The sequence below is a fragment of the Noviherbaspirillum autotrophicum genome (assembly GCF_000818395.1).
Taxonomy (GTDB): Bacteria; Pseudomonadota; Gammaproteobacteria; order Burkholderiales; family Burkholderiaceae_D; genus Noviherbaspirillum; species Noviherbaspirillum autotrophicum.
On the sequence record NZ_JWJG01000028.1, the window covers coordinates 956397 to 1071739 of the forward strand.

At 60.2% G+C, this 115343-nt stretch carries 99 protein-coding genes and 2 pseudogenes (1 of these 101 only partly in view); 48 read left to right on the forward strand and 53 right to left on the reverse strand.

Annotated elements, in window-relative coordinates; all coding sequences use genetic code 11:
* The 3 genes in view from lnt to TSA66_RS05725 are tightly spaced (at most 19 nt apart) and all read right to left on the reverse strand, a layout consistent with a single transcriptional unit that may run on beyond the window.
* Window positions 1-2426, reverse strand: partial view of an apolipoprotein N-acyltransferase gene (gene lnt, locus TSA66_RS05715; RefSeq protein WP_040039339.1) — the 5' portion only. It extends 40 nt beyond the left edge of the window; only the first 2426 of its 2466 coding nucleotides appear in the window; it begins with the start codon at window positions 2424-2426; its stop codon lies off the left edge, out of view.
* 16 nt (window positions 2427-2442) lie between these two features.
* Window positions 2443-3126 (reverse strand): hypothetical protein, encoded by a 684-nt coding sequence (locus TSA66_RS05720; RefSeq protein ID WP_040039340.1) that lies wholly within the window; start codon window positions 3124-3126, stop codon window positions 2443-2445.
* A gap of 19 nt (window positions 3127-3145) precedes the next feature.
* Window positions 3146-4234, reverse strand: coding sequence for a hypothetical protein (locus TSA66_RS05725; protein ID WP_040039341.1), 1089 nt, complete (start codon window positions 4232-4234; stop codon window positions 3146-3148).
* A 732-nt stretch (window positions 4235-4966) separates the two neighbouring features.
* On the opposite strand from TSA66_RS05725, the gene TSA66_RS05735 reads away from it, so the two are divergent.
* Together TSA66_RS05735 and TSA66_RS27605 are read left to right on the forward strand one after the other, a co-directional pair.
* A complete protein-coding gene (locus TSA66_RS05735; protein WP_052452128.1) occupies window positions 4967-6598 on the forward strand; it encodes a GMC family oxidoreductase in 1632 nt (543 codons plus the stop codon).
* Window positions 6599-6680: 82 nt separating this feature from the next.
* A pseudogene (locus tag TSA66_RS27605) lies at window positions 6681-6826 on the forward strand (IS5/IS1182 family transposase); the annotation flags it as partial.
* Window positions 6827-6842: 16 nt separating this feature from the next.
* On the opposite strand, the gene TSA66_RS05740 reads toward TSA66_RS27605, so the two are convergent.
* Entirely contained in the window at window positions 6843-7061 is a 219-nt protein-coding gene (locus TSA66_RS05740; protein WP_157691615.1) for a hypothetical protein, read from the reverse strand.
* A 521-nt stretch (window positions 7062-7582) separates the two neighbouring features.
* Between TSA66_RS05740 and TSA66_RS05745 the strand changes: the two genes are divergently transcribed.
* From TSA66_RS05745 to TSA66_RS05790, 10 genes are all read left to right on the forward strand, one after another.
* Window positions 7583-8728, forward strand: coding sequence for an MraY family glycosyltransferase (locus tag TSA66_RS05745; protein WP_157691616.1), 1146 nt, complete (start codon window positions 7583-7585; stop codon window positions 8726-8728).
* Between the two features lie 131 nt (window positions 8729-8859).
* The gene (locus TSA66_RS05750) at window positions 8860-11121 is read left to right on the forward strand and encodes a GNVR domain-containing protein (protein WP_052452130.1); all 2262 of its coding nucleotides are present in this window, start codon (window positions 8860-8862) and stop codon (window positions 11119-11121) included.
* 153 nt (window positions 11122-11274) lie between these two features.
* Window positions 11275-12642 (forward strand): glycosyltransferase, encoded by a 1368-nt coding sequence (locus TSA66_RS05755; RefSeq protein ID WP_052452131.1) that lies wholly within the window; start codon window positions 11275-11277, stop codon window positions 12640-12642.
* A gap of 54 nt (window positions 12643-12696) precedes the next feature.
* Window positions 12697-14052, forward strand: coding sequence for a lipopolysaccharide biosynthesis protein (locus TSA66_RS05760; RefSeq protein ID WP_040039344.1), 1356 nt, complete (start codon window positions 12697-12699; stop codon window positions 14050-14052).
* A 75-nt stretch (window positions 14053-14127) separates the two neighbouring features.
* On the forward strand, window positions 14128-15366 hold the full coding sequence (locus tag TSA66_RS05765) for a hypothetical protein (protein ID WP_157691617.1): 1239 nt from the start codon (window positions 14128-14130) through the stop codon (window positions 15364-15366).
* A 2-nt stretch (window positions 15367-15368) separates the two neighbouring features.
* On the forward strand, window positions 15369-16205 hold the full coding sequence (locus TSA66_RS05770; protein ID WP_052452132.1) for a glycosyltransferase: 837 nt from the start codon (window positions 15369-15371) through the stop codon (window positions 16203-16205).
* A gap of 45 nt (window positions 16206-16250) precedes the next feature.
* Window positions 16251-18323 carry an asparagine synthase (glutamine-hydrolyzing) gene (gene asnB, locus TSA66_RS05775; RefSeq protein WP_084199332.1) on the forward strand — a complete coding sequence of 691 codons (2073 nt, stop codon included), beginning with the start codon at window positions 16251-16253 and terminating at the stop codon, window positions 18321-18323.
* 122 nt (window positions 18324-18445) lie between these two features.
* Window positions 18446-19300 (forward strand): heparin lyase I family protein, encoded by an 855-nt coding sequence (locus TSA66_RS05780; protein WP_157691618.1) that lies wholly within the window; start codon window positions 18446-18448, stop codon window positions 19298-19300.
* Between the two features lie 56 nt (window positions 19301-19356).
* Window positions 19357-20235 (forward strand): glycosyltransferase family 2 protein, encoded by an 879-nt coding sequence (locus tag TSA66_RS05785; protein WP_040039347.1) that lies wholly within the window; start codon window positions 19357-19359, stop codon window positions 20233-20235.
* Window positions 20236-20256: 21 nt separating this feature from the next.
* On the forward strand, window positions 20257-21060 hold the full coding sequence (locus TSA66_RS05790; RefSeq protein ID WP_040039348.1) for an O-fucosyltransferase family protein: 804 nt from the start codon (window positions 20257-20259) through the stop codon (window positions 21058-21060).
* 105 nt (window positions 21061-21165) lie between these two features.
* Here the strand turns inward: TSA66_RS05790 and TSA66_RS05795 are convergent, their stop codons facing one another.
* Window positions 21166-21963: a heparin lyase I family protein gene (locus tag TSA66_RS05795; protein ID WP_040039349.1), complete on the reverse strand. Its 798-nt coding sequence runs from the start codon at window positions 21961-21963 to the stop codon at window positions 21166-21168.
* On the opposite strand from TSA66_RS05795, the gene TSA66_RS26530 reads away from it, so the two are divergent.
* The 12 genes from TSA66_RS26530 (at window position 21962) to tnpC (ending at window position 33597) form a co-directional block, all read left to right on the forward strand.
* The gene (locus TSA66_RS26530) at window positions 21962-22222 is read left to right on the forward strand and encodes a hypothetical protein (protein ID WP_040039350.1); all 261 of its coding nucleotides are present in this window, start codon (window positions 21962-21964) and stop codon (window positions 22220-22222) included. The two genes, TSA66_RS05795 and TSA66_RS26530, sit on opposite strands and share 2 nt — an antisense overlap.
* Before the next feature lie 425 nt (window positions 22223-22647).
* Entirely contained in the window at window positions 22648-23280 is a 633-nt protein-coding gene (locus TSA66_RS05805) for a PIG-L deacetylase family protein (protein ID WP_040039351.1), read from the forward strand.
* The gene (locus tag TSA66_RS05810; RefSeq protein ID WP_052452133.1) at window positions 23268-23972 is read left to right on the forward strand and encodes a WbqC family protein; all 705 of its coding nucleotides are present in this window, start codon (window positions 23268-23270) and stop codon (window positions 23970-23972) included. The genes TSA66_RS05805 and TSA66_RS05810 overlap by 13 nt, the downstream gene beginning before the upstream one ends.
* A gap of 327 nt (window positions 23973-24299) precedes the next feature.
* Window positions 24300-25688, forward strand: coding sequence for a nucleotide sugar dehydrogenase (locus TSA66_RS05815; RefSeq protein WP_332309933.1), 1389 nt, complete (start codon window positions 24300-24302; stop codon window positions 25686-25688).
* A 21-nt stretch (window positions 25689-25709) separates the two neighbouring features.
* The gene (locus TSA66_RS05820) at window positions 25710-26780 is read left to right on the forward strand and encodes a Gfo/Idh/MocA family protein (RefSeq protein WP_040042242.1); all 1071 of its coding nucleotides are present in this window, start codon (window positions 25710-25712) and stop codon (window positions 26778-26780) included.
* Between the two features lie 7 nt (window positions 26781-26787).
* Window positions 26788-27372, forward strand: a complete 585-nt coding sequence (locus tag TSA66_RS05825) for an acyltransferase (RefSeq protein ID WP_040042243.1) — start codon at window positions 26788-26790, stop codon at window positions 27370-27372.
* 16 nt (window positions 27373-27388) lie between these two features.
* Window positions 27389-28480, forward strand: coding sequence for a DegT/DnrJ/EryC1/StrS family aminotransferase (locus tag TSA66_RS05830; protein WP_040039353.1), 1092 nt, complete (start codon window positions 27389-27391; stop codon window positions 28478-28480).
* Window positions 28481-28539: 59 nt separating this feature from the next.
* A protein-coding gene (locus TSA66_RS05840; protein ID WP_408639473.1) for an IS5 family transposase occupies window positions 28540-29335 on the forward strand; the annotation gives its coding sequence in 2 pieces (ribosomal slippage) (window positions 28540-28817 and window positions 28816-29335; 798 coding nt in all).
* Between the two features lie 494 nt (window positions 29336-29829).
* Window positions 29830-31158, forward strand: a complete 1329-nt coding sequence (locus TSA66_RS05845; RefSeq protein ID WP_040038690.1) for a putative O-glycosylation ligase, exosortase A system-associated — start codon at window positions 29830-29832, stop codon at window positions 31156-31158.
* 84 nt (window positions 31159-31242) lie between these two features.
* Complete coding sequence (gene tnpA, locus TSA66_RS05850) at window positions 31243-31668, forward strand: IS66-like element accessory protein TnpA (protein ID WP_040038455.1); 426 nt, start codon at window positions 31243-31245, stop codon at window positions 31666-31668.
* Complete coding sequence (gene tnpB, locus TSA66_RS05855; protein ID WP_040038456.1) at window positions 31644-31994, forward strand: IS66 family insertion sequence element accessory protein TnpB; 351 nt, start codon at window positions 31644-31646, stop codon at window positions 31992-31994. The genes tnpA and tnpB overlap by 25 nt, the downstream gene beginning before the upstream one ends.
* 31 nt (window positions 31995-32025) lie before the next feature.
* Window positions 32026-33597, forward strand: coding sequence for an IS66 family transposase (gene tnpC, locus TSA66_RS05860; protein WP_040039297.1), 1572 nt, complete (start codon window positions 32026-32028; stop codon window positions 33595-33597).
* Here tnpC and TSA66_RS28190 read toward each other — a convergent pair.
* From TSA66_RS28190 to TSA66_RS05875, 4 genes and pseudogenes are all read right to left on the reverse strand, one after another.
* Window positions 33533-34063 carry an AAA family ATPase gene (locus tag TSA66_RS28190; protein ID WP_084199336.1) on the reverse strand — a complete coding sequence of 177 codons (531 nt, stop codon included), beginning with the start codon at window positions 34061-34063 and terminating at the stop codon, window positions 33533-33535. The two genes, tnpC and TSA66_RS28190, sit on opposite strands and share 65 nt — an antisense overlap.
* Before the next feature lie 536 nt (window positions 34064-34599).
* Window positions 34600-34875 (reverse strand): annotated as a pseudogene (locus TSA66_RS05865) (helix-turn-helix domain-containing protein); the annotation flags it as partial.
* Entirely contained in the window at window positions 34869-35414 is a 546-nt protein-coding gene (locus TSA66_RS28105) for a restriction endonuclease (protein WP_408639474.1), read from the reverse strand. The pseudogene TSA66_RS05865 and the gene TSA66_RS28105, both read right to left, overlap by 7 nt.
* Window positions 35415-35774: 360 nt before the next feature.
* Window positions 35775-37703 (reverse strand): cytochrome c/FTR1 family iron permease, encoded by a 1929-nt coding sequence (locus TSA66_RS05875; protein ID WP_040039357.1) that lies wholly within the window; start codon window positions 37701-37703, stop codon window positions 35775-35777.
* Between the two features lie 754 nt (window positions 37704-38457).
* Here TSA66_RS05875 and TSA66_RS05880 point away from each other — a divergent pair.
* Both TSA66_RS05880 and TSA66_RS05885 read left to right on the forward strand, forming a co-directional pair.
* Complete coding sequence (locus TSA66_RS05880) at window positions 38458-38724, forward strand: hypothetical protein (RefSeq protein WP_198358722.1); 267 nt, start codon at window positions 38458-38460, stop codon at window positions 38722-38724.
* Window positions 38725-38888: 164 nt separating this feature from the next.
* The gene (locus tag TSA66_RS05885) at window positions 38889-39740 is read left to right on the forward strand and encodes a fumarylacetoacetate hydrolase family protein (protein WP_040039358.1); all 852 of its coding nucleotides are present in this window, start codon (window positions 38889-38891) and stop codon (window positions 39738-39740) included.
* 39 nt (window positions 39741-39779) lie between these two features.
* On the opposite strand, the gene maiA is transcribed toward TSA66_RS05885, so the two are convergent.
* A complete protein-coding gene (gene maiA, locus TSA66_RS05890; protein ID WP_040039359.1) occupies window positions 39780-40436 on the reverse strand; it encodes a maleylacetoacetate isomerase in 657 nt (218 codons plus the stop codon).
* Window positions 40437-40458: 22 nt separating this feature from the next.
* Window positions 40459-41151, reverse strand: a complete 693-nt coding sequence (locus TSA66_RS05895; RefSeq protein ID WP_040039360.1) for a fumarylacetoacetate hydrolase family protein — start codon at window positions 41149-41151, stop codon at window positions 40459-40461.
* A gap of 149 nt (window positions 41152-41300) precedes the next feature.
* Here TSA66_RS05895 and TSA66_RS05900 point away from each other — a divergent pair, with 149 nt between their 5' ends.
* Window positions 41301-41612 (forward strand): YkvA family protein, encoded by a 312-nt coding sequence (locus TSA66_RS05900; protein ID WP_040039361.1) that lies wholly within the window; start codon window positions 41301-41303, stop codon window positions 41610-41612.
* A 70-nt stretch (window positions 41613-41682) separates the two neighbouring features.
* On the opposite strand, the gene TSA66_RS05905 is transcribed toward TSA66_RS05900, so the two are convergent.
* From TSA66_RS05905 to TSA66_RS05930, 6 genes are all read right to left on the reverse strand, one after another.
* Window positions 41683-42408, reverse strand: coding sequence for an ABC transporter ATP-binding protein (locus TSA66_RS05905; protein ID WP_040039362.1), 726 nt, complete (start codon window positions 42406-42408; stop codon window positions 41683-41685).
* Window positions 42408-43178, reverse strand: a complete 771-nt coding sequence (locus TSA66_RS05910; protein ID WP_040039363.1) for an ABC transporter ATP-binding protein — start codon at window positions 43176-43178, stop codon at window positions 42408-42410. The genes TSA66_RS05905 and TSA66_RS05910 overlap by 1 nt, the downstream gene beginning before the upstream one ends.
* Window positions 43179-43187: 9 nt before the next feature.
* The gene (locus TSA66_RS05915; RefSeq protein WP_040039364.1) at window positions 43188-44408 is read right to left on the reverse strand and encodes an ABC transporter permease subunit; all 1221 of its coding nucleotides are present in this window, start codon (window positions 44406-44408) and stop codon (window positions 43188-43190) included.
* A gap of 23 nt (window positions 44409-44431) precedes the next feature.
* Entirely contained in the window at window positions 44432-45361 is a 930-nt protein-coding gene (locus TSA66_RS05920; RefSeq protein ID WP_040039365.1) for a branched-chain amino acid ABC transporter permease, read from the reverse strand.
* Between the two features lie 671 nt (window positions 45362-46032).
* The gene (ispH, locus tag TSA66_RS05925; protein WP_040039366.1) at window positions 46033-46974 is read right to left on the reverse strand and encodes a 4-hydroxy-3-methylbut-2-enyl diphosphate reductase; all 942 of its coding nucleotides are present in this window, start codon (window positions 46972-46974) and stop codon (window positions 46033-46035) included.
* 42 nt (window positions 46975-47016) lie between these two features.
* Window positions 47017-47472, reverse strand: coding sequence for an FKBP-type peptidyl-prolyl cis-trans isomerase (locus TSA66_RS05930; protein ID WP_040039367.1), 456 nt, complete (start codon window positions 47470-47472; stop codon window positions 47017-47019).
* A 192-nt stretch (window positions 47473-47664) separates the two neighbouring features.
* On the opposite strand from TSA66_RS05930, the gene radC reads away from it, so the two are divergent.
* From radC to rpmG, 3 genes are all read left to right on the forward strand, one after another.
* Window positions 47665-48339, forward strand: coding sequence for a RadC family protein (radC, locus tag TSA66_RS05935; protein WP_040039368.1), 675 nt, complete (start codon window positions 47665-47667; stop codon window positions 48337-48339).
* A 136-nt stretch (window positions 48340-48475) separates the two neighbouring features.
* Window positions 48476-48712: a 50S ribosomal protein L28 gene (gene rpmB, locus TSA66_RS05940; protein ID WP_026075705.1), complete on the forward strand. Its 237-nt coding sequence runs from the start codon at window positions 48476-48478 to the stop codon at window positions 48710-48712.
* A 23-nt stretch (window positions 48713-48735) separates the two neighbouring features.
* Window positions 48736-48903: a 50S ribosomal protein L33 gene (gene rpmG / locus TSA66_RS05945; protein ID WP_040039369.1), complete on the forward strand. Its 168-nt coding sequence runs from the start codon at window positions 48736-48738 to the stop codon at window positions 48901-48903.
* A 166-nt stretch (window positions 48904-49069) separates the two neighbouring features.
* Here the strand turns inward: rpmG and TSA66_RS05950 are convergent, their stop codons facing one another.
* The 7 genes from TSA66_RS05950 to TSA66_RS05980 all read right to left on the reverse strand — a co-directional run bounded on the left by TSA66_RS05950 (window position 49070) and on the right by TSA66_RS05980 (window position 55041).
* Window positions 49070-50263 carry a DesA family fatty acid desaturase gene (locus TSA66_RS05950; RefSeq protein ID WP_408639501.1) on the reverse strand — a complete coding sequence of 398 codons (1194 nt, stop codon included), beginning with the start codon at window positions 50261-50263 and terminating at the stop codon, window positions 49070-49072.
* A 92-nt stretch (window positions 50264-50355) separates the two neighbouring features.
* Window positions 50356-51690, reverse strand: coding sequence for a mechanosensitive ion channel family protein (locus TSA66_RS05955; protein WP_040039371.1), 1335 nt, complete (start codon window positions 51688-51690; stop codon window positions 50356-50358).
* Entirely contained in the window at window positions 51687-52241 is a 555-nt protein-coding gene (locus TSA66_RS05960; RefSeq protein ID WP_040039372.1) for a phospholipase D family nuclease, read from the reverse strand. The genes TSA66_RS05955 and TSA66_RS05960 overlap by 4 nt, the downstream gene beginning before the upstream one ends.
* Entirely contained in the window at window positions 52238-53494 is a 1257-nt protein-coding gene (locus TSA66_RS05965; protein ID WP_040039373.1) for an RsmB/NOP family class I SAM-dependent RNA methyltransferase, read from the reverse strand. The genes TSA66_RS05960 and TSA66_RS05965 overlap by 4 nt, the downstream gene beginning before the upstream one ends.
* Before the next feature lie 12 nt (window positions 53495-53506).
* A complete protein-coding gene (gene purN / locus TSA66_RS05970) occupies window positions 53507-54121 on the reverse strand; it encodes a phosphoribosylglycinamide formyltransferase (RefSeq protein ID WP_040042246.1) in 615 nt (204 codons plus the stop codon).
* A 77-nt stretch (window positions 54122-54198) separates the two neighbouring features.
* Window positions 54199-54597 carry a barstar family protein gene (locus tag TSA66_RS05975; RefSeq protein ID WP_040039374.1) on the reverse strand — a complete coding sequence of 133 codons (399 nt, stop codon included), beginning with the start codon at window positions 54595-54597 and terminating at the stop codon, window positions 54199-54201.
* A gap of 66 nt (window positions 54598-54663) precedes the next feature.
* Window positions 54664-55041 carry a ribonuclease gene (locus TSA66_RS05980; RefSeq protein ID WP_040039375.1) on the reverse strand — a complete coding sequence of 126 codons (378 nt, stop codon included), beginning with the start codon at window positions 55039-55041 and terminating at the stop codon, window positions 54664-54666.
* 346 nt (window positions 55042-55387) lie between these two features.
* Between TSA66_RS05980 and TSA66_RS05985 the strand changes: the two genes are divergently transcribed.
* Window positions 55388-55687, forward strand: a complete 300-nt coding sequence (locus TSA66_RS05985) for a hypothetical protein (RefSeq protein WP_040039376.1) — start codon at window positions 55388-55390, stop codon at window positions 55685-55687.
* Window positions 55688-55771: 84 nt separating this feature from the next.
* On the opposite strand, the gene TSA66_RS05990 is transcribed toward TSA66_RS05985, so the two are convergent.
* The 8 genes from TSA66_RS05990 to lpxK all read right to left on the reverse strand — a co-directional run bounded on the left by TSA66_RS05990 (window position 55772) and on the right by lpxK (window position 65063).
* On the reverse strand, window positions 55772-56986 hold the full coding sequence (locus tag TSA66_RS05990; protein ID WP_052452135.1) for a patatin-like phospholipase family protein: 1215 nt from the start codon (window positions 56984-56986) through the stop codon (window positions 55772-55774).
* 92 nt (window positions 56987-57078) lie between these two features.
* Complete coding sequence (gene ggt, locus TSA66_RS05995) at window positions 57079-58902, reverse strand: gamma-glutamyltransferase (protein WP_040039377.1); 1824 nt, start codon at window positions 58900-58902, stop codon at window positions 57079-57081.
* 153 nt (window positions 58903-59055) lie between these two features.
* The gene (locus TSA66_RS06000) at window positions 59056-59814 is read right to left on the reverse strand and encodes a 3-hydroxyacyl-CoA dehydrogenase (RefSeq protein ID WP_040039378.1); all 759 of its coding nucleotides are present in this window, start codon (window positions 59812-59814) and stop codon (window positions 59056-59058) included.
* 142 nt (window positions 59815-59956) lie between these two features.
* Window positions 59957-62098 carry a sodium-translocating pyrophosphatase gene (locus TSA66_RS06005; protein WP_040039379.1) on the reverse strand — a complete coding sequence of 714 codons (2142 nt, stop codon included), beginning with the start codon at window positions 62096-62098 and terminating at the stop codon, window positions 59957-59959.
* Window positions 62099-62330: 232 nt separating this feature from the next.
* A complete protein-coding gene (adk, locus tag TSA66_RS06010) occupies window positions 62331-62987 on the reverse strand; it encodes an adenylate kinase (RefSeq protein WP_040039380.1) in 657 nt (218 codons plus the stop codon).
* A gap of 138 nt (window positions 62988-63125) precedes the next feature.
* Window positions 63126-63884: a 3-deoxy-manno-octulosonate cytidylyltransferase gene (gene kdsB, locus TSA66_RS06015; protein WP_040039381.1), complete on the reverse strand. Its 759-nt coding sequence runs from the start codon at window positions 63882-63884 to the stop codon at window positions 63126-63128.
* Window positions 63885-63916: 32 nt separating this feature from the next.
* The gene (locus TSA66_RS06020) at window positions 63917-64111 is read right to left on the reverse strand and encodes a Trm112 family protein (protein ID WP_040039382.1); all 195 of its coding nucleotides are present in this window, start codon (window positions 64109-64111) and stop codon (window positions 63917-63919) included.
* Complete coding sequence (lpxK, locus tag TSA66_RS06025) at window positions 64092-65063, reverse strand: tetraacyldisaccharide 4'-kinase (RefSeq protein ID WP_232429553.1); 972 nt, start codon at window positions 65061-65063, stop codon at window positions 64092-64094. The genes TSA66_RS06020 and lpxK overlap by 20 nt, the downstream gene beginning before the upstream one ends.
* Between lpxK and TSA66_RS27615 the strand changes: the two genes are divergently transcribed.
* The gene (locus tag TSA66_RS27615; protein ID WP_232429601.1) at window positions 64945-65214 is read left to right on the forward strand and encodes a hypothetical protein; all 270 of its coding nucleotides are present in this window, start codon (window positions 64945-64947) and stop codon (window positions 65212-65214) included. The two genes, lpxK and TSA66_RS27615, sit on opposite strands and share 119 nt — an antisense overlap.
* Before the next feature lie 37 nt (window positions 65215-65251).
* Here TSA66_RS27615 and TSA66_RS06030 read toward each other — a convergent pair whose 3' ends face one another.
* Together TSA66_RS06030 and TSA66_RS06035 are read right to left on the reverse strand one after the other, a co-directional pair.
* The gene (locus tag TSA66_RS06030) at window positions 65252-65686 is read right to left on the reverse strand and encodes an ExbD/TolR family protein (protein ID WP_040039383.1); all 435 of its coding nucleotides are present in this window, start codon (window positions 65684-65686) and stop codon (window positions 65252-65254) included.
* A 9-nt stretch (window positions 65687-65695) separates the two neighbouring features.
* Window positions 65696-66301, reverse strand: coding sequence for a MotA/TolQ/ExbB proton channel family protein (locus TSA66_RS06035; RefSeq protein WP_040039384.1), 606 nt, complete (start codon window positions 66299-66301; stop codon window positions 65696-65698).
* Window positions 66302-66616: 315 nt separating this feature from the next.
* On the opposite strand from TSA66_RS06035, the gene xseA reads away from it, so the two are divergent.
* A complete protein-coding gene (xseA, locus tag TSA66_RS06040; protein WP_040042249.1) occupies window positions 66617-67978 on the forward strand; it encodes an exodeoxyribonuclease VII large subunit in 1362 nt (453 codons plus the stop codon).
* Window positions 67979-68124: 146 nt separating this feature from the next.
* Window positions 68125-68703: a superoxide dismutase [Fe] gene (gene sodB, locus TSA66_RS06045; RefSeq protein ID WP_040039385.1), complete on the forward strand. Its 579-nt coding sequence runs from the start codon at window positions 68125-68127 to the stop codon at window positions 68701-68703.
* Window positions 68704-68851: 148 nt separating this feature from the next.
* Here sodB and pqqD read toward each other — a convergent pair whose 3' ends face one another.
* From pqqD to pqqB, 4 genes are all read right to left on the reverse strand, one after another.
* Entirely contained in the window at window positions 68852-69142 is a 291-nt protein-coding gene (pqqD, locus tag TSA66_RS06050) for a pyrroloquinoline quinone biosynthesis peptide chaperone PqqD (RefSeq protein WP_040042250.1), read from the reverse strand.
* Between the two features lie 65 nt (window positions 69143-69207).
* Window positions 69208-69315 carry a pyrroloquinoline quinone precursor peptide PqqA gene (gene pqqA, locus TSA66_RS26045; RefSeq protein WP_084199342.1) on the reverse strand — a complete coding sequence of 36 codons (108 nt, stop codon included), beginning with the start codon at window positions 69313-69315 and terminating at the stop codon, window positions 69208-69210.
* 75 nt (window positions 69316-69390) lie between these two features.
* Window positions 69391-70143: a pyrroloquinoline-quinone synthase PqqC gene (gene pqqC / locus TSA66_RS06060; RefSeq protein ID WP_408639502.1), complete on the reverse strand. Its 753-nt coding sequence runs from the start codon at window positions 70141-70143 to the stop codon at window positions 69391-69393.
* A gap of 2 nt (window positions 70144-70145) precedes the next feature.
* The gene (gene pqqB, locus TSA66_RS06065) at window positions 70146-71072 is read right to left on the reverse strand and encodes a pyrroloquinoline quinone biosynthesis protein PqqB (RefSeq protein ID WP_040042252.1); all 927 of its coding nucleotides are present in this window, start codon (window positions 71070-71072) and stop codon (window positions 70146-70148) included.
* On the opposite strand from pqqB, the gene TSA66_RS06070 reads away from it, so the two are divergent.
* Genes TSA66_RS06070 through pip form a run of 3 tightly spaced genes read left to right on the forward strand, consistent with a single transcriptional unit; the run spans window position 71071 to window position 74313 of the window.
* The gene (locus TSA66_RS06070; protein WP_084199344.1) at window positions 71071-72705 is read left to right on the forward strand and encodes an ATP-binding protein; all 1635 of its coding nucleotides are present in this window, start codon (window positions 71071-71073) and stop codon (window positions 72703-72705) included. The two genes, pqqB and TSA66_RS06070, sit on opposite strands and share 2 nt — an antisense overlap.
* A 2-nt stretch (window positions 72706-72707) precedes the next feature.
* A complete protein-coding gene (locus tag TSA66_RS06075) occupies window positions 72708-73355 on the forward strand; it encodes a response regulator (protein ID WP_040039388.1) in 648 nt (215 codons plus the stop codon).
* Between the two features lie 7 nt (window positions 73356-73362).
* Window positions 73363-74313, forward strand: coding sequence for a prolyl aminopeptidase (gene pip, locus TSA66_RS06080; RefSeq protein ID WP_052452138.1), 951 nt, complete (start codon window positions 73363-73365; stop codon window positions 74311-74313).
* A 52-nt stretch (window positions 74314-74365) separates the two neighbouring features.
* Here pip and TSA66_RS06085 read toward each other — a convergent pair whose 3' ends face one another.
* Window positions 74366-76918: a sensor domain-containing protein gene (locus TSA66_RS06085; RefSeq protein ID WP_052452139.1), complete on the reverse strand. Its 2553-nt coding sequence runs from the start codon at window positions 76916-76918 to the stop codon at window positions 74366-74368.
* A 217-nt stretch (window positions 76919-77135) separates the two neighbouring features.
* Here TSA66_RS06085 and TSA66_RS06090 point away from each other — a divergent pair, with 217 nt between their 5' ends.
* From TSA66_RS06090 to TSA66_RS06110, 5 genes are all read left to right on the forward strand, one after another.
* Window positions 77136-77378, forward strand: coding sequence for a hypothetical protein (locus tag TSA66_RS06090; RefSeq protein ID WP_040039389.1), 243 nt, complete (start codon window positions 77136-77138; stop codon window positions 77376-77378).
* Window positions 77379-77616: 238 nt separating this feature from the next.
* Entirely contained in the window at window positions 77617-78762 is a 1146-nt protein-coding gene (pqqE, locus tag TSA66_RS06095) for a pyrroloquinoline quinone biosynthesis protein PqqE (protein ID WP_040039390.1), read from the forward strand.
* Window positions 78763-78863: 101 nt separating this feature from the next.
* Entirely contained in the window at window positions 78864-79370 is a 507-nt protein-coding gene (locus tag TSA66_RS06100; protein ID WP_040039391.1) for a urate hydroxylase PuuD, read from the forward strand.
* A 4-nt stretch (window positions 79371-79374) separates the two neighbouring features.
* Complete coding sequence (gene serC / locus TSA66_RS06105) at window positions 79375-80493, forward strand: 3-phosphoserine/phosphohydroxythreonine transaminase (protein ID WP_040042255.1); 1119 nt, start codon at window positions 79375-79377, stop codon at window positions 80491-80493.
* A complete protein-coding gene (locus tag TSA66_RS06110; protein ID WP_040039392.1) occupies window positions 80490-81227 on the forward strand; it encodes a nitronate monooxygenase in 738 nt (245 codons plus the stop codon). Before serC ends, TSA66_RS06110 begins: the two co-directional genes overlap by 4 nt.
* 27 nt (window positions 81228-81254) lie before the next feature.
* Here the strand turns inward: TSA66_RS06110 and TSA66_RS06115 are convergent, their stop codons facing one another.
* The 4 genes from TSA66_RS06115 to TSA66_RS06130 form a co-directional block, all read right to left on the reverse strand.
* Window positions 81255-81941: a lipid-binding SYLF domain-containing protein gene (locus TSA66_RS06115; RefSeq protein ID WP_157691621.1), complete on the reverse strand. Its 687-nt coding sequence runs from the start codon at window positions 81939-81941 to the stop codon at window positions 81255-81257.
* A 220-nt stretch (window positions 81942-82161) separates the two neighbouring features.
* Complete coding sequence (locus tag TSA66_RS06120; RefSeq protein ID WP_040042256.1) at window positions 82162-83532, reverse strand: N,N-dimethylformamidase beta subunit family domain-containing protein; 1371 nt, start codon at window positions 83530-83532, stop codon at window positions 82162-82164.
* Window positions 83533-83597: 65 nt separating this feature from the next.
* Window positions 83598-85289, reverse strand: a complete 1692-nt coding sequence (locus TSA66_RS06125) for a carbamoyltransferase family protein (protein ID WP_040039394.1) — start codon at window positions 85287-85289, stop codon at window positions 83598-83600.
* Window positions 85290-85431: 142 nt separating this feature from the next.
* On the reverse strand, window positions 85432-87369 hold the full coding sequence (locus TSA66_RS06130) for a glycosyltransferase (RefSeq protein WP_084199939.1): 1938 nt from the start codon (window positions 87367-87369) through the stop codon (window positions 85432-85434).
* 169 nt (window positions 87370-87538) lie between these two features.
* On the opposite strand from TSA66_RS06130, the gene TSA66_RS06135 reads away from it, so the two are divergent.
* Window positions 87539-87796 (forward strand): hypothetical protein, encoded by a 258-nt coding sequence (locus tag TSA66_RS06135; RefSeq protein WP_040039395.1) that lies wholly within the window; start codon window positions 87539-87541, stop codon window positions 87794-87796.
* A 166-nt stretch (window positions 87797-87962) separates the two neighbouring features.
* Complete coding sequence (locus TSA66_RS25400) at window positions 87963-89798, forward strand: ATP-binding response regulator (RefSeq protein ID WP_052452140.1); 1836 nt, start codon at window positions 87963-87965, stop codon at window positions 89796-89798.
* 39 nt (window positions 89799-89837) lie between these two features.
* Here the strand turns inward: TSA66_RS25400 and TSA66_RS06145 are convergent, their stop codons facing one another.
* On the reverse strand, window positions 89838-90482 hold the full coding sequence (locus TSA66_RS06145; protein ID WP_040039396.1) for a response regulator: 645 nt from the start codon (window positions 90480-90482) through the stop codon (window positions 89838-89840).
* A 456-nt stretch (window positions 90483-90938) separates the two neighbouring features.
* On the opposite strand from TSA66_RS06145, the gene TSA66_RS25405 reads away from it, so the two are divergent.
* Window positions 90939-93713 (forward strand): serine/threonine-protein kinase, encoded by a 2775-nt coding sequence (locus TSA66_RS25405; protein WP_052452141.1) that lies wholly within the window; start codon window positions 90939-90941, stop codon window positions 93711-93713.
* Window positions 93714-93774: 61 nt separating this feature from the next.
* On the opposite strand, the gene TSA66_RS06155 is transcribed toward TSA66_RS25405, so the two are convergent.
* From TSA66_RS06155 to TSA66_RS06170, 4 genes are all read right to left on the reverse strand, one after another.
* Window positions 93775-94548, reverse strand: a complete 774-nt coding sequence (locus TSA66_RS06155; RefSeq protein WP_040039397.1) for a PP2C family protein-serine/threonine phosphatase — start codon at window positions 94546-94548, stop codon at window positions 93775-93777.
* A 49-nt stretch (window positions 94549-94597) separates the two neighbouring features.
* Entirely contained in the window at window positions 94598-96067 is a 1470-nt protein-coding gene (tagH, locus tag TSA66_RS06160; protein WP_040039398.1) for a type VI secretion system-associated FHA domain protein TagH, read from the reverse strand.
* 384 nt (window positions 96068-96451) lie between these two features.
* Window positions 96452-97969 (reverse strand): SEL1-like repeat protein, encoded by a 1518-nt coding sequence (locus TSA66_RS06165; RefSeq protein ID WP_084199352.1) that lies wholly within the window; start codon window positions 97967-97969, stop codon window positions 96452-96454.
* A gap of 243 nt (window positions 97970-98212) precedes the next feature.
* Window positions 98213-99367, reverse strand: coding sequence for a GNAT family N-acetyltransferase (locus tag TSA66_RS06170; protein ID WP_040039399.1), 1155 nt, complete (start codon window positions 99365-99367; stop codon window positions 98213-98215).
* Between the two features lie 237 nt (window positions 99368-99604).
* Here TSA66_RS06170 and TSA66_RS06175 point away from each other — a divergent pair, with 237 nt between their 5' ends.
* Together TSA66_RS06175 and TSA66_RS06180 are read left to right on the forward strand one after the other, a co-directional pair.
* Window positions 99605-101299, forward strand: a complete 1695-nt coding sequence (locus TSA66_RS06175) for a GMC family oxidoreductase (protein ID WP_084199356.1) — start codon at window positions 99605-99607, stop codon at window positions 101297-101299.
* A gap of 157 nt (window positions 101300-101456) precedes the next feature.
* The gene (locus TSA66_RS06180) at window positions 101457-104201 is read left to right on the forward strand and encodes a LuxR C-terminal-related transcriptional regulator (RefSeq protein ID WP_040039400.1); all 2745 of its coding nucleotides are present in this window, start codon (window positions 101457-101459) and stop codon (window positions 104199-104201) included.
* 39 nt (window positions 104202-104240) lie between these two features.
* Here TSA66_RS06180 and TSA66_RS06185 read toward each other — a convergent pair whose 3' ends face one another.
* The 4 genes from TSA66_RS06185 to TSA66_RS06200 all read right to left on the reverse strand — a co-directional run bounded on the left by TSA66_RS06185 (window position 104241) and on the right by TSA66_RS06200 (window position 110134).
* Window positions 104241-106640: a tetratricopeptide repeat protein gene (locus tag TSA66_RS06185; RefSeq protein WP_052452144.1), complete on the reverse strand. Its 2400-nt coding sequence runs from the start codon at window positions 106638-106640 to the stop codon at window positions 104241-104243.
* Between the two features lie 58 nt (window positions 106641-106698).
* The gene (locus TSA66_RS06190; protein WP_052452145.1) at window positions 106699-108237 is read right to left on the reverse strand and encodes a fatty acyl-CoA reductase; all 1539 of its coding nucleotides are present in this window, start codon (window positions 108235-108237) and stop codon (window positions 106699-106701) included.
* A gap of 67 nt (window positions 108238-108304) precedes the next feature.
* Entirely contained in the window at window positions 108305-109324 is a 1020-nt protein-coding gene (locus TSA66_RS06195) for a DUF2156 domain-containing protein (protein ID WP_084199358.1), read from the reverse strand.
* A gap of 162 nt (window positions 109325-109486) precedes the next feature.
* The gene (locus TSA66_RS06200; RefSeq protein ID WP_040039401.1) at window positions 109487-110134 is read right to left on the reverse strand and encodes a class I SAM-dependent methyltransferase; all 648 of its coding nucleotides are present in this window, start codon (window positions 110132-110134) and stop codon (window positions 109487-109489) included.
* A gap of 740 nt (window positions 110135-110874) precedes the next feature.
* On the opposite strand from TSA66_RS06200, the gene TSA66_RS06205 reads away from it, so the two are divergent.
* Window positions 110875-112335, forward strand: a complete 1461-nt coding sequence (locus TSA66_RS06205) for a wax ester/triacylglycerol synthase family O-acyltransferase (RefSeq protein ID WP_232429413.1) — start codon at window positions 110875-110877, stop codon at window positions 112333-112335.
* 358 nt (window positions 112336-112693) lie between these two features.
* Here the strand turns inward: TSA66_RS06205 and TSA66_RS06210 are convergent, their stop codons facing one another.
* Window positions 112694-115339, reverse strand: coding sequence for a zinc-dependent metalloprotease (locus tag TSA66_RS06210; RefSeq protein ID WP_040039402.1), 2646 nt, complete (start codon window positions 115337-115339; stop codon window positions 112694-112696).
* Window positions 115340-115343 lie beyond the last annotated feature (4 nt).

Genomic DNA, 115343 nt, shown 5'->3' on the forward strand with positions numbered 1-115343 from the left:
CCGAGGTACAGCGCCGCAAGCCCGAAGCGTTCAAGCCAGCGCCGCACTTCGGTCGCCTGTCCCGGGCGCAGGGCCACCGCCAGCAGCGTGCCGGCTTCAATCGCTGCACGCAGCGCGGCGGCGATCAGCACGACCGCAATCGCCCAGGAGGCCCACCAGAGCGAGAAGGCAGTGAGATAAGCTTTCAGGCCGAACATGGTGTACTCGCCGAGACCGCTGCCAAAGGCAATGTGCTGGTGCAGGTGGAACGCAGGGATGGCGAGCGTGATGGGGAACAGAACGAACTTCGCAAACGGATGATCGAGGCGCCCGCGCCGGATCGCCAAGCGGGCTTTTGCATATGTCGTCGCACGAGACGACGCGCGCACCCTTACCGAAGCGCTGCCCACAGAAGCCAGCGCCCGAGCCAGGGCGGCCGTGTCGGCGAGCGCAATCCCATAGCTCCAGCGCTTGCCCGACGCGAGCCGCAGCGATGCGCCCGGTCCGGGGAGTGGTACGCGCCACGGTTCGATCGCGACGATGTCCCGTACGGCGAGCTCCATCCGCCGCGCGCCGCGTGCCAGCACGAGTGTGCCATTTTCAATCGAGGCCCGCGCCGCAAAAGCATAGAGCACACACCACGAAGCGACCTCGGGGAAAATGAAGAGGCCGGCGAAAGTGCGAATCTGGGCCAGCGTGTGCCCGCGCAAGGCATCGCTGAGCAGCATCGCCGCGCACATCCAGAGCAAACTGCCGCGCGCGAAGGCGCGCAACAGGCCCGCGGCGAGACGGGCAGCCGGAGGCAGCACGGCAACATTGACCGGGAATGTCATTGCAACCGCCGGTTCCGGCGCTTCTTGCGCCTGGCGCGTGCGCAGTCGGGCAAATGCAGCCGCCGCCAGCAGCACGAGTAAGATGACACCCGCAAGCCCAACCCAGTTACCCAAAGTCACCATGAGCGTACGCGGCGGCGCTCCTACGGGCACGCTGCCTACCACCAGCATGCGTTCATCCTTGCGAGCGCCGGCGAGTACGGTGCCGGTCGCGTCGATCACGGCGCTGTAGCCGTTCTGGGTGACGCGGAACTGCGGCAGGCGAGTTTCGATGCTGCGAAATGCGGCTGCGGCATGAAGCAATTCCTTGCCCGGGCCGTCGGCAAACCAGGAGTCGTTCGACATCGTCAGGATGGCCTGCGCGCCGAGCCGGGCACCATCGATGGCAAGGCCGGTATCCATGCTGTCGAGGCAGATCATCGGCTGCACCGGAATCTCGCGCCCGTCGGATAGACGCAGCGGGAACACGCGCGCGCCGGTGCCGGGCTGCCAGGTGCCGGCCCACGGCAGCCAGCGCCGCAGCGCAGCTCCATCAAGCCAGGCAGGCACATACTCGGTGAGCGGGAACAGGCGCGTCTTGCGGTAGTAGCCCAGGATGCCGGCGCCGGGCTCCACGAACGCGGCGGCATTGTATTCGCCGTCCGCGTCGCGGTCATAGGTTCCGAACACGAATGGCACGCCGGCGGAATTGACGATGTCGATGATCTCGCGGTCGAATTCGGCGCCTGCCGCGCTTTTGGGGTGGCCAAAGGTAGTGGGGAACACGGTCTCCGACCATAGCACCGCGTCCGCGTGCTGCCGTGCGACGGCGTCGTAGGTCATCGCGAAGTGCGTGTCGAGCACCTCGCGAACGACAGCGTGAGCGCCTTTTTCCTGACGCTGGCGTTCATAGTCAACGATGTTGGACTGAACCATGCCTATGCGCAGCGGCTTGCCTGCACTGGTCGGCAGAGCCGAGAGGATGATCAAGCCGTAGCCAGCCAGCAGCAGCGGCACCAGCGCGGCAAGCGCCAGCAGCTTGGTCATCGCGCGAACGCCGTCAGTCCGGCGCGCGAGGGCTGCCGCGACGCCTTCGTTTGCCAGCAGCAGCATGACAGTGAGACCCGCAGTGCCGCCAACATCGGCCGCCTGGCGCAGGAGTCGAGACGGATAGAGCCCGTAGCCGAGGGTGTAGCCGAGCGCGTTGCCGAGGAGTTGGAACGTGAGCCATTCCATCGCCACCCAGGCCGCTGCGCCTGCGAACGCGCCGACAACGGGCCCGTAGCGCCGGCCGGCCACAAGACGCACCAGCGCAAACGCAAGGAATTGCGGCTGGAACAGCGGTGCGGCGAAAAGCAGCAAGGATAGGCCAGCGGCTGCTCCTATCTGTGTATAGGTGCCGATCGCGGCCCCGAACCAGGCACCGGCCGCCGCGGTGAACGCAACCGACATCGCCCAGCCGGAGAGCAGCGCACCTGCGCGCGTGCGGATCGCGTCGAGCGTGCGCAACCACGGCACGAGGAACACGAAGCCAAGCAGCCAGCCCGCGCCGCCGCGGGCATACAGGCCGGACATGACTGCGCTGGCGAGGATGGCGGCCAGAATGCGCATACTGGAATGTGTAAACAGTGCCATGGCGTTCAGAGTTCGCTCACTGCGAATCCATTGGTGCGGGGATCACGATGCGCCGGATCGGTAATCCGGGCGGAGCGTGTTCCGGCGGCACTACGCGATCCTTCGGAATCGCGATCGGCCGGTTGGCGGCGTCGACAAACTGGTAGTCGGGCGCGTACATCAGGATCGCTTCGATGGGTTGGCCATCGTCGGTCGCCTGGTGGTGGCGGACGTAGCCTGGCGGAAGCTCAAAATCTTCGGGCACCGCGAGCCCGACCAGGGGCGGGCGGGTGCCGGGCGGCGAGAATGCGCCGAGGCCGGTGTGGATGCCGGCCTGGTGCAGGCGCTCGATGACTTCTGCCATCGTCGGCTTCTCGCCGCGGGCAAGGTAAAACGACAGGTCGCGGGTCGGATCGGCATCCCTCTCCGCATTGGCCTCCGCGTTTGCTTCCGCGATGGGCGGCGATTCGTTTTGCGCCGGAATCGACGAGGGCAGCGCAGGCGGCGTCCAGGTGACGAACTTGTCGCGCGATGAGGGTTGCGCTGCCTTGGCTGTCGCCGCGTTGCCGGCCTCGTCGGACGACATCAGCAGATAGAGACCGACTGCGGTCAGCCCGAGCGCAATGGCGAAGTAGCCCATGGAGGGACGCCAGCCGCGCCGGCCCCGGTGATCATTATCCGGATCGGTTGGTGTCTGGCGGGAGCGGCGTGGCGTTTTCATGGGTTACTGCTCCTTGGTCTTAGGGGGCAGACGGGTTGAAGACTGACAGCCCCCAGCCAATGCGCTCATGACCGTACTGGTTCCAGATCGGGCTCTTGCCGTCGGTGAACGAAGTGTAGCGGGGAGCACCTGTGCCGCTGCTGCCGCCAAACGCACCAGCAGTGATGGTGCCGCCAGTGTAGGTTGGATGGGTATCGTCCGACTGGATGTAGTCGTAGCTGCTGCTCGCGGACACAAAGTGCGTGTTGGAGTCGCGGATCGTGGAGCGCAGCGTCGTGGTGATGCGGGTCACGTAGTCTGCCTCGCTTTCGCCCGCAATGTAGCGCAACGCGTCCGAGTCCACCTTGCCGTCGCCGTTGCTGTCGTAGTCGGCGCCCATGTACTGCGCGAACGCATCGACGCATGCGAAGCCCTTTTGCCGGGCATACTCACACATCGCCCAGTTCATCTTGGCGAGATAAGGAAGGAATGTATTTTGCAGATTCACTGTGGTGCCGGTCGAGGCGCTCTTGCAGGAACTTTGCACGTTGTCGGCGGCATAGCCCGGGTAGTGCAGGTTCGAGATGACCTTGAGCTTGACCCCGGCATACGCATTGGCATTGATGTAGTCCATCGCCTTCGCCACATAAGTCTTGCAGTTGTTCAATGCCGTATCCATCCCGCTGGTATCACAGGTACCGGTCTGGTTCTTGAAAGCCGTGCGTGCTTGCAGGCCGTCGTTGCCGCACATCTCGAAAGCGACGACGCGGGTGGCGCTGTTTTGCATATAAGACCGCTCGGCCACGATCTTGTTATTGTAGACGTCCGAGGCCACGGCGCCAGACTTGGTGCGGCGCACATGCTCCATGTCGGCATTCCACACTGCTGAAAGATACTCCGAGTGCACCACGGGGCCGGCGTACTTCGCCGCGTTGGAAATGCTGCCGTTGTAGCCGGCGAAAATCGAGTCGCCGTAGGCCACTGCTCGGTACTTGGTCGTGGTGCCGGCCCGATCGATGGTCCATGACGCGTTCTGGTTCAGGGTATTGGCGGTCGCCTCTGATCCAAGGGCTAGTAGGGCAAGAGCGGGCATCAGCCCGCGCATTTTGGTACGAAATCGCGTGATCATCTGTGTCTCCTATTAGTGAATTTTTTCGCTGCCTAACAGTTGGACCTCACCACGATTCACCGCGGTCGATGAGCTGAACGGACAAGTGATTTGGATAAGCTCCACGACCAATATAATTGGGCGTTTTATATTCCCCAATAGGGCTCCCTATGTCGTGGATCGCTCGGTGATAATCATCAATTGACCTTGCGAGCCACTGGCGCTCCAATGTCATAAAGTTCGAATTGGTGGAGCTGGAATTGATGATATGTGCGCTGTCCTGCGCCGAATTCGAATTTATCCGCGTCCCATATCATTGGTACTTACAAGGCTGATGCAGCAGGTGGGGCGGCTTGAAATTAGTTTGCTGCGGTTGGCGACATCTTGCGGCCGCATAGCCACCCAGCCCATCTGCCGGCATCCGTTATGAGCAGCACAAGGCCGCCCGGGTGCTTCAGCGCGTCGTCCGGTCGCGCTCCGGCAAATTCAAATTCATAGTGCGATACGACTTCGGCGACCTGCCCATGACGCAGGTAACCGAGTGCCATCAATGAACGAAGCTTTACGGAATCATTCTTCGATGCGACCGGCTTTCCATTGACGGTTCCTCTTCGGGGATGGCGCGACTTGTTAAGTTAAATAGTTTTTTGTGTCAAGAAATGCCCGTGGAATTTCGTTAAAGTGAATTCCACATGACGCAAGGCCTTCGATAGGCTGCACGTCGGCGGATTAAAACCCGATTGGAGGCGATTGATGCAGGAAGCGGATTTTGTGGTCGTGGGCGGAGGTACCGCCGGTTGCGTGCTCGCGGGGCGGCTGACGGAAGACCCCGGTGTCAGCGTATGCCTGCTCGAAGCGGGCAAGCCCGACAATGACTGGCGCATCCAGGTTCCGCTCGGCTTTACCTTTACGGTGCCGACCAGGAACTTCAACTGGGCCTTTGAAACGGTGCCGCAGCCCGGGCTCAACGGCCGCAGAGGCTATCAGCCGCGCGGAAAGACACTCGGCGGCAGCTCGTCGATCAATGCGATGATGTATGTGCGCGGCCATCGCTGGGACTACGATCACTGGGCGTCGCTCGGCAATGCCGGCTGGTCGTATGACGAGGTGCTCCCGTACTTCCGCCGGTCCGAAAACAACGCGGATCTCTGCAATGAATATCACGGCAACGACGGTCCGCTGCATGTGTCTTACCTGCGCTCGCCGGCACCCTTTTTCCAGCTCTGCATCGACGCCGCCGTACAGTCCGGACTCAACCGCACCGACGATTTCAACGGCGCGCAGCAGGAAGGCATCGGCTACACCCAGGTGATGCAAAAGCATGGCGAGCGCTGCAGCGCGGCCAAGGCATTCATCACGCCGAACCTGTCGCGCAGCAATCTGCGGGTGGAGACGAACTCCTGCACCACGCGCATCCTGTTCGATGGCAAGCGCGCCATCGGCGTGGAATACCGGCAGGGCGGGAAAACTCTGGCGATCCGCGCGCGCAGGGAAGTGATCGTGTCGGCGGGCGCATTCCAGTCGCCGCAGCTGCTGATGCTGTCCGGCATAGGTGACGGCGAGGAACTGCGCAAACACGGCATCCCCGTGCTACATCACCTGCCAGGCGTGGGGCGCAACCTGCAGGACCACCTCGACATCAATCTCAATTATCGCTGCAGCCACCCCGACTTGATTAGCATGGGGCCGGCAACCGGCGCGGCGCTCCTGAAAGGCATCGCTCCCTACCGCACGGAGCGGCGCGGCATCTGGACCAGCAATTTCGCCGAGGTGAACTGCTTCCTGAAAAGCGCGCCGGACCAGCCGGTTCCGGATCTGCAGATCGAGATCTCCAGAGGGATTACCAACGACCACGGGCGAAAGAAAGTGATGGTGCGCGGCTTTTGCGTAATCGTGACGGTGCTGCGGCCCAGGAGTATCGGCAGGGTCACTCTGACCAGTGCGAATCCCGTTGATGCGCCGCTGATCGATCCGAATTTCCTTGGGCATCCCGACGACTTGGAGTTGTTCGTCAAGGGCATCAGGATTGCCCGCCGCCTCATTGCCTCGCCCCTGCTGGACCGCTATCGTGGCGCGGAACGCTATACCGGGCACGCCATGACGGATGACGGGCTACGGAAAATCGTGCGCGAGCGCGCCGACACCAATTATCACCCGGTTGGCACCTGCAAGATGGGCATCGATGCGATGGCCGTGGTGGACGCCCAGTTGCGCGTGCACGGCATGACCGGTCTGCGCGTGGTCGATGCTTCCATCATGCCCACGCTCATCGGCGGCAACACTTGCGCGCCCAGCGTCATGATTGGCGAGAAGGGCGCGCAGATGATCAAGGAGCAGTATCAGGAATCGGCAGTGCCGGGCCGGATGACAGTCTTTTCCAGTTGATTTCTAACAACTGAATATCGGAATTGCCCGATTCATTGACGGCGCCAACCGCATGACGCGAAGCGGCAAGGGTAACACTTGACGCTGGGAAGTGGCGCGGACGTACAGCTGCTGAATCGGTTTCGTGCCTTGCTGATCCGCTGGGCCAAGAAAGCGAAGAACTATTTCGCGTTCCTCCATCTCGCCTGCGGCATTCTCACTTGGTCGATCCTACGACTGCTGAGATAGGCACTAAGTCATTGGCCTATTTCTTTTCCCACCATTCGCCAATCAGAACTGCAAGGTATGTCAGGCAGCCGGCGGCAATGATAAAAGCTCCCACAGTTGATTTGTCCTTTGCTAGAGAGGTAATGCCACCGCAAGCGACCAGAAGCACGCCAATAGTCTTGAGAATCGCGCCGGCATTCATGGCTGGGAGGGAGGTGTGGTTTTCGTGCAAGAGGTTGGTTGCCTTGTCAGCCATACGCGCCTTTTGTCTGTCAGCCTCCATGCGTGGCTGAGAAAAGATGGTTTCATTTTGCCACCTTATAAAGAGGATGAATGTAAGAGCTGCTTTTCCAGCAAGCGCGGATAACGATGCTCCATGTTACGAATATCGCAACCTCGTCAGCAGTCAACAAGTTGTCCGTCGACGCGGCGACCCCTTTGTGCGGCCTGCGGAAACGGTATTGAACAAATTTTTCTATGCGACAGAAGCGAAATGGCATTAATCAAAAAATAAAATTGCTTCGCCATTTTCAAGGCCGTATGCATCGAAAAACGGTACTTAATTTTCCACCCCTGCTTCACTAAACTCCATTGTAATGCGTGCCCGCTTTCCGAGCGAATATGTTTGTGCGGCGGAACAGAAAGAGGACGCGTGGAGGCGTTGCATTCATGGCAGCTGCCTCCACAGCGCGCTTCCTCGTTTGATGGTAACGACCGCTCTACCTCTTTGTGCTCGCCAAGGCCGGGGCGTGGGGCTTCATGCAAAGGAAATGCTGGATGACGACCAACTCTACTCTTCTCACCGCTCTATTAGTCGCGAGCAGCACGAGCTTCTTTTCGAGCATGATGATCGTAGGCACAGAACGTTGGCATGGCTCTCATTCCTTGGACCATGACATGAGTGCGGCCCAGAAATTCCACACGCGGCCAGTACCAAGAGTAGGGGGGATTTCCTTTTTCATTGGCATGCTGGCAGCCAGTGCATATTTTTTTCTGAGTGAAGAGACCGACACGACCCTTGTCCATGTCAAGCTCTTGTTTGCGGCGCTGCCTGCCTTCCTGGTCGGATTTGTTGAGGACCTGACGAAAAAGGTGTCTGTCACCACTCGACTGCTGGCCACTTTCGCCAGTCCGTTGATCGCCAGTTGGCTCCTCGGTGCCATTCTCCCGCGCATGGATGTCTGGGTCATCGACGTGCTGCTGAAGGTGACGCCTATCGCGTTGGTGGTAACGGCGTTTGCCGGCGCAGGCATCGCCAATTCAATCAATATCATCGACGGCTTCAATGGCCTTGCCGCGCTCACCGCCATCATGATTCTCGGCTGTATGGGCGTGCTGGCATGGCAGGCTAATGATGTGTTCATCCTGCAGCTTGCAATGACGGGCGCTGGCGTAGCGTTGGGATTTTTGGTTTTTAACTTCCCCACGGGGCGCATTTTCATGGGGGACAGCGGCGCATACTTCCTGGGTTTCTGGATTGCCGAGGTCGCGGTGTTGCTTGTCGTTCGTCATCCATCGTTGACCGCGTGGCAGTTGCTCGCCATTTGCGCCTATCCGGTCATCGAAGTCATCTACAGCATCTACCGGAAGAAATTTATCAGAAAGATGAGCCCCGGCCTGCCCGACCGGCTGCATTTCCACATGCTGGTCTATCGACGGCTCGTCTCGCGCATCATTCCCTCCAGCGAGATGCGGCCCTGGCTTCGCAACGCCATGACAACGGCAACGCTGATGACAATTAATGCGCCGTTTGCCTTTCTCGCGGCGTATTACGGGGACACCAAGCGTGCCGCGATTGCCTGCATTGTCGCGCAAGTGTTTCTGTACATGGCGATTTATGCACGGCTGGTACGCGGACATTGGTGCCTCAATCCAATCGTCGGGCTTGGTCTTCTCCCTGAACACAAAACCAAGTCGATATAAGCGTCCATGTACGGGCTGCCCACGTCTTGTTTAGCCGCACGGCTGCAACGCATGCAGAATATAGGGAATACGCAATGGTCAATGACGACGTAACACAAGTTCCTATTCCTCAGCATTACACTCGCGCAGGCATGCGCGATGAAACACGGACCCAAGCAACGCTATCCTCTTCCAGAACGGACCCGAACCTCTATATCGATCTGATCCTCGCAAACAGTTGGCTTGTTGCCGGGATAGCGGCCATCGTGATCGCTGCCGGCCTGGCATACGCTTTCCTATCTATACCGATATACAAGGCAACAGTTCTTTTTCAGGTCGAGGATATCGGTGCGCTGCCGAGAGCAGTTTCCCCTACCGATTCCCTGAAATCCTTCGATATCAAGACGGCCGGCGCTCCGGAGCTGGAGGTATTGAAGTCCAGGATGGTGCTTTCCGCCGCAGTGGACAAGGCGCATTTGTACATCGACGTGAAGCCCCACTATTTCCCTGTACTGGGCAGTCTGGCGGCGCGACATAACCTGGGAAACATCCTGCCGCCATGGCTGCTGACTTCGGGTCATGTGTGGAGCAACGCAAGAGTCGATGTGACCCGCTTCGACGTGCCAGCGGCATATGAACGCGCGGGATTTTTGCTGACCATCCTGCCAGGACAACGGTTTTCCGTCACGCTTGAAGATGCAGGCGTGGCCTTTACCGGATATGCAGGGCAGCCGCTGCGCGCGAATACGCCGATGGGCCCGCTCGACATCCAGGTTGATCGCATGGCCGGCCGGCCCGGCGAGCAGTTCACGCTCATCCGAAACCCTAGACTCGCAGCCATCGAAAAGCTTCAGCGCGATATCGAAGTTAGCGAAAAAGGGCGGCAGTCCGGCGTGATTGCGGTCGCACTGGAAGACGACGATGCAAGGCGGGCTGCGCTGGTCTTGAACGAAGTTGCGCACCAATATCTGATGCAGAACGAGCATCGCATCTCGGAAGGCGCGGAAAAGCAGCTCGCGTTTTTGGAGAGGCAGCTGCCCGAGCTGAAAAAGACCCTGGAAGAATCCGAGTTCAAATATAACGAAGCGCGAAACCGATGGGGGCTGGTCGATCTGGGCGAAGAGGCCAAGGGCCTGCTGCAGGTGTCGGTGCTCGGCCAGACCAAGCTGCTTGAACTCAATCAGAAAAAGGCGGAACTGATGGCGCGCTTCGAAGCGGGTCATCCCGCGGTGCAGGCCATCACTAACCAGATCGCGGCGCTCAATCGCGAAGCAGACCATGTGAATGGAAAGATCAAGCGACTGCCGCAAATCGAACAGGAAATCCTGCAGTTGCGCCGCGATGTGAGCGTCAACACGGATGTCTACACCAATGTCATGAATGCGGCCCAGCAATTGCGGCTGGCTTCCGCCAGCAAGGTTGGCAATGTACGCCTGCTGGATTTGCCGGAGACACCAGTTACGCCGGTCAAGCCCAAGCGTGCGCTGGCGGTCTTGTCCTCAGCCGTGCTGGGCTTGCTTCTGGGGTTGCTGGCAGTGCTGGCCAAAAAGATGCTGGGCGGGCGCGTCTACAACCCGATGGAAATCGAGCGGAGCCTGCAGGTGCCGGTCGCCGGTATTGTCTTGCATAGCAACAGCCCCAGGAACAGTGCCAAGGACAAACGCAAGCCATGGCTCTCATGGATGCAAAAGGGCGATTCGGCCGCCGTTCTTCCCCGCGAGATGCCGGAAGATGCCGCTGTCGAAGGGTTGCGCCGCCTGCAATGCTTGTTGCATGAATCGCGTGGGCGAGACGGACAAAGAATGATGCGTCTGACCTACGCTCCTGGCGCAGGCAAGCGCCATGGAAGCACCCGTGTCGTCGTCATCGTTGGTCCCACTCCTGGTGTAGGCAAGTCCTTCATCTCCAGCAATTTTGCGGCGGTGCTCGCTTCCTCTCGGCGGCGCGTGTTGCTCATCGACGCTGACTTGCGCACCGGTGCGCTGCATCGTCGCTTCGGGCTGGAGCGGGGAGTTGGTTTGTGCGAAGCCGTCGGCAACCAGGTGAAGCTGGAGCAGGCAGTACACCGGGAGGTCATGCCTTTCCTCGATTTTCTTTCCACAGGCGGTCTGCCCAGGAGGCCCGTCGATGTGCTGTCCGATTCACAGTTTGGCGACATGCTGCAGCATGCCGCTGGCACATATGACGTCGTCGTCATCGACACGGCTCCCTTGCTCACAGTCGCCGACACGCTGATGATCGTGCCGCATGCCGATCTTATCCTCAACATAGTGCGAGCGGGTAAAACGAGTCTCGGCGAAATCGAAGAAGTGGAAAAGCAGCTTGAGCGCATGGGGGCCGGGCGCAGTGAAGTGGTCTACAACGACATGCGATCGCGCCAGACGCGCTATGGCTATAGCGCGGCCTATGTTTGACGGCTCATGGAAGTCGTCCGCGTGCCTGTGCCACGTTAGCCCATGTCCGGTATTCGCCGCCACATCGGGCGGGCAGCGAGGATAGCGGGCAGGGGAGCTTGCACGCGCTGCAAATACCAGTATTGGTCGAAAAATCACTTTTACAGCCACTCCATGTTCACTGTCGCCATTCTGACGCAATCTTATCCCTACCCGTCGGGAGAGCAGTTCCTCGAGGAAGAAATCCGGCATTGGGCATGCGCGCCTGGCGTAGAGGTGACCCTGTTGCCGCTGGCCTGCAAAGGCGAGCCTCGCGTTCTTCCAGCGAATATTCGTGTCGACACCTCGCTTGCCGATACCGCGACAAGATTATCGCGCGCCGCGAGCCTGATGACTGCGGTCATGTCGCCCGTATTCTGGAAAGAGGTCGGACGCCTCCGGATGACCAGCAAGCTCACCTGGTATAGCGCAGTCAAGGCGCTGTATACCGTGATGTGGGTGTTGACGATTCGCCGCGGCCTGAAGCAGTGCCTGCGCCGCACCGGCAGCTTCGATCTGATGTATTGCTATTGGAATGACACGCAGGCTTTTGCGGCTGCGTTGCTCAAACGTGAAGGCCTGGTTCCACGCCTGATATCGCGGCTGCATGGCTTCGATCTGTATGTCGAACAGCGGCCGCGCGGCTACATGCCGTTGAAGTGGCAATTCCTCGCCGAATTTGACCGGCTTTACCCTATATCCAGCCAGGGCCGTCGTTACTTGCGCCAAACATATCGCGCACCGTTGTCGACGATACATGTGGCGCGTCTCGGCGTGGCATTGCCGACCACCTGCGCGACGCAGACGGGCAGCGGATGCTTGCATGTCGTGTCCGTTGCCTTCTGCCTGCCGTACAAGCGCATCGATCGCATTATTGACGCGCTAAGTCTTGTCTCGCAAAAGCGGCCGGAACTACGCATTTCGTGGACGCATATCGGCGACGGGCCGCTGTTCGAAGAGCTGCAGGCGCATGCCAGATCGCGCCTGAATGACGGCAAGCTGGAATGGCAATTCCTTGGGCAGCTCTCCAACGAAGCGGTACGCAACTTCTTCGCCGCGCATGCCGTTGATCTGTTCATCAACTCCAGCGAAGTGGAGGGCGTGCCGGTTTCGATCATGGAAGCGATGAGTTTCGGTGTGCCGGTGGTTGCGCCGGATATCGGTGCGGTCCGCGAAATCGTATCGGACGAATGCGGCGCGCTCCTGACTAACAATCCAGGGCCAGCCGATATTGCCGATGCCATTCTGTCTTTATATCCGAAGTTGAAGCATGCCGGGTTCAGGAGTGCCGCGCGCTGCACTATCGAACAGCATTACGATGCGCGGCGAAACTATGGAGGATTCATTGAAAGTTTGGTGCGTGACAGCGGCAATGTCGCAGCGGTCACGCAGCCCATCTCTGGCGGCGATGTGCGCCAGAGCGAACGGGGTAGCAGCCACGTCGCTGCCTATGCCGGGCAGCCGGCCGGGTCCCGCGCGGAAAACAGCGTGGACGCCGCGTGATGCCAAACCATTGCTTTCGTCCGCCGTCATCTTGTTCTTGCGAGCTTCCCATCCATGCATCCCATTACAGCATTTCGTCTTGATCTGCGCCTGCTGTTCCAGAACTTTGCGCGCATGCTTGGCGTGCAACTTCTGACCGCTGCGATCCAGCTGGCGATCGTCGCGCTCATCGCCAAGGGATATGGCCCGCGCGGGAGCGGGGTATATGTGGTGTCGCTGCTGTTGCCAATGCTGCTGGTGACTTTCTTCAACCTGGGCGCCAATTCTTCCAATGTTTATTATCTCGGGGGCGGGCGGTTCCCGGTTCATACGGTCTGGAAAACCAGTTTGACACTGATTCTGGTGCTGGGCGTGGCCGGTTTGCTTCTTGGGGCAGGAGTGATCCTGTTCAAGTCCGGAGATTATTTCCCCGGAATCGATCGGCCGGTACTGTGGGTCGCGTTGCTTGCATTTCCATTCAGCCTGGCGCAAGGCTTCCTTAACAGTCTGTTCCAGGGGCTGCAGGATTTCCGGCGGCTCAACCTGTGCATGCTGGCCCAGCCGGCATTGACGCTGAGCGGCATTGCGGCATTGCTCGCGGCTGGCCGCAGCGAGATACTGGCTCCCGTATGTGCGAATCTCGCCGGGGCTGCCGGTGGCGCGGTGTTTTCCTGGCTGCTGTTGCGAAGGCACCTGAGATCAAGGGCGCAGGCTTCGTCGGGTGGCTACATGGACAAGGCGCTGCGCTACGGATTCAAGGCTTACCTGAGCAATCTGCTCACCTTCCTGCAAAGCCGTGCCGACACCTTCCTGATCAACATGCTGATCAATCCCGCCGCGGCTGGGATTTATTCCATTGCCTTTCAAATCGGCGAGAAGTTATGGATGTTGTCCCAGGCCGTGAGCATGGTGCTTTTGCCCAAGCTCTCTGCGATGACGAAGGAGGAAGAGCGGCGGGTTCAGATCACGACAGCAATTTCGCGCATGGTGTTTGCCGTCTCGGCAGTTGGCGCTGTCTTGCTTGGCGTGCTTGCCTATCCGCTCATTCCGATGTTCTTCGGGGTGATGTATCGCCCCAGCTACGTCCCTTTCCTTCTTCTCTTGCCGGGAATGGTTGCACTGGCCCCGGCGCGCGTCATCGCCAATGATATCGCCGCGCGCGGCCGGCCGGAACTGAATCTGTACATGGCGATGGCCGGCGTCGTGCTGACCGTGGCAGGCAATCTCATCGCCCTGCCGCATCTTGGCATTCATGGCGCCGCCATCGTCACTTCAGCGGCCTACATCGTCGATCTCATGATGAAGATTCTTACCTATCGGGCCATTACGAAGGCGCCTTTCTTCAGTCTGTTGCTGATGCGACGGAATGACGTGCGCGATGTTGTTGGCGCATTCAAGCCGCCTTATGGAAGCCGGGCAGCTTCGCCTTGACGGTAAGTGGGAATAAGAACGGATTTATCGACAGCAGCATTCGCACAAACGGGTTTCCTTGGAGCGGTGATGGACTTGGAAAAGTGGGAGCATCGATCACATGGCAGCAGCGCTCATTACTGCGCGGCACTTGCCATCGCATTCCTGCTGCATTATCTGCTCACGCCTGCCGAAGTCGCCCATGGACAAGGCTCGATGCCGGCAGATCAGATACGCGCCGTGGCAGGAGGTCTGTGCGCATTCGTTGCAGGCCTGGGCGCGGCACGCGAGACCGGCTTCTACCGCCTGGTGCCGCCGTTGATGCTCCTGAGCGCATGGATTTTGCTGACCAATTGGCCGCCGGTGTCATGGTATGTCCTGGCTTCCCTGGCCTTCATCTGGTTCGGCGCCGTGATCGCGGCTGGATTGGTCCATGGCAGTCTGCGGCCGCTCTTGCTGCGGTCGCTCGACTTCCTGCTTGCGGCCTGGCTAATTTCATTTGCCGTGCAGTTCGCTCTCTATATCGGCTGGGGCGCCGTCATCGATGTCCATCAGATATTCCATCCGTACAGCGAGGCCCGCATCTCCTCCGGTTGGGACGACGGCCTGTTGCGGATGACAGGCGTGCATATCGAGCCCGGAACCTATTCGAACTGGATGTATGGCCTCGTATTCTTGCGTGGTTTGGCGAGGAGGCGGTTTTTCGATTTCTTCAGCGTGGTGGCGATCGCCAGCACGCTGCTGACATTTTCCTTCTGGGGAATTCTGTCTGCGTCGATTTACCTGTTCGCGGCCTGCATGTCCTCGCTATCGGTCATGCGCTCGGGAACGTTGGTCAAGCTGCTCGGCATCGCCGTTGTCCTTGCAGGCACGTATGCCTTCGTGGCAGACCTTGGGATGGACGAGGTCGCGGAATATCTCTATCAGCGGTCGACCATGGGAGACAGCTCCGGCGACTCGAAGCTTCGCGCCTACGACGGCTTCCTGCGCGAATTCGACGAAGTCCTCGTGTTCGGCAAGCCGCTCGACCATGATTTTTGCGAAGGCTGCGAATCGCCCCAGGATGCCGGCGTGCTGCTCAACGCCATCATCCTGCTGGGCCTGCCTGTCAGTCTTGCCGTCTTCGGAAGCGCAGGCTACGCCGCGTATGCGATAGGGCGGCTGCCCGGCCTGCTGGCTTATCTCCCTCTGCTCTTTGGGAAATTCTATGTCTATGAGCCGATCCTCTGGCTCATCTTCTGCACATGCATTCTGACCGTCTGCGTGCTTAGGGAAAGTTCGCGCAGGCTGCCAAAACACCTACCTTCATTTTCCTCCATTCTTCCGGGAAGATAAAAATGCCTATCTCGTCGCCTTCGCACCAGATTCGTGAATTTTCTGTCCTGTTGCCCGTGTATGCGGGGGAAACCTCCGAGAACCTTGAGAAATGCATGGACAGCATCGCAGCATCGACATGCCTGCCCCAACAAGTGGTCGTGGTGGAAGATGGACCTCTTCCTGCCGAACTGCACAGGGCAATCGATGCCTATCATGGCATTCTGCCGCTCGACAATGTCCGCCTGCGCCAGAATGTCGGCCTGGCCGATGCGCTGAATGCGGGCTTGCAGGAGTGCGAATGCGATACCGTGGCCCGCTGCGATGCCGACGACATCAATCGGGCTGATCGCTTCCAGCGGCAAATCGACGTGCTGAACAGTCATGCGGAAATCGGGATCGTCGGCAGTGATACCACCGAGTTCGATGCGGAAGGCGGTACCTGGCGCGCGGGAAGGCGTCTGCCCGTGTCTCCTGACGCCTTGGCGAAGTTTGCCCGCATGCGCAATCCACTCAACCATCCCACCATCATGTACCGGCGCAGCGTGATTCTATCCGTAGGCGGTTATCCGAATTTCCATGGCCTTGAGGATTACGCATTGTGGGTCAGGTGCCTGCTGCGTGGAGTCAAGATCATGAATATCCCTGAGCCGCTGGTGCACATGCGCACCGGTTCGTCCCAGTTCAGTCGCCGGCGCGGCCTTCGTTACGCGAGGGCGGAACTGGCGCTGGCCAGATCGTTTTATGAAAGCGGCTTTCTTGACCTGAGCGGGTACCTGTTCTTCCTGGCTTCCAGGATTCCTATACGCATGCTCCCGGCACCGCTTGTGGCCCTGGTGTATCGCAGCGCGCTGCGCTAGTCCGTCGTCCACGCCATTGGCACCTGCAACCGGAAAGGAATTGATATGTGCGGCATCGTAGGATTTGTGTCGGAAAGGCCTGTTGCGGCCGGCCCGATTGTGCAGATGAATCGCCTGCTTCGCCATCGCGGACCGGATGACGAAGGTTACTTGCTGTGCATTGCCGCCGGCGGCAGAATGCTGGCGTGCCGTGGCGCTGACACGCCACAGGGAGAAACAGGTTTTGCATTCAGTCCCGACAGCGATATCGCTGCACACGGCAATGTGGCGGTCCGCCTGGCGCTTGGTCATCGGCGCTTGGCCATCGTCGATTTGACCGAGGCTGGGCATCAGCCGATGTGCACGCCGGACCGGCGCTTGTGGATTGTCTACAACGGCGAGATCTACAACCATGTGGAGCTTCGGCAGCGTCTCACAGCGAGCGGCTATCGCTTCCTTACCGAATGCGATACCGAAGTGATCCTCGCCGCCTATGACCAGTGGGGCAGCGACTGTCTGCACCAGCTGAAGGGCATGTTTTCCTTCGCGATCTACGATGCGCATGCCGATACGCTGTTTCTCGCACGCGACCGCTTTGGCATCAAGCCGCTCTATTACTGGGCCGCACCGAACGGTTCCCTTTGTTTTGCATCCGAAATCAAGGCCTTCACTGCCTTTCCCGGCTGGCATGCCTGCCTCAACGCGCAGCGTGCGTATGACTTCCTAGTCTGGAGCGTTAGCGATCATACGGATGAAACCCTGTTTGCCGGCGTTTATCAGGTGCGCCCGGGTCACTGCGCGATGGTGCCCGGCAAGGGCGTGCGACCGGATGAAAATGGAAGAATAAAAACGCGGCAATGGTATGACTTGCAGCCGCGGCAATTTTCCGGCGGCTTCGCCGATGCTGCGGCCCAGTTCCGGGAGCGCTTCTGCGATGCAGTAGGACAGCACCTGCGTGCCGACGTGAGTGTCGGCTCCTGCCTCTCCGGCGGGCTCGATTCCTCTTCCATTGTTTGCGCTGCTCATCGCTTGCTGGCAAAGCAGGGAAGCCGTCACTTGCAGGTCAGCTATTCTGCATGCGCCCGCGACGAAACCATCGACGAACGCAAATGGGTCGAGCAGGTGGTCGCGTCCACCGGTATTGACGCGCACTACGTCTATCCGGACGTCTCCCAGTTGCTGGAAGAGCTGGAGCGCATTACCTGGCACCAGGACGAACCGTTCGGTTCGACCAGCATCTTTGCCCAATGGTGCGTGTTCCAGCAGGCGTCCCGCGACGGCGTCAAGGTCATGCTCGACGGCCAGGGTGCCGACGAGCTGCTGGCCGGATATCACGCATTTTTCGGCCCGCGGCTGGCCGGCATGTTCCGCGACGGCAGCTGGGGGGCGCTGTTGCAGGAGATGCGCGGCATGCGCCGCATGCATGGCTATTCGTCGCTTCAACTGCTGATGCGCGCGGCAGACGCGATGCTGCCCGAACGTCTGCGGCAGCCATTGCGCGCATATGTCGGAAAATCCTTTGCCACTCCTTCCTGGCTCGACGTGGACACGCTCGGCGCCCGGCAAGAAGACCCGTTTGCCCAGCGCCGTTCGATGCATCGGCCAGGCGTGATGGCGACCTCGCTGATGCAGCTGACGTCGTCCAATCTGCAAATGCTGCTGCATTTTGAGGACCGCGATTCGATGGCCCATTCCATCGAATCGCGCGTGCCCTTTCTCGACCATGAGCTGGTCGAGTTTTCGCTGGGGCTGCCTGACGAGTACAAACTGTGCAGGGGCGTCACGAAGCGCGTGCAACGTGCTGCCATGGATGGCATTCTTCCCGACCCCATTCGAGACCGCGTCGACAAGATTGCCTTCCAGATGCCGGAAGAAACCTGGATGCGGCATCATGGCGTCCAGGCGTTCCGGGATAAGCTGGCGCAGGCGGTGGAGGCCAGCCATGGAATCCTCACCGATCATTCACTGGCGACGTTCCAGGAAATGGCGCTTGGACGGACTAGATACAGCTCCATGATTTGGCGCATGGTGAGTTTCGGGGAATGGCTCAGGACGTTCTCGGTCGACGTCCAGCCCATACGGGAAAGTGCGGCTACGTGTGCCGGTTCTGAGCGCCTGCCTGCCGCACGTGCCGCATGAGCTGCCATCAGCCGGTCATGCGCCCGGCGCATTCTGCGCATCGCATGCAGCGCCGTGCAGCGCGAACCTGGGTAGCGTTGCTGTCAAATACGGTAATCGCCGCGCCATGCTTGGCGCATCCCGTGCATGCTGCCGTTCCCTCGCCGGGATGCCCTTGCTCGCCGGTGACGTACCAGCGGCAGATGCAGGGGGAGGTGCGCACCTATGCCTTCGACGGTTCGCGTCCCTTCATCAATCCCGGCACCGGCAAACCCGATGCGGCGTACCTGGACTTCGACGGCAGGGGCTTGAGCGACGGCCAGATTACCAACGCCGGTTCGAACACGCCGCACATCGGCAAGGTATTCGACCCCGGCATCGGTCAATCTGTCACACGCGTCCAGGTCTTTCCGGGGGATCGCCAGCGCTATGGCTACCGCACCCAGCTCAATGCCTATGCCATCGGGCCTTACCGGCATTACGTCTATGAACTGGAATTCAAACTCGATCCGCAATGGGATTTCGAGATGCCGGAAGGAGCCGGGGTGCTATGGCAGGTCAAGGGCCATGCCAAACCTTATCAGACCGGCCATGCGGTCATGTCGCTCGGTGTGGTTGGCCATCAATTGCGCTTTACGGTCCTGTATCCCGCCACGGCGGCACGGGCGCGCCGTTGGCCATCGCCGGTTGCCTGGGGCAGAGACGACTATGCAAGGGTGGCGTTCCCCGTGCGTTCCATTGACGCCGGGCGTTATCACCGTGTACGTATCGCGTTCTATCCCGATGAGCGGCCGGTGCGCTTTGGCGGGAAGGGCTATGCCCGGTTGTGGCTGGATGGCCAGCCATGGATCCGGTACACGGGGCCGACCTTGCATCCGGACCAGCTGGCGCCGCACCGCATCGACTTCGGGTGGTATCAGTGGGAGGGCAGGCCGCAGTCCGTGCGCACGGTCTACTTCCGTACTGCACACCTCTATGAGCAGCGCCCCTGTCCATGAATGCGATCCACGCGACATCAAGAGGACCCTACATCTGAACAAAAAGGAGTTGTGCAATGGAAGACATGCTCGTCTCGGTGCTGATGGCAGTCAAGAACGAAGCGGACTACATCAGGGAGGCAATAGAAAGCGTACAGCAGCAAAGTCACTCTTCTCTGGAAATCATCGTTGTCGATGACCATTCGGATGACGCCACCTGCGCCATCGTGGAGGAAATGGCCGCTTCCGACAGCCGCATTGTCTTGGGGCGCTCGCGCGGGCACGGCAAGGTCAGCGCATTCAACCTGGCATGGGAAATGTCGCACGGGGATGTCGTCGTGCTGTTTGCCGGAGATGACGTGATGCCGCAAGACTCGATTGCGAATCGCGTGCACCTGCTGCAGGAACGCAAATTGCCGGTATCGACCGGCAAGGTCAAATCATTCAGCACCGATGCCAAGTATGACGGCCTGATCCTGCCCCGGTCCGGCCCGTCGCTGGGTGGCGGCTCGACGGCGTTTTCCCGCGAGTTCAGCAATCTGGTGTTCCCCATTCCCGAAGTGCTTCCCAACGAAGATTCGTGGACAAAGCTGCACATCGAGGCATTTGCCGAGGGAGTGGCGTGGAACGACAAGATCGTCTCCTACTATCGCATCCACGAGGGCAATTCCATGGCCTTTGGGGCGCCGTTTCAGATGAAGCGCTCGGTGCTTGACCAGCGGGGCATGGTGTACGACATCTTTCTCGAAAAATACAAGGGCAGGCTGTCCCAAAGCTTCCGTACGCATGTCGAGTCGCTTGCCAGGCTCAATCGCTTGCGGTCGGAAGGCAAGGTGCTGGGCATTGCCCTCTTGCCGCGCGTGCCACTGAAGCAAAAGTCGGCTGCCATCTCGTATGCCACCCCTCTGCTGTATTCATTGCGGGTTGCCCTCGAGCGGCATTTGCTCGGCAGGTAAGCGCAAGGACATGTCCATCCCATGAGAGAAAAGCATAAAGTATTCGTCCGGCTGGCAGGCGGTCTGGGCAACCAGATTTTCCAGATGGCGTTTGCCGTGCATGTGGCAAACCGCGCCAATGCGAATCTCCTCTATTCGACATCCGGCCTGGGCACGTACGAGTCTGTGCACGACTACGTGCTCGACGGCGTGCTGGCCATGTCGTCCTATGCAACGTCCGACTGGTACAGCAAATATGTGGTGCCGTTGAGGATACCCCGGCTTCTGCCATTGCGCTGCGCGTATCTGGCGCTGGCATCGGACAGGAACATGGCATCGATCCTGTCACGGCGCCCGAGTCGAATTCAGGTGCTGGACGGATATTTTCAGGAGGTGCCCCTGGAACTGCTCAGGGCCTTGCCGCTGCTGCCATCATTTCGCGCGCTCGAACCGGAAATGGCGGACACCGATCTGGTGATCCATGTGCGTGGCGGAGACTTCGTGCGGCTAGGCTATACCGACAATCGCATCGACAAGTTCTATGCGGCTGCTCTGGCGCGCGTGGGCAAGCATACCTGCATCCGGCGGCCCGTCATCGTCACGGACGATGCGGAGTTTGTGGCAGGATTGCCTTCCCTGCGTGGCATCGATATCCGTTCGGAAGGGACGATACGCGACTTCGCCCGGCTTTGCTTCGCGAGGAACCGGATATTCGGATCGTCCACCTTTGCGCTCAGCGCTGCCGCAATAGGCAATACGCGAGGCATCAATGTCAGCACGGGGACGTGGCTCAAGGGCGATCCGCGTGCCATTCTTCTGGAGAATGAGTCGGCGATTCGGCTTTGACTGCGCCAAACGAAGGCAGGATGCCTGCTTCCGCCTGGCGCATTGCGGTGCCGTTGCACGCCGCCCGCTTACGGGGGAGCGGGCGGGCATGGCGACGCAATCAGCTTACTTCACGTAGGCGTGCGCCGTCTTGAAGTAAATGGAGCGCGTCGACGTAGGCTGTCCACCCCAGTTGTACCAGCCGAAGTCCCAACGGTGGGGACCGTTCTGGTCAGGATGCAGGTTGGGGCCCTTGTACTGGATCCAGAGCGCGCCGTCGAGATACACGTTGACATAACCCTGGCCGCCGAACTGCGGCGGACGGTCGTCAGCGAAGAATTCGATGCTTACCTTGTAGTAGCGTCCGGCCACAATCGGCTTCGTCGGGAAGTTGGTGGCGGCGTAATCGTTGCTGGGCCATGTCACGCTGGTCGGCCAGGTCGTTGCATTCAGCGCGCTATTGGGATACAGCACGGAGAAGTAAAGATTGCTCCCGGTGACGCCCATGCTCATGACAGCATGGCCATATTGGCCGGTCTTGGGCATGCCCTTGGTTTGCCACAGCAGGCCGTCGCCGGTCGCCATATTGAACTGCCAGTTCGGATCCAGCTTGAACTCGAGATCATAGCGGTAGGTTTTGTACGGTTCGAACGGGAAGTTGCTGTTTTGCGTGCGCCAGTTGTAGATCTGCGCATCGGACGGAAACACCTGGAAGCGTGTTGCCTGGGTACCGTCGGCTTCCGTGACCTTCGAAATCCAGGGCGAAATGCCGGCGTTGCTGATCTCGTAATACTGCAAATACTTTGCGTTGTACAGCCAGTCATGCATGTCGGATTGACCGGTCGCCGGATCAACGAACGGCGTGCTGCCGTCAAAATCGAATTTGCGCACAGCTCCGTCCGCGACGACGCTGTAGGTCGCCATGGTGGAAGCCGTTGGCGAAGACGTGGACGTCGCCGGGGATGTTGTGGAGGTCGTAGTGGGCGACGTGGGGGACGTTGTAGAGGACGTCGTGTCCGGCGTGCTGGTGGTCGTGGTCGTGGTCGTAGTCGTAGTACTACGCTTGCGCCACGACTTGGCGCCGAGAGTGGTGGCTTGCGCGTCGTTGTCGCTCGTCGTGCTGTCGTCGCCGCCGCCGCCGCACGCGGACAACGTGAAAGCCAGGAGAACGGGAGCGAGGTAAGGTGCTGCTCGTTTTGTCTTTGGAATATTAATCATGTGAGAACGGAGAAGTCGCCTGGGCGGAACCCTCGTAAGCCGAAGGGGTTTCTTATGTGGTTAAAAACAGCGAGCGTGTGCAACACGACGCCATGCTCTTCCAAGAGAAGGAATTACCGTACAGACTTAATTCCTACAGGAAAGTTCCGAACGGAAATATGAATGGTGTCGGCCAAATGCGGCCGTCACCGTTGGCGAGCGGCGATGGAAGCGCCGTGTTTGGCGGACGAGCGAGGGGTTCGCGGCAGCGGCTATGCCATGCGGTCAAGGGAAGGTCATCGAAAAAATTGATGACAGGAGTGAAATGCCAAGGTTATTTATTGAAATTTTGTACTTATTTCAGCAGCGAATCGTTGCTACGCTACTTCAATAAGAATCGGAGGGCCTTCCTTGCTGCTCAGCTTCAAAAACGTCTTGGTTCTTGCGCCGCACACGGACGACGGCGAACTCGGTGCGGGCGCCACCATTGCACTGCTGATCGAGCGCGGTGCGAATGTCAGTTACGCCGCGTTTTCGACGGCGGAGGATTCATTGGATCCGGCATTCCCCCCCGGTACGCTGGAGCGGGAAGTGAAGCTGGCAACTTCCCGGCTGAACATCAAGCCGGAAAATTTGTATATTTACCGCAATAAGGTCAGAGAGCTCGAATATAGGCGCCAGGAGATATTGGATGAGATGATCCATCTCCGGAAAAACAACTACGACCTGGTCCTGATGCCCAGCGTGCACGATATTCATCAGGACCACGAGGTGATTGCCAGGGAAGGATTACGCGCATTCAAGCAAACCACGATTCTTGGGTATGAACTGATCTGGAATAACTTGAGCTTCAATACCTCGTGTTTTGTGCGGCTTAGCAAGCGGCACGTTGAAATGAAATGCGAGGCATTGACCGCGTACATGTCGCAAGCAGGCAGGCCATATATGACCAGGGAATTCATTATGTCCTTGGCCAAGGCACGCGGAGTGCAGATTGGTGTCGAGTACGCGGAAAGTTTCGAGGTGGTGCGATGGGTGTTGTGACGGTCGCTGTCCATCAACCCAACTATTTTCCCTGGCTAGGATACTTCTACAAGATCTTCAAATCTGACACTTTCGTGTTTCTCGATAACGTTCAATTCGAACGACGGGGATATTGCAGCCGCACGCCCATCATCGGGACGAATGGCGAAGCGCTCTGGCTCACCCAGAATGTACAAAAGAGCCGCCGCGACAGCCTGATTCAGGACACCGTGTTCTCCGATCGGTTCTGGGTCAAAAAACACCTGCGCACATTACAAGTCGCCTACCACAAGGCACCGTATTTCGAGGAGGTGTTTCATCGCATCGAAAGTTTATTGCAGTCGGATAGCGCACATCTGTCGACATTTAACGGCTTGCTGATTCAGGAATTATGCCGTTCTCTTGGGATCGGCACGAGCATCCTGTATGCATCCCAGCTCGACCTGGATACGGTCGCTACACCCAGTGAACGCATTGCGCACATCGTCCGTCTTCTGGGCGGCACTGTCTATCTTTCTGGTAGCGGAGCGAGGGCATATAACGATGCGAGCACATTCGCCAACGAGGACATCGAGCTGGCTTACAGCGACTTTGCAGTGCTGCCATATCCGCAGCGTACGCAGGAATTCAAGGCCGGATTATCCATCATCGATGCGCTCTTCTCTCTCGGGTTCGACGGGGTTGCGTCCTTTCTGCAGTCTTCCCACCGGTAGAGATTGATCTCGCTCGTGCTCCTCGTCTTTCAATAACCCGGTCAGGTGGCTTCCTCTCGGAACATCACGACGGCCAACCGATGACGTCGATCAGTGGCGGGAGTTTGTATGGCAACTCATCGAAATTTCATACTTATTTTTCGGCGGCCTGATGTTTATAGTGTGCCGAGGGACGATGTGCAGCAGATAGCGTCGTTGGAGTTTGAACTGCATGTCATCGATTCGGCACATGCCAATCATCGTCCGGCCGGCATGTACTGAAGTACGTACCGTGAGAAGAGCGCCATCGCAGGTCGAAGCAGAGCCACCGAAAATGAAAGGTTGTGCATGCAATATTTTGAAACTCCTGTTGAAGGAAAAAATGCCAGTATTCCCGGTAACGACGATATGCAGCCGGGTTACGAAGCGGCCATCCTGAAAAGACTCATTTCCGCCTTTGAAAACCGCAGAGCGACCGTCGGCATAGTCGGCCTCGGCTACGTCGGATTGCCACTGATGTTGACCTATGCCGAAACAGGATTCAAGGTGATCGGTTTCGATATCGATGCGGAAAAGGTCGAGAAGTTAAACCAGGGCCAAAGCTACATCGAGCACATCCGGTCGAAATCGATTCAGCAGGCGCGTGCCGTGGGGTTCGAAGCCACCACCGATTTTTCGCGCGCATCCGAACCCGATGCCCTGATCATCTGTGTTCCGACTCCGCTTAACGCTTATCGCGAGCCTGATCTGAGCTTCATCCTGAGCACGGCCGATGCGCTGGTGCCGCATATGCGCCCCGGGCAGGTCATGTCGCTGGAAAGCACGACGTATCCAGGTACGACCGAAGAAGAACTGCTGCCGCGTATCGAAGCGCAGGGTTTGAAGGTGGGCGAAGAGGTTTTTCTGGTGTACTCGCCCGAGCGTGAAGATCCGGGCAATCCTGAATTCAACACGCGTGCCATACCCAAGATATGCGGCGGCGTCACGCCTGCCTGCCAGCAAGCCGGCATCGCGTTATACGGCGCGGCCGTGGAAAGAGTGGTTCCGGTCCGTTCTACGCGAACCGCAGAGCTGACCAAGCTGCTGGAAAACATTCATCGTGCCGTCAATATCGGTCTTGCCAATGAGATGAAAATCATCGCGGACAAGATGGATATTGATATTTATGAAGTCATTCATGCCGCCGCGACCAAGCCGTTCGGGTTTACACCCTATTTTCCGGGGCCGGGCCTGGGCGGGCACTGCATCCCGATAGACCCTTTTTACCTGACTTGGAAGGCGCGCCAATACGGGCTGCATACCCGATTTATCGAATTGGCCGGGGAAATCAACAACGACATGCCGCAATGGGTCGTCAACAAGGTGACCGATGCGTTGAATTCCTGCGGAAAGTCCGTCAACGGCAGCAGAATATTGGTGCTCGGGATAGCTTACAAGAAAGACGTGGACGACATGCGCGAATCCCCATCGATAAGACTGATCGAGATCCTGCAAAAAAAAGGCGCGGAAGTCGCCTATTCCGATCCCCATGTGCCGGTCTTTCCCAAGATGCGCGCGCATCATTTCATGCTCAACAGCGTTGAACTGACGCGTGAATCGATCGCCTCCTACGACTTGCTTCTCCTGGCGACCAATCACAGCGCATTTGACTACGATCTGATCCAAAAACACGCGAAGCTGATTGTCGATACGCGCGGCGTTTATCTGGACAACCTGGCCAACGTAGTCAAGTCGTGAGAGAAAGGGAGAGCACACATGATGTCGTCTGCGTTTAACAAACGGATAACTGATCGTGAAATCCGCTTCGCACTGGTTGGATGCGGCAGGATCGCAAGGAATCATTTCAGTGCGATCAAGCATCACAGTGATACCTGCAGGTTGGTCGGCATCTGCGATATCGAATCGGAGGCGCTGGAACGGGCCGCTGAGTTGACCGGCGCCACGCCTTACCGCAATCTCGACGCGATGCTTGCGGATTGCAACGCGGACGCCGTTATCCTGACCACGCCGTCCGGCCTGCATCCGTGCCAGGCAATCAAGGTCGCACATGCGGGAAGGCATGTGATTACCGAAAAGCCGATGGCTACCCGATGGGATGATGGAAAGCGCATGGTTGCTGCCTGCGATGATGCACACGTGCGTTTGTTCGTCGTAAAACAGAACCGCCGCAACGCTACCCTCCGTAACCTGAAGCAGGCAATCGAGAAGAAGCGCTTCGGGCGGATCCACATGGTCAACCTGAATGTGTTCTGGACACGTCCGCAGGAGTATTACGACAGTGCCGCATGGCGCGGTACATGGGAATACGATGGCGGCGCATTCATGAATCAGGCAAGCCATTACGTAGACCTGCTGAACTGGCTCATTGGCCCAGTCGAAAGCCTGCAGGCCTATACGGCGACGCTGGAACGGAATATCGAGGTCGAGGATACCGGGGTGCTGAGCCTGCGGTGGCGCAACGGCGCGCTGGGATCGGTCAACGTGACCATGCTGACCTATCCGAAAAATTTTGAGGGAAGCATCACTGTTCTCGGTGAAAAAGGAACCGTGCGCATAGGGGGGGTGGCGCTTAACCAGATAGACCACTGGGAATTCGCTGATGCACCTGAGTCAGAATTTAGTGAAAAAGTGAAGGAGGCCAGCTACGCAACCGATTCTGTCTATGGTTTCGGACACATCCAATACTATGAAAACGTCATCAGGGTGTTGCGTGGCGAGGTTGAGCCGGAAACGGACGGGCGGGAGGGGCTGAAAACGCTCGAGATCCTGATTGCGACCTATCTGTCTGCCAGAGATGGAAAACGTGTTGCATTGCCGTTGGAATACTGAGATGGAAATCGAGATTCATCCAACGGCAATTGTCGACAAGGGCGCGACGATAGGGAACGGTTCACGCATCTGGCACTTTTCCCATGTATGCGCAGGCGCGTGCATAGGGGACAACTGTTCGTTGGGCCAGAACGTATACGTGGGCAATGAAGTCGTGATCGGCAATAACGTCAAGATCCAGAATAACGTATCCGTCTATGATGCCGTCACGATAGAGAGCGACGTCTTTTGCGGGCCAAGCATGGTCTTTACCAACGTGTATAACCCGCGTTCCGAAGTGGCGCGCAAGGATCAATATCGAAAGACATTGATCAGGCGAGGTGCAACGCTGTGTGCCAACGCGACAATCATTTGCGGTGTCACCGTGGGCAAATATGCATTTGTGGCCGCCGGTGCGGTGGTCAATCGCGACGTGCCTGATTTTGCGCTTGTTGCGGGTGTTCCTGGGCGGAAAATCGGATGGATGAGTCGTTATGGCGAACGGCTCGATCTGCCGCTCGCCGGCAATGGCGAAGCCGTATGCCCGCACACTGGAGAGCAATACGTCCTGCAGGATGGCGTTTGCACACTCTTTGAAAAATCGATTCAATAACAACATTCTCCGGAAAATGGAATTCATCGACCTCAAGACGCAATATCGAGAACTGCGGAAAAGCATCAATGAGCGCATTCAGGCCGTTCTGGACCATGGTCAATACATCATGGGTCCGGAGGTGCAGGAGTTGGAAAGGCGATTGGCCGAGTACACGGGGGCGGTCCATTGTATTTCCGTTGCATCCGGAACCGAAGCCCTGCTGATTTCTCTGATGGCAATAGGCGTCGAGCCTGGCGATGAAGTCATCACCACTGCATTTTCGTTCATCGCTACGGCTGAAGTTATTGCGCTGCTGGGTGCGAAGCCGGTTTTTGTCGATATCGAGCCTGATTCCTGCAATATTGACGTTGATCTGATCGAGGGGAAGATAACGTCAAAAACCCGTGCAATTATTCCGGTTGCGCTCTACGGGAAGCCGGCGGACATGGACCGGATCAATGCCATTGCGAATAAGCATGGCGTGGTCATCATTGAAGATGCCGCTCAGAGCCTTGGCGCCACTTACAAGGGGAGAAAGAGCGCCAATCTTTCCACCATCGGCTGTACCAGTTTCTTCCCCAGTAAGCCGCTCGGCTGCTACGGTGACGGCGGAGCGATCTTCACCAGCGATGACGAACTTGCCCAGGTCATGCGCGAGATTCGCGTTCATGGTCAATCGCGCCGTTATGTTCATTCGCGTATCGGTGTCGGCGGCCGTATGGATACCCTCCAATGTGCGGTCCTTCTGGCCAAACTGGAGCGCTTTGACTGGGAGCTGGAGCAGCGGCGGAAGATCGGCGCACTGTACGACGAATTGTTCGGAAATCGGGTTTGGAGGATTCGCCAGCATTCTGAGTGCGAGAGCACGTTTGCCCAGTACACCATTGGGCTGGAAGATCGTGAGACGGTGCAGGCAGCCTTGAGAGAGAGGGAAATCCCAACGGCCGTGCATTATCCGGTGCCGATCCCCTTGCAACCTGCATATGCACAGTTTTGCTCTCAGGACCAGTTTCCGGTATCAGTCGACATGGCAAGAAAAGTGATAAGTCTGCCGATGGGACCCTATATGCAACCCAATGAGGTGCGCTATATTGCTGAGTCCGTGTTGAGCCAAATCCGTTATTAGAACCTGTTCAGTGTCTTTGAATCAAACGCTGGAGATGCACTGAATGCGGAGCAGCTGGTATGGAGCGAAAAGTTTATCCGAGCGACGTCAGCCGGGAACAATTTGAAGTTATCCGGCTGATGCTGGAGGGGGCGAAGCACCGGACAGCGCCACGGAAGGTGGATTTATACGATGTTTTCTGCGCGATCCTGTATTTGCTAAAGAATGGAAGTACCTGGCGTGCAATTCCGGGCGATTTCCCGGGCTGGAATATCGTGCGCTACTACTTCGATCACTGGACGATCAGTACAGCGGCGGATGGGACGAGCCTGTTTGAGCAAGCTTTAAAAAAATCTGGTCAGGCGCGAGCGTATCGAGAATGGACGCACCGCAAAGACGAGCTTTTGCATCGTCGACGCGCAAAGCGTGAAGAACACGGATACAGCGCGGGCCAAAGGCTATGACGCGGGCAAGAAGGTATCGGGTATCAAGCGACATCTGGCGGTGGATACGCAGGGACTACCGCATGCGATCGAAGTGACGACCGCCGACGTGACCGACCGCAATGGCGCCCTGTTGATGTTGTTGCTCAATGACGAAACGCTGTGTGAGGTGAAAACCGTGCTCGTGGACGGTGCTTATACTGGCGCACGCTATGAAGAGTTGGTCTGGCAAATCCTCGGCGCAAAAATCGAGGTGGTCAAGCGCAGCGAGCTGCATCACTTTGCCGTGCTTCCCAAACGTTGGGTCGTTGAGCGTTCGTTCGCCTGGTTAGAGAAATGCCGACGGCTGTGGAAGAACTGCGAGCGCAAACTGGAAACCAGCGCCCAACTCGTAGCGCTCGCCTTCCTGTCATTGTTATTACGGAGACACTGAACAGGTTCTAACTGCTACTAGGGCAGTAGCCGCTGCCCCGTGAAGCATTGCAGTAATCGTAGTAACATCCATTCTACGTATGACCCGGTAAGGCAATTGCCTCACCGGGTTTTTTTTCGGGTTTTGCTTGGACATGAGCATAGGGAAATGCACGCGGCATAGAGGTTATGCGTGCCATTTTCACTGACATTTGAAAATTATCAATGTTGAAATGCAGCAGCAAATTACGATTCGGCGTGATATTGGGGGTTCTAATCGGGAGGACTGACACCCGCGCTGATATATCCGGTTGAACCGCTTGCCTGCACTAGCCCCTTCTTCAATCCGATCCCTAGCCTATATCCGAAGGCGTCCGGGGTTCTTGACGAGTAAAAGGGTAAATAGTGGAAAGCATTTTTTGGGCGCTCGATCTGCTAGCCGTTGTCTATCTCTGCTTCTGGGCCAGGCGGTGCGATGTCCGGGAGCGAAAATCCGACAAGGCAGGGAAATAAGGTATGCGTGACCTAGTATTGCTCAGTCTACTGCCTTTATTCTTAATCGCGATGACCAACAGGCCGTTCATCGCGTTGGGCATGTGGATTTGGACCGCGATGTTTTTTCCAAATGGCTGGGTGTATGGCATGGCGTCAGTCATCCGCTACAATCTGCTGTTCACCACGTTCGCAATCGGCGGATACCTGCTGTCCAAGGAAAAGGGGCCGGTACGCTGGGGTGCAGTCGGCACACTGGTATTCATCTTCTTTATCTGGACAACGATGACCACGATGGAGAGCTCCGGTCTGCCCGAAATCTCCTGGGAGTATTGGTCTCGCTTCTTCAAGGTTATCCTGCTCTTTGCATTCATCGTCCTGATCGTTAACAAAAAACTTCACATCGACTTCTTTCTTTGGTGCCTGGTTCTTTCGATTGGCTTTTACGCCGTACTGGAAGGGCTGAAATTTGCGGCCAGCGGCGGCGGACACCAGATTTCAGGCTTGCCGGGACATATTCTGGGCGATCGGAATGACCTCGCTCTCGCCTTTGTGATAACGCTCCCGATTTGCGTTTACCTGCTGAACGAGTACGGCAAGGAGGCAGTTATGACCAAGCTCCTTCTTGTAATGACGCTCATCGCCATGGTGATCTCCGTGGTAGGAACACAATCGCGAGGCGGTTTGATTGCATTGCTCGGGCTTGGCCTCTACCTCTTCGCAAAGAGCAATCGAAAGTTCCCGCTTCTGGTCGTGATCGTCATCGCACTGGGTCTCAGCTCCATGCTGATCACGGACCAATGGCGTGAACGTATGGATACCATTTCCAACGCCAATGAAGACGCGTCCTTTATGGGCCGTGTCGTTGCCTGGAAACTGAGTCTGATTCTCGCGCTGCAGTACCCGGTGTTCGGCGGCGGGTTCAAAACGCTCGAGTTCTTCCCTGTCTGGCGCAGCCTTTCCCAGCAATTCCAATCCTTGCCATTCTTTTACACAGGCACCGCCGTTCCCGATACGATAGCATCACATGCTGCGCATAGTATCTATTTCCAGGTGCTGGGCGATCATGGGTTTATCGGACTGGTCATTTATCTAAGCCTTCTGTTTCTTGCGTTTCGTACGGCCGGCTCTGTCGCCGAGCGCGCGCGCCAGCAAAACGCGGAGCCCTGGATTATCTCCCTAACGACCATGCTGCGGCTGTCGATATTTGCGTTCTGCCTCGGCGGTGCCGCGCTCAGCTTCGCGTACTTTGAAGTCATCTTTGCTATCTTTGGTCTGATCGTTGTGCTTGACAAGAAAATCGTGCCGGTACATTCCACTCTTCCGACCAGTAACGTGAGAAAAGCGATTTAGCACTGTAAGCGATCCATCATCGGCGTCTTGAATCGCGGAGTTTGAGCAGTCAGGATATGTCCACCTACATGGAGGTGGACACCTATGGCAGAGCATGACTCAGAGCTGTTGCAGCGGCTGGTTGTCGGCAGCAAGCGGGATGGACGCCGGCGATATGACAAACAGGCGAAGGCCGAGCTGGTCCAGACATGCCTCAAGCCAGGCGTGTCAGTGGCGCGCGTGGCGCTCAAGCATGGCATCAACGCGAACCTGCTGCGCAAGTGGATCAGCCTGCACCTGCAGAAACAGGAGCAATCTCCTGTTGCGACATCACAGTCTGTCGCGCCTTCACCGCCTCCATTCATACCGGTCGTGCCGGCGGGCTCCTGCAGCAAGCCCACAGAGTCCGGGTTACGAGTGCGGCTGCCCAACGGCATCGAGATTTGTCTGAGTGGGCATGGCGAAGATGAGCTGTCGTGCTTGTTGCGCCTGCTGTGCACACTGCCATGTTCCGTCTCGACCCGGCTCTGAAGGTATTCCTGCACCGCGAGCCGGTGGACGGCCGCAAGAACATCAATGGCCTGGCTGCGCTGGTCGAACAAGGCCTCGGGCTCGATCCCTTTGCTCGGGCGGTCTACGTCTTCAGCAATAAGCGGCGCGACCGCATCAAACTGCTGCTGTGGGATCGCACCGGATTCTGGCTTCTGTTCAAGCGGCTGGAAGCGGACCGCTTCGTCTGGCCGAAAGCGTCAGCGGTGGTCGAGCTCAGCGTCGAGCAGCTGCAATGGCTGCTCGATGGGATCGACCTGGAAGCCATGCGCGGCCATCCTGTGCGCCATTACCGTCGCACGGCGTGAACCGGGGCGGCAGAGCGTTGTCAAAAAGTCCATGCAAAACGTCATGATCACGGCCGAGGAACTGGAAGCGTTGCGCCAGGCAGCGCAGGAGCGTGACGCGTTGCGCGGTGAGCTGCGGGTCGTGACGCTCGAGCGGGGCCTGCTCAAGGAACGCGTGCAGGCGTATCTGCACAAGCTGTATGCGGCACGCAGCGAAGCACGCAGTGCCGGGCAAAAGGATCTGTTCTTTAACGAGGCCGAGACCCTGGCGCCGACTGCCTCCGCTGAGCCTGCCAAAGAGGACGAGCCAGGCGTTGAAGTGGCGAGCCATCTGCGCAAAAAGCGTGGTGGCCGCAAGCCGCTCGATCCCGCGCTACCGCGCGACGTCGTGCGTCACGAGCTGCCCGAATCCGAGCGTATTTGCCCGCATGACGGCAGCGTCCTGATCGAAATCGGTGCCGAGATCAGCGAACAGCTCGACATCATTCCCCAGCAGGTACGCGTGATCCAGCATCAGCGCATCAAGTACGCCTGCCCGTGCTGCGATGGCGGCATCAAGGTCACGCCTGCCGCAGCGCGCGTCATCCCCAAGGGCCTGCTGACCGAAGCGGCGCTGGCGTGGATCGTGACGGCGAAGTATCAGGATGGCTTGCCGCTGTATCGGCAAGCGGCCTTGCTGCGCCGCTTTGGCGGCGACCTGTCGCGCACCACGCTGGCCGCCAGCGTGGTGCGCGTTGGTCAGGCAGTGCAGCCGATCATCAACCTGCTGCGCGACGTGCTGCTGGAATCCGAGCTGGTGTACGGCGACGAGACGGAACTGCAGGTGCTCAAGGAACCGGGCCGCTCGCCGCAGACCCAAAGCTATCTGTGGGCGCAGATGAATGGCACGGGACCGCCGGTGCGCTTGTTCGGCTACTCTCCCGGTCGGGGAACCAGCCATGCGCTCAAACTCTATGCCGGCATGGCCAAAGGCGCAGTGCTGATGACGGATGGCTATGAGGTCTACAACGCCATCGCGGCGACCCATGGTCTGGTGCACCTCGGATGCTGGGTCCATTGTCGACGCTACTTCATCGAGGCCGAGGACGTGCTGCCGAAAGAGTCGCGCACACCGCAGCAGCCTGCCACGCAATTCATTGCAGCCATCGGCAAGCTCTATGCCGCCGAGGCCCGAGCCAGGCACGCCGACGCGGCCCACCGACAACGGCTGCGCGCCCGCTACAGCGCCCATGTGCTCAAGCACATCGAGCGCCTGCTGCTGACGTATCAGCCGATCGTCACGCCCAACAGCAAGCTCGGCCGTGCTCTTGCCTATCTGAGTGGGCAGTGGTCCAAACTGACGCGCTACATCGAGAACGGCCTCTGGCCGATTGACAACAACCAGTGCGAAAACGCGATCCGTCCCTTCGTGATCGGGCGAAAGGGCTGGCTGTTTGCGGACACCGTCGGCGGCGCTACTGCCAGCGCCAATCTGTATTCCATCATCGAGACCTGCAAGGCCAATAACGTCAATCCGTACGCCTACCTGATCAAACTGCTCCGCGCGCTGCCTCTGGCAACTACGGCCGATGATTACGAGGCGCTGCTGCCCTGGAAAATCTCCCTCCCGACGACTCGGTTGTAATCGCGCTAACAACACGCGAGACTATCCGACAAGGGACGTCCGTCATGGATCGCTTACTGTCCATCTCTCCGTCCAGATACAGCACACGGCAAGGGGAATCGTTGCTCCATTCAAGCAATTGCCCTCCTCCGGCAGCGATCATAGCCAAGGATAACGTGAGCCAGGTCTTGCCCACTCCGGTAGCCGCGTAGACCATCGCAACTTCATTGCTGCGCATAAGCCCTTCGAATAACCACGGTGCGCGAGTGAAGTTCATGCCTGTCAGGTCACCGTAGGTGAAAACATCATGGCCGGTACCATGCTGGCGGAAGGCTCCACCTTGAGATGCGTTGAAATGCTTCCTCTCGAATTCCTGATACTCCTCAGAGTGCATTTCCTTAATGCGCGGACGGTTTGCGAGAGATACTGCTGTATTGCTAGATTGATTGATTCCGCTGGACGGTACGGGCGTGACAAGCTTCGTCATAGTAAATCCTATGTCTATGAACGAAGGTCATTTCGGTTCCAGCTAGTAGTGGATGAACATCCCATGAACACTTCAGTTGGTCTCTGCCTGCTTTCAGAAACCTTAGAACAGTAGGCGCAACCCATACTGGCGCAAGCACCTTCACAGCATTCAAATAGCAGGTTGCTCTAGTGTGCGCAGATGGATTATCTGCCAGTCTTCTGGCAACATGCAACGGCTTTTTACGATGAAAATTCACAATGAAATCGGGCTTTCTTCTAGTTCATTGATTCACAAGGAATCCCATCCAACAGGCTATTGGATTTCGGCGGCAGCTCAGGTACAGATAGCATCCGCGAGCTTCTTTAAAAGATGCGAACTGCATACCCAATATAATTTGTTTCACGAATTGTTCCACGGAATACATCCAAAGATGTATCGCGGATTCAGCACGCCAAACACACTGGCACTAGAGATGCTATACAACCTCTTTAGAGCTTCACGGGCGCAGACAGGGGTGTGATCTCTGCTGCATTTAAGAATGCCTCTGAGGGCTTCTAAACGCTTCCTGAGCGTACCCGCATGATGGTCTGTCTGCTGGTCTTGTAAGCCTTCGCAATCTGCGCCACAGGGACACCTTGGGCAAGCTGCTTGACCACCTCGGCCCTTTGGTCTGCCGAGAGTGCTGATGGTCTCCCAAAGGTCTTACCCTCTGCCCGTGCTCTGTTGATTCCAGCATGGGTGCGTTCAATCAGAAGATCACGCTCAAACTCAGCCACAGCATTGATAACCTGCATGGTCATCTTCCCTGCGGGGCTAGTCAGGTCTACCCCCCGTCGCGTGTCTGCTGCGTAAGCGTTACCGTATAGCCCCGATCTTCAAATAAGTGCGCCACCATCTCCTCAAACTTACGTGGAGCTAAGTGATACATGAGAGTAGGGTCTCTGGATAGACGAAGAAGTAGCTCTTCGTTAACATCCTGAACCACCTCAATCTGAGACGAACTAATGTCGTCTTTACGATACAACGGAATCGGTTTTTTGGAACCAGCCCCGTGTTCTGCCCTAAGAAAGGCTAACAAGGCGTCTTTGTGGGTTGAGTCAATCGTGTGATCCGGCGTGAGGCCACTAATCCCCGCACGAGCAAATTGCTGGATCAGAAAATCGACCGACACTTTAAGAATATGTGCAAAGCTAGCTAGAGTCTCCCTTGTACCCTTATAACCCGTGGGGCGCTCCAATACGCTGCTGTATATATCCAGACCAGAAGTGTCAAACGGCACCAGCATGGAGCCAAGACGTTTGGCGTTCCGTGAGTCGTCGAGCTGTTTAAAGATTTCCCTTGTAGTCTTCTTCATCCAATTTGCTAGCATGCTGTGAAGCACCTAGTATAGCCCACGCTACCTAACGGATTCTGTGATACAGAGTGTGATACAGTGTATTTCCCCCATCAACAAACACCCCGTGTAATCAAGGACTTAGGTCACAGAAAGCAGGGCCGATAAACCTGTCGGCGGGACCAAGTACCGATCCAGAATACTTTAATAGAATCCAAAAACCCGCGTATCTCCCAGTGAGTGCGCGGGTTTTTGCTTAAGGACGCCCACGAGTCAATATTTATTTCCAAGAAATTTGAGGGTATATCCGGGGGTATTTTTTCCTGCCGGCTAACATTCAAAACTCTCCCATGAAGCCAACTGAGACCGATACGGATTTCGACAATTCCTTTCAGCCTATGCCGGGCCCGTTTTTTTCTGCGACTGCAGGTTGTGCATGACGCTGGCCACGATAACCAGCAAGATAAGGATTTGCGCCACCAACGTCTGCATTGACGGATAAATTCCCAAGACATCGATGCGTGGCGCCGTGACCGGCGTAATGTTGAGGAAACCGACCTTTTGCAAGGCGGCGACACCCTTACCCATGAGAACGACGGCCAGCACGCCCACCAGAGCCGAACTGAACGCAAAGAACTGGCTGAGCGGCAGACGGGTAGTCGAACGCAACAGGACGACCGCAACAATGCCGAGGATGGCAGCACCCGCTCCCAACCCCGCGAGCATATAAGCACCGTTGCCCTCCGCCCAAAGCGCGGCATAGAAGAGGACGGTCTCAAAGACTTCGCGGTAGACCGTGACAAACGCCAGCAGGAACAGCATCATGGCCGATTTCCTGGTCAGGGCCGACGACAGCTTCTGTTTCACATAGGCTTGCCAGCGCCCGGCCAGGCTCTTCTGATGCATCCAGATGCCCACGCCCAATAGCACGACCGCTGCAAAAATGGCGGAAAAACCTTCCGTCATTTCCCGGCTGGCGCCGCTCACGTCCACCAGATAAGTTGCAACGCCCCAGGTCAGGCCGCCGGCCGCCAGCGCGGCGATCCACCCCGCATGGACATATGGCAGAACATCGGTGCGTTCGGCCTTCTTCAGAAACGCGATCATCGCCACCACGACCAAGAGCGCCTCCAGGCCTTCGCGCAAGAGTATCGTCAAGGCGCCGACGAAAGCCGACAGCGGATTGCCGGTCCCTTGCAGCGCCGACTGGGCATCGGCCAGCAGCGTTTGCAGGTGCGCTTCGATGTCGTGTGCCTGCTGGACTCGGCTGGCGGTGATGGCGCTGCGATACGCGCTCATCGACTTTTCCACTTCCTCGAAGAGCGGCCGGTTCTTGGCGATCAACGCCGGCTCTACCGGCTCAAAGCCATCCAGATAGGCGGACAGCGCTAGTTGAGAGGCAGCTGACAGGTCGCCCCGGTCCAGAGCCGCCGCGCTTTCCTTCAATTTGCGCTTGGCAATCAACAGCGTATCGGCGCTCGCCGCATTGAGCGCTTCAGGCGTGCTGCGCAGGTAGGCAATCAATGGCCGAGCAGTCTGCGCTCCAAGCGCCTTGGACAAGTCCACTTCGGATATCTGGCTCAGCTTGGCCAACGTCGGCACAATGGCGTGCAAGTCCGGGCGCGCTGCCCAGAGCGCTGCCCCGGCCTGACGATCACTATCGGAATACGACAGCGTCGACGCGAAATAGGCAATGGCCCAACGCTCATCGTCCGACAATTGCGCGAAACCAGTCATCGAGGTGCCATCCACCCCGCGCGTGATGATCTGCTGCAGCGCGAACACGCTGCGTTCCTGGGCGCGCGCATGGTCGGCGAGCGCAATCGGCGGCGGACTCAACTTTGCGGCCAGCGGACCATCCGCGTGTCCTGATGCCCCATGACAGGAAGCGCACTGGCTTTGGTAGAGGTTGGCCCCTAGCCGCAGATCCGGCAGCTTGCCGGGCGAGAGCGGCACCGGATAAGCAGCGAGCAATCCGGCGGCTAGCGTGCGCGCCTGATCACCGACAGCGGACGCCGGGGCTTTTTCGGCAATCGCGCTACGCAAAGCGGCAGCCCCTTTCAGCAATTCGGGCGTGGCTGGCGTAGCAGGCAGTTCGCTCAACTGCCGCTCCGCCGCACGGGCGAATTCCTGCATCTCGGCGTACTCATCCTGACTGGCTACCGTGCCATCCTTGACTGCCTTGCCGTAGTCGACGGCGAGATAGTCGAACAGTTGCCAGATCTGCTTTGCCTTGTTTTGCGTGACCAGATCGTCGGCATGCGCCGTCGGCAGCAACGACAGCAGGCAGAACAGGATGAACGAGAAAATGCGCAGCGCTTGCATAAGAGTATCCGTCCAAGTATGGTCGTCCGCAACCAGATGAGAATGATTATATTTTAGATTTATTCATTCGTCACGGCGCATCTCCATCCATAGGCACACTGCCGTCATTTTTTTGTGCGCCAACGAGGTGCCTCAGGGGCAGTCACTTCACCGCCATCGCCTTACCATGTCGAGCCAATCCCGCCGTAGCAGATAGCTGTAAAGCGATGCCCTATCTTGTTTTGCTCATTCTTTGTAAAACTCAAGTTCGATCTTGCGAACTCAATCCGGCTCAGATTGTCTTATTAGCATCAACTTAAACTTTTACTGCCGGATATGCGCCCACTCGATAACCAAGAAACGCTTGCCCCCTCTACCGCAACCCAAGATCCTGTATCCGATCAAGAAACACCCTTGCTCGAAAAGGCAGGGTCGAGCCCGGCCCAATCCGAAGTAGTCAAGCGTATCAATCTGCTGGGCAAACTGATCATCCCGCCCTCCGCGCCATGATTTACCCACACAAGCTGTGACCAATTCTGTGGATAAGCCAGAACAACATTATCTATATGCATGATTCTAAAGGAAATTTTTCCTTTGATTAAAATCATGGCAGACGGACGCGTGAAACTCGCATCACGCCCCTCCGTCTAAATGGTTTCGCCAGCACGGATCGGGCGTTTCTTTGCGGGGCAATCCGTGCAGCGCGTCCCGGTTATCCCTCGGAGAAATTGCGATGAAACCATATGTAAAGCTGTTTTCATCTACGCTGTTCGTCATGGGCGCCATGCTCGTCTCACTGCCTTCGGCATATGCCGCGCGTACTGCTGAAGATCGAGCGGAAGCGCAGCAATCCAAGGAAGATATGAGTCCGCAAGGACAGTACAGGATCGCAAAGAAAGAGGCCGATGCGGCCTATCAGGAAGCGCTAACAAACTGCAAGAAAATGAGCAAGGCTGACCGCACGGCGTGCATGAAAGACGCCAAAGCCGCGCATCAAGCCGATCTTGCTCAGGCCAAAAAGGAATTCAGCAGCGGGCGATAATTTTTACCGGACAAATACCACAGCGCGAGAGTTGATGGCCCCGGTACTTCTGCATGTGCAGTGAACGGTAGGCGGCAGCGCAATCGTTTTCAAGCTGCTATATTGCGAGATCCAAAATGCTCACAGGAAATATTTCTTGTGTTCGCCATTCTGAAGGAGATCGCATGAAACTCGCGCGCTATGGCCGTCCCGGCAAAGAAAAACCTGGACTGATTGACCCTGACGGAAAATTACGCGACCTGTCCGCAGTCATCCCCGACTTGGGGCCGGAACAGTTATCCGACAAATCGCTGGCCAAGCTGGCACGGCTCGATTTCCGCAAGCTGCCACTGGCGCGCGGCAAGCCGCGTTGGGGCGTGCCGGTTTCCCACGTCAGCAAATTCGTTGCGATTGGCTTGAACTACTCGGATCACGCGGCCGAAGCCGGCATGGCCCTTCCAAAGGAGCCCATCATTTTTCTGAAGGCGCCCAGCTCGCTGTCCGGCGCCGATGATCCGATCATGCTGCCGAAAGGCTCGAAGAAGACCGACTGGGAAGTCGAGCTCGGTGTCGTGATCGGCACCAGGGCGCGCGCAGTCAGCGAGAAAGAGGCGATGCAGTACGTGGCCGGCTATTGCGTCGTCAATGACGTTTCGGAGCGCGAATTCCAGCTGGAACGCGGGTCGCAATGGGACAAGGGGAAAGGCTGCGATACGTTTGGCCCGGTGGGACCTTGGCTAGTGACCAAGGATGAGGTTCCCAATCCGCAGCGGCTCGATCTCTGGCTTGACTTGAATGGAAAACGCATGCAGTCGGGCAACACCAAGACCATGGTCTTTTCCGTTGCCAAGATTGTCAGTTATGTCAGCCGCTTCATGACACTCATGCCTGGTGACATTATCACCACTGGCACTCCGCCCGGCGTCGGCATGGGCATGAAACCGCCGCTCTTCCTCAAGCGCAACGACGAACTGGTGCTGGGCATCGCCGGGCTTGGCGAACAACACCAGAAAGTAATTCCGTATCAGGCCGGCTGATGTGCAAGGGCCTGCTCAGGCCCTCCCCCGTACCTGCGCCTATTCAGCATCCGGCTGCCTGGACGGCATGGCGTCGGCAAACGCGTCCAGCGCCAGGCAAGCATCATTGATGCGCATAATGGTTGGCATTCCCGAGAGATTGCACTGCATGCGTTGTGCATTCGCAATCTGAGGGACCAGGAAGCAATCGGCCAGCGTCGATGTATTGCCATAACAGAACATCCCTGTCCGCTTGTCGCGCGCAAGCAGGGTTTCCACCGAGGCCAGCCCATGTTCGCACCAATGCCGGTACCAAGCGTTCTTGTCATCCTCGCCGACCTTCAGTTCCCGCACGAGGTAACGCAGCACGCGCAGGTTGTTGAGGGGGTGAATTTCGCACGCAATCGTGAGCGCGATGCTGCGCAAGTAAGCGCGATCGACGGGATCTTGCGGCAAGAGCGGCGGCGCCGGATGCGTTTCTTCCAGATATTCGATAATCGCCAGCGACTGTGTGAGTACCGCAGCCTGATCTTGCATGTCGTCGATCAGGGCCGGGATCACGCCGTCCGGATTGAGCTTCAGGTAATCCGGGGCAAACTGCTGTCCGCCATCCTTGAGCAAGTGCACCGGCACCGTTTCGTACGGCAGCCCTTTCAGGTTCAGTGCAATGCGCACTCGATACGAGGCCGAGCTGCGAAAATAGCTGTAGAGCTTCATGCGCCTGTTCCCTGAAATATACCTAGACGATTTTCACGCGCAGCTCGCCCAGCCCGTCGATTCTCCCCTCGAGCAGATCGCCGCGCTGGACCGCTGCCACACCTTCCGGCGTGCCGCTAAAAATCAAGTCGCCGGGTTGCAGCTCGAAGTACTTCGACAGATGCTCGATTGTTTCGGCAACATTCCAGATCAGTTTGCCAATGTCGCTGCTCTGCCGCTTCGCACCATTGACGTCGAGAGAAATGGCGCCTTGTGTGATGTTTCCGGTTTCGGCCACGCGGTGGATCGGCGCAATCGGCGCCGCGTTGTCGAATCCCTTGCCCGTGCACCAGGGGCGCCCCAGTTTCTTGGCCTCGCCCTGCAAGTCGCGGCGGGTCATGTCGAGGCCGACGGCATAGCCCCACACATGCTGCAATGCGTCGGCGGCAGCGATATTCTTGCCGCCCTTCCCGATTGCCACCACCAGTTCGATCTCGTGATGCAGGTCAGTGGTCATGCCAGGGTACGGCATTTCACCGATGGCATCGTGTGGAACCGGCAACACGGCATCGGCCGGCTTCATGAAAAAGAAGGGAGCTTCGCGTCCGGTGGCACCCATTTCCTTGGCGTGCTCGACATAATTGCGTCCGACGCAGTAGATGCGATGTACAGGGAACAATTCGTTGCTGCCGGCAACAGAAACAGTGGGGATGTGGGGCGGGAAAGCATAGAGCATGAAAGCCTCCTCTAGGATGACGTTTCATTATGCCATCGCTCGCTCAAGAAGGCAGGCAGCAGCCCGCCATGCAATCATGCCTGCACAGGCACTTTTCATTTGCCGGATGATCCCAATATTCTTATCTGCTGCGTTATTTGGAGAATGCCATGTTCTTTCGCCTGCGTCGCCTGCTCCGCACGGCCGGTCGCGATCTCGTCGTCTTGTGGTATGCGTTCCGCCATCCAGACACCCCCGGCGCCGTCAAGCTGTTGTCCATCCTGTTGGCGCTGTATGTGTTCAGTCCCATCGACCTGGTGCCGGATGCATTACCGGTGCTTGGCTGGCTCGATGATGCAACCCTGCTCGCCATCGGCATTCCCGCGATCCTGAAGCTCATGCCGCAGTCGCCGCTCCTTGAATCGTATGGCGCGGCCGACCGCTTCCTGTCGCGCTGGATCTTCTGGCGCAAGCGTTCCTGACGGCGGCACAAAACAAAACCGCCTTGCCGGTCACCCTGGCAAGGCGGTTAGTTTGCGTGAGGATAAGGCTTCAGCCTTCGCCCAGATACGCTTCTTTCACCTTCGGATCGTCGAGCATGTCTTTCGCATTGCCGTTCATCGTGATGAGGCCGGAGTCCATCACGTAGCCGCGGTGCGCCGCCTGCAACGCGAGCTTCGCATTCTGCTCGACCAGCAAGATCGTCACGCCTTGTGCCGACACCGTGCGCACCACTTCAAAGATCTTTTCCACCATGATCGGCGACAGGCCCATCGACGGCTCGTCCAGCAGCAGCAGCTTCGGATGGCTCATCAATGCGCGTGCCATCGCCAGCATTTGCTGCTCGCCGCCCGACAGCGTGCCCGCCAGCTGCGCAGAGCGCTCCTTCAGACGCGGGAACACGCCGAACCACTTGTCGATATCGGCCTGGATGCCCGCCTTGTCGCTGCGGGTGTAAGCGCCCATCATCAGGTTTTCCAGGATGGACATGCGCGTGAATACGCCACGGCCTTCCGGCACCATCGCCAGGTTCTTCTTCACCAGTTCGAAGGAATTGGTGCCCATGATGGACGAACCGACATAGTGGATCTGCCCTTCCACCTTGCAGCCAGGCAGCGTGCCGGTAATCGCCTTCAGCGTCGTGGTCTTGCCCGCGCCGTTCGCGCCGATCAGCGTAACCAGCTCACCCTTGTTGACTTCGAGGTCGATGCCCTTGACCGCCTGGATACCGCCATAGGCGATTTTCAGGCCGCTGATCTTCAGAATATTTTCACTCATTAATGAGACCCTCCCAAGTATGCCTCGATCACCGCCGGGTTCTTCTGCACCTCGGCCGGCACGCCTTCCGCGATCGGTTTTCCGTAGTCCAGCACGGTCAGGCGATCGCACAGTCCCATCATCAGTTTCACGTCGTGCTCAATCAGCAGAATCGTCTTGCCTTCGGCCTTGATCTTCACCAGCAGCTCGCGCAACGCGAGTTTTTCGGTCGCGTTCATGCCGGCGGCCGGTTCGTCCAGCGCCAAGAGTTGCGGATCGGTGGCGAGTGCGCGGGCAATTTCCAGGCGACGCTGGTCGCCGTAGGACAGATGGCGCGAGGTGCGGTGCGCGAATTGGGCGATGCCGACGAAGTCGAGCAGCTCCATTGCGCGCTTCTTGATCGCTGCTTCTTCTTCGCGCGCTGCCTTATGGTGCAGGATGGCGCCGATGACGCCCTGGTGCGTGCGCACGTGGCGCCCGACCATGACGTTTTCCAGCGCCGACATCTCGCCGAACAGGCGGATGTTCTGGAAGGTGCGGGCGATGCCGGCCTTGGCCACTTCGTGCGGCGCGGACGGCGAATACGGCTTGCCGGCGAGTTCGAAGGAGCCGGTATCCGGCTGGTACAGGCCGGTGATGACGTTGAAGAACGTAGTCTTGCCGGCGCCGTTCGGACCGATCAGGCCATAGATCTGGCCGCGCATGATCTTGATGTTAACTTCCGACAGTGCCTGCAAGCCGCCGAAGCGCTTGTTGACACCTGAGATATTGAGAATAACTTGTTCGCTCATGGAGTTTCCTTATGCTGCAAGCGCGGCAGGTTCTTTATCGTCGTGGCGTTTGGTCGAATTCGCATCAATGCGGTCTTCATGCTTGGGCGACGGCCACAAGCCAGCCGGGCGATACAGCATGATGACGACCATGGCCAGGCCGTACAGCAGCTGGCGCAGCACTTCGGCTTCGATCAGCACGGTGCCAAATAGCTGACGCTGCAGCGGCTCCACCACGTGGCGCAGCACTTCCGGCAAGGCGGCGAGGATGGCGCCGCCCAGCACGACGCCGGGGATGTGGCCGATACCGCCCAGCACCACCATCGCCAGGACCGCGATCGACTCCATCAGCGAGAAGGATTCCGGCGACACGAAGCCCTGGAACGAGGCGAACATCGCACCGGAGATGCCGCCGAAGGAGGCGCCCATGCCGAAGGCAAGCAGCTTGATGTTGCGGGTGTTGATGCCCATTGCCTTGGCGGCGATCTCATCTTCCCGGATCGCCACCCAGGCGCGGCCCAGGCGCGAATGCTGCAGGCGGATCGTGATGAAAATGATGGCGCAGCACAGGAGCAGGAACAGGAAATAGTACGCGTTCACCGACGGCATCCCAAACGGACCGAATTTCACCATGGCGCCCGAACCCGGCTCGCCGGCGAGCGACACGCCGAAGATGCGGATCGGGTCGATCAGGTTGATACCCTGTGGGCCGTTGGTGATGTTGACTGGCGCATTCAGGTTGTTCATGAAGATGCGGATGATCTCGCCGAAGCCGAGCGTCACGATCGCCAGGTAGTCGCCGCGCAGTTTGAGCGTCGGCGCACCGAGCAACGCACCGAACAATGCGGCCAGCGCCGCGCCGAGCGGCACGATGAACCACACCGACAGGTGGATGCCGTTCTGCAGCACATCCTGCCCGAGCATCGCGACCAGCGCCTCGCCGACGGCCGGATAGGTGTTGACGAAGGATTCCAGCACCGTGGCGAACTGCGGCGACGCCAGGAGGCCGGTCATGTAGGCGCCGACCGCGTAGAACGCGATGTAGCCGAGATCGAGCAGGCCGGCAAAGCCAACCACGATGTTCAAGCCCAGCGCCAGCATGATGTACAGCAGCGCCAGGTCCATGATGCGGACCCAGGAGTTGCCGAAATTGGAGGCGATGAACGGGAACGCGACGAGCAAGACCGCGAGGATCGCCAGGCTGGTATAAGCCTTGCGCGGATTGTGTTTGGTGTCGAATAGCGTAGACATGAAGTTCTCCTATCCTTGTACGCTTAGGCGCGGTCAGCCACGCGCTCGCCCATGATGCCGGACGGACGCAGGGTGAGCACGATGATCAGCACGACGAATGCAAAGATGTCCTGGTACTGGCTGCCGAGGAAGTTGCCCGTCAGGTCACCGATATAACCGGCGCCGAGGCTCTCGATCAGGCCGAGCAGAATGCCGCCGACCATCGCGCCGTAGATATTGCCGATCCCGCCCAGCACCGCGGCGGAGAAGGCCTTCAGGCCGGGCACGAAGCCCATCGCGAATTGCGCGGAGGAGTAATTCGCTCCCCACATTACACCCGCAACGGCCGCCAGCGCGGCACCGATCGCAAACGTCATGACGATGACGCGATTGGAGTCGACACCCATCAGGCCGGCGACGCGCGGGTTTTCAGCGGTGGCGCGCATGGCGCGGCCCATCTTGGTTTTTTCCACCAGCAGCACCAGCGCGATCATCGATGCCGTCGCCAGCACCAGCAGCATCACCTGGGTCGGAGAAATCAATGCGCCGAGGAGAGTAAACGAATCGGTCGGCATCACCGGCGGGAACGGCACCGGGCTGCGGCCCCAGATCATCATCGCGAAGGTCTGCAACAGGATCGACACGCCGATAGCGGTGATCAGCGGCGCCAGGCGCGGGGCATTGCGCAGGCGGCGGTATGCCACGCGCTCGATGATGATATTGACCAACACGCACACCGGGATTGCTCCGACGATGGCGATGCAAAGCTTGACGATGCCAGGCAGGCCAGGCGCAGCCGTTTCCAGAAACTTCAGAATGGTGACACCGACCATGGCACCCACCATCAGCACGTCGCCGTGCGCAAAGTTGATCAGGTTCAGAACGCCGTACACCATGGTGTACCCGAGTGCGACGAGTGCATACATACTGCCAAGCACCAGTCCATTAATGATTTGTTGGATAAATATATCCATGGTTTACCTGCCTCTAAAAGGATCGTTCAAATCGTTTTGCAACTTCGCTGCCGTTTGGCATGTGCACTGCAGCAAAATCCGTTCCGGATAACAAAAACGGCACCCGGGTGAGATCCTCATGGGTGCCGCTTGATGTGCGCGATTGTTAACTGAAAAGACGTACCGCGACTGGGCGAGTAGCGTTGGCGTGATTGGTGCACATGGTAATGTCTCCTGACGTCGTCTTCGGTAAAAACTTTTTTAGTTGAGTGTTGCCTTTTGGGCGTTCACTGAAACCGGGCGGAATTATACCCAACCTGTTCAGTTAAGAAACATAATTGAAATATAGATTCGGTCCGTGATTCGATTTGGTGCACGATTGTGCTATTGCTGCAACATAAGCCAATGATGCGTCTGGCCTCGGTCACTGAAACAGCTGCAGCCCATTGAAAAAGTTGACTGCTTACTACGTTATATTCGAAAAAGAAAAAACCGCTCGAATATTTATCGTTTCAGTGCCGGAACCAATCTGCAGCAGGCTTCATTACGCAATGAACAGCTGTTCGCCGTTGGGTCGTTTATCCAGATTCAATTCAGCAACGCAACCTGAATCATAACGAGGAACCGGATAAACAATTGATGGAAATTGGGAGGTCGTTCTGAATTAAATTCCGGCTACCGCGCAACTACCCTTACGCGGCACGCGATCCGTTAAGCCCCTTCGGCATCGGGAAGGTGACATTTTCTTCCACGCCGGCCAATGGGCGCACGCTTTTTGCGCCAAGTTCCTTCAAGCGGTCGATCACCGCCTGCACCAGCACTTCCGGGGCGGATGCACCTGCGGTGACGCCAATCCGGCTACGCCCTTCGAGCCATGCCGGATTGATCTGCGATGCATTGTCCACCATGTAGGCAGCGGTGCCCTTTTTATCGGCGACCTCACGCAAGCGGTTGGAATTGGAACTGTTCGGACTGCCCACCACAATCACCAAGTCCACCTGCGGCGCCATGAACTTGACTGCCTCCTGGCGATTGGTCGTGGCGTAGCAGATATCGCCTTTCTTCGGTTCGACGATGCTTGGAAACCTGCTTTTCAATGCGCCGATGATGCCGGCCGTATCATCGACCGACAGCGTGGTCTGCGATACATAAGCCAGCATGTCCGGATTCGTTACCTGCAGCTTCTCGACATCATCGACCGTCTCGACCAGGTACATCCCTCCCTCGGTCTGCCCCATGGTTCCTTCGACTTCCGGGTGCCCAGCATGGCCGATCATGATGATTTCCCGTCCCTCGCGGCGCATCTTGGACACTTCGGTATGAACCTTGGTCACCAGCGGGCACGTTGCATCGAACACGCGCAAGCCGCGCGCAGCCGCTTCGGCCTCGACCGACTTGGGCACGCCATGAGCGGAAAAGATCACCGTATTGCCCGACGGGACTGCATCCAGTTCTTCGATGAAGATGGCGCCCTTGCGGCGCAAGTCGTCGACCACATAAGCGTTGTGCACGATCTCGTGGCGCACGTAGATCGGCGCACCAAATTCCGCCAGCGCCCGCTCCACAATCTCGATGGCGCGGTCCACACCGGCGCAAAAGCCGCGCGGCTGTGCAAGCAATACTTCCTTATCCATTGTCGAATCCTTCTCTCTGCACTGCAGGCAGTGCTGCTGCCGTCAGAGTACGCCGATAATCTTCACTTCGAATTTCACCGCCTGCCCGGCCAACGGATGATTGAAGTCAAATAGCGCGCTGTCGTCATCAATGGCGCGCAGCACGCCTGCAAAACGACCGCCGCTGGGCGCAGAAAATTCGATCAGGTCGCCGATCACATACTCGTCGCCGCCAGCAGAGTTTTCGTCGAGCGTGGCGCGCGACACGCGCTGGATCAGGTCGGGGTTGCGCGGGCCGAATGCCTGCTCCGGCGGCAACTCGAACGTCTGGTGCGCACCTTCGGGCAAGCCGAGCAGGCAGGCTTCCAGGAACGGCGCCAGTTGCCCGGTGCCCAGCTGCAGCGTGGCCGGATTATCGTTGAAGGTCGTGACGATGTCGTTGCCGTCTGCCGCAGCGAGGCGATAGTGCAAGGTCAGGTAGGCGGCTTCGGTGACAACGGGGACGGTAGCGTTTGACATGACATCTCTCAATTGCGGGGTAACTCGTTATTGTAAGCGAGCACACGGAGAATCCGGTTGCTTTTCAGCCTGTTGGCAGGCTGCCAGATTGTCAAATTGAATCCCGATCAACGGGCAATCCGCAAAAGTTAAATTTAATGTAATTTCTGAATATAATTGCCAGCCGACTTTTATTAATATTTTTACAATTCCATGGCAATTATCGACTGGCCGGAGGATCAGCGCCCGCGCGAACGTCTGATCAAGCATGGTCCGCATGTCCTTTCGGACGCCGAACTGCTCGCTGTCTTCTTGCGCGTGGGCGTCAGCGGCAAAAGCGCGGTTGACCTGGGGCGCGACATGATCGGGCATTTTGGATCACTCAATCGCCTCTTTACCGCCAAGCTGCCTGAATTTTCAGTGATTAATGGCCTTGGCCCCGCAAAATATGCACAGCTGCAGGCAGTCTTGGAACTGGCGCGGCGCTCACTCTCGGAAGAACTGCAAACCGGACAGGCACTGAGTTCACCGCACGCGGTCAAACAGTATCTGCAACTGCTACTAGCCAACAAGCTATATGAATCCTTCGCGGTGCTGTTCCTGGATGTGAAGAACCGGCTGCTCGCCTGCGAAGAACTATTCCGCGGCACGCTCACGCACACCAGCGTCTATCCGCGCGAAGTCGTCAAGGCGGCGCTGTCGCATAACGCGGCAAGCCTCATCCTGGCGCACAACCACCCTTCCGGCACGCCGGAGCCAAGCGCCGCCGACCGTACATTGACGCAGGCACTGAAACAGGCCTTGGGATTGGTGGACATCCGTGTTCTCGACCATTTTGTCGTCGCCGGCCGGCAAGTTTATTCCTTCGCCGAGCATGGCGATATGTGAAATCGACAGGCTGCCAATTGTTAATTTTCACTAATAACATAAGACACAATTGTTTTTCGCAAGTCATTGAAAATCCACATAATTTTATATATACTCTCGTTTTTCCAAAGTTTTGGATCTTTATAAGGAGTTAACCATGGCACGTGTTTGCCAAGTGACCGGGAAGGGGCCGATGGTCGGCAACAACGTTTCCCATGCTAACAACAAGACCAAACGTCGCTTTTTGCCTAACCTGCAAAACCGTCGCATCTTCGTTGAATCCGAAAACCGCTGGGTTTCCCTGCGCGTGTCCAACGCCGGCCTGCGCGTGATCGACAAGATCGGTATCGACGCAGTGCTCGCCGATATGCGCGCCCGTGGCGAAAAAATCTAAGCGGCACTTATTAGGAAATTATCATGGCAAAATCTAACCGCGACAAAATCAAGCTGGAATCGACCGCAGGTACCGGTCACTTCTACACCACCACGAAAAACAAGCGCACCACGCCGGAAAAAATGTCGATCATGAAGTTCGACCCGAAGGCACGCAAGCACGTGGAATACAAGGAAACCAAGATCAAGTAATTGATCCGGCAGTTTCAATAAAAAGCCCCGCAGTCGCGGGGCTTTTTTATTGCAGTGTCATCCTTGGAACACGACTGACGCAGCCAACAAAAAACGCGGTCCGGAAAAATCCGCAACCGCGTTTTCCATTTACGCCGCCGACATCGATATGCCGACAGGCGACTCGTCAGGCATAGCTGCGCAAACGCAGCGAAAACTCTTGCAAGGCCTTGACTCCCGATGCCTCGGCGCGCACGCACCAATCCTGCAATTGCTGCAGCAATTGTTCGCGGCTCGAATGTGAACGCTCCCAAATCGCGCCCAGTTCCACCCGCATTTCATGCATGGTCTTGAGCGCCTTGCTGTGCGCGAAAAGTTCGCTCAATTGCTGACGCTGGGGTGCTTCCAGCTTGGCGGGTTCGCGCTGCAGCAGCTTCTTGGACGTCTTCAGGAACTTCGATTCGAGCTTCGCTTTCCCGGCGAGGCTCTCGAATTCGTCACGCCATGCGCGCCTTACCGACTTGGCATACTTGGCCATCACGTCGTAGCGGTTGGCGATCACCGATTGCAGCGTTTCGACATCCGCGACCGTTTTCTTGCGGTCGAATTTCGGTGCCGGCGCAACCTTCTTGACCTTGGCCAGGCCCAGCGACTCCATCACGCGAATATAGAACCAACCGATATCGAACTCATACCACTTGGAGGACAGCTTGGCGGATGTGCCGAAGGTATGGTGATTGTTGTGCAATTCCTCGCCGCCGATGATGATGCCGATCGGGAAAATATTGGTCGAGGCATCGGTACAGTCGTAATTGCGGTATCCCCAAAAGTGGCCGATGCCGTTGATGATGCCAGCCGCGCTGATCGGGATCCATAGCATTTGCACCGCCCACACGGTCAGGCCAAGCGCGCCAAACAGCAAAACATCGATGATCAGCATCAGGCCAACGCCTTGCCAGCTATATTTGCTGTACAGGTGATGTTCCAGCCAGTCGTCCGGTGTGCCGTGCCCGTATTTTTCGATCGTTTCCCGATTTTTCGATTCGGCGCGATACAGTTCGGCGCCTTCCAGCAATACCTTCTTGATCCCGCGCGTCACGGGGCTGTGCGGGTCATCCTCGGTTTCACATTTGGCATGGTGCTTGCGGTGAATCGCCGCCCACTCCTTGGTCACCATGCCAGTAGTGAGCCACAGCCAGAAACGGAAGAAATGGCTCGGAATCGCGTGCAGGTCGAGCGCGCGATGCGCCTGGCAACGATGCAGGAAAATCGTGACGCTGGCGATCGTGATGTGGGTTACCACGAGGGTGTAAACCAGAATCTGCCAGCCGGTTGCGCCGGACAATCCATTCGCCAGGAAATCAAGAACAGCGTCAAACATAGTCTTTATGGTCATTAAAACTCCGGAAAATTACGCCCACGCAACCTGGCCAAGCGGTTGCGCGGCGATGCTCGGTGCTGATTGTACGCTTTTTAGGCGGCGCTCGCGGCCTGCATGGGACGGGCGTCGGCGACGCTTTCGGGGACCTCGAGAATGCGCACTTCGCGCTGAGGATAAGGCACTTCGATCTGGTTTTGCTGGAACATTTTCCAGATCAACCGATTCACGTCAGACAGCAAGGCCAGGCGCCCGTTCTCGGGGTCGGCAATCCAGAATGCCAGCTCGAGTTCGAGGCCGTCCGCGGCGAACGCCACCAGAAAAGCTTGCGGCGCCGGGTCCTGCAATACACGCGGCATGCCGGATGCCGCCAGCTCCAATAGACGCAGCACCAGGTCCATGTCGGTGCGATACCCTACTGTCACGCGCGTTGCCAGCCGCATGCGGCGGTCGGTCAGAGAGTAGTTCTGGACTACGCCGGACAATAACATTTCGTTCGGCACCACCGTTTCGATGCCGTCCATGCCGCGAAGTATCGTGTAGCGCGTATTAATTTGCGTAACCTGACCGGAGTGCTCGCCGATCTTGACGATATCCCCGATCGCGAGGCTGCGTTCCAGCAGGATCACGAAGCCTGACACGTAGCTGCTGACGATCTTTTGCAGGCCCAGGCCCAGGCCGACGCCGAGTGCGCCACCGAATACCGACAGCACTGTCAGATCGATGCCGACCAAGGACAGGCTGAGCAGCACCGCAAGCAGAATAAATACCGCGCGGCCCATGCGCGCCAGCACGACGCGTAGCGACGAATGCATGGAATTCATGCGCATCAGCCGCTCTTCCAGGGATGCACCGGCCCACAATGCAATGATGAGCGTGACCAAAACCGATGCCGCAGCCTGCACAATGGTCATCAGCGGCACCTTGTTGCGCCCGACGGGCAGCACCGTTTGCTCCAGGTAGGAAACCAGCTCCGGCCACAGCCCCGTGATATAGAGCGCGACCGCACACCAAACCAGCGTGGCGAACACCTTTTCAAACGCCAGCAGCGAGGTGCCCGCCTTGCCGCCGCGGGCAAAGATGCGGCGCAAAACATAGAACGCCAGGCGAATCAGCGCAAACGAGCCGACCAGCGGAATCGCGACCCTGAGCAGGTTGACGTGATAATGCCACTGCGCGAGGATCGTTTTGGCGATGGCGATGAACCCCAGCGCAAGCAGCGGTGACAGCACGCGTGTAAAACTCTTCATCCCCAACCGCATGACGCGCATCTGGACTTCGCGCGATTCGACGCGACTGCGCACCAGACGTGCCAGCGCCCACCCGGTGACCAAGCATGCCGCCAAGGCAGCGATTTGCCACAACAGGCCGGGGTCACGCAGGTCGGACCAGAAATCGGATAAGAGGCTGGAGAGTGGGTTCTGATTCATTTCTGGTATGGAGTCGCGTCCTGTCGATGCCGCTCCCAGTTCGCGGCATAGCGCGCAGCGAGCGCGGGATTCTTCCTAACGATCAAGATATTTTCCGCATTCTTGTGCTGTGCGGTCCAGGTGAAATTGAAGCTGCCGGTGACGACGGTCGCGTCCGGCGTATCCACATCGACGACGATGACCTTGTTATGTGCATTCTGATACTTGGTTTCGAGCCATACGGGTATGCCGCAGGCATCCAGATCAGAGGCCGCGGACGACGCGGTCTTCCCGAGCTGCTGTGCATCGAGCATCACGCGGACATCGACGCCACGCCGGCAAGCCGCGACCAGCGTCATGGTAATGGTTTTGCTGGTCAACAGATAGGCCTGTACCAGTACTTGCCGGCGCGCGTCGCGGATGGTTTCGGCAACCAGTTCTTCGACATTATCCCAAGGAGCAAATGCGGCCTGCAGCGTGCCGTGCGCGGCAAGCGGCGCATCTTCGGCAAGCGCACCAAACGCTGCCGACAGCACCAACGCACCAAACACGGCACGCGCACGTACGATCATTTCCTGCGCTCGAAAACCGCAGCAAAAAAGCCGTCGGTGCGGTGCACCTGCGGTGACAGCTTCAGATAGTCTTGCATCTCAAGTGCGATCTTTTGCTCCTGCAGGACATCCTTCATCGGCACCAGGGCAAAGTCCGGATGCGACGCGAGGAACTGCGAGGCGATCGCTTCATTTTCCTCATCCAGCAGGCTGCATGTGGCGTAGACCAGTCGCCCGCCCGGCTTCACCAATCGTGCGGCGCTAGCGAGAATCGATGTTTGCTTGCCGTTCAGTTCGCAGACGGACTCGGGCGTCTGACGCCATTTCATGTCCGGGTTGCGGCGCAAGGTACCCAAGCCGCTGCAAGGGGCATCGACCAGCACGCGGTCGATCTTGCCTGCCAGGCGCTTGATCTTGGCATCGTTTTCATGGGCGATCACGACCGGATGCACATTGGACAGACCGCTGCGCGCCAGGCGCGGTTTGAGCTTGGACAGGCGCTTTTCCGACACGTCGAAGGCGTACAGGCGGCCGGTGTTACGCATCGCCGCGCCGAGCGCAAGCGTCTTGCCTCCCGCGCCGGCGCAGAAATCCGCCACCATCTCGCCGCGTCTGGCCGCGACGATTTGCGCCAGCAACTGGCTGCCCTCGTCCTGCACTTCGACCGCGCCATCCTTGAACAAGGGAAGGTTTTGCAGCGCCGGCTTCTTCTTGAGGCGAATGCCGAGCGGCGCGTACGGCGCCGGTTCGCATTCGATGGCCGCTTTCGCCAGTTCGGCCAGCACGTCCTCGCGCTTGGCCTTCAAGGCATTGACGCGCAAATCGAGCGGCGCCGGCTGGTTCAGCGCGCCGGCCAGCTGTAGGGTCGCAGCTTCACCGTCGCGCGCCACGAGCTTTTCGAACAGCCATGGCGGGAGGTTGGCGCGCAATGCGACCGGCAATACCGCGCGGTCGATCTGCGCGATGCGGCGCAGCCATTCGCCCTCTTCCGGCGAAATGCCGCCGAGCGCATCGGTGCCGACCACGTCGGCAAGGCCAAGCAAGGCCAGGCGGCGCATCGCCGGACCATGGCCGGATTCGGAAAAGCTGGCGTAGGCAAGCTTGTTGCGCAAGACGGCGTATACGCCTTCGGCAACGGCATGGCGCTCGCGCGAACCAAGTTTCGGATGTTCGCGGAAATAGCGCGACAAAATGGCGTCGGCCGGGCCGGTGAAGCGCAACACTTCGCGCAGGACTTCTTCGGCATGGCTGACGACTGCGGGATGCAATCTCATTGAATTCTTTCTTTAAGCGGACACTTCTTCTTGCACACGCACCAGACCATTGTCGATGGCAAGCCGTCCTTCGACAAACCACCGCACGGCGCGCGGGTAAATGAGGTGTTCCTGTACCAGCACGCGTTCTGCCAGCGTGTCTTCGGTGTCGTCGGGGTGGACTGCCACAGCTGCCTGAGCCACGATGGGGCCATGGTCGAGTTCGGCGGTGACGAAGTGCACGGTCGCGCCATGCACCTTGACGCCGGTGGCCAGCGCCTGGCTGTGCGTGGCCAGGCCGGGGAAACTGGGCAGCAGCGATGGATGGATATTAAGCATGCGGCCGGCGTAATGTTCCACGAAGGCCGGCGTCAGTATGCGCATGAAACCCGCCAGCACCACGAGATCCGGTGCAAAACGGTCGATCTGCTCCTGCAACGCCGCGTCGAACGCTTCACGCGACAGCCCCTTGCTGACAACGACTGCAGTCGGAATGCCATTTTCCGCGGCAAATGCCAGGCCCTCGGCATCGGCGCGATTGCTGATGACGGCGGCAATACGGCACGGCCATTGCTCGGATCGCGCCGCACGCACGATTGCCTGCATGTTGCTGCCACGTCCGGAAATCAGGATGACGATATTTTTCATGGCGCGCATTTTACCGCACTGTGGAAATAAAAAAGCCGACCGCGGGGTCGGCTTCCGGCTCTGCGGAGATCGTTCGTCTATTGGAAGGAATAGAAAACCCGGAACGCCACCTTCTTTTCAGCCCAAAACTCGGCCGCGTCACGGAACACGTCGAGCAGGATTTCACGCGCTTCCTTGTCGAACTTCGGCGTATTGGGCAGTTGCTCGATCACCACCAGAAATCCGGGCTGCGGACCCGCCTTGTATGGGAGATCGGTCAGGCAATCGCTCAGCGCATCAAAGTTCTTGCCAAAATGCTTAGGAAAATGAAAAGCATTGGCAATGCATGCCAACACTTGCTGCTTGGTCGTCGCATCGGCGCAATACGCATACAGAAAGTGCTGGCCGAGGCGGGCGGCTTCTTCCTGCAGATCGGTGACCCGGAACGCACGGATGGACTGCACCACGTTCGGTGGCACGGTTTTAAACAAGCTCATGTCTTCCTCGGCTCGTACGATGTGCATAGAAGAAGGTTCAGTGTGGAATGACTCGAATCGCATTGCTTACTCTCTGATGCGCCTGAAAGTCGCATAGTGGTCGTCGGTGTAGTAATACTCTCCCGATGATGCCGGCTCCCCTCCAGTGATGATGCGCCGGGCGCCGCGATTGCGCGCGCCGGGAGTCTTCACCGTAAATTCGTGATAATACCCGCGCTTCCGTTTCGGCAAAACCCCTTCATAGTTGCCAAAAACGACACCGTCTTTGGCATATGGGAAAGGCCCGTTCTGCTTGATCAGCACCAACGTTTGCTGTGCCTCTTTGGGCAGATCCCGGGCCGCGATGCTTTCCAGCGGCAAGGCCTCTCGTGCAAAAACCGTTACCGAGAGCAATACCGCTGCAAGAAAAAATATCCAGTTTTTCAGGAATTTAGCTTTTATCATCGTGGCCTGCTCGACCTAATTGCAAAACCAACAAGAATATTGATTTTAATACCGTAGGGTAACTTGTTGTCGTAAGCGAATCAACTCAATTTGTGGTAAGAAATTCTCTAAATTGCTAACGTATTAACTTTCTTGCCAGCTTTCGAATTTCCCTCTGCTCGCTTTTTTGCAATGCATTATTTTGCGCGTGATTTCGCCTCCAGGAGATGAATCATTTTGCATGATTACCTTTGAATGGCACGCGATTACAAATTGTTTCAAAACTTACTTGCCTCTGAATAATTGCCGGTAGCCGCTGTCCGCTGGTTTGACGTTTAATGTACAAGAGGACATTAAGGAGAACGTCATGCAGCAACTCTTCAGAATTTCAGTTTCCAGGCTCATTACCGCCATCGCGCTCGTTGCGCCATTGTCGCTTGCGCACGCCCACGGCGATGTCAACTGGTCAGTCAGTCTCGGCACAGCTCCGGCACCGATGTATGCTCCGCCACCGGTCGTCTATGTTCAGCCGCAACCGGTGTATGTGCGTCCGCAACCGGTGTATGTTCAGCCGGCAGCCTTGGTCGAATACCGGCAGCCTTATTACGTAGAGGAAGTGCGCTATCGGAAGCACGGCCACTGGAAGCACCACCATCATCACGACTAATCTGGCAAAAAATGCCGCTCCCTATGCCGGGAGCGGCACGCTTTCCTCACTCCTCCTGCCGCTTGCCTTTCTCACCGACACCGATCAGGCAGTGCGAATCACGCCTTCCAGTGGCAACGCGACGTTTTCCGTCATACCAAAGAATTTCAGTACATCGGCACGGCGCTCCAGTGCGTCGGTTTGGCCGAGCCGGATCAACTCACTGGTGTAGCTTGCCTCGAACAGCAGGTAGGACGCCAGAGCGCCGCCGTGCGCGTCAGTCGCGCCGATTGCGCCAAGCAAGGCGCGGATCGGGCGCGGCAGGCTGTGGACATGACGCACGGCGATCTCGTCCAGACGCTCCGACGGCGCAATGATGAGCATGTCGATCGGCCGCAACGGCGTTCTCATCCTTTGCTCCTCGGTCAGGACGGACAGCGTCAGGTTGATGCGGCTCATCCGTTCGATATCGACCGCAAGACTGTCCAGGAAGATGCTGGACATCGCATGGCCGGCAATCTGCGCCAGGGTCGGATATTCTGCCCCCGGCGAAATGTCGCGCGGCTCCTCGACCAGCCGACCGGCGCCGACGACCAGCACCTTTTCGGCGCCGAGGTGGATCGCCGGTGAAATCGGCGCCAGCTGGCGCATCGAGCCGTCGCCAAAGTATTCGCGCCGCCCATTACAAAAGATCGGTGTGGCCGGAAAAATTAACGGAATGGCGGACGATGCCAGCAGGTGCTCGACACCAATCTGGCCGCGCAATGCGATGCGCTGCGACCGCACCCATGGCGCGATATCCGCTTCTGTCTGGAAGAAGGTGATGTGCTGGCCGGCGGTGTAGGACGATGCAGATACTGCCAGCGCGTGCAACGCGCCGTCGAGCAGCGCCGCATCCAGCCGGGGAAAATTGAGCATCCGGTTCAGGAGCGTCACCAGCGGTGTATTGTCCAGCAGCGCCTTCGGTGACGTCGCCCGCCACTTGCGCAATACCCAGCCGAACGACAGCAGCGACAGCCATTTCGCGCCGGACCGGATTACGCCCAGCGAATCGGCACGGTAGACCTGGTCGACGCTGAAGTTTTCCCAGACATGCAGGACTCGATGCAGTCCTTCCTCGAAGTTATCGGCATGACATGCCAGCGCCGTAGCATTGATGGCGCCAGCAGAGGTGCCGCAGATGATGTCGTAAGGATTGCGCTCGGGCCGCCAGCCCGCTTCCCCCAGTATCGTGGATATGCCCTGCAGGACGCCAACCTGATAAGCGGCACGCGCACCGCCGCCGGTCAGCACCAATCCGGTTTTTTTCTTGTCTCCCATATTGGGAGATTAGCAGGGCGGGTCATATTTGGGGAGAGCAGCCGCATGGGCATCATGCAAAAACAACGCGGCCTATCCGGCCGCTGCATGCTTCAGTCTCCCATCACGCTGCCTTCGCGGCGCGGATCGGCGCCGCCGAACCACATGTCATCGCCGTGAATACGCACGCGCATGATGCCTTGCAGGCCCGACGTCTGTTCCATGAGGCGCACATTGTGCCCCTTCGCCTTCAACTGATCGACCAGCATGGAGGACACGCGGCCCTGCTCCAGTTCGGTCGGGCCGTTGCGGCTGCCGAAGTTGGGCAGGCTGATTGCCTGCTGCACGTTCAGCCCCCAATCCATCGTGGCGACCAGCACCTTGGCGACGTAGTTGATAATCGCTGAACCGCCGGGAGAACCGGTCGACAGCACCAATGCTCCTGTTCCCTTCTCGAAAACCAGGGTCGGGGCCATCGAGCTGCGCGGACGCTTGTTGGGCTCGACACGATTGGCAATCGGACCATGGGCATCCTGCGCATCGAACGAAAAATCGGTCAATTGATTATTCAGCAAGAACCCGTCCACCATCTGCCGCGAGCCGAATGCGTCCTCGATGGTCGTCGTCATCGAAATCGCGTTTCCCTTGGCGTCGACGATCGAAATGTGCGAGGTGCACGGCAATTCCGGTGAGGTGTCCATCCCCTGCGCGACATCGATTGCCAGCGGCATGCCGGGCTGCGCCTGGCCCATCGACCGGTCCGTGATCAGGGCTGCCCGTTCGGCGAGATATTTCTTGTCGACCAGCGGCTTGAAGCTATTGCCCGGCAAGGGTACGAAGTCGGTATCGGCAACATAGCGCGCGCGGTCGGCATAGGCGAGGCGCCCGGCTTCGGAAAACAGGTGCACCGCCTGTGCGTTCAGTCGCCCGTCTTTCGGCGCCAGCGGGCGCATGTCCTTCGTCTCAAGCATGCCCAGCATCTGCGCAATTGCGATCCCGCCGGAAGACGGCGGCGGCATGCCGCATACCGTCCATGCCTTGTAATCGGTGCAGATCGGCTCACGCACCTGGGCCCGATACGAGGCGATATCGGCTGCCCGCAGCAAGCCGGGACTGGTCGGGTGGTTGCGCACCTTGGCTTCGATGTCGCGCGCGATCGGCCCCTTGTAGAATGCGTCGGCACCACCCAGCGCAATATCGCGCAACACCTTGGCCAGCACGGGGTTTTTCAGCATGTGGCCGGTTGGCCAAGGATTGCCGTCCTTGTCGTAAAAATAGGCCGCCGCCACCGGATCCTTTTTCAAGTGCGGCTCGCTTTTCAACAGGGTTGCAAGACGCGGGCTGATCGGAGAGCCTTCCTCCGCCAGCCTGATTGCGGGCGCAAACAGCGAGGCCCATGGCAGCTTGCCATACTCCCTGTGCGCCAGTTCCAGCATGCGCAGCACGCCCGGAGTGCCGACCGAGCGGCCGCCGACGACACCTTCGTAAAACGGCATCGCCTTGCCTTCCGGCGTCTGGAAAAGTTGTTCAGTGGCGGCAGAGGGGGCAGTTTCGCGCCCATCGAAGGCCTTGACGGCCTTGCCGTCTTGCGCGCCCCGGCCTTGCGCCGCCCGGTCGTAATACAGCAGGAATGCGCCGCCACCAATGCCGGACGACTGCGGCTCGACCAGCGTCAAGACCATCTGCACTGCAATTGCCGCGTCGATGGCGGAACCACCCACACGCAAGACCTGATACCCCGCATCGGTGGCCAGTGGATTGGCGGTGGCCACCATGAATTTGCGGGCCACCGAGCCGGCTTTTTCGGTATAGCCGGAGGCACCTTCCGGGGATTGCATGCCGGGCTCCGGCGCTGCCTGCCGAGGCGCCGGGCCGGTAGCGCAACCAGCGGCCAGGATCAGTACGAGCGCAAGGGAACCAATTCTTGTCTTGTTCATGCGTGCCTTTGCGAGCATGGGAAGGAGTAGTCTATCCCGGGCAAAAAACGCTGTCATTGCGGGCCGCCGCAAATGCCCGCTTCTATGGCCTGCGCTTGAGGTGCCTCATTAAGCGCGGAGAAACCGGGGCGGCAGGCGCCCCGGATATCGGCCTTACTTCGGCTGCATGCGAATTGCGCCGTCCAGGCGAATCGTTTCGCCGTTGAGCATCACGTTCTCGATGATGGTCTTGGCCAGGTGTGCATATTCTGCCGCCTTGCCGAGACGGGGGGGGAACGGCACCATGCGTCCGAGTGCATCCTGCACTTCCTGCGGCATGCCCAGAAGCATGGGCGTTTCAAAAATGCCCGGGGCGATCGTCATGACGCGAATGCCGTTACGCGACAGGTCACGCGCCATGGGCAGCGTCATGCCGACCACCGCCGCCTTCGACGCGCCGTAGGCAGCCTGGCCAATCTGGCCGTCATAGGCTGCAACCGACGCGGTGTTGATGATCACGCCACGTTCGCCGTCCTGGCTGGCGTCGGTCTTGGACATGGCATCCGCCGCCAGGCGCGCCATATTGAAGGTGCCGATGAGGTTGACATTGACGGTGCGCTGGAACACGTCCAGCGGGTGCGGGCCGTCCTTGCCCACTGTTTTTACGGCCGGTGCGATGCCGGCACAGTTGACCAGGCCGCGCAATGAGCCCATCGACGTTGCCGCATCCACTACGGCCTTGGCGTCCGCTTCCGATGTGACGTCGCATTTGACGAAGCGGCCCTTCAGCTCGGTTGCGAGCTTTTCACCGGCTTCCACCTGTACGTCGGCGATCACTACCTTGCCGCCGTTGTCGACGATCATGCGCGCCGTCGCTGCGCCCAAGCCTGATGCGCCGCCGGTGATGATGAATACATTGCTTCCAATCTGCATTTGGTCCTCTCTGTGGAATGGGTGTAACGATGAATGCTGTGAAGAATTACGTTTACGTAAACGTAAATTTCCGGCCATTTTAGCGAATTTGCAGCAAAAGACAAAAGGCAGCCGAAGCTGCCTTTTGCCGGACCGAGCATACTTATTGTTTCGCCGCGGCCTGATCGACGGTTCCCGGCGCGCTTATAGACGCCGCTGGAGCAGTCACTGCAGCTGGCGCTCCGGCATGCGGGATGGACATCTGGGCGCCGACCGACGGCAGCAGCGGCACCAGCAACAATGCCACGATATTGATGATCTTGATTAATGGATTGACGGCGGGACCAGCCGTATCCTTGTACGGATCGCCAACGGTATCACCGGTCACCGCCGCCTTGTGGGCTTCGGACCCTTTGCCGCCGTAATTGCCGTCTTCAATATATTTCTTGGCGTTATCCCATGCGCCACCGCCGGTCGTCATCGAGATCGCGACGAACAGGCCAGTGACGATCGTGCCCATCAGCAGGCCGCCGAGCGCGGCCGGGCCGAGGAGCAGCCCCACCAGGATCGGCACGGCCACCGGCAAGAGCGACGGCACGATCATTTCCTTGATTGCGGAAGCGGTCAGCATGTCGACGGCGCGGTCATACTGCGGCTTGCCGCTGCCATCCATGATGCCCTTGATCTCGCGGAACTGGCGGCGCACTTCGATGACCACCGCGCCGGCCGCGCGCCCCACCGCTTCCATCGCCATGGCACCGAACAGGTACGGAATCAGGCCGCCGATGAACAGTCCGACGATCACCATCGGATTGGACAAGTCGAACGACGTGCTCTTGCCGACTGAATCGAGCGCATGCGTATAGTCGGCAAACAGCACCAGAGCGGCCAGGCCGGCGGAGCCGATCGCGTAGCCCTTGGTTACGGCCTTGGTGGTATTGCCGACGGCATCGAGCGGATCGGTGATCGCACGCACCGAATCGGGCAGCTCCGCCATTTCGGCAATGCCGCCGGCGTTGTCCGTGATCGGGCCGTAGGCATCGAGTGCAACAATGATGCCGGCCATTGACAGCATCGAGGTCGCGGCAATCGCCACGCCATACAGCCCGGCCAGCCAGTAGGTGGTCAGGATGGCGGCGCATACCGCGAGCACCGGATAGGCGGTGGCCTTCATGGACACGCCCAGGCCGGCGATGATGTTGGTGCCATGGCCGGTGGTGGACGCTTCGGCGATATGGCGCACCGGCTTGAAGTCCGTGCCGGTGTAGTATTCGGTGATGTAGACCATGAGGCCGGTCAGTACAATGCCCACCACGGCGGCTCCCATCATCGGTACGCGCATCGCCTCGGGCATCACGGTCCAGGTCACGACCGCGAAGCCGATCAGCGACAGGCCAGCTGCCCACCACAGGCCGGTGTACAGCGCGAACATTATTTTCTTGCCGGGCTTGGCCTTGACCATCGAGCAGCCGACGATCGATGCCAGAATCGACACACCCCCCAGCAGCAGCGGATACAGGATGGCCTGGGCTTCCGCTCCGGTGACCACCAGCGCGCCAAGCAGCATGGTCGCAATCAGCGTCACCACGTAGGTTTCGAACAGGTCGGCCGCCATGCCCGCGCAGTCGCCGACGTTGTCGCCGACGTTATCGGCGATCACCGCCGGGTTGCGCGGATCGTCTTCAGGAATGCCGGCTTCGACCTTGCCCACAAGGTCGGCACCGACGTCAGCACCCTTGGTGAAGATACCGCCGCCCAGACGCGCAAAGATCGAGATCAGCGATGCGCCGAAGCCCAAGCCGATGAGCGGCTTGATCACGTCGTGCGCGGAGACTCCGGCAGCGGCTGCCGAGGAACTGAGCCCCCAGTAGAACAGCGTCACGCCCAGCAGGCCCAGGCCGACCACCAGCATGCCGGTGATCGCGCCGCCCTTGAAGGCGACATTCAGGGCTTCATTCATGCCCTTGGTTGCGGCCTGCGCGGTGCGCACATTGGCGCGTACCGATACATTCATGCCGATGAAGCCGCAAGCACCCGACAGCAGCGCGCCCAGCAGAAATCCGAGCGCAGTCTTCAAGCCGAGGCCAGGAATAAGGGCAATCGCAATGAACAACACGACGCCGACAATGCCGATGGTGCGGTACTGCCGTGCAAGATAGGCGGCCGCGCCTTGCTGGATGGCTGCGGCGATTTCCTGCATGCGTGCATTGCCCGCGTCCTGGTTCAAGATCCAGCTGCGCGATATGAGTCCGTAGATGACGGCGATGACGCCGCATGCCACGGCAAACCACAAGCCTGTTGCCATATTCTCACCTCCATTGTTGTTCACGTCTAAGTTAGAACACGGTCCGGAGGATAGCGACGGCATTTTCCTTTAATTGCGGCCAACGGATCTCTGCTGTCGTCGTCCTGCGGGCACTGCGTACTGCAAAAACTTTTCCGTTCTTCTTTATTGGAGTCGGATTGGGCCACTCGCTGTCTGAGCTGGATCAATTCCGGCCATGGCACAAAAAAAGCGGACACAAGGTCCGCTTTTTTTAACCCGCCAATGCCGCGAAGGCTTTATCCCGGATTTCCTCGACCGGCCCCACGCCTGCAATCTTGCGATATTTCGGCGCGCCGGGCTGGCCCGACTCCGCCCACTTATTGTAGTAGCCAACCAGCACTTCAGTCTGTTCGTGATACACCTTCAGGCGTTTTTTCACGGTTTCTTCCTGGTCGTCGTCGCGCTGGATCAGTTCCTCGCCGGTGACGTCGTCACGGCCCGCAACCTTCGGCGGGTTGAATTTCACGTGATAGGTGCGGCCCGACGGTTGGTGCACGCGGCGGCCACTCATGCGCTCGATAATCGCCTCGTCCGGCACGTCGATTTCCAGCACGTAGTCGATAGCCACGCCGGCTTCCTTCATCGCATCGGCTTGCGGAATGGTGCGCGGAAAACCGTCGAACAGGTAGCCGTTCGCGCAATCCGGTTGCTTCAGGCGGTCCTTCACCAAGCCGATGATGATGTCGTCGGAGACCAGGCCACCCGCATCCATCACCTTTTTCGCTTCGATGCCCAGCGGCGTGCCGGCCTTGACCGCGGCACGCAGCATGTCGCCGGTGGAAATTTGCGGGATGTTGAATTTTTCCTTGATGAAATTCGCCTGCGTGCCCTTACCGGCACCTGGCGCTCCTAGAAGGATGAGGCGCATGAGATTTTCCTAAACGAGTTTTAAATTCGGTCGTGGTGACGGGGATATTTCACCCCAAGACATGCTTTTTATCACACAAACATTGCATGAAACTTACCACAGAATTCTGCCAAACCGGCACTTCGGTATTGTTTTCTTCTAATTTTCTTGACCAAAGTGCAGCCTTACCCGCGCCAAGTCTTCCGGCGTATCGACTCCCGCAGCCGGCGCATTTTCAGTTACGTGCACCGCGATCGGATAACCATGCCAGAGAACCCGCAATTGCTCCAGGGCTTCGATCTGCTCCAGCGGCGATTGCGCGAGCCTCGGATAAGCTTGCAGGAATGCATTGCTGTACGCGTAAAGCCCGATATGCCTTAACGGCTGATAGCCGGCTGGAAGCGTTTCTCTTGTCTTTACGAAAGCATCGCGGTGCCAGGGAATGGTGGCGCGCGAAAAATATAGCGCCCTGCCCGCCTTGTCCAGCACCACCTTGACCACGTTCGGGTTAAAAACGTCGGCCACGTCGGCAATCGGATGCGCGGCGGTTGCTATCGGCACCCGCGCGTCGATCAGCGCCGCAGCGGCGGAAATCAGCGCCGGATCGATCAGCGGCTCGTCCCCCTGCACATTTACGATCACCGCGTCATCCGGCAGTTTCATGGCAGCGGCAACCTCGGCAATACGGTCGGTGCCGGACGGATGGTCGGAGCGAGTCATATGCACCGTTATCCCGTGCTGCTCACAGGCCACGAGAATATCAGCATGGTCGGTCGCCACGACAACCCGGGCCGCGCCCGACTGTGCAGCCCGCTGCGCGACGCGCACGATCATGGGTTTGCCCCCCAAATCGGCCAACGGCTTGTTGGGCAGACGCGTCGACGCCAGGCGGGCGGGAATGATGACGGTGAATGACATGGGAATGGCGCCTGCGTGCGCAGGCGGATTGATCAGCTGGCGGATGGTGCGGGCGATGTCGGCGCATTCAAGTCGCGCGCCTGGTCGGCCCACATGATCGGAATGCCGTCGCGGATCGGGAATGCAAGCTTGTCCGGCTTGCAAATCAGCTCCTGTGCATTTTTGTTGTATTCGAGCGGTCCCTTGCAAATCGGGCAAACCAGGATATCAAGCAGTCGGGCGTCCACGACATTTCTCCACTATGCGTTCTGCCAGCGCGTCATCGAGGCGCGCTGTCACGGGGACGACCCACAAGCGCGGGTCGTTTCTCAGCGTATCAAGTTGCATACATTTTACTGCATCCTTCTCTGTCACCAGAATGATATCGGCCTGGATTTTTGCAAAAGGGTCATCGGCAAAAGCGTAATGATCGGGCAGCGGCATCTCGTCGATGACAAGGCCGGCGTTGCGCAGCATCGCAAAAAAACGCGCCGGATTGCCGATGCCCGCTGCAGCGACGATGCGCGGTCGCTTCATGCCAAGCATGGCTGGAAAATCTTGCAGCGCCACTGCTTGCGAAGGATCAGTCAGACGCTGCGCAAAATCTCCCGCCAGTTGCATACGAAATATAGGCTGCGGCAATCCTGCAGGCAGTATTTCGCCGTTGACCACCGTAAAATCGCGCCGACGCGAGGCCGGCTCCCGCAGCGGTCCGGCCGGCAGCATCCAGCCATTGCCGTTGCCTCTCTCGTCGCACAAGACGATTTCGACGTCGCGCTTCAATGCGTAATGCTGCAAGCCGTCATCGGAGACGATCAGGTTAACGTCGGGATGCTGCGCAAGCAGCGCCTGTGCCGCTGCAACACGGTTGCGACCGACGACTACCGGGCATGCGGCGCGTCGCGCGATCAGGAGCGGCTCGTCGCCAACTGTCGCAGGCGACGACTGTGCATCAACAGTCTGCGGTATGCCGTGGCTTGCGCCATATCCGCGTGAAATTACTCCAGGGACATAACCTGCGCGCCGCAATTGCTGCACCAACCAAATAGTGAACGGCGTCTTGCCGGTGCCGCCGACGAAGATGTTTCCAACCACAATAACCGGCACGGGCAAGCGGGTCGATGACGACCTGCCCAGCGTGTACGTGGCACGACGCATGGCGGACAATGTCCGAAAAACCAGCGAGAGCGGCAACAGCATGCACGACAACACCCCGCGCTGCATCCAGGCGCGCATCAGGGCAGATTCAAGAGTGGAGCGTTGCTGGGGCAAACGGAAGTTCCCGCCAATGGAAGAGACGGGTACCGCCCGTCGCGGCATGAAAGCGGCGCACGGGCGGCCGGATTCATGATGTTCTTGTTATGCATGCGCAGAGGCATGCACCGGCATTATTTCTTGCCGCTGGCCTGGGCGGCGAATGTGATCTTGTCGAAGCCAGCCATTCGCGCCGCTTCCAGCACATTGATGACTGACTGATGTGCGGCAGTAGCGTCGGCATTGATCACGATGACTGGATCCTTGCCCGCCTGTCCGCGCGCATTCGCCGTGCTTTTCAATTCGTCGGCCAGGCTGGCGGCGTCATGCGCGCCAACCTGCGTATTGTCGATCGCATAACGCCCTTGAGCGTCGACGCCAACATTGATTTCGGCCGGCTGCTCCATCGCCTTTTCGGCATCGGCGGTCGGCAGCGTGATTTGCAGCGCGGTGAACTTGCTGTAGGTGGTGGTGACCATGAGGAAGATCAGGATCACCAGCAGCACGTCGATAAACGGGATCAGGTTGATTTCCGGATCCTCGCGGCCTTTGCCTTTACGGAAGTCCATTGCAGCGCCTTATTTGCGGTTGCCGTGCACGGTATCGACGAACTTCACCGCCTGCTGTTCCATGTCGACAATGAAGCTGTCGACCAGTGCGCGGAAGTGGCGATAGAACACTAGGGCCGGCATTGCGATCGCCAGGCCGAAGCCGGTGTTGTAGAGCGCGACCGAAATACCGTGCGCAAGCTGCGCCGGATTGGTGCCGGTGGCGCTTTGCGAGCCGAAGATCTCGATCATGCCGACGACTGTGCCGAACAGGCCCATGAGCGGCGCGAGCGTGGCGATGGTGCCGAGCGTGGTCAGGAAGCGTTCCAGTTCATGCGCGGTGCCGCGTCCGGCTTCCTCGATCGATTCCTTCATCGCGTCGCGCGGCGCATTCACGTTGCGCAGGCCGGCGGCGAGCACGCGGCCCAGCGGCGAATTCTGTTCCAGCTTCGAGATGACTTCGTTGGAAATCTTTCCGTTGTGGTAGACCCGGATCACTTCATCGAGCAGGTTGGGCGGCAAAATGCGACGGCGGCGCAGGTACAATAGTCGTTCGATGATCAGTGCCAATGCGACTACGGATGCAATCAGCAACAGCCAGATCGGCCAGCCGGCGGCTTGGATAATGGCGAGCAAAACAGGCTCCTCGGTTCAAATTCGGATGGATGCAGAATGTAACGTGTTGGGCCTTTGTGAGCAAGCGTCGCGACACGACAATGCTCCAGGAAAAGTTCTTCACATATCCTGTGGATAACTTTGTGGGTAAAACCTGTTGCCGTTAGCAAAGTACTTGATTCAAAAGGCTTTTCTCTTACTGCTCAGAAATACATCAGTTTTAACTCCCTCTTTAAAATCAAAGACTTACAAACGCAAAATGTTTTTTGCAACGATTTATAACGGCCAGATGACGCATTGGCGCGGCTGTGGAAAGGTTTTGCCTTGGATGACCGCATGAATACTGGCTCTGCCATCGATAACCCTGACGGCAAGCCGTCGGTACTGACGGTGTCGGCCCTGAACCAGGCCGTAGCGCGCATGCTGGAACGCAATTTTCCTCTAGCCTGGGTTTCCGGAGAAATTTCCAATTTCACGCGCGCCGCCTCCGGGCACTGGTATTTCACGCTCAAGGACGACGGCGCCCAAGTGCGCGCCGTCATGTTCCGGGGCCGCGCGCAATACGCCGATTTTTCGCCGAAGGAAGGCGACAAGGTCGAAGTGCGCGCCTTAGTCACGCTGTATGCGCCGCGCGGCGACTACCAGCTCAATGTCGAAGCCATCCGGCGCGCCGGCGTCGGCAACCTGTACGAAGCTTTCCTGAGGCTGAAGGAAAAGCTCAATGCCGAAGGCTTGTTCGATCCGTCGCGCAAGCGCGAGCTGCCCTTGTTCGCGAGAACGATCGGCATCGTCACCAGCCCGCAGGCAGCCGCCCTGCGCGACATCCTCACCACGCTGCGCCGGCGCGCGCCGCACGTACAAGTAATCCTGTATCCGACGCCGGTGCAGGGAGAAGGCGCGGCGCAAAAGATTGCGCAGGCCATCGATACTGCATCCGCCCGTGCCGAATGCGACGTGCTGCTGGTATGCCGCGGCGGCGGAAGCATCGAGGATTTATGGTCGTTCAACGAAGAAGCGGTGGCGCGCGCAATTGCTGCCTGCGCCATGCCGGTGGTCTCGGGCGTCGGCCATGAAACCGATTTCACCATCGCCGACTTCGCCGCCGACCTGCGCGCCCCGACACCCACGGCAGCGGCCGAAATGGCTGCGCTGCCGCGCGCCGACTGGATGGCGACGCTGGAAGCGCATGCGGACGATCTGACGCGGGCGATGCGGCGCCAGCTGGCCGACAGTACGCAGTCGCTCGACTGGTTCTCGCGCCGGCTGGTCAGCCCGTCGGCCTATATCGGCCGCGAACGGCTGAAACTGCAAGCCTTGCAGGCCCGGCTGGGCCATGCCACGCGCGCGCCGCTTGAGCGTTCGCGCTTCGCGCTGGCCCATTTGCGCACCCGCCTGGCGGCGCAGCTGCCGGATACGGCCATGCCGCGTGCGCGCATCAAGGACCATGCGCGCTGCCTGGCCGCCTCCATGCACATGCAGCTTGGGCAGCGCCGGCAGGCACTCGACGCCTTGCATGCGCAGCTGGAGTTGCTCAATCCGCAGCGCACGCTGGAGCGCGGCTATGCGATGGTGCTCGACGCCAAGGGCAGAATCGTGCGCAGCCCAAAGGATTTGCATCCGCGCCAGGCGGTTACGATGCGGCTGGCGGATGGCTCGGCGGAGGTTGGCATTGCCAGCGTGCAGCCGACGCTGGAATAACGGACTGCCCCCGTCGAGGCCGGAAAGTTCCAGTGCCTGCTTGGCGATGCATCAAACTGCGGCTTCATGCAGCCAATTCGCATCCGACATACAATTGATATCTTACAAAAACGACAGCAACCCAAAAAATAGAAAGGAAGAGCACCATGGAACATACCCTCCCCCCACTGCCGTATGCGAAGGACGCGCTGCAGCCGCACATGTCTCAGGAAACCCTTGAGTATCACTACGGCAAGCACCATCAGACCTACGTCACCAACCTGAACAACCTGATCAAGGGCACCGAATTCGAAAACGCGTCCCTGGAAGACATCATCAGGAAGTCGTCCGGCGGCCTGTTCAACAATTCCGCCCAGGTGTGGAACCACACGTTCTTCTGGAACTGCCTCAAGCCGAATGGCGGCGGCGCTCCGAACGGCGCGGTCGCCGACGCGATCAACAAGAAATGGGGTTCGTTCGACAAGTTCAAGGAAGAATTCACCAAGTCCGCCGTGACTAACTTCGGTTCCGGCTGGACCTGGCTGGTCAAGAAGGCCGACGGCTCGGTGGATATCGTCAACACGTCCAACGCCGGCACGCCGCTGACCACGGCCGACAAGCCGCTGCTGACCTGCGACGTGTGGGAGCATGCGTACTACATCGACTACCGCAATGCCCGTCCGAAGTTCCTCGAGGCTTTCTGGAACCTTGTGAACTGGGATTTCGTGGCGAAGAACTTCGCCTGATCGGCGTACGCCCCTGGGATACATCCGGCAATAGCAGGCAAGCCCAGACCAAAAATCCCCGCCCGATGAAAATTGGGCGGGGATTTCTTTTTTGTCGGATAGGTGGCGCACCGCCGGGAAAAGAAGCGCCGCCGGGCGACCGTCACCGTCAGCAGCGCAGCCAACCCTTCGTGCGGGCGGTATGAATGAACGCCCTGGTGCCCTCGGCGATCTCGGCATCCGAGCCGGGGAAAGCAGCCTGAAGATTGGCCACAATAGCCGCCACAGTGTTCTGTCCGTCGCAGCGCTGCAGAATTTCGCCGGCCGACGGGTTCAGCTTGATCAGCCCTTCCGGGTACAGCAGAATATAGGCGCCCTGGCTGTCTTCCCAGCGGAACACGAAGTGCGGTGCCAGCCGAGGGCAGGCGTCGTCGCGGGTATCGGTGTGTATCGTCGTCATGATGGTATGGGCGCCGGGCGCAAGCACAATGGCTCGCCGCCCGGTCTGCCGCTCAATGCGCGTGGTTAACGCACGTAGACGTAGGCGGTTACCTCGAAGCCGAGGCGGATTTCGCAGTAGGCGGGTGTTTCCCAGATCATCGCAAGTCTCCTTAGATTGTGAAGCGGCGACATGCCGCTCCTTGATTGATTATCTGTTTGGTGCGTATGCCGAACCAGCGCGGTTTCGCCAAAAGCCGCTCATGAAAATCATGACCGGACGGTGCCGCGTTCCATCGGCGCATAGCGTCCCCAACCGTCAATTTGAACGTCGGCATAGGCAAGCATCATCGCGTCGAGCATGGACCACAGGATGTCGAGCTTGAACTGCAGGATCTGCAGCGCGCGCTCCTGCTGCTCACGCGTATTGAAATGGCCAAGGGTGATGCGCAGGCCGTTGACTACGTCGCGCGGCGCCTCGCTCAGGCGCCGGCGGAAGTAGTCGTAGCCCGCTGGCTCGATCCAAGGGTAATGCCGCGGCCAGAAATCGAGGCGGGATTGGTGGATGGTCGGTGCGAACAGCTCGGTGAGCGACGCCGCGGCCGCTTCCTGCCAGGGCCGCTGACGGGCGAAATTGACGTAGGCATCCACGGCGAAACGCACGCCGGGCAGCACCAGCTCTTGCGACACGGCTTTCTCGCGCGGCAGACCGACCGCCTCGCCCAGGCGCAGCCAGGCCTCGATGCCCCCCTCGTCGCCGTCGCAGCCGTCGTGATCCAGAATCCGCTGCACCCAATGGCGGCGCACTTCGCGCTCGGGGCAGTTGGCAAGAATGGCGGCATCCTTGATCGGAATATTGATCTGGTAGTAGTAGCGGTTGGCTACCCAGCCCTGGATCTGTTCCCGGCTGAGCTGGCCGCGATGCATCATTACCTGGAACGGATGGTGGATGTGGTAGCGCTCTCCCATCGCACGCAGCTGCGCTTCGAATTCCTCGCCGCTCCAGGGCGGATTCTCGATCATGTTCATGGTTCGTCTCCGGTGTCGATCAGCATGCCATCCCACGCCACCTCGATGCCGTTTCGCGCCAGCTCAGCCCGCTGCGCCGAATCCTCGTCGAGAATGGGGTTGGTATTGTTAATGTGGATCAGGACCTTGCGCGGCTTCTCAAAGCGCGACAGCAGCGCGATCATGCCGTCCGGTCCGCTCTGCGGAAGATGCCCGATGGCGCGCGCGGTCTTGGCGGACAGGCCGAGCTGGATCATCTCGTCATCGGTCCAGAAGGTGCCGTCGAGCAGGACGCAGTCGGCGTCGGCAAGATAGGGTTCCAGGTGCGGCTCCATGGCGCCGAAGCCCGGCGCGTAGAAAATCTTTTTCCCGCTCGCGATTTCCTCGATCAGCACGCCGATGTTATCGCCCGGATGCGCATGATGGCGATGCGGCGAATACGGCGGCGCCATGCTGGTCAGCGGCACCGGCGTAAACCGCACGCCGTCGAGCGCGGGGATGGTGAACGCCGTCGGCGGCGCCACCCGCAGCGGCTGCCAGCTCACGGTGCAAAAGTGCGACAGCACCTCGAAGACGGGATTGCCGCACGTGAGGTCTTCCCGCACCTGCGGCGTGCACCATACGTCGAGCGGCTTGCCTTCCCTTAGCATGAACAGGCCCGTGGTGTGATCGATCTGGGCATCCATCAGCACCACCGCGGCAATGCCGGTGTCGCGCAGTCCCCTGCCCGGCTGCAGGCAGGGATTGGCGCGGATCTGGGCGTGGATGTCGGGCGACGCATTGAACAGCACCCAGTCGCTGCCGGTGACGCTGACGGCAATCGACGATTGGGTGCTCGGGCGCGCCCGCACGCGGCCTTGCCGCACGCCGTCGCAGTTGTGGCAGTTGCAGTTCCATTGCGGGAAGCCGCCGCCGGCGGCCGATCCGAGTACGAGTAGTTTCATGGGCTCAGTATGCGTGCGGCCGGAAATGGGCCGCATGCGTGGATTCGCGAAATCGGCGTCATGGATTTCTGGAGCCGCGGTGCCCGATCGCCAGTTGTCCCAAGTTGGTACAGTTTGCTCGATTCTTGAACAGGTCAGGCGGCGCCGCAGCCGGCAAGCGCGCGTCGGCGGCATGGCGCGAAACTTGCCCTTATCTGCGGAACGGGACGGCGCGCCCGATCCGCAAGCGAGTGCAACCATGATCATCAAACCACGACTGGACGAGTTGAGCCTGCATACCCGCATCAGCCTGGTGCTGACGGCGCTCGCCGCGGCGCTGGTGCTGGCGCTGGGAAGCCTGTGGCTGAAGCAGACGCACGAATCGATCCGCGAAGAAGTGCAGGCTGCCACCCGCGTGGCCGAGCAATGGCTGGGCGCAGCCGCCCTCGAGATGCGGGCGCAGTCATCCGCCTGGCCCAGCCAAAGGCTGCTGGCCCATCTCCAGGCCGCAGGCCGGATCCGCGCCAATGCGCTGGAAGCTGTCGATGCTTCCGGCCGGCGGCGCTATCTCTCGCCGCAGCCGACCTACAAGGCCGGCCATTCGGCTCCGGCCTGGTTCGCCGCCCTGGTCGAACCCGGATTCGCCGCACATCGCGTCGAGGCCGGTGAACTGACGCTGATCCTGCACCCGGATGCGTCGCGCGCGACACTCGACGCCTGGGACGATTTGTGCGCGATGGCGGGCTGGGCGGGCGTGCTGCTGGCGGTGCTGTTCTTCGCGGCGCGCCATGCGCTCGACCGTGCCTTGCGACCGCTTGGCCAAGTAATGGCGGCCCTGGACCGGACCGGCCGCGGATGCTTCGATACCCGCCTGCCGGTCTTTCCGGCGCCGGAACTCGGACGGCTGGCGAAGGCTTTCAACGGCATGGCCGATCGCCTCGTCGAAGCGGTAAACGACAACGTGCGCCTGAGAAGCGAGCGCGAATGGGCTGAACGCCTGCAGACAAAAATCGAAGACGAGCGCCGCGGTATCGCGCGCGAACTGCACGACGAGCTGGCGCAAGGCATCACCGCCGTGCGCGCGCTGGCCGGCGCCATCGCGCAGCGCAGCGCCGACCAGCCCGCGCTGCACGGGCCGGCCCAAAGCATCATCGCCGTGACCGGCCAGATGCAGGATGGCGTACGAACCATCCTGCGCCGCCTGCGCCCGCTCCAAGGCGGTCCCGGCGCCGGCGCGGACGACACGCTGCGCCGCTACCTGCAGGTATGGCAGCAACACTATCCCGATATCACGCTCGGCATGACGCTGGCCGCCGGTCCGCTGCCGCTGTGCGACGACGCGCTTCAGGCCATTATGCGCATCACCCAGGAAGGGTTGACCAACGTGGCCCGGCATGCCGCCGCGACGCGGGTGGAAGTGACCCTGCGCCGGCTTGGCGCCGGCGACGACGCCTGGCTGGAACTGATCCTTGCCGATAACGGCCGCGGCCTCGGCGTTCCCTCGCCCGCAGCCGGCTGCGGCTTCGGCCTGGCCGGCATGCGCGAGCGCGTGCTCGCCCTCGCGGGCGAACTGCAATTCGATACGGCCGCCGGCAGCGGCACACGCCTGTGCGTACGGCTGCCGCTAACCACTGTCACTCCGATGGAGGAATAATCATGAGCGCATCTCTTGCCGGTCTCAACATCCTGCTGACCGACGACCACGCCATCGTCCGCATGGGCTTTCGCCTGCTGCTGGAAGGCGCCGGCGCTACCGTCACAGGCGAAGCCGGCAGCGGCGAGGAGGCATTGCGCTTGTACGCCGAAGTCGCGCCGGACGTACTGGTGATGGATGTCTCCATGCCGGGCATCGGCGGCCTGGCGGCGCTCGAGCGGCTGTGCGCTCGCCATCCGGATGCGCGGGTGCTGATGCTCTCGGCGCACCAGGACGCGGTGATCCCCGTGCGTGCGCTCAAGGCCGGCGCCACCGGCTACCTGTGCAAGCGCTGCCTGCCGGAAGAGTTTCTTCAGGCGGTAAGGCAGGTGGCCCATGGGCGCCGCTATCTCGATCCGGAACTGGCGCAGCAAGTGGCGCTGGCCCAGATTTCCGGCACCGCCCATCCGGCCGATACGCTGACCGAAAAGGAATTCACCGTCTTCCTGCAACTGGCGAAGGGGCGCACCGTCAACCAGGTGGCGCAGGACTTCCATTTAAGCGCGAGCACCGTCGGCACCCACCTCTACCACATCAAGCAAAAGCTCAACGCCGCCAATGCAGCCGAGCTGGCGGTCATCGCCATGCGTTCCGGGCTGATGGAGGCGTAAAGGCGACATGCACGAGCCGCTATTGCCAAGAACGGCACCTTTCCGCACGCACCAGCTGGACGTCGGCGACGGCCATTCCTTGTACGTGGAAGAATGCGGGCGCGCCGACGGCATGCCGCTGGTTTTCCTGCATGGCGGCCCGGGCAGCGGGTGTTCACCCGAGCACCGCCGCTTCTTCGATCCATCCCGCTTTCGCGCCGTGCTGTTCGACCAGCGCGGCAGCGGCCGCAGCGAACCGCTGGGCCGATTGCAGGACAACACCACCGCGCATCTGGTCGCCGACATCGAACACATCCGCGCCGCGCTCGGCATCGAGCGCTGGCTCGTCTTCGGCGGATCCTGGGGCAGCCTGCTGGCGCTGGCATATGCCATCCGCCATCCGGCGCAGGTCGCCGGGCTGGTCTTGCGCGGGATATTTCTCGGTTCGGATGATGAACTGCGAAGCTTCGTGCACGGCGCGAATGACGCTGCACCGCTCGCATGGCAAGACTTTGCAAAGGGCATTCCGCCGCATGAGCGCGATGATCTGCTGCGCGCCTATACTGCGCGACTGTTGGCATACGACGCGGGCGCAGCGCGCCGCTGGCTCGATTACGAGCGGGCGCTGATGGGAGAGGCGCCGCTGGCGGATGCGCCGGACGCGCGGCGCCTGGCCAAGACCGCGATCCAGGCGCACTATCTATCCAATGGCTGCTTCTCCGATCCGGATGCCCTGCTCGCCGGCTGCGCCGCCCTGCGCCATCTGCCCGTCTGTATCGTGCAAGGCCGGCGTGACGCGGTCTGCCCGCCGGACGCCGCACGGCGCCTGCATCGCGCCTTGCCGCAGGCCGAATTGATCGAAGTGGAAAACGGCGGCCATAACGCGCTGGCGCCGGAGATGGCTGCGGCCTGCATCGCGTCGCTTGAACGCTTGGCGGGACGCGCCGGTATTAGCGTATCGAGAACCCACACTCGATAAGAACCGGTCACCTTCTCCGGTGATCTCCCTACCGCCATACTCCCAGAAAGTCTTAATGGAATCGTCTGGATAGCATGGGTTCAATTTGATCGGATGGCAAAGGGCCGGAATAGAAAAAGCCCTGTCCATAGTCGCACCCGGCTTGTTTCAGGAAATCGCGTTGCGCCTGCGTTTCGATGCCTTCCGCAATGACCTTCAGCCCAAGCTTGTGTGCCATGACGATCATCGTTTCCGCGATCGTGCAGTTGCCTTTGTGGGCTGGAATATCCTTTACAAAGGACTGATCAATTTTCAGGTAGTCGATGTCGAACTTTTGCAGGTAAGCCATGGAAGAATAGCCAGTTCCGAAGTCGTCAATGGCAACCTGGATACCTGCATCGCGGTATTCCAGCAACTTGTCGCTCACTTGTGGAGAGGCATCGAGCAACAGGCCTTCGGTAATTTCCACGATGATGTTCGCCGGTGGAATAGCGCGATCTTTAAGATACCGCAGCCAGTCATGTTCCAAGTGGCGTCGACTAAACTGCGATGGTGACTTGTTCACTGCAATCTTAATCGCCATGCCGGTGTGCTCGCTCCATCGTTTCCAGCAGGTCGCGGCTTCATGAAACACCCAGTTGCCGATATCGCCCATTAATCCGGCTTCTTCAGCAATCGGAATGAAAATCGAAGGCGCAACCTTTCCAAGCTTGGGGTGCTCCCAGCGCAGCAATGCTTCAACTTCGGCAATGTGTCCATCACTCAAGTCGATCACGGGCTGGAATTCGAGGAATAGCTGCCGTGACGAGATCGCCCGACGTAGCTCTGTCGATACACGCAAGCGCGCATGCGCCCGGTCATCCATCTCTTGCGTGAAATAACTGAACTGGTTTTTGCCAGTTGCCTTCGCGTTGTACATCGCCTGGTCGGCCTTGCGCAGCAAGTCGTCGATACGTTCGGCATCCAATGGGTAGATTGCCACTCCCAAGCTGGCAGTGATCTGCGCAGTCTCGTTCCCGACGCTAAACGGTTGGGACAGGCTGGAAAGAATGTCCTGGCAAACGTACTCCACGTGTCCCGGTTCATGCAAGTCTCTCAGGAGCACGATGAACTCGTCGCCGCCAAGGCGGCCAAGCATGTCGGTTGAACGAGTGCAGCGCTTGATGCGATGCGCAGCTTCCATCAATAGCAGGTCGCCAGCTTCGTGCCCGTAGATATCATTGACCTCCTTGAATCCATCCAGATCAATAAAGAGCAAGGCGGCCTTATTCCCGGCGCGCCGTGCTTTACGTAGCTCGTCTTCAGCTTCATTGAGGAAATGTCGCCGGTTCGGAAGACTGGTCAGCACATCCAGATTCGCGTGCCGCCATACCATCTGCTCTGACTCCTTTCTTGCCGTGATGTCAGAGACAATCCCGGTCATCGCCAATGCCCGTCCGCCTTCATCACGAGACACGACAACGCCACGGGATACGACCCATTTCCAGCGCTGCCCCTCACACCGGACACGGTATTCGCATTCGTAGACAGGCACGATCCCGTTCAGCGTGGCGCACAGCGCAGCTTCTCTTCGGTCATGATCGTCCGGGTGCACGAGCTTACTGAAATTCACTTCGCCATCAAGACTGTTATTTTCCGGATAGCCAAGAATTTTCTTGAGGCCGTCAGAGAGGACATACGTGTTGCGATCGACATCCCAATCCCATACGCCTTCCCCCGTGCCTTCCACCGCCAATTTCAAGCGTTCATTCATGACGCGTAACTTTTCCTCGTCCGCCATTTTCTGGGTCAAATCACGCACCAGAATTTGAATGGCGGGCTGGCTGTTCCATGAAGCCTTGCCGGAAATTCCCTGCAAATAAATCATGGTGCCGTCGACGCGACGAACACGCCATGTGTATGGGGGATTGGACCCACCGTGCTCCAGTGCACTCGCGATCCGATCCTGCATCGTCTTCCATGATGCAGGATCAAGAAAATCGCTTGGCGAATGACCGATGATTTCGCTTGCATCCGTTGCGCCAAGAAGCCGGATGATGGAGTGGTTGGCGTAAACAAACTTATCATCCACCAGTACAAGGATGCCGTCAGGGCTGACCTCCGTTAATAGTCGGAATCGCTCCTCGCTTGCACGAAGCGCCTCCTCGACGCTTTTTCGATCGCTAATGTCCATCGCAATGCCGATGATCTGTACTGGATTTCCCGATAAATCCTTGTTGATTGTTCCTCGCACCAAAAGCCATGTCATACCGCCGGACGGGAGCGTTATCCGGCACTCGACGCTAAAGGGCTTGTTCGCCTCTGTAGCAACCTTTATCGCTTGTTCCGTTTTGGCGACGTCATCCTTGGTCAGGAAACGTTGCCATTCCTCTTCGCCCAGACTGCGAAACGCAGCGGGCAGTTCGAGCATTTGCGCGAGGACCGGGCAGATATGGACACAATGTTTTCCGGGGTCGCTCTCCCACACGCCAATGCCGGCTGCCTCTGCGGCAAGTTGATGGAGAACAGTGTGATCTGGCATGGGAATGCTCGTTTCGCGCATGTCTTGCGAATCGGGGGAAACACTAACGGCGGACAGTTCTTTTTTTCTTAGATGATTGATTTCCTTAAAGCGGTGTTCTGTCATCAAGCTCTCTCCTGAGTATCTGCTTTGGAGTGATTATCAGAAACTCAAGTTCAATAGAGTTGAACGGACCAGGCCTTCCCACTGTACCGATGCAGCGCGCCAGCTATTGAAAAGGAAGGCAAGCAAGCTCCCGGCTTATGGATAACGAAAGACCTCCTGTCAATGAACTAATTGGTCGATAGATGTTCATCCATGTAACGAGACGTGGAGCGAGACGATGATGGACCGGGATGCGATTTTCTTGGCAATTAGCCATATGGAAGGTGTAGACGTCGACAATTATTCGATTTGCGAGTTGTTCTCGGCAACATTAGCTGACGTCGCCGAGAAAATTTCCAATGACGAAATGCGCCGTTTTCTTTTAGTGGGAGCGTATTTGTATAGAACGGGTCAGGAGGAACTCGATGAGCGCTTTAGTAATGGCTTTCATCTTGAGAAACCTGATGGGTTTCACCACTAAGATTTACAAATCTGCTTGTCGCACCATCTTGCACAGCCTCTTTGCTGTCGGGTAAGGCTGCGCCCTCCTTTTCACTCCAACCGGATAGCCCGCGCCCGCTCCAGGCAGCCTCCCGGCTCAAGAAAATCGCGAGTCCACACTCGATAAAAAACCGATCACCTTCTCCGCGCTATCTCGTCGCGCCGACCGCGGCGCCGCCCGACAATGCATCAGACATCGGAGGAGAAAGGAATCGACCATGCCGAAAGAATCGAAGGGAATCAGCCTGGACGGAAACGGACAGCCGCTGTGGCTGACGCTGGAACTCACTTACCGGTGTCCGTTGAAGTGCCCATGGTGCAACAATCCGCTGGACTTCAAGGACTATGCGCAGCGCGAGCTGTCGACCGAGGAGTGGAAACGGGTGCTGCGCGAGGGGCGCGCGCTGGGCGCCCTGCAACTCGGCTTTTCCGGCGGCGAGCCGCTGCAACGCGACGACCTGGAAGAGCTGGTGGCCTATGCCGATCAGCTCGGCTATTACACAAATCTCATCACCTCCGGCATCGGGCTCAGCGAGGAACGCATGAGCGCGCTGAAGAACGCCGGCCTGAAACAGGTGCAGCTGTCCCTGCAGTCGACCAAGGCCGAGTTGACCGATGAGCTGGTCGGCGCCCGCGCGCATGCGCGCAAGCTGGAAGCGGCGCGTCTGATCAAGGCGTACGGATTTCCGATGGTGATGAACATGCCGGTAGGCCGGCAGAACATCGACGACATCGATGCCATGTGCGAGTTCGCCTCCGGCCTGGGCGTCGAGTACATCGAGTTCGCCAATCTGCAGTATTACAACTGGGCGCTGGTTAACCGCGACGAGCTGATGCCCACGCTGGAACAGGTGCGCGCGGCAGAGGCGACCGTAAATCGCTGGCGCGAAAAGCTGGACGGCAGCATGACCATCTATTTCGTCATCCCCGATTACTACGAAGGCCGGCCCAAGGCGTGCATGAACGGCTGGGGCGCGATCCACCTGACCATCGCCCCCGACGGCGTGGCCATGCCGTGCCAGGAAGCGCGCACGATTCCAGGCCTGGAATTCGAATCGGTGCGCGACAAGCCGCTGTCATGGCTGTGGCATGAGTCGCCGCTGTTCCGCAAGTACCGCGGCCTCGACTGGCTGCCCGAGCCGTGCAGCTCCTGCTCGGAAAAGGAGAAGGATTTCGGCGGCTGCCGCTGCCAGGCCTTCCTGCTCACCGGCGACGCCTCCAACACCGATCCGGCCTGCAGCCGTTCGCCGCATCACCATCTGGTGCAGGAGGCGGTGGGCAGCGTGACGCGCCCGCTGCGCTTTCGCAAGCCGCTGTACAAGCGCGCCAGCAGCGCCGTCTCGACCGCTTTCATGGAGGATTGAATGCGCCATCCCTACGACACCGCTACCGGCACGGTGCTGCTCGGCCTGCTGCTGACCGGCCTGCTGTCGGCCCTGCTGCGACTGCTGACATAAGGCGCGCGATGGACGGCATTCCTTTCGATCTGCTGCTGCGCTGGACCCATTTCGCCGCCGGCATCATCTGGGTCGGACACAACTATTCGAGCGTGATCCAGCGTCCGACCTGGCAGCCGCTGGCCGCAGCCGACCTGAGCGACGACACGAGCCCGCGCTTTCAGGCGCTGCTCAACCGCGAGCACGGTTTCTTCCGCTGGGCCTCGGTGGTTGCCTGGTGCGCCGGCATCCTGATGCTGCAGCAGCGCGGCTGGCTGGCCGGCGCGCTCGGATTGCAGGGTGCGCTGGCGCCGATCGGCGTGGGCACCTACATCGGCACGCTGATGATGGCCAATGTCTGGCTGGTGCTCTGGCCGCACCAGCAAAAGGTGCTCGGCCTGAAGCCGGCGACGGTGGAGGAGCGCCTGCGCTGTTCACGCATCACCCATCTGTCGTCGCGCACCAATACCATGCTGTCGATCCCGCTCCTGTTTTTCATGGCCTCCAGTTCGCATGGCGGCCTGCTGGCCGGCTGATGCCATGACATTGCATCCGTCCCACCGCGTTAGCGCAGTCTGGAATTTCGCCGCAGGACCGTCGCGCCTGCCCGACGCCGTGCTGGCGCGCGCCGGCGCGGAGTTGTTCGACCGTGGCGCAGACGGTGCGGCGGCAATCGAGCGCCCGTTTTCCGGGGCCGCCTTCCGCAGGGTGCTCGATGACGCGCGCGAGCGTCTCGCGCGCCTGCTCGCCGTGCCCGACAACTATCGCGTGCTGTTTCTCGCCGGCGGCGCCATGCACCAGTTCTCCGCGGTGCCGATGAACCTGCTCGACCCGGCGCGCGGCCTGACGCGCGTCGCCTATGCGGACTCCGGCTACTGGTCGAAGCGCGCGATGCAGGAAGCGTCGCGTTATGCGCAGGTCATCGTCGTTGCCGGGCATGCCGGCGAAAGGCCGCTGAGCGCGCCGGCAACGGGTGACTGGCGCGTGCCGCCGGACTGCGCGTATTGCCACCTCACCGCAAATGAAACGGTCGACGGCCTGGCCTATCCCGCGTGGCCTGACACCGGCGATGTGCCGCTGGTGGCCGATGCGACGTCCTGCTTTCTCGGCGCGCCGTTCGACGTCTCCCGCTTCGGCCTGATCTATGCCAGCGCACAAAAGAATATCGGCCCGGCCGGCATGACCGTGGTCATCGTGCGCGAGGATTTGCTGCAGAGGCCGGCGCGCGCCGCCCCGTCGCCCTTCTGCTACCGACTGCAGGCGGCATCGGAGGCAGGCGTCAATACGCCGCCGACACTGGCCATCCAGCTCGCGGGCATGGTCTTCGAGTGGCTTGCCGACTGCGGCGGCTTGACGGCGGTGGCTGCGGCCAACCGGCGCAAGGCCGATCTCCTGTACAGCGCCATCGACAGCAGCGGCGGCTTCTATACGGCCCCGGTGGCGCCTGGCCATCGCTCGACGATGAATGTGCGCTTCCATCTGACCGACGACAGCCTGACCGAGCACTTCCTGCTTGGTGCCGAAGCGGCGGGCCTGACCCATTTGCGCGGCCATCGCCAGGTCGGCGGGCTGCGCGCCAGCCTGTACAACGCCATGCCGCTGGCGGGCGTCGGCGCGCTGGTCGACTTCATGGCCGAATTCCAGCGGCGCCGCGGATGAGCGAGAAGCAGTGGCTTGGCCTGCTCGGACTGGCCGGAGGCATCGACAAGGACGGCAGCCGGGCGGCCGAATTGCTTGCGGCGGGATTCGACAGCGTTGAATTCGGCACCGTGACGCCGCAGCCCGAGCCAGGCATCAATCCCGGCGTTGCGGCACTGGCGGCCCGGCTCGCGGCGCTTGCCGCAAGTACCGATACGCGGATCGGGATCGGCATCGGCATGGGTGACGGCATCGAGCCGGCGGCGCTCGCGGCCGAGTGGGTCTGCGGACTGCGCGCCGCATGGGACGCAGCCGATTACCTGAGCTTCAATTTGAGCGCACGCCGTTACCGGCCGCTGTTATCCGCCGAACACCTGCCGCTGCTCAGGCGCGCCATGGAAGCCGTCGCCGCCGAGCGGCAGCGGCGCACAAAGGAATCCGGCCGCCACGTCGCACTGACGCTCAAGCTGCCGCTCGGTTCAGGCGACTTGCTCCCGCTGATATTGGCCGAGGCGGCGGCCGACGCCGGCTTTGACGCGGTCACCGCAGTGCTGCCCGAGCACGCAGAGCGCCTGGCCCGCCTGCGCCATCTGGCGGCGCGCCTGCGGGGCAAAGCGGCGCTGGTGGCCGTGGGCGGCATCCGCGACGCCGGCGATATAGCGGCCGCCCTGGCGTGCGGCGCGAGCGGCGTGCAAGTCCATACCGCCTTTGCCCAACGCGGCGCAGCCTGCCTGGCGTCGCTGCGCGGTCGCTGATCGCGGTTGACGCAAGGCGCCGCTTTTTTACCTGCCGCTGTCGGAAGCGCCGCCCTGCGTGGCGCCCGAACTGCCGCTGGCCGTGTCCGACGACATCCCGGCCAGCGCCTGCTTGAGCACGTCGGCATGCGGGTTCTGCACCAGGCCGCTGATGACGTCGTTTGCCGCTACCTCACGCTTGTAATAGGCGCCGGTCTGCTCCCGGTTGAAGCGGATGTCCTGCACGCCGATGGCGGCGCTGCCGAACAAGCCCTTGGTGCCCGACCATACGACGATATCGCCGGCACCCGCAGTGCTTTGCGCCACCTTCGACCAGTCAAGCACGGTCAGTCCGGCATCCGCGCTGAGCGCGAAATTGTTTTTCTGCCTGAAGCTGTTCACCGCCTTGTCGCTCGTCAGGATCAGGGCGATCGGCCCGCCTTCGGCGCCGGCTTGCGCGCCGATGCTGATGCCGCCGACGTCGTAAATGGCGGGGTCGCTCCAGGTGCCGTTGTTCTTCGCCAGCAGCACGCCTGCGCCGCCGCTGCCGCCAATGCCGAGTGAGGCGCGACCGTATTCCGGCACGATAAAGACGCCCTTGGCCTGCTGCAGCAACTTGTTCATGCCCGGTTCGTTTTCCATCCGCTTGACGACGGCGGCGGCGTCGTTGATGTGCTGCAGGGCATTCGCTTGCGCCTTGCCGGAAAACTGCATTTCCTCGCGGCCGCTATCCATGGATTGCGCGAAACCAAGGCTACCCAGCGACATCAGTGTGAGTGAACAAGCTGTAACAATTACCCGCATTTTGTATTTTTCAGCCTTCATTTCACGTCCCTTTCACGTTCGTTGCCTGTTCAGCCATGCGCTGCCGCACGGTTGCGCCAGAACGCCGATAAATCGCCACGCCAAATACATGCGGAAATTTTTCAGGCAAGCAGCGCCGGTACATTACGGCTCAAGGAGTTGCAAGCGACATGCCTCCCAGTCGCTCGAGGACGTTGCGGGTGATCCTGTCCACCCGCATGTCCTGTCCGCTGGCAAGCACTTGCGCCCAGTCCGTCGTGCCGGCATTAAACACCGTGCCGTTGCGCGTGAACGTGCCCATGGTCGCTGCATGAATGCCGGCGCCGGCGCCATGTGTTTCGCGCGGCGGGCGCTCCTGCCAATCGCCGTCGAGCAAAGCCGCCGCCAGGAGCTGCAAGCCCGGTGGCGTGCCGCAGCGCCCGGCATCCGGGGCAAGGGTTGCAAGTCCGCTTGCCTGGTCGAAGCTGTCCAGCGGCGCGCCGTCGCACTCGTAGCCGACCAGCGGCGGACAGGTGTCGGCGCCAAACGCCTCGCCGCGCCGCAGCCCGGTGCCGGCAAATGCCCAGTGCTGCGGCTCCTGCACCACATACCCGCCGGTGCGGCGCGCACCGTCCCACCAGCCGCCGCCATGACGGTAGCTCGCACCGGTCAGCGCATCCTCCGGGCGGCCCGCGCCGCTGGCCGGCCACCAGTGGTCGAAGGCGCCCCGCGGCCCGCCCTGGTGGCAGACGATCGCGCTTGCGTTGTCCACCACATGAATGCGCCACCAGCAGAGGTTCGCGCCGAAGAAGGCCACGTTGCCGCCGCCCGACACGAAGGCTTCCACCCGGTCGCGCATGGCCTCGCTCCAGTATTCGTCATGTCCCACGCTCAGCAGCAGGCGATAGCGGCTGCACAGCGCCGGATCGTCATGGAGGTCGAGGTCGGTGCAAAAGTCGGGCGTGCATCCATGGCGCGCCAGCCAGCCGATGAAGCGCGCATCCCAGTGCGCGAAGGTCTGGCGCGGCGAACTCGGGTCGTAATGATCGAGCGCGCCCCAGGTATTGCCGCCGATGCCGCCGCCGGGACGGTGCAGCGAGACGCGTGCGCCCGGCGGGTCGAGCGAGCGCGGCGGATTGACGTAGAAGCAGCCGCCGCCGGTGCAGTTGTAGGCGTGGTAGGTAGCCAGCGGAAGCTTATAGAGAATCGGGCTGCGCCCCTGGCCGCGCACGACGAACAGCGCGGCCGCGGTGGTGGCGGCCAGATGGAACGCCGCTCCGCCCGGCTCCTCCAGGTGCGCCAGATACACCGCCGAAGGCCAGTCGTGCGGAATGGCGAACTCGTACGCCGGCCACTGCCAGTCGTCGGCGGCCCCGCCAGGCTCGGCAAACTGTCCGGCCAGCCAGCGCGTCTCGTGCACCGGTTGCAAGCCATCTCCCCAGCGGTAGAACACCACGCGAAAGCGCGTGGCATCGGTCGACACATGCAGCACCAGATGTTCGCCCGGCGCGACGCCGGCGCGTGCGGGATAACCGCGGATCATCGAAGCCTCCCTGGACAAGATGCGGCAAGGGCCGCCGCCGGCGGCCATCATCGGGACAGGCGGGTCTAAGAGACCGGGTCCGGCTCGACGCGTTTTCGTATCAGGAAGGGCGGCATCGCCAAGGCGTGCATCGGCGTGCGGCGGAACGATTCGAGCGCCTCGGCCGGCGTCTCCACGATCGGCTCTTCCTTGCGGTTGAACGAGGTGTTGAGCAGGACCGGCACCCCGGTGCGCGCATTGAATTCGATCAGCAGTGCGCGCAGCAGGGGATCGTCGCCCTCGCCCACCGTCTGCAGCCGTGCGGTGCAGTCGACGTGCGTGACCGCCGGAATGATGTGCGCCGCCTGCGGGCGCACCGGCGCGGCGAACTGCATGAAAGGCGATGGCCGCCGGATGTCGAAGAATTCCTCGGCACGTTCCAGCAGCACGAAGGGCGCCAACGGCCGGAACCATTCGCGCTCCTTGACCCGGGAGTTGATCCAGTCGCGCATATAGCCGTGGCGGGGATCGCCCAGGATGCTGCGATGGCCAAGCGCGCGTGGCCCGAATTCGCTGCGCCCCTGGTACAGGGCGACGACCTTGGTGGCGCACAGCAGGTCGACCATGCGCGTGCACAGCGCGCCGGCATCGTCGATGCGCTCGACGATCAGGTCGTCGGCGCCGCGCAGCGCGGCTTCGATGTCGTCCAGGCGCGGCTGCGGCCCGAGAAAATCGCTTTCCCAGCGGAAGTCGCAGCGCGTGCCCAGCAGTTCGGTCAGGCCGTAGACGGCGCAGCCAAGCGAAGTGCCGGCGTCGCTCGGCGCCGGCGGAATGAAGACGCGCCGGAATGGGGTTTCGCGCAGCAGGCGGTCATTGGTCGCGCAATTGAGGCCGGTGCCGCCGGCGAAGCACAGGTTCTCGGCACCGGTCTGGCGATGCAGCCAGCGCGCCACCTCAAGCACCGCGTCCTCGAACGCGCGCTGGCCGGCCGCAGCCAGGTTGGCGATATCGGCAAAGCGCGCCGTATCGGCCGTCTGGCCGTCGGCGTAGCGGAAGCGCCCGCGCTCGGCGAGCACTTCGAACCAGCGCGCCGGAATCGTTACCTGCGCGCCGTCGACATCGAGCGGCGGCAAACCGAGCGCATCCGGATTGCCGTAAGACGCCAGGCCCATGACCTTGCCCTCGCTGCCTGCGCCGGAAAAGATCGCCTGCGTCAGCAGGAAGTAGAACATGCCGAGCCCGACGAGACGCCGCTCGTTGCGGTCCCACAGCTGCTTGCCGACGCACTCCACACGCTGGCGGTCGGCGCGGTAGAAGGAGGACACTTCGCGCCAGTCGCCAGGCACGCCGGCCGTGCCGCTCCATTGCTCGGTCAGGTCGGACACGGGGCTGCCCTGGCCGTCGATGATCATCACCGCCGCGTCCTCGAAGGGCGACGGATGGAAAACGCTGTAGACGTGCGCCAGGTGATGCGATATCCGTGCACGGCGGCAGCCGGGAGAAAGCCGCAGCGACTCCATCAGTTCCTGCTCGTAGGCGGCCAGGTTGTCGATCTCGCTGTCGGACGAATAGCATTCGACCAGCACATCGATGGCCCCATCCAGGCCGGCCAGCTGCGGCAGGTACACTTTGCGGAAGTCATCGACCTTGCCCCAATGGTGCTTCTGCCGCGTCAGCCTTTCCTTTTGAATCGCGAACACCACGCGCGATCCCTCCATCAGGCACAGGCTGGCATCCTGGGTCCGGTTCACGCCCAGTATTCTCGGTACATCGCTCATCGTTTTCTCCTATATTGTCCATGCGGTCATTGCAGCGCTTGCCATGCACCGCCATTGCTGCCTTTGCGCAAACGCCCCGGGCCGCTGGCCGGCGCATGCGGGGCGATCAGCAGTGTCTCGTTCGAATTACCCATGGGTTTGTTCAACCGCTGCGGCGTGGCTGCGCCACCGGCCGCAGCGCATCGTCGGTGGCGGCAACGATCACGCGCCGGAAGAAACGCACCAGTTCCGGCACATGATGATCGAACGTAAACTGCGGCCGCTGCTGCCACACGTTCTTCCGCACCGCTGCCACTTGCGCTCGATCGCGCAAGGCCGCGCCGAGCTGCTCGATGTCATCGAAGAAAATGCCGGTGCCGAGCTGTCTGCTGAGCGTTTGGCTTGCCACTACTGCCGCGCTGTTGGTGCGCTGGATCATCGGCAGCCCGGCGGCGGCCAGAGTAGCCATGCGCGCCGGGTAATTCAGGTCATCCCAGTTGGCGCGCCGGATCTCGCCGCCATTCTCGCTGGCGAAGGCATGCAGCCAGCCGGCATCATAGCGCGAAAACTCGTTCACCCAGTGCGGCTGGTCGACGTTCGCGTGCAGGTGCAGGTGATCGGGCGCGAGCGCGGCCGTCCTGTCGATCCATTCGCGCCACTGCCCGTGCGTGTAGTCGCCGTAGAAATGCAGGTGGATGTCCTGCCCGGCCAGCGCCGCCACCACCTCCGGGTGCAGGCCGATCGGCCGGCCCGGGACGACGGTATGGACGGCGCCGTCCGCATCCGACAGCAATGGCGCCGGCTGGCGCTCGAACCAGTCGCGCTTGGGCAGGTCGCCGTCCAGCACGTGCGTCGGCCTGGCGCGCGACACGCCGGGGATCACGGTGTCGAACCAGTCGCGCATTTCCGGGCTGCAGAAAATCTGGCCGTCGGCATGGCGGTAGAGGTCGATCAGCTGCGGCCAGGTGCCCCGCTCCAGGCAGATGAACGGCCCTTCCTTGAAATGCCAGACGAATGGAATGCCGCGCGTGGCCATCAGCACTTCATGCGCGAAGGGCACGGCCTGCCAGTTGAGCAGCGCGTAGATGAGGTCGGGGCGGATGCGCCGGACGGCGCGACGCCAGTCATTCTGCGGCAGGTCTTCGACATGGCCGAACGGCACCGGCCCGACCGCGTTGTACCAGTGCGGCTGCGGCGTCCACAAGCCGTACAGCTTGTGACCGGCCTCTTCCAGCGCCAGCACGCGGTCGGCGTTATAGGCCAGCTCCCCCACCAGCAGGATTTTCAGCCCATCGGCGGCGGGCGCGGAAGCCGGGCGCTCGCGCATGGAGCGGAAGTGATCGATTTCATCGACCGCGTTGCCGACCGATGAATGAAAGCGCAGCGGCTGCGTCACGCGGTAGTGCCGGCGAAACGGATTGATGCCGCCCGTCGGCTCGCGCATGAGCTTGTGGCGCTGCTGGGGATGCGCGACCCACTCGCAAGTGACGCAATCGCTGGCGACAAAGCGTCCATGCGCGCGCAGCCGTTGCCAGTACAGCCGGTCGAGGTCGTCCGACTCCAGCTCGGCACGTTCGACCCAGCGCTCGTCGCGCTGCCGGTGCAGGCACTGCACCAGCTGCAATGGATAACCGGCGATCTGCCCCGGCGCGCTGCGGTTGTAATGGTGGCGCGCGCCGGAATAGGCCAGGACCGCGTCCGGCGTCTGGTCGAGACAGGCGGTCAGGCTGCGCAGGTGGTCGCGGTAGTAGACGTCGTCGCTGGGCAGGTAGGCAATGAAGCGTCCCTTGGCCTGGGATAGCCCTTCATTCAAGGCCCTGCCCAGCCCCTGGTTTTCGGCCAGCTTGCAGTAGCGGATGCGCGGGTCGCTCAGATAGGGCAGCACCGTGTGCGTCGTGTTGTCGCGCGATCCGTCGTCGACGACGATCGCTTCCCAGTCCGGCAGGGATTGCGCCAGCAGACTGTCGAGCGCGCGCGCAATGAAGAACGATTGCTCGAAAGTCGGCATCAGCACGCTGACGGACGGCGCGGCCGTGCTGACCAGCGCTGGCGGCTGCGCCGAAGTCCGGGAGTGCGGCTGCGTGTCGCTTTCGTTGCCCATGTCCAGTTTTCCGCGTGCAATCATTTATCGACATACGGCGCTTCGACGTGCAAATTATGTGCCTTGATCTGTGAACTTGAGCAGCGGCAAACGGTTCATCGTACTGTCATAAACGCACCGCAGAATACGATCAGCCAATCGGGATGGTTATTCGGCGCGGAGGCATGGGATGGAGATCACCGATGAAATGTTGCAAGCGGCAGTCAGGAAAGCGGTCGAGGCAGGTTTATTACCCCGAAATGCATGCCGCGACGATGTGATCGCCAGCAAGGAAATCATGCGTCCAATCGTGCAAGCGATTTTGGCGGCCAATCCGCACGAAATTTGTCGCAGCGGCACACCTTCCCTGGTGCACAATCGTGCCAATTCATCTTTTCCCACCAGGCAGGATGTGAAGCATGCAATTTCTTCCTATGCATACGGCTGAAGTTTTTTCCAACGCTTTACGCCGGCCTGCAACACCATCCCGCCGCAATTGGCCAGCGTTTAACCCATATCAAACCTGCCGCCTTGCGGGGTAGTTCACACGCGCCAAGTCTGCGTACGCTGTGGGGATTCCGGTTTTCGGAGATGTGCGATTTACGTGAGTTCCTATGTTTAACCCGAAAGCCGCCAGCGATCGCGCGACGGGCATCGCGGTCATGGCCGAGCGCATTGCGCTGTGGCAGTCAGGCGTTTTACACCAGCAAGTAATATATGCGGCCTGCCTGCATGTGCTTGCCGCCGTCGTCCTGTTCGCGCTGCTCCGGCCACAGCCGTTGGCGCCGGCCGCCCTGCACGAGTTCGCGTTCGCCGCCGGCGTATGGGCTGCCGGCACCGCCGGCTGCTATGGCTTTAGCGCTGCGCGCTTTGCCGACAAGCATCCGGCCCGTGCACCGGGATGGTTTTGCACGGCGGTTTCGCTGTGGGCGCTGGCATGGGCGGCCGCCTTCTGGCAATTGCTGCCGCTTGTGCCGGGCGAAGCGCTGCTGGCCATCATCCTGCTGCTGGCGGCGGGCACCGCGCTGGCGCTGGCCGCCAGTTTCGCGGCGATGGCGTGCTTCACCCTGTTCCTGCTGCTGCCGTTCGCCGCGCATCTGCTGACCGGCGACATCCGTTCCGGGCTGTCGCTCGGCCTCGTCGTGCTCGCCCTGCTGCCCTTGTACCTCGCACTGTGCCGGCGCCTGAACCAGATCGTGCTGGAGAATTGCCGCCTGCGCATCGAGAGCGAACAGACGTCCGCGCAGCTACGTGAAACAGCCGGGGCCGAAGCGGTCCTGCGCGAGCGCACCGAGCAGGCATTGCGCGTGGCAGAACAGGCCTGCGCCGACAAGACGCGCTTTCTTGCAGCGGCCAGCCACGACCTGCGCCAGCCGGTGCATGCGATCAGCCTGTTCGTCGCCGCCCTCAAGCTTGAAAACTTCGACACCCGCGCCAAGTACCTGGTCGACCGGCTGGACCGCTCGCTGGCCGGCCTGGACGAACTGTTCAACCGCCTGCTCGACATCTCGCGCATCGACGCCGGCGTCATCACCCCGTCGGTTCGCGTGTTCGAAGCCCATCCGATCGGGCAGACGCTGGAGACGCGCTTCGCACCGCTGGCGGCCAGCAAGTCCCTGCGCTTTCATGTGCATTGCCCGAAGGGGCTGTTCCTGCACACCGACGCCGAACTGCTGATCGAGCTGATCATGAACCTGCTGTCGAACGCGTTTCGCTATACGGAGCGCGGCGGCGTGCTGCTGGCGTTTCGTGCGCGGCAGGACAAGGTGCTGGTGCAAGTCTGGGACAGCGGCTGCGGCATCCCGGAAGACCATCTCGACCGCATCTTCGACGAGTTCGTCCAGCTCGGCAATCCGTCGCGCGACCGCAGGAAGGGGCTGGGCCTGGGGCTGGCCATCGTCAAGCGCCTGTCCGGCATTCTCGGCTGCGTGCTGCGCGTGCGCTCGGTGCCGGGCAAGGGCTCGGTGTTCGAACTGGAGGTTGCGCGCAGCACCGACATCACGGCGGCCGACTATGCCGCAACGCAGGGCGAACAGGCCGAACACGACCTCAGCGGCATGCTGGTGCTGGTGGTGGACGACGAGATCGATATCCTGGCGGCGATGGAAGCGATCCTGTCGTCCTGGGGCTGCTATGCCATCTTGGCCCGCTCGATCGACGAGGCGCTCAAGTATGTCGACGCCAGCCTGCGCTATCCCGATGTGCTGATCACCGACCACCGGCTGGGCGACCACAAGACCAGCTTCGACGCGGTCCGGGCGGTGTCGTCGGTGGTGCCTTACGAGATACCGGTGATCGTGATTTCGGGCGAAGCGAATTCCGCGCTGGAACGCGAGGTGCAGGACATGGGCTGGCTGTTCATGAACAAGCCGGTCAATGCCGCCAGCCTCTATCGCGCCCTACAGCAGGCACTGGCCATCGGCAGGAAGGAGTTTCCGCAAGTGGCGTAATGGCAGGCACGCGGCGACGGGCTGCGCGGCGTGGCCGCCTCAGAGCATCGGCAGCTTGATCCCGTACCTGGCCACCGCGATCAGGGCCTGCGTGCGCGATGCCACTTTCAATTCGCGCAGGATCGCGCTTACATGGATCTTGACGGTCGACTCGACGATATTCAGGCGGCGCGCGATGAGCTTGTTGGGCAAGCCCATGATGATCAGGGCCAGCACTTCCTTTTGCCGCTCGGTCAGCGACCAGGTGCCGGAAGCATCCGCGCTGCCGGCTGCGGCGTGCGGCAGCGCGTCCGTGCCGAGGATGCTTTCCGGCAGATAGACGCGGCCGTCGAGCAGCGCCTCGATCGCGCTGCGCATGCGTTCCGAGTCAGCCGATTTCGGCACGAACGCCTTGGCGCCGAGTTCGAGCGCCTTGAGCACCGTGTTGCGGTCCTCTTGCGCAGAAACGACAACGACCGGCATCAGGGCGTGCCGTTCCTTGAACAATTCCAGCGCGACGAAACCCGGCTGATCGGGCAGGTTCAGGTCGAGAAAGACGAAGTCGATGGCCTCGGCCGCGGCGATCTCCAGCGCCGAGGCGCAGCTGTTGGCCTGCCACAGTTCGGACTGCGGCTGAATCCTTTTGATCATGATCGCGATGCCTTCGCGGATCAGCGCATGATCGTCAACAATCAGAATCTTCATTGTCCGCGCCATCTCACCAGCGTGTTTGCGACAGTCGAGAGCCTACTCCCAAGGCCATACCGCGTCTTTACTACTTGAGTATGATCGAATCGCCTGTCGTCCTGCGGTATCGTGACCCTGATCTGATCCAGAAGAAATCTTGTATCTTCATCGTGAAAAATCAGGGCTATCGTGATCAATGACAAGCAATCGTTTCATTGCGCGAACTATCTGTCTGCGGCGCGAGCCCAATAGCCGGAAGAGGCGATCCGCATGCGTTTTCCCAACCAAGTCACGATCGGCGCCCTCCCGCGCCCGCCAGAAGTTGCGTCGAGCCAAATTCCTTGCCATGTCGGCCAATCCTCGACGTCGCCGGCCCGCCTGCGGCAGCGCGCGCCTCGCGCAATCGGCGCGGCCGCTTCATCCATGCCCATGCGCAAGTCGGCGCATCCGGCCTCAACAAGTCGGTGAACTCTTATGATGAACAACGACAAAGACAAGACCGTGGTACGTAGCCGCCGCGTGCCGCCTTCGAGCGCAGGCAACCAGCCCGAGGAACACAGCGTGAACGTGCTGCCGGTCGGCACGCGCCTGGGCGAATTCGAAATCCTGGAACTGATCGGCGAAGGCGGCTTCGGCATCGTGTACCTGGCGTACGACCATTCGCTGGAGCGCCACGTCGCGCTCAAGGAATACATGCCCACCGGGCTGGCCACGCGCACCACGCGCATGGCCGTGACGGTACGCTCGCAGCACAATGCCGACACTTTCACGGCGGGCCTGAAGAGCTTCGTCAACGAGGCACGCATGCTGGCGCAGTTCGATTCGCCGTCGCTGGTGAAGGTGTACCGCTTTTGGGAAGCCAACGGCACGGCTTACATGGTGATGCCGTTCTACGAAGGCATCACGCTCAAGAAGGCGCTCAAGGAACACCGCATCACGCCGACCGAAAACTGGATCCGGATGCTGCTGGCGGACCTGTTCGATGCCATCGACACGATCCACCGCGTGCAATGCTTTCACCGCGATATCGCGCCGGACAACATCCTGCTGCTCAAGGATGGCCGGCCGCTGCTGCTTGATTTCGGCGCCGCGCGCCGCGTGATCGGCGACCTCACGCAAGGCCCGACCGTGATCCTCAAACCGGGATTCGCACCAATCGAGCAATATGCCGATATTGCCGGACTGCGCCAGGGCGCCTGGACCGACATCTATGCGCTGGCCGCCGTGGTGTATTACCTGATGACCGGGCGCGCGCCACCGCCGGCCGTCGCGCGCATCGTCAAGGACGAAATGGTGCCGGCGCGCGAAGTCGGCAAAGGCCGTTACACCAAGCCCTTCCTGGCCGTCATCGACAAGGCGCTGTCGGTCAAACCGGAACAGCGCTACCAGTCGATCGCCGAACTGCGCCGCGCGCTCGACATCATGGAGTCGGTGCCGCGCAGCCTCCCGCGCACCGGCACGCACTGGAGCAATACGGACGTGCCGACCGTCCCGATCGGCGGAGCCCGGCAGGATGGCAGGCCGCAGGAAGGCGCCGACGAGCGCCCCGTGGCCCAGCCCGACCGCGACTGGCAGCGCGCGCGCGGCATGCGTCATGCCGACGACGGCGCCCGACGCGGCAAGCCGGCATGGCTCGCGCTGGGCCTGCTGCTATTGGCTGGCATCAGCGCCGGCGGCTACTGGGGCATGCAATACTGGAATGCGCCGCATCAGCCGGCGCTCACCGATTCCCACAATGCGCCGGCGGCCGATTCTTCCGGCACGTCTTCCGGGGCGTCGTCCGCCTCCGGCGCAGCGCCGGAAGAGGCGAGCCCGGACCGCGAGGTTGCGGCAGCCCCGCCCGCTCGCGAGCAGACGCCGCCGGCGGCGCCACAGCAAGCTTCTCCACCGGCATCCGCACCGGCCACGCCGCCGCCCGTGATCGCCACGACCGAGCCGGCGCCCAAACCATCGGCACCCGCCGATGTTGCTCCGGCCACGCCACCTCCCGCACAGGACAGCGACAAGCGGCATGAAGCGCCAACGCCAGCCAGGGAGGCGCCATCGCCTGCCGAACGCAATGCCCGCACCCAGTCCGAGGACGACCTGTGGCGCGTCGCCTCTGCATCGGACCGCAACGATGCTTACGAGTTTTACCTCAACCGTTATCCGAAGGGCAGGTACGCCGCCGTCGCCAAACAAAAGCTCAAGCGCAAGACATCCAGGACCGAGGAAAAACATCCTGCGCTCGCCATGAACACCCCGCGCGAAGCCGCCGCCCCCGCGCCGCAAGCCTCTGCACCGCCATCGCCGGCGGCGCCGCAAACATCCGGCTCGTCGGGCTCCGGCAGCGAAGAGCAGCCACGAGCCCCTGCCGCGACACCCTCCACCTCTTCGTCGGCCGCAGGGTCGCCGGCCGCAGGTCCGGCACCCGCCGTCCAAAGCCCTTCGCCTGCAGCGCCAGCGGAACCGGCGCCATCCACGGCGAACGTCGCTCCCGCCTCTTCGCCGCCGGCCTCGGCCGACGACCTGTCATGGCAGACTGCAGCCGTGGGAGACAAAATCACGGATTACCAGGCATACCTCGACAGATATCCGAACGGCCGCCACGCGACGGCAGCCAGCGACAAGCTGGCAAGCCTGAAGCGGCAACTGGAACCTTCCCCGGCGCTGCCGAAGCAGCCGGCACCGGCCGAACGCAGCGAAAGCAGGATGACCGAGGAAGACCGCGCACCGGCAAGCGACCACACGGTGCTCCGCATGGCCGGCCAGACCATGACCGGACGTTTCACCGCCGATCCCAAGACCGGCGTCGTGTCCGGCACCGGGCGCATCGTCTGGAGCAACGGCGACCGCTTCGAAGGCACCCTCGTAAACGGCATCAAGCAAGGCAAGGGCCTGTTCGTCTGGGCCAACGGCCAGCGCTACAAGGGCGAATGGGCCGACGACATGCCCAACGGCCGAGGCACCATCTACTATGCCAACGGCAACCGTTACGACGGCGAAGTGAAGGACGGCCGGCCGCACGGCCAGGGTGTCACGCGGTTCAAGGGCGGCGACGTGTATGCCGGCACCTGGGTCCGGGGCAAGAGCCAGGGGCAGGGACGATACACCTGGGCCAACGGCAGCTATTGGGAGGGAGAATTCCGGGACGACAGAAGGACGGAAAACGGCAAGATGGTGTTTGCCGATGCCGCCGCCAATGCGCGCACAAGTTCCGGAGACGGTCAGAAAACCGGCAGCGCGGCAGCCGGCAACGGCCAGGATTAAAGAGCGAAACACACGACGCTAGACGGCGCCAGTGTTTCCTCGCGCGGCGCAGCATTCACGATCAGCTTCCCCGGGCACGCTGCACGGTCGTACTCTCGACGTCGCCGCACCACACGCCGATGGCGGAAAAATTATCCGATCCTTCCCTGATCTGCGCGCTGATGTCGACCTCCATCCGGTTGAGCCATGCTTCCGGCGACATCGCTTCCATCAGCGCGCCCTCGATCGCTGCTTCATCCTGCAATCCCCAGAAGCCGTCGCTGCACAGCAGGAAGGCATCGCCTTCGCTGACCGCGAAAGGCCGCTCGACCACGCTCGGCTGGAACGACTCCTGCGATCCGATCGATGCGATCAGGACATTGCGTTCGCTGTGCGTCAACGCTTCTTCCGGGCTGATCAGGCCGCCGTCGACCATGCTTTGTACCAGGCTGTGGTCGCGCGTGCGAAACTGGGTCGCGCCGTGCCGCAACAGGTACAGCCGGCTGTCGCCTACGTGCCCCCACACCGCGCGAGGCGCCTCTGTATCAAGCACCAGCACCACCAGCGTCGAACGCATGTCGGCCAGCCCGGGGTCGCTGCCCTGATGGTGCAGCACCGCCTCGTTGGCATGGCGCAGCAAGGCCGAGACTGCGCTGACCGATGCCTCCGGCTTGGCCACGAATTCCCGCAGCACCGCCTCGACCGCAACGCGCGACGCAACGTCGCCGCCGCCGTGCCCGCCCGCGCCGTCGGCCAGCACGCAGCAGACAATGCCCTCCTCCTGCAGATAGCCGCAAGCATCCTCGTTGCGTTCCCGGCCACCGACCCGGGACAAAGCGGAAATTCTACATTCCACGGATTCACCTGCCTTGTTGGTTATTTCGCCATGCCTGGAGAGGGTCGGCCTAGCGGCCGCCCTTTTCCTCCAGGCGCCTGATCTGCGCCTCATACGCGCTCACGAATTCGTGGCCAAACATGGCCTCGATGTCGTCCTGCGCTTGCCTTGAAACATCGGCATGAATTTCCTCGTACAGTTCCCACAGCCTGGCCTTGCGGTTCATCGGCAGCATGGTGTCGAGCATGGAGCGGCTGGAAAGGCGCCTGTTCAATTCTTCCGGGCTCAAGCGCTGCAGCACCTCCTGCAGGACGACGCGCATGCCGGCCAAAATGCCGGACTGATGGGCGAGCAAGTCGCTCACCGCATCTTGCACGGCATCGTCGGGCTTCATGTAGCCGCGCGTGGGGCGCGCCATGAGCAAATGCGTCAATGCTTCCGCGCCATCCGGAGAGAACTTGAGCGGATTGTTGCCTTCGGAAGAAATGATGGTCATTTCCGCCCGCATTTCCGCCTTGAACGCGGTGCGCGTGGCAAGCAGGTCGATGAAGCCCTGCGCGAAACTTCGCAGCAAGGCGCCGACCCGCAGCATCATTTCTTCATCCAGCGCGTTAAGCGGAAAGTCCGGCAGCCCGGCGCCGTACAGGAGCGCCTGCATCAGTTCCGGCGCCGCCTCGGCGCTACGTTCGTCGCCGCTCGATTTGGCGTCCAGCACCTTGCGATTGAGCTCCTGCAAAAATCCGGTCGTGCGGGACTTCGGTATCGGGACAAATTCACGCCGATGCGCTTGGGCCGCCCGGTTGACGAGATCGGCGAGCTTATCGGGCGATTCGACCGCAGGCGAGGCTGGTGCGGCCGGGCGCTGCGTTGCCGGGCCCGGCTCGCTCTTGCCGACGATGACGGTCTGGCTGGTGCCTTCCGGGCTGTCCCAGGAACGAAAGCCCGTGGTCGAGGCGGGATAGGTGGCGGCGACCTGATACGGCTCCTGGCTGTTGGCCGCATTGCCGGAATGCGCCAGCGTGCGCGCCTGCAGCGCGGCCGACGCGGCGGGGCGCTGAGATATATTCAGTTGCGTCGCTTCCGTGCCGGGCTGGGTGCGCACCTTCGCCGGCCTGTCGTGCAGCGGGGCCGGCTTGGTGTCGAACAATTCGGAATCGTCCACATGCGGCCTGTCGGTCAGCGGCACGGAAAGATCGCCGGACCGCTGCGGCGATACCTCGGTCCTGGTCTGCTGGAATTCGACACGCAGCACATAGTCGCCGATATGCAGTTCATCGCCATCGCTCAGTGCCGCCAACTGTCCGGCGGGAAGCGGTTCGCCGTTGCGCTCGATCGGATTGGCCGTACCGCGCCCGAGCAGCAAAAAGCGGCCATCCGCCCAGCGTATTTCCGCCTGCACGCGCGAGACATGCCGCTCCGGGTCTGGCAACGACAGCGTGCAATCCGAGCTGCGTCCGATGCTTCCGCCGGCTTCCGAGAACTCAGCCTCTGTGATGGTATCGGGCGCACGCCCCCGGTAACGTAAAACACGGATGAGCACATTATCTCCCGGTCATTCCTGTACGCACAGCGACCCGGCGCAGCGCAACCGAGCACCACAGCCAAGCGCCATGCCGCCTCGCCTTTGCATCGGTTGCAAAGCGCGCGGCATTTCTCGGCTCCAAGCTATTGGACAACGTCGGATGACAAGGGTGCGATGAGAAAAGTCCGAACTGGTCAATGACAGAATCGGTCTTTTTCAATCGGGCAGCTATACGACTGAAGTATGAGACGGCCTGCTGCTGCAGCGTGCATGACCTTCGTGCAATAGGGAGTTGAGGCGACGGCCTGTGCGAGGAGCGCCTGCCGAATCGGTGTCGCGCTCAATGAAAAAAAGCCCGGCAGCGTCGTGCCGGGCTTTCGATCCTGCTGCCGGGTGTGGAGGTCAGTGCCCCGACGAAGCCACTGCCTGCCCGCGCGCAAACATCAGGCCGAGCTGATATTGCGCCATCGAATGGCCCTGGTCCGCAGCCTTGCGGTACCAGTGCGCGGCCTGCGAAAAATCCTGCCGCACGCCCATGCCGGCCGCATACAGCTGCGCGAGGTTGTACTGCGCATTGACATCGCCCTGGTCGGCAGCTTGCCGGTACCACTGTGCCGCCTGCGTAAAGTCGCGCGTCACGCCCAGGCCGGCCTTGTACATGGTGCCGAGATTGTTCTGCGCGGCGGCATAACCCTGCTCGGCTGCCTTGCGATACCATTCCGCCGCTTCCGGATAATCCTGCGCCGCGCCCTGGCCGCTGGCGAACAGCAGGTTGCCCAGGCTGTTCTGCACATAGGCGTCCCCCTGGTAGCCGGCCTTGCGGTGCCAGCGCATCGCCGCCGCGTAGTCCTGCTGCACGCCCTGCCCCGCGAGATACATGTTGCCCAGGTTATGCTGCGCCAGCGCATGGCCCTGCTCGGCCGCGCGGCGGAACCACTGCGCTGCCTGCGCATAATCCTGCGCCACGCCTTCGCCATTGCTGTACATGAGGCCGAGGTGATACTGGGCGCCGGAGTCGCCTTGGTCGGCGGCCCGGCGGTACCAGCCGAGCGCTTCGGTGTAATCCTGACGGACGCCTTCGCCATTGTGGTACATGAGGCCGAGGTTGGTCTGGGCGCCGGCATCGCCCTGTTCGGCTGCCTTGCGGTACCAGTACAGCGCCTGCGCATAATCCTGCTTCACGCCGAGGCCCTTGCGATAGATATTGCCGACGTTGTTCTGCGCGTAGGCGTTGCCCTGGTCGGCCGCCTGCGTGTACCAGTGCAGGGCCAGCTTGTAATCGCGCGGCACGCCTTGGCCATTGATGTACATATTGCCGAGATTGATCTGCGCCAGCGGATGTCCCTGATCGGCCGCCTTGCGATACCACTGCTGGGCTTGATCGAAGTCCTGCGGCACGCCCATGCCATTGTTGTACAGCAGGTTCGCCAGGGTGAATTGGACGTTCGTATAGTCGCGCGTCACGACGTTGCGGTACACGGGCAGGTTCGCCTCGTTTTCCTGCGATCCGCCTTCGCCGTTGTCAAAGCGCACGCCGAGGTTGACCGGTGCGCTGGTATATCCCTGGTCGGATGCCTTGCGGTACCAGTACACGGCCAGCTTGTGGTTCGGCGCGACACCCTGCCCCGTGGTGTAGGCGTTACCGAGATTGATCTGCGCCAGCGCATAACCCTGGTCGGCCGCCTTGCGATACCACTGCACCGCTTCGGCGGCATCCTGCCTGACGCCCTCCCCCATGTCGTACATCCAGCCCAGGTAATACTGGGCGCGGGCATCACCCTGATCGGCCAGTGGCTTCCACTCGTTTAGCGCGCTTGCATAGTCGTTCCTGTTGTAGGCAGCAAGGCCTTCCACGAATCCAGCGTGAGCGGAGACGGAAAAGAGAGAGGCGGCAAGAAGAGGAAGGATGTGGTAGCGCATGTTTTCGTCACGAGTATGGATTGATGGTGGGCATTACTCCATTGAGGAAAGATGCCATACGGATCTGAATAATATGACAACACTTGGAGCGATCCCGCCGGTTTGCGCTGACACGCGAAGCCAAACGTTTGGCTTATAGAGCCAATAGTTGACTGTTGGAACTACGAGGGAAGATGAGGTAGGGAGCTGCTTGAGTTAGCTCAAGCAACGCCTTTTTTCTGTGTAAAAAAACAACATCCCAGTTCAGGAGCGGGCTGGCCGAAGGTTGCGCATTGCCCCTACAAGATTTGCTGCGAGGCGGGCTGCCGCATTGTCCCTGTGCTGCATCTCGTGCAGCCAAAGCTGCCCCTTGCGCCTGCAACTGCGGCTGACATCCTCCAGCGCCGTACCGAGATGCATAAAACGATGCCATTGTGAGCGATAGACCGTCAGATGATCGAGGCTGCGCTCGATGCCGAGCAAACGGTATTTGTAGTCGTTCTTGCCCCACAAGAAGTGGTATTCAGCGCCCCCACGCTCGATGCATGCGCAAATGGTGAGGTAACAGCACAGCGTGCCAAGGCGGTATTCGTTATACGTCGGGTCATGCGCGATCACTTCCAGAAAATAGTTATCGCCGACTTGGTAATTGATGGTGCCGGCGCAGACGCGGCCGTCGATCATCAGTACGCTGAGCAATCCGCACTCCCGCATCAGCCGCAGAATGCGCTGCTCCTCCTGCGTGCCGACGCCTGCGGTCTTGCCCTTCTCGGCCATTCTGGCGCCATTGAGCCGGATGATATCGCGCACATGCTGCTCCTCGATTTCAGCCCCGACGACAATCCGGTGGCTCAATGACGGGAAGCTGCGCTTCAATTTATTTAGGTAGCGTTTGATGTAATTGCGGGTCGAATTGCCGAGGCTGTCCAGATACGCCACGCGGTTCTGCGGCAGCGACAGCACGATATCTTCGAGGCAGTTGTAGCGTTGATGCGGGAAGGACAGCTGCCGGGTGTCGGGCTGGAGCGCATGGAAGCTGACAAGATCAAGCGTGCGGTCGGTGGAAAACAGGTAGCTGACGAAGCGTTGCAGTGCACCGCCGTCGATCCGGATGCCTTCGTTGAGCAGGCGCGCTTCGCGCTTCGTTCGCTGGAACAGGAAGACTGCGGTGATTTCCTGCCCCTGTCGTTCGACATAGGTGCTGGTGGGTGCGCTCAATGCGCCGTCGATTCTGAACTGGCACAGCGACGAATAGATGTTCCCATACAGCCGCACCAGCTCCGCTTCCACGAATGGCGGCACGTCATTCTCGTGGCAGGTCACGCTATAGGCATCGCCCGCCTGCGCCTGGGTCGGCGCGGCAAGTGCCTGGTCCATTGTCGTCATCGATGCATTGATCGACACATCGCCCATGTTCATCCTCATCTCCCTGTGAATTTCAATATTTGGATAAGACGGGGAGCAAGAGTTCATTGGGGGCCATGCCTGAAATGCGTTTGTTTGCGCATCCACAAAAGTCGTGCTGCGCGTAAGCGAACATCTCCATCCTTTCGGATGGTGACGTTGGCGCCTTCGCTTCCTACTCTGGATTGAGACAAGACGACGCAGTTCGTCGAGGCATGCCGGGGGCCAAGAAAATCCAAACAGGAGACAAGCATGTTCGACTACGTGATTGTCGGCGGAGGATCCGCCGGCTGTGTGCTCGCATCCCGGCTGAGCGAAGATCCGGACGTAACGGTGTGCCTGCTGGAAGCCGGCCCGCCCGACACCCATCCGATGATTCATATGCCGCTAGGCATATTGTGGATGATGCACAGCAAAGTGCTGAACTGGCATTTCCAGACCCGCAGCGAACCCGAACTCGGCGGACGCCAATTGTTCTGGCCGCGCGGGCGCACTCTGGGCGGATGCAGTTCGAGCAATGCCATGTGTTACATGCGCGGGCATCCTTTCGATTACGACACCTGGGCCAGCCTCGGCAATCCGGGCTGGTCATTCAATGAAGTCCTCCCGTATTTCAAGCGCGCGCAAAACCAGGAGCGCGGCCCCTCCGAATTCCATGGAACGGGAGGGCTCCTCAATGTCGCCGACGTCCGTTCGCCGAATGTGCTGTCGCGCGTCTTTGTCGAAGCAGGTCAGCAAGCCGGTCTTCCCTACAATGACGATTTCAACGGCCTCGAACAGGAAGGCGTCGGCCTGTTCCAGCTGACCCAGAAGGATGGCCGCCGCTGCAGCAGCGCCCGCGCCTATCTGCAGCCGGCGCGCACGCGGCCGAATCTGGCCGTCATTACCGACGCCCATGCCAGCCGCGTGCTGTTCAACGGCACGCGCGCCATCGGTGTGGAATACCTGCAGCAAGGCCAGACCAAACAGGTGCGCGCGCACCGGGAGGTGATCCTGTCGGCTGGCGCGATCCAGAGTCCGCAGCTGCTGATGCTGTCGGGTGTGGGCGATGGCGCGGCGCTGCATGCCGCCGGCATCCCGGTATTGACGCACCTGGCAGGCGTGGGCAAGAACCTGCAGGATCACCTGGACGTCATCATCGTGCAAACCTGCACCAAGGCGGTGTCGTGGGGAATTACCGGGCGCAATCTGTTGCGCGGCGCCTGGGATGCCTTCCGCTACATTACGGCCGGCAAGGGCATGTATACCAGTAACGGCGCCGAAGGCTGCGCCTTCGCCAAGAGCGCCCCGCACGAACCGGTGCCGGACCTGCAATTCCACTTCACGCCGCTGCGTCTGTCCTATCACGGCCGCAAGCTCGGCTTCCTGATGGGCGATGGCTATTCGCTGCACGTCTGTAACCTGCGTCCGAAGAGCCGGGGCGAAATCCGACTTGCCAGCCGCGATGCACTCGCCAAGCCCGACATTTTCGCCAATTACCTGACGGACCCGGATGACATCGAGCACATGGTCAAGGGCGTGAAGCTGGCACGCAAGATACTGGCCGCGCCCGCCTTCGATCCCTACCGCGGCCGCCAAATGGTGCCGGAAGCCGATTGCGTGAGCGACGACGATATCCGCCGCTTCATCCGGCAGCGCGCGGAGACCATCTATCATCCGGTCGGCACCTGCAAGATGGGCAACGATCCGCTGGCTGTGGTCGACGCCGAACTGCGCGTGCACGGCCTGCAGGGCTTGCGCGTAGTCGATGCATCGGTCATGCCGACGCTAGTTGGCGGCAACACCAACGCGCCGACGATCATGATCGCGGAAAAGGCGAGCGACCTGATCAAGCGCAGCCGCCTGGCGAAGACGGACATGTCGATTCCATGGGCCGAGGCGGAAACCGCGCGCATTCTGTCCCAGTACACGACGACACCGGCGGCGCCGACCACGCCCGCCGAGTGATGCGCGGCTTCATGGGGCAGGCCTGCGCCGGGCACGGCTTGCCCGACAAACAAACCGGCGCTGTCCCAACACTGGCTATTGGTCAAAGTAGTTGCCTGACACGCTGATATGCTGGCCATATCCTCGTCAGCCAGGCCGACCATTCGCCAGCGTCTCCATGAACCAGCTGTCGCTTCCCTCTCGCGGTCATGTTGTGCCCACGGGCGTGGCGGCTGCGGCTATCGCGCTCAATGCCACCAAGTTCCAGCCTCCGGTTGCGAACCAGTGCAGCGTGGCGCGCGAACTGCTGCTGGCGCGCCTGGAACGGCAAGCCGATTTTCACCTGGCGGTCCTGCTGGCGCCGGCAGGATATGGCAAGACCACGCTGATGGGGCAGTGGATGAATCGCCTCCAGCAACGGCGATGCCACGCAAGCTGGCTGACCCTGGACCACGCGGATAACGACCCGGCCCGCCTGATGTGCTATCTGTACGGCGCGCTGCATCCCTGGATGCAGGCTGTCGCGCCCGGCTCGGCTGAAGTGGCGCTGCTGGCGTTGTCGGACTGGATGTCGGTGCTGGACCGGGTCGGGCCGGATACCGAGCCGCTCACCCTTTTTCTCGACGAATTCGAGCAATTGACGAGCGCTTCTTCGATGCGCGTCGTCAAGCTGCTGGTCGAGCGCCTGCCGCGTCAGGTGCGGCTGGTGATCGGCAGCCGCGACAAGCCCGCGCTCGGCCTGGAACGCTATCGCGTGCGCGGTGAGTTGCTGGAGTTGACGGTCGCCGACCTGCGCTTCGATAGTGCCGAAACCGCACGCTTTCTCAGCGGCCGCGTCGCCGACCCGATCGGCAGCTGGACCATCGAAAAAATCCAGGCCGTCACCGCTGGCTGGCCGGCCGCATTGCAGCTTACCGCGCTGGCTATCCGTAACGGCAGCGACCTGGAACGCTATGCGCACGACCTGTCCGGCAGTCTGGCGCATATCGCCGACTACCTGGCCGACGATGTGCTGAACGCCCAATCGTCCGAGGTCAGGGCGTTTTTGCTGGAAACCTGCGCCCTGCCCCGGCTCTGCGCGGACGTATGCGACGTCGCAACCGGACGCAGCGATGCCCGCTACATGCTGCAGTACCTTGAACGGCATGGCTTGTTTACCACGCCGGTGGACAACAGCGGCAACTGGTACCGCTACCACCCCTTGTTCGCCGAGTTCCTGCGGGGCCAGCAGGCGCTTGCGCTCCCGCCACAGAAGGTGCGGGATTTGCACCGGAGCGCCGCCCGCTGGTTCGCCCGCCACGGCGCCACGATCGAAGCGGTCGACTTGTGGCTTCTGGCCGGCGACCATGCCGCCGCCATGCGCGAGATGACTAGCTGCGCGCGGGAGCTGGTGATGCAGGCGCAGTTCGGCATCATCCTGCGCTGGCTTGATCGCCTCAGCGATGAAGCGATCGACGATGCCAGCCCGGAACTGATGCTGGCGGCGGCCTGGGCCTGCGGCTTCACCCATCAGGCGCAGGCTGCGCTGCGCTGGCTCGATCGCCTCGCGCCAGCCCTCGGCGCCGCCAGCGGCACGTTGCACGATGAATGGACCGCGCTGCGATCGATCCTGATGGCGCTGTGCGGCGATACCCGCGCCGCGCTCGCCCATGGGCTGGCGCAATGGAAAAAAATCGACGCGGGCCACCGATTTGCCGCCGGCGCACTGGCCAACGTGATTTCCTACTGCCTCATGCTCGAGGGCGATTTTGCCCGCGCGCGGACATTCTCCGAGCATGCACGGCGCTGTAATGAAGAAATCGGCAGCGCGCTTGGCCTCGGCTATGCGATGGCGCTTTCCGGCCTGATCGAGGCAATCCAGGGCAACCTCGAGCGCGCGCTGGAGCAATGCCGGGAAGTGGGAAAAATGGCCTCGCTCAGATTGCGCCAGCCCTGGTTCGACCCCAGCCACGTCAATGTCGCATCGGTCGGCTTGATCGCCGGCGTACTGTACGAAAAGGACTGTCTCGACGAAGCCGAGGAACTGCTGCGGCGCTATCTTCCGCTGATCGCGCACCAGCCCTCGCTCGACATGCAATTGTTCAGTTACCTCGTGAAGACGCGCGTCAAGGCGGCACAAGGCGACATCGAAGCCGCGCTTGCCACGCTGGACGAGGCGGCAAGCCATTGCGCAGCCTGGCCGGCATCGCGCGCGCTGCACGTCATCGAATGGGAGCGGGTACACCTCGGCCTGTCCACGGGCCAGGCCGAGGCAGCTCTGGCGCACGCCGCCGGCCTGGAACGCATGGCTACCTGCACCACCGGCGGGCACGGCCATTCGTATGTGGAAGAATTGTTCGGCGCCGGCATCGAGACGATCCGCTGCGCCATTGCACGCGGCGACGTGCGGCAGGCGACGCAGCGGCTGGAGCATGAAATCGCGTGTGCGAAAGTGCAAGGTCGGCGCTGGCGCCTGCTAAAGCTGGCGCTGCTGCAGGTGCTTGCCCTCGACGCCGCCGGCGCATGTCAGGCGGCCCATGTTGCGCTGGTGAAGGCATTGCAACTGGGGGCGGCCATCGGTGCGCGCCGCAGCTTCGCTGAAAACGGCGCGCGCATTGGCGCCATGCTGTCGGCGCTGCCGCCGCAGTTGTTTGCAGCCCTGCCCGACGCCGATGCCGTCACGGCGTACTGGCGCGATCTGCGCGGCCAAGCGCCTTGCGTCTTGCAACCGGCAACCGGGGCCAACCTGGTCTTGAGCGAACGCGAGCGCGCCATCTTGCAATTGCTCGCGACCGGCATGGGCAACGAGCAGCTCGCCCGGGCCGTTTTCCTCTCCGTCAATACAGTTAAATGGCATGTCCGCCGCATCCTGGAAAAACTGGATGCTCGCAACCGCAGCGAAGCGGTTTTCATTGCCCGCAACCGCGGCCTGATCGACACTTGAAACACTTCGCCGCTCGCTGGAAAAGGCGGTGCGGTATTCCTATGGCACGGCAAAGCCTTCCGGCGCATCACCCTTCTGATAGCGCTCCCACATGTGCATATAGGCGGCCTCGATGTGGCGGCAAAACCGCGCAGTATCGAACAGCGGAAAGCTGGCGCGATTGGCCGCGAGGCGTGCCTTGATCTCCGCCAGGCGCGACGGCGAGGCGGCCAGCCGCAGCGCCAGCTCTTCATACTGTTCCAGGCTTTTCGCCACCAACTCCGGCAAGCCGATTGCGTGCAGCAGGCTGCTCGCCACGCGCCCGGCAAAGGACTGCCCGAGGCAGGTAAGCACCGGCAACCCCGCCCACAGGGCATCGCTTGCCGTGGTATGCGCATTTACCGGCAAGGTGTCCAGGAACAAGTCGCCCAGCTTCATGCGCGCCAGATGCTCGCCCTGGTTCATCCTGTTCGCAAACACCAGTCGTCCGGGGTCCACGTCGCGCGCCGCCGCTTCGCGGCGCAGGCTGGCCGATGCCGTGCGATTGTCTTCGAGCAGCCATAGCACGCTGCCCGGCACCTGTTGCAGCAGGCGCATCCAGATATCGAATATCGCCGGCGTGATCTTGTAGCAGTTATTAAATGAGCAGAACACAAAACCGGACTCGGGCAATGCCACCTGCCCGCGCCCCGGCACCTGTTGCACGATGCTGCGCTTGGAGTCGGTCGCCTGGTAGGAATCGGGCAGGTACACCACCTTTTCCGAATAGTGCTGCCGTTCCTCCTCCGGGATGACATGCCGATCGGCGAGAATGTAGTCGATGTAGTCCGCTCCCATGGTGCCGGGGTAGCCGAGGTAGTTGACCTGGATGGGAGCGGCGCGCTGCGCGAGAATGCCGGTCCGATTACCGAAAGTGAACCCCTTCAGGTCGACGGCGATATCGATTTCCTGCTCGCGAAGAAGCTGCGCGACTTCGATGTCGCTCTTCTCCCGCACGTCGAAAAATCGATCGAAGGCGCGCTGCAGGCGGCCGCGCATCTCGTCATGGACATCCTGGCCGAAAGAGACGGCGCATACCTCGAAGCGCCGCCGATCATGAGCCTCGAACAATCCCGCCATCAGATAGGCAGTCGCATGGTTATGGAAATCGGCGGACAGGTAGGCAATGCGAATTTTGTCGTGCCGGTGCCGTGCTCCCGGCCGGGGCGAAGCGGCACGCCCGGGAAACAGGTCGGCGGCGTAAATTTGCGCACAGCGCTTCTGGTCGGCAGGCGAATCCGACGCATTAAGCAATGAAAATGGCGTGGCGGCCCTCTTCCCGGCCCGCACCATTTGAACGAGCCGTTCCTTGAGTTGCGCATACTGCGCCCAGCTGCAGCAGCGCAGCAGGCAGGAAAACAGGCTCCCAAGCACATAGTCTTCGTCCGGCGCGAGCTGCAGCAGCCGGGCATACGCATGTGCCGCCTGCTCGAACATCCCCGACACAAACAGAATGGCGCCATAGTTCTGAAGCGCTTCCCTGAAATTCGGATTGGAGCGCAATGCCCGTTCATAGCTGGCCAGTGCGTCTTCAAACCGGTGCAGATTCCGCAAGGCGTTGCCGCGGTTATTATGCGCATCGGCAAAATCGGGCTTCAATGCCAGTGCCCTGTTACAGCTGGCAAGCGCTTCCGTATTCCTGTTCAGCGAAGTCAGTGCAATCGCGCGATTATTGAGCGCATCGGTAAAGTCGGACTGCTGCGCAAGTGCGCGTTCATAACTGGCGAGAGCCTCGTCATAGTTGCCCAGTGCCGCCAATGCCAGGCCGCGATTGTTGAGTACCTCGGGATTGTCCGGATTCAGCGCAAGCACGCGCTCGAAGTCTGTAATCGCTTCTTGATACCGATGCAACAGGAGTAGCGCCGTTCCCCGGTTTTGCAAAAGGGCTGCATCATCCGGTTTGATTTTCAGCGCGCGCTCGCACGCCCTTAGCGCTTCATCGTGCCAGTTCAGGCCGAGCAATGCATTGGCGAGGTTGTAGTGCAGCTCGATTGCTTCGGGCCTGAGTTGCAGCGCGCGGTTGTAGCATCCCAGCGCCTCGACATGGCGGCCCAGCTGCAGCAAGCCCATCGCCAGGTTGCTCATTGCCGGGACCTGGCACCCGTCAATTTCCACCGCCTGGCCGATCAGCTCCACGCCTGCCTGGGTCTGCCCCTGCTGCAATGCGATCAGCCCCAGGTAGTGCAGGGCATCGGCATGCCGGGGATGCAGGCGCAGGATGTCGCGGTAAATCGCTTGCGCCGGCATCAGCGCGCCCTTTTTATGCAGCGATACCGCTTCCTTCAGCCGCTCGTCGATATCCGGGGCGGCATGCCGGCCGTCCTGCGCCGCAGAAGACGATGCGGCGGGCGCGGATCCGTCCGGCGTACGCGGCAGCCGCTTCTGCTTGATAAACATGGCGAGAATATTCGCCAATGGCATCTTCCCATCCCTTTCTGAAAACGTTCAATTGCACGCTGCGTTCGTTTCCCGGATACGCTTACCGCGCCACCTGCGGCGCGGGCACGACCGCGCTCACCGGCGCGCTGGCCGCAGCGGCTTCCCTGCGCCGCAACGCATACCGGTTCAGCCCTGCCATGTGGATGCGGCACAAATAATCAGGCCAGTTGATCAGGCGGGCGTCCACGGGAAAAAGGAATCCGTCTTGCGCATTGAAGCGCTGCGCCAACGCGAGCAGCTGCGAGTTATGGAAACGGTAGCGCGGCTGGGTATAAAAAGAGAACGTGATGGCCAGCATGCGCGTGGTGCGCAACGCTTCCAGCGATCTCGACGCGCCTCCGGCGCCGAGCAGGCGCTGCAGCGCGCTGCGAACGCTGACAACCGCGCCCATCGCACCCATCATCAGACGGAACGACGCGTTGTTCACCACGCGGAAATCATGTTTCGGTTCGTTATAGAACAAGCGGTCGTATGCGCGCCAGTTCCGCTTCGATTCCCCTTCCAGCAGACGGATTACCTCGCCCATCAGGATCGGATTGCTCGACCCGCTGCAGCATTGATAGATGCGATGCGGCCCTGGATCGGCGATGGCTTCCGCAGTCGCCAGCAGTATGCTGTTTGCGACCAGATCGGCGGGAATGATATCGATGACCTCGTCGGTCTTCGCCGGGAAGAAGCTGGTTTTCCCGCGCGCATAGGCCAGAATGATCGCATCGGCCACCTTGACGCCTTCAATCCATCCCGGCGCCGGCTCCTGCAGCACGCTCTCAATGATGGAGGGGCGCAGGATGCTGAGCGGGCGGCCGTGCATGCCGCGCATGGCAAGCTGTTCGCCCATCCATTTCGTGAACGTGTAGGTATCGTTCCAGCCGTAGCGGTTGGACTCGGCGATACCCAGCTCGGTCAAACGCCGCTCCAGCAGCTTGGGATCACGCACGGCGGCCTTGATACGCTCGATTTTCTTCTGCAGTTTGCCGATCAGCGCGTCGACATCATAGTACCCGTCACGATGGCGGGGAATCGCTGCACCGGCCGGGTTGACGATCTGCTCGCGCATCTCGCCCCGGTTGTATCCGTTGACGTAACAGGTGGATACCTGGATGAGAGGGGCATTCGCTGCGCGCGCCAGAGCGGTAAGGTGGTGCAGGCTCATGGTATTGATCGCCAGCGCCTGATCGAGCGGCTCGCGGAAATTCACGCTGGCGGCGGCATTGATGATCACGTCGACCCGCCCAGCCAGTTCCACGAACTTGCTTGCTGGAAGGCCGAATCCGGGCTCCGTCACTTCGCCCGTGAGGCATTCCACCTTGTCGATAAAAAAGCGTTCCAGGAAATCGGGTTGCTCCGCCCGCAACCTGTCAAACACGGACGAGGTCGCGATCTCCCGCTCAAAGCGTTCACGGGCGCCGTCGCAGCCGCGGCCGCCGCGAATGAGCAGGATCAGCCGGTCGACGTCGGGCACCGCGCGAACCAGTTTTTCCAACACCACCTTCGCCAGAAAGCCGGTTGTCCCCGTCAACAAAATGCGCTTGCCGGACAAGGCCGCCCGTACGCTCAAATTTTGTACTGGTTGTGTCATCTTTTTTCTCTCAATCGGACAGGTAGCCCGGCCGGTGGCCACGGCCGGCATTGCTGACGCGTGCAAATCAAATGATGCGCGTCAGGCGGAACAGGGCAAACATCGCAAAGCCTGGCATGGCGTTGCGGTGGCAGCAGTACGTCTTTTCGACCGTGCCCTGGAAGCGCGATTTGGCGAATTCCAGTCCCTTGAAGTTGTACAAAAAATCCATGCGTTCACGAATCACCGACATCACGCGGCGCAACAGCCGCGACTCCTGCGGTTCGACAGTCTCCGCTAGCATCAGCGGCACCAGGCCCAGATCGATGTACGCGACACCTTCTTCCTTGAAGACTTCCATCGCATGCGCCATCAGGGCATACCACAAGCCCTGCTTGAAGTTGGCGGACGACCTGGAGATGTTCGGAACATAGCTGACCAGCTTGCCGTCGCGGTAGATCGGATCGAAGAAGACGAACCCGACTGCCTTCCCGCCCAGGTAGGCGTAGAAATAGCGCGTGCCCTCCCGAAAATCGATCAGCATTGGCCGGATCAGGAAACGGATTTCATTGTTCTTGCAGCGGCGGGTACGGATCCAGGCTTCCGAGATTTTCCGGACGTCATGATCGAAACCGCCTTCGCGTATCACGATCCCCTGATTGCGGGCCTGGTTAATCGCGGTGCGGATGATCTGTTTCTTCGCGCCGCGCAGCGACCAGTGCGCCAGGTCGATCTTCGATTCGCTGCCGAACTGCGTGCCGTAGTACCCGTAGCGATAATGAAGATGATCGACCACTGCCTTGCTGACCTGTACGAACACCGCGTCGGGAAACTCGGCAAGAAAGCGGTCCAGCATCAGCTCGCGATGCTTCGGGTGGCACACCGGATCGGCGAGTGCGAACCGCACGCCGTAATGCCGGGCATAGGCGATGTATCCGATTCCCGGCATATCGAAATACGCCAGGTCCGGTTGCATCGTCGAAAACGCCATCGAATGCGAGCCGAACTGTTTCAGGCACGCGCTACGGCGTGCGATGTCTATATGTGTGACGCCAGTGGCAATAGGCCTATCCAGCGCAAAAGCCTGATCAGTCAAGTCGACCTCCATATATGCGGCAAGCTGGCATCGAAAAGCGGTGCGCGCGTTTGCGACGGGCCGAACAGGAAATCGACTCAGGCCGTTTGCAAAACTCCTTCTGCCGTACACGCGTCATGCAGGGGCCTGCAATGCGCATACGGCTGGACTAGCGCCATACCCCGTTTCGTTGCTTCAGACAGGCTTTTTCCCTAGGACAGACCAGTAGCAGTTCAGCATCAGCAACCGAAAATGCTTCTGTTCACGGATATGCAATCCGAGGCGCCTCATCGACTCCGGATAGTTGTAAATGTTGTGGACTGCATTTCCGGCGAACAGCCAGAAGAACAGAACGGCGCCGTACCAATAGGCGATTTTGAAAGCGCGCGAAAAAATATTACCGGTCGGGTAAGAAAAATCGCCGACGACCACATCTGCGCCGGGCTTGCCAAGCTTGATCAGGTGCTGCAGCACGCGCACCATCATTTCTTCGCTAAAGACATTGAGGAAGAAATTGGCGACCACCATGTCGTACTTTTCGTATTCATCCACCTTCATGATGTCGCTATGTACGCGGCGGATTTTGACGGTGACGCCTTCCTTTTCCAGATTGCGCTGGAAATTTCTCAGCATCGTTTCCGACAGATCGACGACTGTCACTTCGGCGCCCAGCTTCGCCGCATGCACCGCATCTCTTCCATGACCGACGCCGGCGAACAACACTTTGTCCCCGGGCTTCAAGTGTTCCAGCATGGCCACTTTGCAGTGATGAATTGAATTTCCGCTATACACCGCGCTTAACAAGTCGTAAATCGGGCCAACTATCTTGTACTTGTCTTTCATCGCTTGATCCTCAGGTTTTTCCAACCTTTTTGTTTGTAGCAACGCCAGCAGATACTCTCGCCGGCACGTCTCCTCAATATGCAACCGGACCTGCCTCGACCTCGGGAAAGCAAACGAGCATTGGCCGCGTCCCTACCCGAGGCTGAATTAGAGTTCTATATCTACCCCCAAAGTGAACAATCCCATCCAGAATCAATGGGCATGCCATTTATTAGCATTTGATTAACAAGAGGAACGTTTAGATTAAGCCAATATCCGGAATAAACATTGCAGCTCGCCATGGCCCCGGAAGCCAAATTTGTGACATTGAGAGTCACATTCCTAGTAGCAAAATATGGCTGCTTCGGAATTCAGTTGATTAATATCTACGCAGAAACTTTGCCGCCATTCCTGCTCGCCCTGACTCTTAAAGCCAACCATTTGGCTTGCGAAGACAAGGCAACAAAACTAGTCATTTGTAGGTTTCGAATTAACATCAATCGACTTGGCGTTGCGTTTTTTGCACTACTTTTTTGTCTTAAATCTGACGCCAACTGTCCCGCACTTTGCCTAGGTCGATTGTGTCCATCGTGGCTTTGGCGATGCGGCATTCATTATTAAAAAGTTGCGCATCGGCTCGGCGTGTACGCTTCTGAACCCGGTCCTGGAATAGCCGGACGCGTCTGGGATCAGAACTAGCCGCCATGCAGCGCGATAAAAGGCGTCGTAGCCCAAAGACGCCAACATCGGAGACACCAACCGTGAAACATCCCCTTTCCGCTCCGCTTGAGGCCGATCAGCAGGAACCTTTCGTCAAAACAGGCCGTCCGGGCGATGTCGTGCAGTCAGAACGAAACAGCCAGTCAGCGATGACGCGACGGGACTTTGCCTGGTATCGGATGGATACGGACAGGAACCTCATGGTGATCAACAGTATTCTTCTGTTCGAAGGGGCACTTGACTTGGCGCGCCTGATCTCGACAGTGGCGCATCGACTGCCGAATTACCCGAGGTTCACGCAGAAAGTCGTGACACGAATGGGCCGCCCCTATTGGGTCGAGGACAAAGACTTCAATATTCTCAATCACATCAAGCTCGAGAAAATGGCGCAGGAAGTCAGTCGCCAGGAGCTTCAGAATCACCTTACCGTGCTGGCGCACGCCCCGCTGGACGGGAATCATCCGCTGTGGCACATGACCGTGGTCGACAAGGTCGATGGTGGATATGCGATTGTCTTCCGGGTACAGCATTGCATTACAGACGGGCTGGGCTTGGTACATGTACTCAACCATCTCACCGACGATAACGACAGTCATGGCAAGGTTCCGGCTGCCGAGGGGCATCCTCATCGCGCCCAGCCTGTCCTTCATCCCGTATGTTCGCGCATCGTCCAGGGCATCTCCTGGTTAAAAATCGCCGCCCACGTCACGCGCCTGGCCTTGTTGATGCCTGATGCGAAGACTCAATTCAAGGCGCCATTGGCGGGAAACAAACAACTGGTATGGGTGCCGCCGCTCCCCATGGATCAGGTCAGGACCATGGCGAAAAGGATGGGCGTCACGTTGAATGATGTATGGGTTGCCGCGGTCTCCGCGGCTTTGCGTCAATACCTGGCTGAGCGTGGCGAACCCGTGGACAGGAAGCCCCTGCGCGCGGCCGTTACATTCAATTTGCGGGAAAAAGCAAATGCCTTCCAATTGGGTAATGAATTCGGCTTGGTTGCGGTTGAATTGCCGACCAACTTGGATAATGCGGTGCAGCGGCTGCGCGAATCGAGCCGGCGCATGACTGCGATCAAGAAATCGCATCAGCCCAAGGCAACCATGGCCTTCCTATCCATTGCCGGCTGCCTGCCGCGCTTCTTGCAGCGTTTTGCGCTGAACCTGTTCACATCCAAAGGCTCGGTCGTCCTGACCAACATCGAAGGGCCTGCCAAGCCGCGTTATCTGGCGGGGTCCAGGCTCACCGACCTGATTTGCTGGGTGCCGCAGGCGGGAACAATCGGCGTCGGCCTGGCCTTCATTTCCTATGCCGGACAGATTCAGCTTGCCCTGTTTGTCGACACCGACATGGTTCCCGACCCCGAACGCTTGATGGCATTAACTTACGATGCATTTTCCGAACTGGAGCGGGCAACCCGAACGGCAACGGAGGTGGCGCCTGTGCCCGCCCCGTCCGAAGAACTCCTTCCAGAACTATCGCGCCAAGCCGGCATGGCATGACTGTGCAGCGGCAACCGACATCGCCGCACATTGCCGACATCGCGACGACCGCCAGGCCAGCGCAAAGTTTTACGGGCCACTCAAAGCCCATGGCATAAGCAGGGGCGCAGCAATATCTGTACACCGCATGATGCTTCAAGACGCGGCCAACTCACAAAGAGGCCGCGTCAAAGCTGCGCTCAGTCAGTTTGTTTGAGCGCAGCCCTACCCGGGGCAAACGCCAGTTCCCGGCAGTCATGCTGTGCCGCAATCGATTCATTTTGATTCCGCGCCAACCTACGATGAAGAAAAAGGCATGCACGAGAGGGCACCGCTGCCCCCTCGCTACCGCAGCCATCTCAACTGACTACGGCCCTGTCTATACATTGGCACGCAGCAATGGCGCCTTCAATGCGTCGTCCAGGGTATTGAGGCTCTCGCTCAGGTGCGCCTTCACTTCCCTGCTCAGCGGCTTATTCAGTGCAGTGCGGATTTTTCCTTGCAGGCGAATCGCATTTTCGCGTTGCAGGCTGCGCACATCAGCCAATACGCCGGGCTTCAACAGTGCGCCAGCAAGACGCCTGAGATGCTCGCGTTGAAGATTGCGGCGCAAGCGAGGAATGTCCTTTCCACTCTTCAGCTCACTCCAGATCGCATCTTGCAACGCATCGTAAAGCTCGCTCAACGACAGCAGCTTCTTGCCATCGGCAACTTTTTCCTGAGCATCCAGAAGACGTGACGCGACTGGATCGGACATCAACTGATCGAGCGCCGCCACCTGCACCGCCAGCACACGGTTAGCGACCGAGATGTCGCGACTGTTGGCCGGATCGAAATGATCAACGCCAAGCCGGCTGATCAACTCGGGGGCAAACTTGAAGCTGTCCACGTTAAACAAGCTGTCGTTGATGAGGGCCAGCGCCTCACGCTGGCTTTCCGCCGCCACCGGCGTGAAGGTGGCGCGCGGGGTGCCGGCATGGTCGCGTAAAAACTTCACGCCGCCGATATACTTCACTGCCACCGGCACCGTGCTTGCGAACTGCGTGAAGCCGTAATCGAAGCTGTTGCGCAAGCTCTCATAACTCTCGCCCGGCTTCAGCTGCCTGGATTGCAGGCGCATCCAGAGTTCGCGCGACAGGACCAGGCGCTTCTTGAAATACGCCAGCGGGTCGCTGCCGAGGTCGAACACGTTCACTTCCGGGTCGGCCACGCTCCCGCCCGCGTCCTCATCGGTCCCATAGGCCAGCTGCGGCTCATTGGAACGTGCGGCGATCCTTTCCAGCTCCTGCTTTTCCCGCGCGCCATCGATCGGCTTGTACGCGTATTCGATCGCCCAATAATCGTATGGCCCCAAGGTTGACATTGCATATTCGCCTTGCCTGTCGCCTTTGGCCGCGATATTGAATGGCGTGTAGTCCATGATCGAACCGGCCATGCCGTTCCTTCTGGTGAATTCCGGGTCCTGGATCTGGCTCAGGCTGTAGGCGGTGGAAGACCTGAAGTTGTGGCGCAATCCAAGCGTATGGCCAACCTCGTGCATGACCACCTGCTTGACATAGGACTGCGCCAGCGCGTCTGCCTCGCGTGTGCCCATCTCGACTTCGCCGCGCGCCTGCAACAGGCCAAGCGCGAATCCCATTTCATGCGCTGCTTCATGCGCAAAATCACAATGCGTGGGGCTGAACGCCAGTGGCTGGCCGATATTTTCATTGATCATGCGCCGTGCACCGCGCGCATACACATCGGACATGCCGATATCGGCGTCCAGGATTTCTCCGCTGCGCGGGTCGACCTGTGACGGGCCGATCGCAAAACCGGCATCGGCGCCGATGAACCAGCGTATCGACGCGTGGCGCGCGTCGAGGGTATCGAAGTCGTCGTTTTCAGCCTGCTGCTTGACGACGATGGCATTCTTGAAGCCGATGCGTTCGAATGCCTTATTCCATTCGAGCACCCCCTCGGCGACAGACTTGCGGTATTTCTCCGGAATGTTCTTGTCGAGCCAGTAGACGATCGGCTGCTTCGGCGCGGACAGTTCAGCCTTCGGATCCGACTTTTCCAGGCGCCAGCGATTCACATAATGCACCGCCGTCTTCATCGTGACGTCGTCTGAAAAATCGTAGCGCGTCGTCACCGTATGGCCGATCCGGTCATCGGCAATGCGGGCATGCATGGGCTCTGCCGGCAGCGGCGCAAAACTGTAGTAGAAGCCGATAAAGAAGCTGCGCGGATCGGGCGTCGTGGTCGGCAAGCTGGGTTGCACCAGCCCGTTCTGCGCCCCAGTCGATGCCGCTATTTTCGGCACAAAAAAATGTGCATTGACCTGGAATCCGGCCAGGAATTCGTCCGCGCGCACTTTGTCAAAGCTGCTGTTGGCAGGATCGATCGTATAGGGCTGGTGATACGCAGCATCAAGCTGTGTCGCGTAGCCGGGGATGTCGCCGAACAGTAACGCGCTGGCATCAATCAGGATGGCCTTGGTTTGGTGATGCGGCGTACTTGCCACCGGGACGCTGGCAAGCAGGCTGTCGGAAAATGCTTGCCTGACTTCGATTTCCTGCGGCGTACCTGGTTTAGCCATAAACTTGGTGTTCTTGGCGACCAGTTGAATATGGTTGCCCACTCGCTTGAATTCCGCCATATGACTGCCAAGCATTTGGCTGCCGTAGAGCCGGCGTTCACCGATGCCGTTGGATACGTTCACCGAAAAGAAAAACGGCTTTTCCAGCTGCTCCGGCCTGATCTCCATCCATACTTTTTCATCCTTTTGATACAGAGTGAAAAAGCCCTTCATTTCCTTCGCATCCTTGACCAGATATTCGTATGGCTTGATGGCGGAAGGAGACAAGCGGGAGACGACTGCCTCCGAGGTGGCGATGGCAATGGCGGCCGCGAAATTCTGGGCTGACGCCTGCGCTGTCTGTGGCGCGGTGTCCTGTGCACGCGCAACGCTACCCAGCGCCGGCGCCAGACTCGCGGCAGCCATCGTCAACAAAAAACGCGTACGAAACAGCAATGCTGGCATGGCA

Excerpts from the sequence above, each read along its gene's own strand:
- tnpB (WP_040038456.1), top strand. The coding sequence starts at position 31,644 with ATGTTCCGTCTCGACCCGGCTCTGAAGGTATTCCTGCACCGCGAGCCG.
- TSA66_RS05820 (WP_040042242.1), top strand. The coding sequence starts at position 25,710 with ATGTCGTCTGCGTTTAACAAACGGATAACTGATCGTGAAATCCGCTTC.
- xseA (WP_040042249.1), top strand. The coding sequence starts at position 66,617 with ATGAATACTGGCTCTGCCATCGATAACCCTGACGGCAAGCCGTCGGTA.
- TSA66_RS06175 (WP_084199356.1), top strand. The coding sequence starts at position 99,605 with ATGTTCGACTACGTGATTGTCGGCGGAGGATCCGCCGGCTGTGTGCTC.
- TSA66_RS05920 (WP_040039365.1), bottom strand. The coding sequence starts at position 45,361 with ATGGATATATTTATCCAACAAATCATTAATGGACTGGTGCTTGGCAGT.
- TSA66_RS05845 (WP_040038690.1), top strand. The coding sequence starts at position 29,830 with ATGCGTGACCTAGTATTGCTCAGTCTACTGCCTTTATTCTTAATCGCG.
- TSA66_RS06145 (WP_040039396.1), bottom strand. The coding sequence starts at position 90,482 with ATGAAGATTCTGATTGTTGACGATCATGCGCTGATCCGCGAAGGCATC.
- TSA66_RS05905 (WP_040039362.1), bottom strand. The coding sequence starts at position 42,408 with ATGAGTGAAAATATTCTGAAGATCAGCGGCCTGAAAATCGCCTATGGC.
- TSA66_RS06115 (WP_157691621.1), bottom strand. The coding sequence starts at position 81,941 with ATGGATAGCGGCCGCGAGGAAATGCAGTTTTCCGGCAAGGCGCAAGCG.
- ispH (WP_040039366.1), bottom strand. The coding sequence starts at position 46,974 with ATGGATAAGGAAGTATTGCTTGCACAGCCGCGCGGCTTTTGCGCCGGT.
- adk (WP_040039380.1), bottom strand. The coding sequence starts at position 62,987 with ATGCGCCTCATCCTTCTAGGAGCGCCAGGTGCCGGTAAGGGCACGCAG.
- TSA66_RS28105 (WP_408639474.1), bottom strand. The coding sequence starts at position 35,414 with ATGCTAGCAAATTGGATGAAGAAGACTACAAGGGAAATCTTTAAACAG.
- TSA66_RS05745 (WP_157691616.1), top strand. The coding sequence starts at position 7,583 with ATGACGACCAACTCTACTCTTCTCACCGCTCTATTAGTCGCGAGCAGC.
- TSA66_RS05760 (WP_040039344.1), top strand. The coding sequence starts at position 12,697 with ATGCATCCCATTACAGCATTTCGTCTTGATCTGCGCCTGCTGTTCCAG.
- TSA66_RS05960 (WP_040039372.1), bottom strand. The coding sequence starts at position 52,241 with ATGATCGTACGTGCGCGTGCCGTGTTTGGTGCGTTGGTGCTGTCGGCA.
- TSA66_RS06085 (WP_052452139.1), bottom strand. The coding sequence starts at position 76,918 with ATGACAGAACACCGCTTTAAGGAAATCAATCATCTAAGAAAAAAAGAA.
- TSA66_RS06130 (WP_084199939.1), bottom strand. The coding sequence starts at position 87,369 with ATGGGCAACGAAAGCGACACGCAGCCGCACTCCCGGACTTCGGCGCAG.
- TSA66_RS06100 (WP_040039391.1), top strand. The coding sequence starts at position 78,864 with ATGGACGGCATTCCTTTCGATCTGCTGCTGCGCTGGACCCATTTCGCC.
- TSA66_RS06070 (WP_084199344.1), top strand. The coding sequence starts at position 71,071 with ATGGGCTCAGTATGCGTGCGGCCGGAAATGGGCCGCATGCGTGGATTC.
- TSA66_RS05990 (WP_052452135.1), bottom strand. The coding sequence starts at position 56,986 with ATGGGAGACAAGAAAAAAACCGGATTGGTGCTGACCGGCGGCGGTGCG.
- TSA66_RS05875 (WP_040039357.1), bottom strand. The coding sequence starts at position 37,703 with ATGCAAGCGCTGCGCATTTTCTCGTTCATCCTGTTCTGCCTGCTGTCG.
- TSA66_RS06125 (WP_040039394.1), bottom strand. The coding sequence starts at position 85,289 with ATGAGCGATGTACCGAGAATACTGGGCGTGAACCGGACCCAGGATGCC.
- TSA66_RS05955 (WP_040039371.1), bottom strand. The coding sequence starts at position 51,690 with ATGAATCAGAACCCACTCTCCAGCCTCTTATCCGATTTCTGGTCCGAC.
- TSA66_RS06200 (WP_040039401.1), bottom strand. The coding sequence starts at position 110,134 with ATGAAAGACAAGTACAAGATAGTTGGCCCGATTTACGACTTGTTAAGC.
- TSA66_RS05750 (WP_052452130.1), top strand. The coding sequence starts at position 8,860 with ATGCGCGATGAAACACGGACCCAAGCAACGCTATCCTCTTCCAGAACG.
- TSA66_RS05735 (WP_052452128.1), top strand. The coding sequence starts at position 4,967 with ATGCAGGAAGCGGATTTTGTGGTCGTGGGCGGAGGTACCGCCGGTTGC.
- TSA66_RS05790 (WP_040039348.1), top strand. The coding sequence starts at position 20,257 with ATGAGAGAAAAGCATAAAGTATTCGTCCGGCTGGCAGGCGGTCTGGGC.
- TSA66_RS05740 (WP_157691615.1), bottom strand. The coding sequence starts at position 7,061 with ATGGCTGACAAGGCAACCAACCTCTTGCACGAAAACCACACCTCCCTC.
- TSA66_RS05770 (WP_052452132.1), top strand. The coding sequence starts at position 15,369 with ATGCCTATCTCGTCGCCTTCGCACCAGATTCGTGAATTTTCTGTCCTG.
- TSA66_RS05930 (WP_040039367.1), bottom strand. The coding sequence starts at position 47,472 with ATGTCAAACGCTACCGTCCCCGTTGTCACCGAAGCCGCCTACCTGACC.
- TSA66_RS05795 (WP_040039349.1), bottom strand. The coding sequence starts at position 21,963 with ATGGCGACCTACAGCGTCGTCGCGGACGGAGCTGTGCGCAAATTCGAT.
- pqqA (WP_084199342.1), bottom strand. The coding sequence starts at position 69,315 with ATGTCGCCGCTTCACAATCTAAGGAGACTTGCGATGATCTGGGAAACA.
- TSA66_RS05975 (WP_040039374.1), bottom strand. The coding sequence starts at position 54,597 with ATGAGCTTGTTTAAAACCGTGCCACCGAACGTGGTGCAGTCCATCCGT.
- TSA66_RS25405 (WP_052452141.1), top strand. The coding sequence starts at position 90,939 with ATGATGAACAACGACAAAGACAAGACCGTGGTACGTAGCCGCCGCGTG.
- TSA66_RS06110 (WP_040039392.1), top strand. The coding sequence starts at position 80,490 with ATGAGCGAGAAGCAGTGGCTTGGCCTGCTCGGACTGGCCGGAGGCATC.
- TSA66_RS06135 (WP_040039395.1), top strand. The coding sequence starts at position 87,539 with ATGGAGATCACCGATGAAATGTTGCAAGCGGCAGTCAGGAAAGCGGTC.
- TSA66_RS05725 (WP_040039341.1), bottom strand. The coding sequence starts at position 4,234 with ATGATCACGCGATTTCGTACCAAAATGCGCGGGCTGATGCCCGCTCTT.
- asnB (WP_084199332.1), top strand. The coding sequence starts at position 16,251 with ATGTGCGGCATCGTAGGATTTGTGTCGGAAAGGCCTGTTGCGGCCGGC.
- TSA66_RS06190 (WP_052452145.1), bottom strand. The coding sequence starts at position 108,237 with ATGACACAACCAGTACAAAATTTGAGCGTACGGGCGGCCTTGTCCGGC.
- sodB (WP_040039385.1), top strand. The coding sequence starts at position 68,125 with ATGGAACATACCCTCCCCCCACTGCCGTATGCGAAGGACGCGCTGCAG.
- TSA66_RS06090 (WP_040039389.1), top strand. The coding sequence starts at position 77,136 with ATGATGGACCGGGATGCGATTTTCTTGGCAATTAGCCATATGGAAGGT.
- TSA66_RS05915 (WP_040039364.1), bottom strand. The coding sequence starts at position 44,408 with ATGTCTACGCTATTCGACACCAAACACAATCCGCGCAAGGCTTATACC.
- tnpA (WP_040038455.1), top strand. The coding sequence starts at position 31,243 with ATGGCAGAGCATGACTCAGAGCTGTTGCAGCGGCTGGTTGTCGGCAGC.
- TSA66_RS06185 (WP_052452144.1), bottom strand. The coding sequence starts at position 106,640 with ATGCCATTGGCGAATATTCTCGCCATGTTTATCAAGCAGAAGCGGCTG.
- TSA66_RS06180 (WP_040039400.1), top strand. The coding sequence starts at position 101,457 with ATGAACCAGCTGTCGCTTCCCTCTCGCGGTCATGTTGTGCCCACGGGC.
- tnpC (WP_040039297.1), top strand. The coding sequence starts at position 32,026 with ATGCAAAACGTCATGATCACGGCCGAGGAACTGGAAGCGTTGCGCCAG.
- TSA66_RS05785 (WP_040039347.1), top strand. The coding sequence starts at position 19,357 with ATGGAAGACATGCTCGTCTCGGTGCTGATGGCAGTCAAGAACGAAGCG.
- pqqC (WP_408639502.1), bottom strand. The coding sequence starts at position 70,143 with ATGATCGAGAATCCGCCCTGGAGCGGCGAGGAATTCGAAGCGCAGCTG.
- ggt (WP_040039377.1), bottom strand. The coding sequence starts at position 58,902 with ATGAACAAGACAAGAATTGGTTCCCTTGCGCTCGTACTGATCCTGGCC.
- TSA66_RS05900 (WP_040039361.1), top strand. The coding sequence starts at position 41,301 with ATGTTCTTTCGCCTGCGTCGCCTGCTCCGCACGGCCGGTCGCGATCTC.
- TSA66_RS06030 (WP_040039383.1), bottom strand. The coding sequence starts at position 65,686 with ATGGACTTCCGTAAAGGCAAAGGCCGCGAGGATCCGGAAATCAACCTG.
- TSA66_RS06195 (WP_084199358.1), bottom strand. The coding sequence starts at position 109,324 with ATGGAGGTCGACTTGACTGATCAGGCTTTTGCGCTGGATAGGCCTATT.
- TSA66_RS05830 (WP_040039353.1), top strand. The coding sequence starts at position 27,389 with ATGGAATTCATCGACCTCAAGACGCAATATCGAGAACTGCGGAAAAGC.
- TSA66_RS06075 (WP_040039388.1), top strand. The coding sequence starts at position 72,708 with ATGAGCGCATCTCTTGCCGGTCTCAACATCCTGCTGACCGACGACCAC.
- TSA66_RS05815 (WP_332309933.1), top strand. The coding sequence starts at position 24,300 with ATGCAATATTTTGAAACTCCTGTTGAAGGAAAAAATGCCAGTATTCCC.
- TSA66_RS06210 (WP_040039402.1), bottom strand. The coding sequence starts at position 115,339 with ATGCCAGCATTGCTGTTTCGTACGCGTTTTTTGTTGACGATGGCTGCC.
- TSA66_RS05895 (WP_040039360.1), bottom strand. The coding sequence starts at position 41,151 with ATGCTCTATGCTTTCCCGCCCCACATCCCCACTGTTTCTGTTGCCGGC.
- TSA66_RS26530 (WP_040039350.1), top strand. The coding sequence starts at position 21,962 with ATGGTGGAAGCCGTTGGCGAAGACGTGGACGTCGCCGGGGATGTTGTG.
- TSA66_RS05985 (WP_040039376.1), top strand. The coding sequence starts at position 55,388 with ATGCAGCAACTCTTCAGAATTTCAGTTTCCAGGCTCATTACCGCCATC.
- pip (WP_052452138.1), top strand. The coding sequence starts at position 73,363 with ATGCACGAGCCGCTATTGCCAAGAACGGCACCTTTCCGCACGCACCAG.
- TSA66_RS05720 (WP_040039340.1), bottom strand. The coding sequence starts at position 3,126 with ATGAAAACGCCACGCCGCTCCCGCCAGACACCAACCGATCCGGATAAT.
- serC (WP_040042255.1), top strand. The coding sequence starts at position 79,375 with ATGACATTGCATCCGTCCCACCGCGTTAGCGCAGTCTGGAATTTCGCC.
- TSA66_RS05810 (WP_052452133.1), top strand. The coding sequence starts at position 23,268 with ATGGGTGTTGTGACGGTCGCTGTCCATCAACCCAACTATTTTCCCTGG.
- TSA66_RS05880 (WP_198358722.1), top strand. The coding sequence starts at position 38,458 with ATGGGCGCCATGCTCGTCTCACTGCCTTCGGCATATGCCGCGCGTACT.
- lpxK (WP_232429553.1), bottom strand. The coding sequence starts at position 65,063 with ATGCTGTTGCCGCTCTCGCTGGTTTTTCGGACATTGTCCGCCATGCGT.
- pqqD (WP_040042250.1), bottom strand. The coding sequence starts at position 69,142 with ATGACGACGATACACACCGATACCCGCGACGACGCCTGCCCTCGGCTG.
- TSA66_RS05910 (WP_040039363.1), bottom strand. The coding sequence starts at position 43,178 with ATGAGCGAACAAGTTATTCTCAATATCTCAGGTGTCAACAAGCGCTTC.
- TSA66_RS05885 (WP_040039358.1), top strand. The coding sequence starts at position 38,889 with ATGAAACTCGCGCGCTATGGCCGTCCCGGCAAAGAAAAACCTGGACTG.
- radC (WP_040039368.1), top strand. The coding sequence starts at position 47,665 with ATGGCAATTATCGACTGGCCGGAGGATCAGCGCCCGCGCGAACGTCTG.
- TSA66_RS27615 (WP_232429601.1), top strand. The coding sequence starts at position 64,945 with ATGTTTCCAACCACAATAACCGGCACGGGCAAGCGGGTCGATGACGAC.
- purN (WP_040042246.1), bottom strand. The coding sequence starts at position 54,121 with ATGAAAAATATCGTCATCCTGATTTCCGGACGTGGCAGCAACATGCAG.
- kdsB (WP_040039381.1), bottom strand. The coding sequence starts at position 63,884 with ATGTCATTCACCGTCATCATTCCCGCCCGCCTGGCGTCGACGCGTCTG.
- TSA66_RS05950 (WP_408639501.1), bottom strand. The coding sequence starts at position 50,263 with ATGTTTGACGCTGTTCTTGATTTCCTGGCGAATGGATTGTCCGGCGCA.
- TSA66_RS06120 (WP_040042256.1), bottom strand. The coding sequence starts at position 83,532 with ATGATCCGCGGTTATCCCGCACGCGCCGGCGTCGCGCCGGGCGAACAT.
- TSA66_RS06165 (WP_084199352.1), bottom strand. The coding sequence starts at position 97,969 with ATGCGCTACCACATCCTTCCTCTTCTTGCCGCCTCTCTCTTTTCCGTC.
- TSA66_RS05965 (WP_040039373.1), bottom strand. The coding sequence starts at position 53,494 with ATGAGATTGCATCCCGCAGTCGTCAGCCATGCCGAAGAAGTCCTGCGC.
- TSA66_RS05755 (WP_052452131.1), top strand. The coding sequence starts at position 11,275 with ATGTTCACTGTCGCCATTCTGACGCAATCTTATCCCTACCCGTCGGGA.
- TSA66_RS05980 (WP_040039375.1), bottom strand. The coding sequence starts at position 55,041 with ATGATAAAAGCTAAATTCCTGAAAAACTGGATATTTTTTCTTGCAGCG.
- rpmB (WP_026075705.1), top strand. The coding sequence starts at position 48,476 with ATGGCACGTGTTTGCCAAGTGACCGGGAAGGGGCCGATGGTCGGCAAC.
- TSA66_RS06170 (WP_040039399.1), bottom strand. The coding sequence starts at position 99,367 with ATGAACATGGGCGATGTGTCGATCAATGCATCGATGACGACAATGGAC.
- TSA66_RS06000 (WP_040039378.1), bottom strand. The coding sequence starts at position 59,814 with ATGCAGATTGGAAGCAATGTATTCATCATCACCGGCGGCGCATCAGGC.
- rpmG (WP_040039369.1), top strand. The coding sequence starts at position 48,736 with ATGGCAAAATCTAACCGCGACAAAATCAAGCTGGAATCGACCGCAGGT.
- TSA66_RS28190 (WP_084199336.1), bottom strand. The coding sequence starts at position 34,063 with ATGACGAAGCTTGTCACGCCCGTACCGTCCAGCGGAATCAATCAATCT.
- TSA66_RS25400 (WP_052452140.1), top strand. The coding sequence starts at position 87,963 with ATGTTTAACCCGAAAGCCGCCAGCGATCGCGCGACGGGCATCGCGGTC.
- pqqE (WP_040039390.1), top strand. The coding sequence starts at position 77,617 with ATGCCGAAAGAATCGAAGGGAATCAGCCTGGACGGAAACGGACAGCCG.
- TSA66_RS06005 (WP_040039379.1), bottom strand. The coding sequence starts at position 62,098 with ATGGCAACAGGCTTGTGGTTTGCCGTGGCATGCGGCGTCATCGCCGTC.
- maiA (WP_040039359.1), bottom strand. The coding sequence starts at position 40,436 with ATGAAGCTCTACAGCTATTTTCGCAGCTCGGCCTCGTATCGAGTGCGC.
- pqqB (WP_040042252.1), bottom strand. The coding sequence starts at position 71,072 with ATGAAACTACTCGTACTCGGATCGGCCGCCGGCGGCGGCTTCCCGCAA.